Source organism: Mesorhizobium sp. M0276 (assembly GCF_040321755.1).
Lineage (GTDB): Bacteria > Pseudomonadota > Alphaproteobacteria > Rhizobiales > Rhizobiaceae > Mesorhizobium.
This window is the reverse complement of the sequence record NZ_JAMYSC010000005.1, coordinates 112668-194573: the sequence shown is the minus strand read 5'-3', so window position 1 is coordinate 194573 and position 81906 is coordinate 112668. Positions and strand designations below refer to the sequence as shown.

Sequence of the window (81906 nt, the reverse complement as noted above, 5' to 3'; positions counted from 1 at the left end):
ACCTCGCTCAAGCGTAAGCGCCTCAAAGCCCTCATGAACCCGACCTACCGCCAAGCCGTCCTTGCAGGTTAACGATTCATGATTTCGCCCTGCACACGATTGTCAGCGCCAGCGACACCGCCAGCACCGTCGCATAGGTCGGCACCAGGAAATAACCCGCCGACAAGAGCAGCGACGCAGCCACCAGCGCTACATAGACATCGGCGCGGTCCCTGGCACGGTCGGCGAGCGCAGTCAGCAACGGCGTCGTCACCACGCGCAGGAACATGGGCGCCGCCAGGATGACGGCGATCTGCTCGGCATGAAAACCCTTGGCCTGCAGCCACAGCGGAAAATATGGCAGATGTGTTCCGAGCGGCACGAACAGCGTCGCGAAGATCATGCTCATGCGCAGTTCGAAATGGCGAGGCTTGACGAGTTGTTCGGGCGAAAGCGGCGGCAGGGACATGAATCGATCCAATCACGCTGCACTCGACCTGACGGCAACGTGTATCGATCCCTTAACATGGGCAAAAACCCAGCGGAACCGGTTGGACTAATCGATTGATCCCAGAGCCGGGACGACCGCCGGCGCTATGCCGCCTGCCCTACCCGTTCTTCGATGAGCAGCGGGATAAAGGGCTCGTCCGGCGCTTCGGGCAGCACCTGTGCCCAGGTCAGGATTTGCATCCGGCCGTCAAAATGTTCGACCACGGCCGTGCAACTTTCCACCCAGTCGCCGGTGTTGATGTATTGGACATCGCCAAAATTCTCGATGACGGCATGATGGATGTGGCCACAAATGACGCCGTCGACATGCGAGCGGCGCGCCTCGTCCGCAAGCATGGTCTGGAACGAGCCGATGAAGTTCACCGCCTTCTTGACGTTGACCTTGGCCCAGGAGGAGAACGACCAGTATGGCAGTCCGAGCAGCTGGCGCAGCCGCGTCACCACGCGGTTGACCAGCATGGCCGCGTCATAGGCGTGATCGCCGAGATAGGCCAGCCAGCGCGCATTGTGGACGACGGTGTCGAACTGGTCGCCATGGATGACGAGCAGGCGCTTGCCGTCGGCGGTCTCGTGGATGGCGCGGTCGGCGACGACGATGCCGCCGAAATGCACACCTTGGAACTGGCGGGCGAATTCGTCATGGTTGCCGGCGATGTAGGTGATGCTGGCGCCTTTGCGCGCCTTGCGCAGCAATTTCTGCACGACATCATTGTGGCTTTGCGGCCAGTGCCAGTTCCGCCGCAGCCGCCAGCCGTCGACGATATCCCCGACCAGATAGATGATATCGGCATCGTGATGGCGCAGGAAATCGATCAGGAATTCGGCCTTGGCCGCCTTCGAGCCCAAATGGACGTCGGAAATGAACATGCTGCGGAAAGTGCGGGGCTCTTGGCCGGACATCGCGATTTTCACCGTTGCTTTCGCGACAGCCTATGCCCCCATTCATGCAACAACCGTATGACGGTTGCGATTGGTCCAGCCGAGGGACTAGCTTGCCGCCGGCTCACAAGGAGAAATCATCATGGATCTCGGCATCAGCGGGAAAAAGGCCATCGTCTGCGCTTCGAGCAAGGGACTTGGACGCGGTTGCGCGATGGCGCTGGCGGAAGCCGGCTGCGACATCGTCGTCAACGGGCGCAATGCAGATCTGGTGGCGAAAACCGCCGCGGAGTTGCGCCAGCGTTACGGCGTCACGGTGACGGAAGTCGTTGGTGACGTCTCCAAGCCCGAGGTGCAGAAGGCGCTGCTCGCGGCCTGCCCGGAACCGGATATCCTCGTCAACAACAATGGCGGACCGCCGCTTCGCGATTTTCGCACGCTCGACCGCGAAAAGATCCTCGAAGGCGTCACCCAGAATATGGTGACGCCGATCGAGCTGGTCCAGGCTGTCCTCGACGGCATGGCGGCGCGCGGCTTCGGCCGTATCGTCAACATCACTTCACTATCGGTCTACGTGCCCATTCCCGGCCTCGACCTGTCGTCCGGCGCGCGCGCCGGCCTGACATCGTTCCTGGCCGGCGTGGCGCGGACGGTGGTGGATCGCAACGTGACCATCAACAGTCTTTTGCCGGGCAAGCTCGACACCGACCGGCTGCGCGGACCGCACGAGGCCGGCACATCAGAAGATCCTGCCGCAGCTGCCGCACGCAAGACCCGCATCAGCGCCGATGTTCCGGCCAAGCGGCTCGGCACGCCGGAGGAATTCGGCCAGATCTGCGCCTTCCTGTGCTCGGTCCATGCCGGCTATCTGACGGGGCAGAACATACCGGTCGATGGCGGTCTCTACGTCAGCGCCTTCTGATCGAAGCGCCTGCCAACCAGCAGGACTCATTTGCTATCGAATCGCATAAGTCATTGATAGTTAACCGTTTTAGACGCACCGCCGGGTAAAGCTGCCGGCGCGTCATTTAGCGTCGCGAAAAACCTCGGCTGCATGCTAAAAGGGGTCTTCACGCAGATTCCGAGGGAGCAGCCGCATGGAAGGCGAGAGCAAAAAGACGGCACGTTCGGACCTCGACGAAGCCGCCCTCTACTTCCACAAGCACCCAAGGCCGGGAAAGCTCGAGATCCAGGCGACCAAGCCGCTCGGTAACCAGCGTGACCTCGCGCTCGCCTATTCGCCAGGCGTCGCCGCCCCTTGCCTGGAAATCCGCGACGATCCGGCGAGCGCCGCCGACTACACCGCGCGTGCCAATCTGGTCGGCGTCGTCTCCAACGGGTCGGCCGTGCTCGGCCTCGGCAATATTGGCCCGCTGGCCTCCAAGCCGGTCATGGAAGGCAAGGCCGTCCTGTTCAAGAAGTTCGCCGGCATCGACGTCTTCGACATCGAGATCGACGCGCCGGGGATAGAGCGCATGGTCGAGACGATCTCGGCGCTGGAGCCGACCTTCGGCGGCATCAACCTCGAAGACATCAAGGCGCCGGAGTGCTTCGAGGTCGAGGAGCAGTTGAAGGCCCGCATGGGCATTCCGGTCTTCCACGACGACCAGCACGGCACCGCCATCATCGTCGCCGCCGCCGTGCTCAACGGACTGGAATTCGCCGGCAAGACCATAACGGACATCAAGATCGTCAGCTCTGGCGCCGGCGCTGCCGCCCTTGCCTGCCTCAACCTGTTGGTTTCGCTTGGTGCGCGGGTGGAAAACATCTGGGTCACCGACCGTTTCGGCGTCGCCTATAAGGGCCGCACCGACGAGATGGACCGCTGGAAAGATCCTTATGTGAAGGACACGGACGCACGCACGCTGGCCGATGTCATATCAGGCGCCGACGTCTTTCTCGGCCTGTCGGCGGCAGGCGTGCTGAAGCCGGAACTGCTCCAGCATATGGCGCCGAAGCCGCTGATCCTGGCGCTGGCCAACCCGAATCCCGAGATCATGCCGGAGGTGGCGCGCGCCGCGCGCCCCGATGCGATGATCTGCACCGGCCGTTCCGATTTTCCCAATCAAGTCAACAATGTACTGTGCTTTCCTTACATCTTTCGCGGCGCACTCGACTGCGGCGCCAGCGCCATCAACGAGGAGATGAAGATGGCAGCGGTGCGGGCGATCGCAGCACTCGCCCGTGAAGAACCTTCCGATGTCGCCGCCCGTGCCTATTCCGGCGAGACGCCAATCTTCGGCCCCGAGTTCCTGATCCCCTCGCCCTTCGATCCGCGCCTGATCCTGCGCATCGCCCCGGCGGTCGCCAAGGCTGCCTGTGATACCGGTGTCGCGACCAGGCCGATCACCGACTTCGCCGCTTACATCGACAAGCTCAACCGCTTCGTCTTCCGCTCCGGCCTGGTGATGAAGCCGGTGTTCTCGTCGGCCAAGGCATCGACCGCCAAGCGCGTCATCTACGCCGACGGCGAGGACGAGCGCGTGCTGCGCGCTGCCCAAGTGGTGCTTGAGGAAGGTATCGCCGAACCGATTTTGATCGGCCGCCCGCATGTGATCGAGGTGCGCCTGAAGCGTTATGGGCTGCGCATCAAGCCCGGCGTCGATTTCGGTCTGATCAATCCAGAGGACGATCCGCGCTATCGCAACTATGTCGACCTGCTGATCGAACTCGCCGGCCGCCGCGGCGTGACGACGGAGGCCGCGCGCACCATGGTGCGCACCGACAACACGGTGATCGCAGCACTTGCGCTGAAGCGCGGCGATGCCGACGCCATGGTCTGCGGCCTCGAAGGACGCTTCGAGCGACATCTGCGCAACGTCACACTGATCATAGGCCCGCGCACCGGCGTCCGGGATCGCGACCTCTCCACGCTCTCGATGCTGATCTCGCAGCGCGGCATCATCTTTCTCACTGACACGCACGTCTCCGTCGACCCGACGGCCGAGGAGATCGCCGAGATGACAGTGCTGGCAGCAGAAGAAATCCAGCGTTTCGGCATCGAGCCGAAGGCAGCACTCCTGTCGCATTCCGATTTCGGCTCGCGCGATTCGCCGAGCGCGATCAAGATGCGGCAAGCGGCGGCCATCCTGGCGCGTATCGCGCCCGAGTTGGAGTGCGACGGCGAGATGCACGCCGATACTGCGTTGTCGGAGCATCTGCGTCAGCGCGTCTATCCCCACTCCAGGCTGAAGGGCGAAGCCAATCTGCTGGTGTTCCCCAACCTCGATTCGGCCAACATCACGCTGACCGCGCTCAGGACCATGATGGATGCACTGCATGTCGGGCCGATCCTGCTCGGCACCGACATGCCGGCGCACATATTGACGCCTTCGGTCACGTCACGCGGCGTAGTCAACATGACGGCACTGGCCGTGGTCGAAGCCGCCCACAAGGCGCAGGCGGTCGTCAATCTCGGCTGAACGCGGATTTCGCGGTAAACTGCAGTTAACCGCGAACACGGTAGCCTTGCGGGCCAGCGGGCGGGATTTGGGCAGGCGGAGTTTGGGTGGATGCCAAGCGGAGGGTGGAAGCAGGCGCATGCTGCCGTGCTGCTTGGCCTTCTATTGTCCGCAACATGGGGGGTAGCCGAGCCACAGGCCGCCTCGCGAATCTGCCGCCAGTTGGAAAACGACCTTGCCGCAGCCTCTCGCGCTGGCGGCGGTCCGGCGCTGATCCGGAAATACGAGTCCGCAATTGCCCGGCAACGCGAGCAGATTTCGAAGGCTCGCAGCCAAGCGAGCCGGGCTGGGTGCGGCTTTTCGCTGTTTGGCCGCAACCTCGATCAATGTGCCGGGCTCAACGCCACCATCGACCGTATGAATGCCAATCTCGATGCGCTGCAGAGCAAGCGCGAGCGGCTGGCCGACGGCGGCTCGCGCCGTGACCGTGGACGCATCCTGGCGGCGCTTGATGCCAATGGCTGCCGCGACGACACAGTTGCGCCAAGGCGCGCGCCGCTGCAGGAAGCCAACCGCGAAGGCGGCAGCACAAATCTGTTCGATCAGCTTTTCGGCGACAACAGCCAGCAGCTCGATACATCGGGTACGCTGGACCAGCTTGACGATCCCGGCGAGGAGCGCAGCGTCCGTCGGATGCTCAACCGGCCCGGCGTACCGGACTTTCCGAGCGTCGGCGGCGAATTCCACACCTCCTGTGTGCGCACCTGCGACGGCTACTTCTTCCCGATGTCGAACTCGGCCTCGGCAGGCGATTTCGAACGTGACCAGAAGAATTGCGAATCGAGCTGCCCCGGCACCGAGATGCAGGTTTTCTATTCGCGCGGCATGGACGACGATTCGGCCTCGATGACATCGTCAGTCACCGGCAGGCCCTACAGCGAATTGCCGACCGCCTATCTCTACAAGCAGCCAGACATGTCGCGGCCCCCGGCCTGCGGCTGCAACGCCGCGCAGAATTTCCAGGTCATCGCCGGCAACCCGCCGAATCCGGAACGATCCCAGCCCGAAACGAATTCTGCACCGATCATCCCGGTCCCGGTTTCCAAGCCGGACCCCGGTTCCGATCCGGAAACCTTGGCCAATCTGCAAGGCGGGCTCGACCGCGAGGCGATCAAGAGGCTTTCCGCCAAACCGGTGACGTCGCCGGTATCAGCCTTGCCGCCGGACCAGCGCAAAATCAGGGTCGTCGGGCCAACGTTCCTTCCCGACCCATCAGCGGCAATAGATCTGCAAGCTCAGGCCCCGAAGGCAGCCCGGTAAGGGCAAGCCTGAGCGGCATGAACAAGGCCTTGCCCTTGCGCTCGGTCGCTTCCCTTATCTTGCCCGTCCAATCCTTCCAGATCGTCGCGGTCCAGGGTTCCTCCGGCAGCAGATCGAACGCCTGTTGAAGGAAATTGCGGTCGTCATCGGAAAATTCCGGCTTCTCCTGCGGTCCTTCGCGCAGGATACGCCACCAGTTGGCCGCATCGGCCAGCCTGTCGAGATTGCCACGCACTGCCAGCCAGAACGGTTCGGCCTCTTCGCCCGAGACGCCGAGCACGATCAGCCGGTCTTGCGCCTCGGCGAATGGCATGTGGTGCAGCAGCGTCCGGTTGAGCACGAACAGCTCGTCCGGATCGAATTTGGCCGCGGATTTCGATGTCGCCGAGGGATCGAAATGTTCGGCGAGTTCACTCATCGTCGGCATCGCCGCGACATTCTCCGAGGTGCCGACCAGCACGGCCAGCGAAGCGACCGCCATCGGCTCGATGCCGTCCTCGCGCAGGCTTTCGATGGAGAGCGCGCCGGTGCGCTTCGACAGCCCCTCGCCCGATGCGGTGGTCAGGAGATTGTGGTGGCCGAATACTGGCGGCTCGGCCGCCAGCGCCTTGAACAGCGCAATCTGCACGCCGGTGTTGGTGACGTGGTCGTCGCCACGGATGATATGACTGATGCCCATCTCGATGTCGTCGACCACGGAGGGAAGCGTATAGAGGTAAGTACCGTCCTCGCGAACCAGCACTGGATCGGAAAGCGAGGCGAGATCGACGGTTTCCTCGCCGCGCACCAGATCGTTCCACTGGATTTCGGTGCGTTCCGGCTGTTGCGGATCGCTCGAGAAATTGGGGAGGAGAAAACGCCAGTGCGGCCGGCGGCCATCGGCCTGGTATTCGGCGATCTGCTCGTGCGTCAGGGCCAGCGCCTCGCGGCCATAGACCGGCGGCAGGCCGCGCGTTCGGCGCACCTTGCGGCGGAGATCGAGCTCCTCCGGCGTTTCGTAGCAAGCATAAAGAACACCTGATGCTTTCAGCCTCTCAACCGCCGCGTCATAGAATTCGAAACGCCGCGACTGGTACTCGGTGGCGTCCGGGAAAATGCCCAGCCAATGCAGATCGTAGAGGATGGCGTCGGAAAATTCCTGCTTCGAGCGGGCAATGTCAGTGTCGTCGAAGCGCTGGATGAAGCGGCCCTTGTTGTTCATGGCAAACAGCCAGTTGAACAAGGCCGTGCGCGCATTGCCGATATGGATGCGGCCGGTTGGCGACGGGGCGAAACGAACGGTAACTGTCATAAGCGGGGCGTACCGGATGCTTTTGCGGTTGACAAGACGCGCCCCCGCGTTGCCCGGCAGACATAGAACATGGCGGCTGGAATGAAAAGACCGGCCGGCGTGCGCCTCAGTCGGCGCTTAGGCGGCGGCCAGCCTCCGACCGCAGCCGGCCGGTGGCGCCCCCAAACGGGGCGTTGAAGGCGATCAGCGGCCGAAGTCATCGGAACTGAGGCGGGTCCAGCGATCGCCCATCACCCCACCGATAAAGATATCGCCGGAGCGGACCGCTTCCGTAACCTCGGCGATTCGCGAGCGGACCATCGTCCCCCCGGCATAGCGGAAGAAGAGATTCTTATAGCCGAAGAGTTGGGGCATGAATCTGCTCTGTGTCTGCCCGGTGATACCCACGCAGCCCATTTCCCACGCGGCCGCGATAAGCCCATCCAGCGTCGCGCGCCAGTGCGATCCGGACGCCTGGATTTGCAACAGGCTCGCGATGTCGCCGGCTCGACCGTAGAAGGCATAACAACCGAGCATTTTGCCCGTTTCGTCGTAGCTTCCACCAAAATGAAGTGGGCCGTCGGCCCGCTTCTCGGCCGCCAGTGCGAGCAGCCGTGGCAACTCGCCATTCTTCCAACTCGGACGAAGGGAGTAATCGGACAGGAGGGTCGGCAGCCGCTCGGCAAATTGCGCGGCATCGATCGGCTCACAGTGGACGCGTTGCGACGGCGAAGCCTGGACGGGGGGCTCGAACCGTCTTTTCGCAAGGCTATCCAGTGCTCGTGCGCAGGGATCGAGCGCCAAGCGAGGCAGGCCGGGCCATTTACGGTGCAGCGTGGCGGCGGCCATCGCGGCCGGCCGGAAAACATAGGTCCATTCGAGACAATGCACCGGCAGAAGCTGATATTTCATCGGGCGCGCGAAGGCCAAAGATGTCCGGTTGGCCGAATCGGTCAGCTGCAGATCGAATTCGCCTTGGTGCAACGCGCGCAGCAATTGCGGTCCGGCCGTACCGTCATCGGTGCCGGGGTCCGCCATGAGTGGACCGATGATCGCCGCATTCAATGCCGCTCCCTTGAGCTCGTAGCGGGCTTTCAGGACGCCGAGGAAACCACCCAGACGACCCTGCCGGTTGATCTGGACAAGAGCGTTGCTCACGCCGGCCTGGCTGGCAGGGTCAAGATAAATCTCTCTCATATAATCGGCCGTCTCCGCGATCGCGCGTTCGAGGAGACGACGCCGCCGCCGGCGAAACTTGGTCAGGAAGAGTGTGGCGACGCCCTCGAGATCCAGGCAGCGAGCGGCCGAACCGAGCCGTGCCGAGATTCCAGCACCGACGGCGCAGCAAGCTTTTCGGGACCGCCATTTGCGGAAACAAGATGCATCGTAAGGACCGCTCCGGGCTGCTTGCGTATGTTTATATTAGGCAATGACGGACACAACGCATCTTCGGTGGGTAGCGTAAACAGACGTCTCAAACTCAGGAGTTGGAACAGCACTACACAGTCGGATTTGCTTGGCCGGTAAACGCTGGGTGTGAGGTGTGCGCTGCGCCGCTCCCGCTGGCTGATAGTGCCCAATCGAGGTGGCCGTCGGCCGAAGCCGGCGGCCACCTCAGGGTCAGATCACCAGCCCCTTGGTCAGTTCCAGCGCCTGGCGCTCGAACAGGCGGCGGTAAATGCCGCCCTTGAGCCGGATCAGCTCGTCATGCGAGCCTTCCTCGACGATCTTGCCGCGATCGAAGACCAGCAGCCTGTCGAGCGCCCGCACCGTCGAAAGCCGGTGCGCGATGACCAACGTGGTGCGGCCGACCATCAGCCGCTCCATCGCCTGCTGGATCAGCACTTCCGATTCGAAATCGAGGCTCGATGTCGCCTCGTCCAGGATCAGGATGCGCGCATCGGCAAGAAAGGCTCGCGCGATCGCCACGCGCTGACGCTCGCCGCCCGACAGTTTCACACCGCGCTCGCCGACCAGAGTGCCGTAGCCCTTCGGCAGGTTGGTGATGAAATCATGCGCGCTCGCCAGCCGCGCCGCATGCTCGATCTCATCCTGCGTCGCGCTCGGCCTGCTATAGGCGATGTTTTCGGCCAGCGACCGATGGAACAGGATCGGCTCTTGCTGGACGATGGCGATCTGCCCCCGCAGCGACGCTTGCGCCACCTGCGAGATGTCCTTGCCGTCGACCAGGATTTTTCCCGCATTCACGTCATAGAGCCGCTGGATGAGCTTGACGAAGGTCGTCTTGCCCGAACCCGAATGGCCGACCAGCCCGACTCGTTCACCCGGCGCGATGTCGACCGAAAAATCACGATAGAGCGCCGATCGGTGACTGCCGTAGTGAAAGGTGACGTTATCGAAGCCGATCCGTCCTTCAGTGATCCGGATCGGCTTGGCGCCGCGCCGGTCCTCGATACCGAGCGGTTCGGACTGGAAATCGACCAGCTCCTCCATATCGTTGATCGAGCGCTGCAGATTGCGGATATGCGTGCCGATATCTCTGAGATAGCCCTGCAGCACGAAAAACGAGGTCAGAACGAAGGCGACGTCACCGGCGCTCGCCTGACCCCACGACCACAGCATCAGCGCCAGGCCGATCACCGCGGCGCGCATGGCCACCAGCAGCGCCCCTTGCGTGGTGCCGTTGATGGTGCCGCGCACCCAGGTGCGCCGTGTGCGCGCACGCCATTTGGCGACGACCCTGGCGAGGCGTCGCTCCTCGCGCTCCTCGGCGCCAAAGCCCTTGACCACGGCGTTGCAGCTCACCGCGTCGGCCAGCGAGCCGCCGAGGCGCGTGTCCCAGGTGTTCGCGAGCCTTGCCGCCGGGGCGACATAGCCAAGCGACAGCATCGTCGTGACCATGATGAACAGCACCGAACCGGCGGCAACGACCGCGCCCATCAGCGGCCAGAACCAGCCGAGCAGCAGCGTCGAGCCGACCAGCATGACGACGGACGGCAGCAGCGCGATGAGGATCGTGTCGTTGAGCAGGTCAAGCGCCCACATGCCGCGTGTCACCTTGCGCACGGTCGAGCCGGCAAAGCTGTTGGCATGCCAGTCGGTGGAAAAGCGCTGGACGCGATGGAAGGCGTCGGCAGCGATATCCGCCATCATTTTCAGCGTCAATTCGACGATGCCCATGAAGGCAAGGTTGCGCAAAACAACGCCGGTCAATGCAAGGGCCATCAGCATCGAAAACGCCGTCACCGCGGCATTCCAGGCAATCGCGTCGGCGCCGGAGCTGCTGGCGACGGCGTCGACCAGCCGGCCGGAATAGAGCGGCGTCAGGACGTCGGCCAGCGTCGACAGCAGGAAGCCGCCCATGATGAGCGAAAGCCGCCACGGCTGGCGCCGCCAATGGGCTAGCGTGAAGCCAAGAACGCTGCGAAACGCGCCTGCGCGCAAATCGATTCGAAAACGAGCCATGATGTCATTCGGGCGCAAACGAGCCCGATCCCAGTAAGGTCGAAAATTGAAGAAGCCGCGCAAGGGGCCAATGAGTGCCCGGAAAGCGGAGCGGCATATTTGGCGTCTCGCCCGTAATCGGGCGGCGACCGGCATCGGCATAAGCCTGTGCTCAATCCGGCATCGGCTCGAAGGGCAAACCTTCGCGGAGCGCCGGGTGAGACCTAAGCTTCGCGGCCTCGCATTACCATTTGAAATACTGCCATTCAGACCTCCCGCAAATGAATCGCGGAGAGGCCCTTATAGAGACGCCCCGATGCATCGCCAAGATCAGCGCACGCTAAAAGTGTATCTGGTCCAACCACTGCGATTATTTTGCAACAATGGCTGATGTAAGCCAGCCGCGGGCTTTCAGCGTCTAGCCTCCATCCCTGAAACGATTGGTAATGGGGTAGCGGCGGTCGCGGCCGAAATTCTTCTTTGTGATCTTCACCCCCGGAGCCGCCTGCCGGCGCTTGTATTCGGCGATGTAGAGCAAGTGCTCGATGCGCGTCACCGTCGCCCTGTCATGGCCGCGCGCAACGATGTCGTCGACGCCCATTTCGTTCTCGACCAGGCATTCGAGGATGTCGTCCAGCACCGGATAGGGCGGCAGCGAGTCCTGGTCGGTCTGGTTCTCGCGCAATTCCGCCGACGGCGCCTTGTCGATGATGTTCTTCGGGATCACCTCGCCCGAAGGCCCGAGCGCGCCCGGCGGCACATGGCTGTTGCGCCAGCGCGATAGCGCGTAGACCTGCATCTTGTAGAGGTCCTTGATCGGATTGAAGCCGCCATTCATGTCGCCATAGAGTGTGGCATAGCCGACCGACATCTCGCTCTTGTTGCCGGTGGTGACGACCATCGAGCCGAACTTGTTGGAGATCGCCATCAGAATGGTGCCGCGCGCGCGGCTCTGTAAATTCTCCTCGGTGATGCCTTCCTTGGTTCCTTCGAACATCTGCGTCAAAGCGTGCAGGAAGCCTTCGACCGGCTCGAAGATCGGCACGATGTCATAGCGGCAGCCGAGCGCACGCGCGCAGTCCTCGGCGTCCTTCAGCGAGTCCTTCGAGGTATAGCGGTAAGGCATCATCACCGCGCGCAGGCGCTCCTCGCCGAGTGCATCGACGGCAAGGGCCGCGCAGATCGCCGAATCGATGCCGCCCGAGAGACCAAGCACGACATTCTTGAAACCGTTCTTGTTGACGTAGTCGCGCAGGCCGAGCATGCAGGCGCGATAATCGGCCTCTTCCCTGTCCGGGATTTTCGACATCGGTCCTTCCGAGCAGACCCATCCTTCGCCTTGCCGTTTCCACGTGGTGACGTCGATTGCTTCCTCGAATTGGCTCATCTGGAAGGCCAGTGTCTTGTTAGAACCTATGGCAAACGAGGCGCCGTCAAAGATCAGCTCGTCCTGGCCGCCAAGCTGGTTGGCATAGATCATCGGCAGCCCGCATTCGATGACCTGGCGGATGACGACCTGGTGACGAACATCGATCTTGGCGCGATAATAGGGCGAGCCATTCGGCACCAGCAGGATTTCCGCCCCGCTTTCGGCCAGCGTCTCGCAAATGTCGACATCGCCCCAGATGTCCTCGCAGATCGGAATTCCGATCCGCACGCCGCGGAAATTGACCGGCCCCTGAATTTCGGGCCCGGCCTGGAAAACGCGCTTCTCGTCGAATTCGCCGTAATTCGGCAGATCGAGCTTGTAGCGCTCGGCGATGATCTTGCCGCCATCGGCGAAGACAATCGAATTGTGTGTGCCGCTCTTGCGCTTCAGTGGCGTGCCGATGATGACGCCCGGACCGCCGTCGGCGGTATCGGCGGCAAAGTCCTGTGCCGCCTTTTCGCAAGCCTTCAGGAAAGCCGGCTTCAGCACCAGATCTTCCGGCGGATAGCCGGCGAGGAAAAGCTCGGTATAGAGCACGAGATCGGCGCCTTGGCGGGCAGCATCGGCTCTCGCCTCGCGGGCTTTGGCGAGATTGCCGGCGACGTCACCGACGGTCGGGTTTAGCTGGGCGATTGCAATGCGCAGGATGTCGAGGATCTTGGTCATGCCTGCTGACTTAGCGCGGCAAATTTCGTCGGGCAATGGCGTTCGTTTGGACCAATTCGGACTGATTGTGGCCGCACTGCCGGCGATCAGTCGTCACCCATATATTCGCGCAATGATTGCGGAGAGTGGTTCTCTCCGATCGACATAGCCAGGATGCGCGATATGTGGCGGCGCGGCAGACGTGTCTGCGCCGCCCACTGATTGATCTGGGCCTGGATCTTGTCGAGATCTCTCTTCGAGGTCGGGCTTTCGGCGATTTCGAGCCCCGAGTCGCGCAATGCCGCCGCCATATCGCCCGAAATGACGAAGGCATCCCAGCGTAGCCAGCGCAGGAAATACTGGCCGGTGTTGCCGCCGAGCCGGCTGCCATGTTTGCCGAGATAGGCCATCAGCCCGACTTGGTCGTCGGCCGGCCATTTGGCGAGGAATTCGCCGAAGCCACCATGCTCCTTCGACACGCGCTCGACGAAGGCAGCGTTGTCGCGAACGGATTTGATCTTCTGCGGATTGCGCACGATGCGCTGGTCGGAAGCCAGATCGTGCCAGAAATCATCGGGCTGGAACAACAGCCGTTTCGGCTCGAAGTGGAGAAACGCCTCTTCGAAGCCCGGCCATTTCTGTTCGATGACGCGCCAGACGAAACCGGCGGCAAAAACGCGCTCGGCCATAACAGACAGAATGCGATCGTCCGCGATCTCAGCCACGGCGGCATTGTCGGGCACGGGGCCCAGCAGTGACGAAAGCTCCGCTTCGCCACCCTTGCGTTTTGCGGCACGTGCGCGGATTTTTGCGAAATCGGCCATTCTGCTTGCGTCCTCGCGTCATGCTTTTGACGACCGGCATCTTCCTATATGGAAATCAGGCTGCCAAGCCGATGCTTTGTATGGAGACATCCATGAACAAGACCGTGCCGGAACTCGCCAATCGCTGGCTGAGGCGAACCCCGGAGAGCCTGAGCGAACTTGAGAGGCGGGTGCTGCAGAGTACCGTCGACGCAAGCCCATAGCGCAGGACATCAATGTCAATCTTGCCGGCCTTCAGGGCATGGGCGACCGTATCGCCGACGCCATTGCGCGCGTCGGCGGCTCGTGGACGTTCATCCTGTCCTTCATCGCCTTCCTGATCCTCTGGATCGGTGCCAATTGGTGGCTGCTGGGGCGAGAATCGTTCGACCCCTACCCTTTCATCTTCCTCAACCTCGTCCTCTCGATGATTGCCGCCTTGCAGGCGCCGGTGATCATGATGTCGCAGAACCGACAAGCGGCGCGCGATCGGATCGACGCCGCGCACGATTACGAGGTCAACCTCAAAGCCGAGATCGAGATCATGGCGCTGCACGAAAAGCTGGACGAGCTGCGCCACAGCCAGATCATCGGCATGCGCGACGAGATCGCGCAGATAGCCGAACAGGTGAAGCGGATTGACGAGCGACTTGCCCCCCAGACCCAGCCCTCATGACGGAGGCCATCCATCATTTCATCGAACAATATGGACTGCTTGCCATATTTCTCGGCTGCGTTGCCGAGGGTGAAAGTGCCGCCATCCTCGGCGGCTTCTTCTCGCATCAGCAGGTCTTCGTCCTGTGGCACGCCTTTGTCGCGGCTGGCCTCGGCGCCTTCGTCGGCGATACCTTCTTCTTCATCCTTGGACGAAGCTTTGCCGACCATCGCTATGTCGTCAGATTGCGCAAGCGACCCGGCTTTCGCCGCGCCTTTCGCCTGCTCAACACCCATCCGAACATTTTCGTCCTGTCGAACCGCTATATCTACGGCATGCGCCTCGTCGGCGGCATCGCGGCCGGGCTTTCCAATATCCCCGCGCCGCTCTTCGTCATCCTCAACGCTATTTCGTCGGCGATCTGGGCGGTGCTGTTCGGCACGATAGGTTATGTCTTTGGACTGGGAGCCGAGCACTTCATCGGCCAGGCATTGATGCGCCACGAGCGGTTGCTGGTCGGGCTGGGCATCGGCCTGACCGTGGCGATCCTTGCTTGGTTCGTTGCCCGTCACATCGCTAACAGGGAGCACGCCAGGGAGAGCTGAGCTGGATGTGCTTGAGATTCAGGTCATGCCGCCATCACCTGGATATTCCAGCACCTCCTGCTAAATCGGTAGGCCCGTGATCCGCTCGATGATGGCGATGCCCCAGACGCCGGCGACGATGAGCACCGAAATCAGCACCGCCAGCGAACCGCAGTCCTTCGCCAGTTGAATGTCGACATTGAACTCGCGGCTGAAGGCATCGCATGCCGCCTCGATGCCGGTGTTCAGCACTTCGACCAGAATCAGCAGCAGCACCGCGCCGATCAACAAGGCATAACCGCGCCATGAGATCGAAACGAACCAGCCGAGCGGCAAGGCAAGCGCAAGCAGCACCAGTTCCTGCTGGAAAGCCTTCTCGCTGGCCGCCAGCTTGCGAAACGCCCGCACCGAATTGAAATAAGCGCCGATCAGCCGCTGCATGCCAAACCCCTTTCCGAATCACCGGCACGGGATAATGCAATTGCTGGCCAGATCAACGAAATAAGGCGATTTTTCCAAGAATCATTCGGCGACCGGTATGGACGGTGTCGATTTCTCAAACTGTGGCAGGCCGTCGTCGATCGAATAATAGTCGCCCTTGTCGCCGACGAAAATATGGCATTCGCCCTCAAGGCCTGTCGGCTTGTCGAACGACCCTGCCATGACTGAGATGTAGTCCTGGTGTCGCGGCTCCCAGAACATCACCGATCCGCACGCCTTGCAAAAACCACGCCTGGCGAAGGCATACGCCTCGTACCAGGTGATGTTTTCCTTGCCCTCGATCACGATATCGGCATTGGCAACATTGGTCGCGGCGTAGAAATGTCCGCTCTGCTTGCGGCATTGCGAACAATGACAATAGACGACGCCACGCAGCGCTCCGTGCGTTCTGAAGCGGACCGCTCCGCACAGACACGAGCCTTGATGACCATCACTCATGGCGACTCCTTCTTGGAGAAAACTCTGCCTGGCACGAGCTTCGCCATCACGTTTCCAGCTTTGCGGCAGCCACGCGCCAGCAAATGCGACACATGCTGGCGCCGCGAACCCGAAATTCAGTTTCATTCAAGCTTCTACAGCCGCAAATAGAGAAAAACGTGTCCGCACTTTACAAATTAAGGAAACTTTAGCGCCGGCGCATTTATGGTCACGGCAAGCGAAGGTCGTGGGTGGGGACGCGTCTCGTCGCAAATTGTGGACTATCGGGTGGCATTCCCCAGGACGGCGACACGTGGAACCTGCAAATTCTACGGCGGGATCCGAGGGGAAGAGTGATCAGAACATGCAGCTGGCAGCCGTCCCCACAGAACGAAAGACCGACATCGCAGCCAGTGTCATCGCCACAATGCGCCAGCTGGGCGTGCTCGGCCTGCCGCGCAACTACGAGATCTTCTACGAGGCCCTGAGCGGCACGAATCGCGAACTCAGCCTCGCCGTCGTTTCGCTGAGCAACCGGCCGACACAGGATGAACTGGACCAGATCGGGCGCACTTTCTTTGCCCAGAACCATGGCCCCGGCATCGTCGAGCATGCCAGGGACGTTATTGCCAGGGAGCTTGAAGAGGTCGCCTCGCTGTTGCGGAGCGAGCGTAGCCACATCGAGAAATACGGCAGGATCCTCGATGAGACATCGAGTGGCCTCAGCGGCCGCAGCCTTCTGTCTCAGGATCTTTTGCAGAAGATTGCCAATGCCATGTCGGTTGCCACCAATTCGACGATCGATCACGGTCGGCAGGTGGCCTCGACGCTCCGCGACAAGACTGCCGAACTGGAGAGCGTCAAGTCGAAGCTCGAGGAATACAAGCGGCTGGCCGATACCGATCCCTTGACCCATATCTGGAATCGCCGCGCCTTCGACAAGGAAATTACGAAGATCTACAACAGCAACAAGGGTATCCTGTTCAACGCCTTGATCCTTGCCGACATCGACCGTTTCAAGGACATCAACGACCGCTACGGCCACCCGGTCGGCGACAAGATCATCCAGATCATAGCCGACATTTTCCAGACAGGCATTCGCGGCGACATGTTCGTTGCCCGCACCGGCGGCGAGGAGTTCGCGCTGATCATCGAGGGCGCCAGCGAGGATGCCACCTACGAGATAGCCGAGCGCATTCGCGCCCTGATCGAGGAGACGCCGTTCACCAGCAGCCAGACCGGTACCAATTACGGCACCGTCACCGTCTCGATGGGCATCTGCATGGCATCCGAGGCCGAGGGGCCCGAGGACCTCTACACCAAGGCCGACCGGGCGCTCTATCGCTCGAAGGTCAGTGGCCGCAACCGCGTCACCAGGCACTCGACGATGGCCGGTCGGGCCGGCAAGAGCTGGCTGCTCTACAAGAAGGACTGATACCTTCGGTTCCTGCCTGCCCCTCGCGCCTGTGCCGGCAGCACGAACGCAGGGCTGAAAACAAAAAGCGCCCGATTTCTCGGGCGCCTTTTCATGAATTCATCCGGATCGCGGCGAAAATCAGCCGTTGACGGCGTGCTTGTGCTGCACCGGGTGGCTCTTCTTCAACAGATCCGAGACCAGGAAGGCCAGTTCGATCGCCTGGTCGGCGTTGAGGCGCGGATCGCAATGGGTGTGGTAGCGGTCCTGCAACTCCTCGGCGGTGATGGCGCGCGCGCCACCGGTGCATTCGGTGACGTTCTTGCCGGTCATCTCGACATGGATACCGCCCGGATGCGTGCCTTCGGCGCGGTGCACCTCGAAGAAGGTCTGCACCTCCTTCAGGATTCGGTCGAACGGCCGCGTCTTGTAGCCGGCGGCCTCGATCGTGTTGCCGTGCATCGGGTCCGACGACCACACCACGCTGCGGCCTTCCTTCTGCACCGCGCGCACCAGCTTCGGCAGATGGTCGGCGACCTTGTCGGAACCGAAGCGCGCGATCAGCGTCAGCCGGCCTGGCTCGTTCTCGGGGTTGAGCAGGTCGATCAGTTCCAGCAACCCGTCCGGCGTCAGCGACGGGCCGCATTTCAGGCCGAGCGGGTTCTTGATGCCGCGGCAATATTCGACATGCGCATGGTCGGGCTGGCGTGTGCGGTCGCCGATCCAGATCATATGGCCCGAGGTGGCATACCAGTCGCCGGAGGTCGAATCGACGCGTGTCAGCGCCTCCTCGTAGCCGAGCAGCAACGCCTCGTGGCTGGTGTAGAAATCGGTTTCGCGCAGGGCGTAATTGGTTTCCGAGGTGATGCCGACGGCCTTCATGAAGTCCATCGTCTCGGTGATGCGGTTGGCGAGCGATTCATACTTTTCGCCCTGCGGGCTGTCGGACACGAAGCCGAGCATCCAGCTATGCACATTCTCCAGGCTGGCATAGCCGCCCTGCGCGAAGGCGCGCAGAAGGTTGAGCGTCGCCGCCGACTGGCGGTACGCCATCTCCTGGCGGGCAGGATCGGGAATGCGCGACTTGGCGTCGAATTCGATGCCGTTGATGATGTCGCCGCGATAGCTGGGCAGCGTCACCCCGCCCTTGGTCTCGTTGTCGGACGAACGCGGCTTGGCGAACTGGCCGGCTACGCGGCCGACCTTCACCACCGGCTGTGCGCCGGCGAAGGTCAGCACCACCGACATCTGTAGGAAGACGCGGAAGAAATCACGGATGTTGTCCGCGCCATGCTCGGCGAAGCTCTCGGCGCAATCGCCACCCTGGAGAAGGAATGCGTCACCGGCAGCGACGGCCGCAAGCTGCTTCTTCAGCTTGCGTGCCTCACCTGCAAAAACCAGCGGCGGAAAGGTCGCGAGCTGGGCTTCCGTGGTCTTCAGCGCGGCAAGGTCCGGATAGGCAGGAACCTGCTTGATCGGTTTTGCTCTCCAAGAATTCGGCGACCATTTCGTCATCGCTGCACCCAACGCTCTCTCCGAGCAATTCCAGGAAAAGTATGAAGCGGTTTTCCGCCCGGAATTGCGTCTAACAAACAAATGGGCGCCATCGCCCGCCAACCCGCCCCATAAAGGGATCGCGGCTCCATACACGAAGCCGATTTCCTATTCTAGACCGGATTTGGCTGCGTGGCGAATGCCCGCCTGGCGAGGCGGTGTCCTATCCCTGCCCTACGCCGCCGCCTTCTCCACCAGCTGCGCCAGTTGTGTCATGACGACCGCGGAGCCCGCCAGCCGCTTCTCGGCCGTTGGCCAATCGCGCACGAACACGACGCTGTGATCCGGCCGGATCTTGGCCAGCGAACCCTGCTCGCCGATGAACCGGACCAGCCCGACCGGGTTTGAGAATTCACGCTTGCGGAAATGGATGACGACGCCCTTCGGCCCGGCGTCGAGCTTCTCGACATTGGCCTTGCGGCACAGCGCCTTGATGAAGACGATCTTCAAGAGATGCTTGACTTCCTCCGGCAGCGGGCCGAAGCGGTCGATCAGCTCGGCGCCGAAAGCATCGATTTCCTCGGTGTTTTCGAGATCGCCGAGACGCCGATAAAGCGCCAGCCTGAGCTGCAGGTCCGGCACATAGCCTTCCGGAATCATCACCGCCGTGCCGACGGCAATCTGCGGCGACCAGCCGCCATCCTGCACCTCGCCGGAGTCCTTCACCTCGGCGACGGCCTCTTCCAGCATCTGCTGGTAGAGTTCGAAGCCGACCTCCTTGATGTGGCCGGACTGCTCTTCGCCCAGAAGATTGCCCGCGCCCCTGATGTCGAGGTCGTGGCTGGCCAGCTGGAAGCCGGCGCCCAACGTGTCGAGCGATTGCAGCACCTTCAGTCGGCGCTCAGCGGTGTCGGTCAGCTTGCGGTTGGCCGGCAGCGTGAACAGCGCATAGGCGCGCACCTTCGAACGCCCGACGCGGCCGCGCAATTGGTAGAGTTGCGACAGGCCGAACATGTCGGCGCGATGGATGATCAGCGTGTTGGCCGTTGGGATGTCGAGGCCGGATTCGACGATGGTGGTCGACAGCAACACGTCGTACTGGCCGTCGTAGAAGGCATTCATGATGTCGTCGAGTTCGCCCGACGGCATTTGGCCATGGGCCACCGCAACTTTCAGTTCAGGTACGGATTCTCTCAGGAAATCATGGATTTCTGAGAGATCGCTGATGCGCGGAACGACATAGAAGGAATGCCCGCCGCGATAGCGTTCGCGAAGCAGCGTCTCACGGATCACCAGCGGATCGAAGGGCGAGATGAAGGTGCGCACCGCCAGGCGGTCGACCGGCGGCGTGGCGATCAGCGACAGCTCGCGCACCCCGGTCAGCGCCAGTTGCAGCGTACGCGGGATCGGCGTCGCCGACAGCGTTAGCACGTGCACATCGGTCTTCAGGTCCTTCAGCCGTTCCTTGTGCTTGACGCCAAAGTGCTGCTCCTCGTCGATGATCAGCAGGCCAAGGTTCTTGAACGAGATCGCGGAGCCAAGCAGCGCATGGGTGCCGATGACGATGTCGACCTGGCCCTCGGCAATGCCCTTCTTCGTTTCCGTCAGTTCCTTGGCACCGACCAGACGCGAGGCTTGGGCAACGCGGATCGGCAGGCCTGAGAAACGCTGCGAAAACGTCTTGAAATGCTGGCGCGACAACAGTGTCGTCGGCACCACCACCGCCACCTGAAATCCTTCCATCGCCGCGATGAAGGCGGCCCGCAACGCTACCTCGGTTTTGCCGAAGCCGACATCGCCGCAGATCAGCCGGTCCATCGGCTTGCCGGCGCCAAGGTCATCGCGCACCGAGTCGATCGCCGTCTGCTGGTCGTCGGTCTCCTCGTAGGGGAAGCGGGCGGAGAACTCGCCGTAGAGGCCTTCGGCCGGCACCAGCGCCGGTGCGGCGCGCATCTGCCGTTCGGCGGCGATGTGGATTAATTGCCCGGCCATGTCGAGCAGGCGCTTCTTCAGCCGCGCCTTGCGCGATTGCCAGGCGCCGCCCCCGAGCTTGTCCAGCGTCGCCTCGGCGGTGTCAGAACCGTAGCGCGACAAAAGCTCGATGTTTTCGACAGGCAGGAACAGCCGGTCGTCGCCGGCATAGTGGATTTCCAGGCAATCATGCGGCGCGCCGACCGCTTCGATGGTACGCAGACCGACGAAACGGCCGATGCCATGGTCGGCATGGACGACTATGTCGCCCGCCGACAGCGCCGAGGCTTCGGCAATGAAATCCGAGGGACGCTTCTTGCGCTTCGAGCGCCGGATCAGCCGGTCGCCGAGAATATCCTGTTCGGCGACGACGACCAGCTTCGCGGTCTCGAAGCCGGATTCGAGCGGCAGCACGGCGAGCGCCGCCTGCCCCGGCTCGAGCTTTTCGGCTTCCGCCAGGGTCGCGACCTGCTTGAGGTTGCCGAGATGGTGCTCGCCAAGGATCTGCCCAAGCCGGTCGAGTGAACCTTCGGTCCAGCCAGCAACGACGACGCGGCGGCGCGTCGCGCGCTCGTCGGCGATGTGTTTGACGACGACGTCGAACACATTGATGCTGGGGTCGGCGCGTTCCTCGACGAAGCTGCGGCCGTGCCGCGAACCGGCGTGGTAGACTTTCTTCGCGCCGGCATCGGGTGCGTCGAACGGCGTGAAATCGATCGCTTCGCGCGGCCCTAGCGAGGCGATCAGGTTTTCCGGCGAGAGATAGAGCAGGTCCGGCGACACGGGCTTGTAGGGCACGGCATCCCTGAGCGCACTGTCAGCCTGCTTCTTGCGCGCCTCGTAGTGATCGAGGATCAGCGTGTGGCGTTCGGCCAGCGCCTCATGCGCCAGATGGTCGAAGACGACAGGTGTATCGGTGAGATAGTCGAACACCGTCTCCAACCGCTCGTAGAAGAACGGCAGCCAGTGCTCCATGCCGGCGAAGCGCCTGCCTTCGCTGACCGCCGCATAGAGCCCGTCGTCGCGCTGCGGCGCGCCAAAAGCTTCGATATAGGAGCGGCGGAAGCGGCTGATCGTTTCCGGCGTCAGCGCCACTTCACTCATCGCCTGCAGCGCCATCGACTTGCGTTGGCCGGTGGTGCGCTGGGTGGCGGCATCGAAGACACGAATCGATTCCAGCGTGTCGCCGAAGAAGTCTAGCCTGAGCGCCTCCGTCCAGCCGGGGGCAAACAGGTCGAGAATGCCGCCGCGCACCGCGAATTCGCCGATGCCGCGCACCGTCGGCACGCGTTCGAAGCCGGATGTTTCCAGCCGCGACACCAGTGCGTTCATGTCGATCTGGTTGCCGGGCCTGGCGTGGAAAGTCTGTGCCTCGACCAGTTCGGCCGGCGGAATGCGCTGCAGCAGTGCATTGGCAGTGGTGAGGATGACGGCGCGATGAGGCTTTTTCGCCAGCGCGATCATGGCGGTCAGCGCATCGAGGCGCTTGGCGGCCGCGTCCGAACCGGGCGACACGCGGTCGTAGGGCAGACAATCCCAGGCCGGTAGTTCGAGGATCGGCAGACCTGGTGCCGCGAAGGACAGTGCCTCGATGATCGCCGGCAGCCGCTGGCCGTCGCGCGCCACGAACAGCACCGGCTTGTCGGGCGCGATCTCGAGTGCCGCCTGCACAAGCGCGAAGGCTTCGTAGCCGTCGGCGACGCCGTCGACGATGAACTGGCCGGCGCGGCCTTTCGGCAGACCGATGATGGGAATGAGGCTCATGAAATCACTGTCTTGCTTGTCGCAATTCCGGACGGAAAACCGCTTCGCACTTTTCCTGGAATTGCTTGTGTTCAGAATGTCATGGAGTGGCGGAAAGCCAGGATCTTTTGCAGGACGGCACAATCGATATCTGCCGGGACCGGGCGTTCGCCGGTGACCATGGGCAGGAATTCAGTGTCGGGAATGTCGAGGAGCTTCTCATATTGGTCGATTTCCTCGCCGGTCAAGGCACCGATCTCGGCGTCGGCGAAAGTGCCTAGGATCAGGTCCATCTCGCGCATGCCGCGATGCCAGGAGCGAAACAGAAGCTTACGGCGGTGGGCGTCCAGCCCCTCGCTTGATCTCGTCGTTCCGGTCATTGTGCCGCATCCTCGCTTGCTGCGGCGCATATAGCGTGGATAGAAGGTGCTGTCAGCCTTGCGCTGTACCCGTCGCAACATAAGCTGACATCATGCGCCCCACCATCCTCGATCCCTTGTTTGTCCCGATCACTTCGCTTGCCGGCGTCGGGCCGAAGGTTGGCGCCCTGATCGAGAAAGTCGTCACCGCCGATCTCGGTGATCGCGCCGCCCGCGCCGCCGACCTTCTGTTCGTGCTGCCGCACACCGTCATCGACCGCCGCAGCCGTCCGGGTATCGCAGGATCCGCCGAAGGCCAGATCGTAACGCTCGACGTGCGCATCGACCGCCACCAGCCGCCGCCGCGCGGCAACAGGTCGGTACCCTACCGGGTCTATGCCCATGACGACACCGGTGAGATCGCGCTGACCTTCTTTCATGCGCATGCTTCCTATCTCGAAAAGGCGATGCCCGAGGGCGAGCATGTGGTGGTCTCCGGCCGCATGGAATGGTTCAACGGCCGCCCGACCATGGTCCACCCCGATCATATAGCGCTGGCCAGCGAAGCGGAGAACCTGCCGCTGGTCGAACCGGTCTATCCGCTCACCGCAGGGCTCTCGGGCAAGGTGCTGCGCCGGGCGATCGGCCAGGCGCTTGCGCGCGTGCCTGAATTTCCCGAATGGCAGGACGGCGCCTTCATGCGCCGGCACACCTTTTCGGCCTTTGGCGATGCGCTCGCCCGCATCCACAATCCGGCAGACCCGATCGACGTCTCTGTCGACGCCGCCGCATGGCGGCGGCTGGCCTATGACGAGTTGCTGGCGGGCCAGGTATCGCTGGCGCTGGTGCGGGCAAAAGTCCGCCGCCTGTCTGGCCGTCCCCTGGTCGGCGACGGCAGCATCGTCGAGAAACTGCGTGCCGCACTGCCCTACTTGCTGACATCAAGCCAGGAGTTTGCGCTGGCCGAAATCAATGCCGACCTCGCCGATCCCGAACGCATGCTGCGGCTTTTGCAGGGCGATGTCGGCTCCGGCAAGACGGTTGTGGCGCTGCTGGCCATGGCGCGTGCCGTCGAGGCCGGCGGCCAGGCCGCCTTGATGGCGCCGACGGAAATCCTGGCGCGCCAGCACCTGGCGACGATCGCGCCGCTTGCCGCCAAGGTCGGACTGCGCATCGCCATTCTAACCGGCCGTGAAAAGGGCCGCGAGCGCACCGATACGTTGGCAGGCCTGGCCAGCGGCGAGATCGATATCGTCGTCGGTACCCACGCGCTGTTCCAGGAGACCGTCACCTTCCACGACCTGGTCCTCGCCGTCATCGACGAGCAGCACCGCTTCGGCGTCCACCAGCGCCTTGCCATCACCGCCAAGGGCGATGCACCAGACATGCTGGTGATGACGGCGACACCAATCCCGCGCACGCTGGTGCTGACCGCCTTCGGCGACATGGACGTGTCGAAGCTGACGGAAAAGCCGGCCGGCCGCCAGCCGATCCGCACCGTCACCTTGCCGCTGGAAAGGCTGGACGAACTGGTCGGCCGCATGGTCGACGCCGTTGCCGGCGGCCAGAAGATCTACTGGATCTGTCCGCTGGTCGAGGAATCCGAAGAGATCAAGCTGATGTCGGCCGAGGACCGTTTTGCCTCGCTGAAGCCGCTGTTCGGCGACCGCATCGGCCTTGTCCATGGCCGCATGAAGGGTGCCGACAAGGACGAGGCGATGCGCGCCTTCAAGCAGGGCGAGACACGCATCCTGATCGCAACGACGGTCATCGAGGTCGGCGTCGATGTGCCGGACGCCACCGTCATGGTCATCGAACATGCCGAACGCTTTGGCCTCGCCCAGTTGCACCAGTTGCGCGGGCGTGTGGGGCGCGGCGACAAGCCGTCCTCCTGCGTGCTGCTCTACAAGGACCCGCTCGGCGAGACCGCGAAGCGCCGGCTGTCGGTAATGCGCGAGACCGAAGACGGGTTTCTGATTGCCGAGGAAGACCTGAAGCTGCGCGGCGAAGGCGAATTGCTGGGCACCCGTCAGTCCGGCACGCCGGGTTTCCAGGTGGCGCGCATCGAGGCGCATGCCGACCTTCTGGAGGCTGCTCGCGACGACGCCAGGCTGATCCTGTCGCGCGATCCGGAGCTGCAATCAGACCGAGGCAACGCGTTGCGCCTGTTGCTCTATTTGTTCGGCCGCGACGAGGCCGTGCGGCTCTTGCGCGCCGGCTGAGCCAGGGCGGCAACCGACGGATTGGCAAGCATTCCCTCGATCGGCTCGCCGTTCACGACAACCATCTGCTTGACCTCGGGCGCCACCAGCCCGGCCGAGACGATCAGCTTGGCGCCGTCCTCGATCGTCATGTCGAGCAGCACGATGTCCGACTTCGGCACATACATCAGGAACCCAGTGGTCGGGTTCGGTGTGCAGGGCATGAAGACGGCAATCAGCGGATCGCCTGCCTGGTCGAGCTTCTGGTTGATCTCGGTCTCCTTCTCGCTGGCGACGAACACCAGCGACCAGACGCCCTTGCGCGGATATTCGACCAGCCCGACCTGTCGGAACATGTCGCCCTTGTTCGACAGCACGGTCTCGAAAATCTGCTTCAGCGAGCCATAGATGCCGCGCACCAGCGGCATACGGCCAAGCAGGCGTTCGCCGAAATTGACGATGGCGCGGCCGACGATGTTGGCCGTCAGGAAACCGATCAGCGTGATCAGGATCAGCGCCACGATCAGCCCGAACCCCGGAACCGGAAACGGCAGGTACGTATCAGGACTGTAGCGCAACGGAATATAGGGCTTCACCCAGGAATCGACCCAGCCGATAAACGACCAGGCGATGTAGGCGGTGATCGCCAGTGGCGCGCAGACGACGAAGCCTGTGAGGAAATAATTCCTCAGCCGGGTCATGCCGGAGGTCTTAGGGGAGTCGGACATGGTTCACCGGGGACGCGGGTTGCACCGCAACATAGTGAACCAGAGGGCGCTTTGGAACTGCGAAGTTTTTAAAGCGCCGATTATGCCGCCGCTTCCAGCGGTTCGATTTTCTCGAGTTCCGGCGCCAGTTTCTTGGCTTCGGTTTCAAGCTCATAGGCCTGTTGAAAATTCATCCAGAATTCGGGTGTGGTGTTGAAAAATCTGGCGAGGCGGAGGGCCGTATCGGGGGGCAAGCCGATCTCCTCCTTGGCAATGCGCTCGATACGGGTGCGCGGAAGATTGAGCTTTTTTGCCAGCGCGCCGGCACTCATGCCGAGCGGGGCGAGATATTCTTCGCGCAGGAATTCTCCAGGATGAACTGGACGTGCGAATTTCGATGCCATTCGGCTCAACCTCCCGATTTGGGGGCAAAACTTACTCCACTGTCACCGATTTCGCCAGATTGCGCGGCTGGTCGACGTCCGTGCCCATGAACACGGCGGTGAAATAGGCCAGCATCTGGATCGGCAGCGCGTAGATGATCGGCGAGATGATTTCCGGCACGTCGGGCAGCACGATCGTCTCCATCGTCTTCACGCTCGTCAGTGCCGCACCCTTGCTGTCGGTGATCAGGATGATCTTGCCGCCGCGTGCCGCCACTTCCTGCATGTTCGACACGGTTTTTTCGAAAATGCGGTCATGTGGCGCGATGACGATGACCGGCATGTTCTCGTCGATCAGCGCGATCGGGCCATGCTTCAGTTCGCCGGCGGCATAGCCTTCGGCATGGATATAGGAAATTTCCTTGAGTTTTAGTGCGCCTTCCATGGCCAGCGGAAAATTGGTGTCGCGGCCGAGATAGAGCACGTTCTTGTAGTGCGCGAGCTCGCGCGCGATCTTCTCGATTTGATGATCGAGCTTCAGCACCTGGTTGGCAAAGCGCGGCGCCTCCGAAAGCTCGCGCACGAAGGTCTTTTCCTGCTCCTTCGAAATCGTGCCACGCGCCACGCCGGCGCGCACGGCGAGCGATGCCAGCACCGAAAGCTGGCAGGTGAACGCCTTGGTCGAGGCGACGCCGATCTCCGGCCCGGCGAGCGTCGGCAGCACGACATCGGATTCGCGCGCCATGGTCGATTCCCGCACGTTGACGACTGCGCCGATCTTCATCCCCGCCTTGCGGCAGTAGCGCAGCGAGGCCAGCGTGTCGGCGGTCTCGCCCGACTGCGAGATGAAGAACGCCGCGTCGCTTTTCGACAGCGGCATTTCGCGGTAGCGGAATTCGGAGGCGACATCGATGTCGACCGGCAGCCGCGCATAGCGCTCGAACCAGTATTTGCCGATCAGGCCGGCGAGATACGCCGTACCGCAAGCCGAAATCGCCAGCCGGTCGATCTCTGCGAAATCGAACGGCAGATCGAGCGGCTTGGAGACGCCGCCGACAAAGTCGAGATAATTCGCCAGCGTGTGCGAGATCACCTCGGGCTGTTCATGGATTTCCTTCTCCATGAAGTGGCGCCTGTTGCCTTTGTCGACCATGAAACTGGTCGAGAGCGACTGCTGGCGCTTCCGGTCGACCTTTGTGCCGTCAATGTCGAAGATGGCGACGCCATCGCTGCGCACCACCGCCCAGTCGCCATCTTCGAGATAGGTGATCGAATTGGTGAACGGGGCGAGCGCGATTGCGTCGGACCCTAAAAACATCTCGCCATCGCCATGGCCGACAGCCAGCGGCGGACCGTTGCGGGCGCCGACGATCAGGTCTTCATCGCCCTTGAACATGATGGCCAGCGCGAAAGCGCCTTCCAGTCGCTTCAGCGCCTGGTGCGCGGCATCAACCGGCTTCAGCCCTTTGGCGAGTTCGCGCGCCACCAGATGCGCCACGACCTCGGTGTCCGTCTGCGACGAGAAAGAATAGCCGTCGCGGATCAGTTCGTCGCGCAGCTCGGCGAAATTCTCGATGATGCCGTTGTGGACGATGGCGACGCCGTCGGAAAAATGCGGATGCGCATTGGTTTCGTTGGGCACGCCATGCGTCGCCCAGCGCGTGTGGCCGATGCCGATCGTGCCGTCGAGCGGCTCGTTTTTCAGCAAGCGCTCGAGGTTGACCAGCTTGCCTTCGGCGCGGCGGCGGCCAAGCTGGCCGTGCTCGATGGTGGCGACGCCGGCCGAGTCATAGCCGCGATATTCGAGCCGCTTCAGCGCATCGACGATGAGCGGCGCAACCTGCGAGTGGCCGACGATTCCAACGATACCGCACATACAGACAGCCCCCGATTCCCCATGGAAAACCAGCGCTATTTAGGGATGGCCGGCCTGCCGCGAAAGTCACATTGCATTTCGTCCCGTGTAACGGAACGCTTATTCCTGTCGATGCACCATGACAGACCGCTCTTGCAATCCGGTTACTGCATTCGTTCGCGTTTTTGCAAGACCGGGCTTACTTTTTCTTCGCAGCCGCGGCCGAAGCAAAGCGTTCGCGCAGCTCCTTGCCCTTGCCGGGGATCGTCTTCTGGCGGGCTCGGCCGAAGGCCAGCGCATCGTCGGGCACGCTTTCGGTAATGACGCTGCCCGAGGCGATGTAGCCACCCTTGCCTATGGTGACAGGCGCCACCAGCGACGAATTCGAGCCGATAAAGGCGCCCTCGCCGATATCGGTGAAGAATTTCGAATAGCCGTCATAATTGCAGGTGATGGTGCCGGCACCGATATTGGCGCCCGCGCCGACGCGCGCATCGCCGATATAGGTCAAATGATTGACCTTGGCGCCCTCCTCGACAACTGCCTGCTTGACCTCGCAGAAATTGCCGACCTTGGCCTTCTGCCTGAGATCGGCGCCCGGCCGCAGCCGCGCGAACGGCCCGATATCGCAGTTGGAAGCGATGGTGGCGCCTTCGATATGGCTGAAAGCATGGATCTTGGCGCCCGTGGCGATCTTCACGCCCGGACCAAACCAGACATTGGGCTCGACGATCGTATCGGCGCCGATCTCGGTATCGTGCGAGAAGTACACGGTCTCGGGCGCAATCAGCGTCACGCCCGACAGCATTACCTCCTGGCGCCGACGCTGCTGCCAGATGCCTTCGGCCTGCGCCAGTTCAGCGCGATTGTTGATGCCGAGCGCATTCTCGAAACTGGCCTCAGTCGCAACGACATCGAGACCGCGCCCGCTGGCTATCTCGACGATGTCGGTGAGGTAATACTCGCCCTTGGCATTCTTGTTGCCGACGGCTTCGAGCAGTATCAGAGCTTGGGCGCCGGCCACCGCCATCAGCCCGCCATTGCAGAAAGTGATCTTGCGCTCTTCCTCGCTGCAATCCTTCTCCTCGCGGATGGCGACCAGTTTGCCACTCTTTTCGATCAGCCGGCCATAGCCAGTTGGATTGGGGGTCCGAAAGCCGATGACGACGACGGCAACGCCTTGCGCCAGCTTACGCCGCGCCGCGATCAGCGCGCCCGGATCGATCAGCGGCGTGTCGCCGAACATCACGAGGACATCGTCATAACCCTTTGATATCGCATCGCGTGCGGCCAGAACGGCATGTGCGGTACCGAGGCGCTTTTCCTGGACAAAGGTCTCGGCCTTGGGCGCGAATTTTGCCGCAGCCTTGCGCATTTCCTCTGCGCCGTGGCCGATCACCAGCGCCTGGTCGCCGGCACCGGCGGCCTCCGCCGCCTTCACCACATGAGCGACCATCGGCAGCCCGGCAATCTGGTGCAGCACCTTCGGCAGCGCGCTCTTCATGCGCGTGCCCTCGCCGGCGGCAAGGATGACGGACAGGCAGGTTCTCTGGCTCATGAAGGTAAACCATATGAAAAGGGTTGGGAATCAAGACACGATAGCAAGGGCGCCATGCTGCACCAATGCGGTTAAATTCCGGTGAGATGGTGGAGCAGTTGACTCTTAATCAGTGGGTCCAGAGTGGAGATCTAATGTCGGGCGCCTACCCCAACCTTCCCAACATCGGAAAATTCTCAAGCAGCCAGTAGGACACGGCCTGCACGCCGCCCGTGAGGAAGAACGCGCCGGCGACGACCAGCAGCGCGCCGATCGCCTTTTCGACTACGCCGAGATGGACGCGGAATTTGCCGAGGAAGCGCATGAAGGCGCCCGAAAACAGCGCCGCAATCAGGAACGGGACGCCAAGGCCCAGCGAATAGGCGGCAAGCAGCAGCGCGCCCTCGCCCACCGTCTCGCGGCCGCCGGCCAGTGTCAGGATCGGCCCCAATACCGGGCCGATGCATGGCGTCCAGCCGAACGCGAAAGCCAGCCCCATCACATAGGCGGCGATCACACTCGCCGGCTTGCCTTGCGACTGGAAGCGCGCCTCGCGCGACAAAAGCGGGATGCGCAGGATGCCGAGGAAGTTCAGGCCCATCAGGATGATCAGCACACCGGCGCCCATCGCCAGTTGCTCCTGCCAGACCCGTAGCAGCCGGCCGATGGTCGACGCACCGGCTCCGAGCGCAACGAACACGGTGGAAAAACCGAGCACGAAGGCGATCGAGGAATAGAGCAGCGCGCCACGTGCACCTTCGCGCGCCGTCGCACCCGCATTGCCGCGGAAATCGTCGACCGAGACGCCCGCCATATAGCAGAGATAGGGCGGCACCAGCGGCAGCACGCAAGGCGACAGGAACGAGATCGCTCCCGCCCCGACCGCGCTGACATAGCCGATGTCCAATGCCATTTCCAAGAACTCCAGTGCCGTGGCTGATATAGCGACGCGCAGCCTTGTTCACCAATCACCATTGTGTTGGCAAGATCATCCCTTGCCGAACGCACTTGCCGGGGAAGAAACGGCGACGTTCAGGCGTTGATACGATGAGGCCGCGATTTCCCGCGCGTCTCCAGATATCAGTCAAGGAGATCTCCATGAAAACCATAACCGTTGGGCTGGCAGCGCTGTTGCTCAGCACCGCTGCATCCTTCGCTGCCGACGCGTGGACGGAAGCCGAGGTCAATGGCACCAAGATCTACACCGACGCCAACGGCATGACGCTTTATACCTATGACAAGGACGAGAAGGGCAAGAGCAACTGCTACGACAAATGCGCCACCAACTGGCCGCCGCTGAAGGCCGCAGCCGGCGCCAAGCCGGAAGACGAATGGAGCGTTGTCGGCCGCACCGACGGCACCAAGATGTGGGCCTATGACGGCAAGCCAGTCTATACCTTTATCAAGGACAAGAAGCCCGGCGATGTGAGCGGCGACGGCGTCGGCGAGGTCTGGCATATCGTCAAGGCCGACTAGCGTACTCGGTACCCAGCCGCCTGATGGCGGTACAAGGGCTGGTCGCCGGGCAATCTTCATGCAGCGGGCCACCGGCGTCGACCACCTTGCAACAAACCTCCGGTTTCGGTTCAGCGACTCGGGTGGAAAGCAGATCGGGTCGTTTCCGATGACATAGGGTCATTTCCGACGACTAGGGATCACCATCCCCTTTTCCAAAATTCTGTGATTTCCTCCATACACTCTAAGAGTGTATTGCTGCGGAGAGCCCCGCAATTTGGGCGCTTCCCCTTGACCGGATGCAAAAGCGCCGCCATGTGAGCGACACTTGAACGAGATTTCGTCGCGCGCAGCGGAATTCTTCTGCCGCACCACAGCTGATATGAGACCTCATGGACGTCGTCGTCGTCGAATCGCCGGCCAAGGCAAAGACAATCAACAAATACCTCGGCAAGAACTACAAGGTTCTGGCCTCGTTCGGCCATGTCCGCGATTTGCCAGCCAAGGACGGCTCAGTGCGTCCGGACGAGGATTTCGCCATGTCCTGGGCGGTCGACACCGCTTCGGGCAAGCGGCTTGCCGACATCGCCAAGGCGGTCAAGGATGCCGACGGCCTGATCCTCGCAACTGACCCGGATCGCGAGGGTGAAGCCATCTCCTGGCATGTGCTGGAGGTGCTGAAGCAGAAGCGCGCGCTGAAGGACAAGCCGGTCAGCCGCGTCGTCTTCAACGCCATCACCAAGTCGTCGGTGCTGGAAGCGATGGCCAATCCGCGCCAGATCGATGCGCCGCTGGTCGATGCCTATCTCGCCCGGCGGGCGCTGGATTATCTCGTCGGCTTCACGCTGTCGCCGGTGCTGTGGCGCAAGCTGCCGGGCGCCCGCTCGGCCGGACGCGTCCAGTCGGTTGCACTGCGCCTGGTTTGCGACCGCGAATCCGAGATCGAGCGCTTCATCCGCGAGGAATACTGGCAGATCGCGGCTCTGCTGGGCACGCCGCGCAACGAGAATTTCGAAGCGCGGCTGACCGCCTTCGATCGCAAGCGGCTGCAAAAGCTCGACATTTCCAACAAGGCGCAGGCCGACGACATCAAGACGATGCTCGAAGGCGCGACCTTCAAGGCCGTGTCGGTCGAAGCCAAGCCGACCAAGCGCAATCCCGGCCCGCCCTTTACCACCTCGACGCTGCAGCAGGCCGCCTCATCGGGCCTTGGCTTCTCGGCCAGCCGCACCATGCAGGTGGCGCAGCGGCTCTATGAAGGCATGGAGATCGGCGGCGAGACCACCGGCCTGATCACCTATATGCGAACCGACGGCGTCCAGATGGCACCGGAGGCGATCGACGCCGCACGCGATGCAATCGCCAAGGAATTCGGCCCCAAATACCTGCCGGAAAAGCCGCGCTTCTACACGACCAAGGCCAAGAATGCCCAGGAAGCGCACGAAGCGATCCGCCCGACGGATTTCATGCGCACTCCGGCATCGGTCAGGCAATATCTCGATTCCGACCAGATGCGCCTCTATGAGTTGATCTGGAAGCGCGCCATTGCCAGCCAGATGCAGCCGGCCGAAATCGAGCGCACCACCGCCGAAATCGAGGCGGTCAACGGATCGCGCACAGCCGAACTTCGCGCCGTCGGCTCGGTCGTTCGCTTCGACGGCTTCATTGCCGCCTACACCGACCAGAAGGAAGACGACGCGGAAGACGAGGAAAACCGTCGCCTGCCCGAGATCCGCGCCGGCGAGCAGCTTGCCCGCCAGGCGATCAACGCCACCCAGCACACCACCGAACCGCCGCCGCGTTATTCCGAGGCTTCGCTGATCAAGAAGCTGGAAGAGCTCGGCATCGGCCGGCCTTCTACCTACACGGCGATCCTGAAGACGCTCGAAGACCGCGACTACGTCACCATCGACAAGCGCCGGCTGGTGCCGCAGGCCAAGGGCCGCCTGCTGTCGGCTTTCCTCGAAAGCTTCTTCAAGCGCTATGTCGAGTACGACTTCACCGCGTCCCTCGAAGAAAAGCTCGACGAGATTTCCGACGGCAAGCTCGCCTGGAAGGATGTGCTGCGCGATTTCTGGAAGGATTTTTCGGGCGCCGTCGGCGACATCAAGGAGTTGCGCGTCACCGACGTGCTGGATGCGCTCAACGAGGAACTGGCGCCGCTGGTGTTTCCCGCGCGCGAGGATGGCTCCAATCCGCGCATCTGCCCGAAATGCGGCACCGGCAACCTGTCGCTGAAGCTCGGCAAGTTCGGTGCGTTCGTCGGTTGCTCGAACTATCCCGAATGCTCCTTCACCCGCCAGCTCGGCGACGCTGCCAACCCCAATGGCGAGAATGGCGGCGGCGAAGACGGTACCAAAGTCATTGGCAAGGATCCTTATACGTCAGAGGAAATCACGCTGCGCAGCGGCCGCTTCGGCCCCTATCTGCAGCGCGGCGACGGCAAGGAAGCCAAGCGCTCCAGCCTGCCCAAGGGCTGGACGGCAGAATCGATCGACCACGAGAAGGCGCTGGCGCTGCTGTCGCTGCCGCGCGACGTCGGCCAGCATCCGGAAACGGCCAAGATGATCTCGGCCGGGCTCGGCCGCTACGGCCCGTTCGTCCTGCATGACGGCACCTACGCCAATCTCGACAGCATCGAGGACGTGTTCTCGATCGGGCTGAACCGCGCCGTGTCGGTGATCGCCGAGAAGCAGTTGAAGGGCAAGGGCGGCCGCAATGGCGGCACCGCCGCAGCGCTCAAGGAGCTTGGCGAACACCCCGACGGCGGTGGCAAGATCGTCGTACGCGACGGCAAATATGGGCCTTACGTGAATTTCGGCAAGATCAACGCCACCTTGCCCAAGGGCAGGGACCCGCAGTCGGTGACCATCGAGGATGCGCTGGCGCTGATTGCCGAGAAGGAAGCCAAGGGCGACGGCGGCAAGAAGCCGTTCCGCAAGGCGGCCGCGGCCAAAGCCCCGGCAACCAAGAAAACGGCAGTCAGGAAAACGGCGGCCCAAAAGCCGGCTGCGAAGAAGCCGGCAGCGAAGAAAAAAGGATAGGACGGCGTGGCGCGCAAGATCACCGGTAGAACCCACGGCGATCCGCGCACCGCCGACACGAGGGCCAAGGTCAAGGACGACTATCGGCCATCGCGTGACGAAATCCTGCGCTACATCGCCGAAAATCCCGATCGCGCCGGAAAACGCGACATCGCCAAGGCGTTCGCTCTGCGCGGCGACGACCGCATCTGGCTGAAGGATCTGCTGCGCGACCTGCAGGACGAAGGTTTCCTGACCAAGGAGCGCAAAAGGTTGGCACGCGTCGGTGCCCTGCCCCACGTCACGGTCCTGGATATATTTGACCGTGATGCAGATGGCGTGCTGTTGGCGCGTCCCACCGAACATACAGCCAATGGACCGCCACCCATCGTTTCCATCCGCCTGTCGCGCAGTGGTGGTGGACCGGCGCCTGGCATTGGCGATCGCGTGCTGGCCAAGACCTTCCCCGCCGACGAGACGAATGTCGCCCTGGGAGGTCCGGCATACACCGGACGCGTGGTGAAGATCTTCGAAAAGCGCACCGACGCCGTGCTCGGTGTCTTTCGCATCCTGCAGGACGGCACCTTCCGCATCGAACCAGTCGAACGGCGCCAGCCCGAACTGATCGTCGACAAGGAATTCCAGAACGGCGCCAAAAACGGCGACCTGGTCGAGGTCGAGCCCGCGCGCGCCTCCCGCTATGGGCTGCCGAGAGCCAAGGTGCTTAACGTGCTGGGCTCGCTGACCAGCGAAAAGGCGGTCTCGATGATCGCCATCCACGCACATGACATTCCGCATATTTTTCCGGCCGACGTCATCGCCGAATCCGAAGCCATCAAGCCGGCGGCCCTCGCTCACCGCGAGGACTGGCGCGACCTGCCGCTGGTCACCATAGATCCGGCCGACGCCAAGGACCATGACGACGCCGTCTTCGCCACGCCGGATCTCGACGAGAAGAACCCCGGCGGCGTGGTCGCCACCGTGGCGATCGCCGATGTCGCGGCTTATGTGCGCTATGGAACGGCGCTCGACCGCGAGGCGCTGAAACGCGGCAATTCGGTCTATTTCCCGGATCGCGTGGTGCCGATGCTGCCCGAGCGCATCTCCAACGATCTCTGCTCGCTGCGCGAGGGCCAGGACCGTCCGGCGCTGGCGGTGCGCATGGTGTTTTCGGCGCAAGGCCGCAAACTCAGGCACTCCTTCCACCGCGTCATGATGAAGTCGGCAGCAAAGCTCGCCTACAGCCAGGCTCAGGCGGCGATCGACGGCGCGCCGGACGAGAAGACCGGTCCGATCCTCGATACGGTGCTGAAGCCGCTGTGGGAAGCCTATGCGATCCTCAAGCGCGGCCGCGAGGGCCGCCAGCCGCTTGAGCTCGACCTGCCGGAGCGCAAGATCGTGCTCAAGCCGGACGGCACCGTCGATCGCGTCATCGTGCCGGAGCGACTCGATGCCCACAAGCTCATCGAAGAATTCATGATCCAGGCCAATGTCGCGGCAGCCGAGACGCTGGAGGCGAAAAAGCAGGAGCTGGTCTACCGCGTCCATGACGCGCCATCGCTCGCCAAACAGGAATCGCTGCGTGAGTTCCTGCAGACGCTAGGCCTGTCGCTGGCCCGCGGCGCGCAGATGCAGCCGAGCCAGTTCAACGGCATCCTGGAGCGCGTGCGCGGCGCCGACAATGAAGGTCTTGTCAACGAAGTGGTGCTGCGCTCGCAGAGCCAGGCCGAATACTCGCCCAAGAACATCGGCCATTTCGGTCTCAACCTCAGGCGCTACGCTCACTTCACCTCGCCGATCCGGCGCTACGCCGATCTGATCGTGCATCGCGGACTTATTGCCGCACTCGGCCTTGGTCCGGGCGGGTTGACGCAGGACGAAGCGGCACGGCTCGAAGACGTCGCGGTACTGATCTCAGGCACGGAACGCCGCGCAATGGCGGCAGAGCGGGACACGGTCGACCGTCTGGTCGCCGCTTATCTCGCCGAGCGCATCGACGACCGTTTCGACGCCCGCATCTCCGGCGTCACCAAATCAGGACTATTTGTCCAATTGCCGCAGTACGGCGCGGATGGTTTCATCCCGGTGTCAACTTTGAACGGCGATTACTACATATACGACGAAACAGCCCGTTCCCTGTTCGGAGAACGCTCGGGCAAAGGCTACCAGCTCGCGGACCGGGTCGAGGTCCGGCTCGTCGAGGTGGCGCCGATGGCTGGCGCGATGCGCTTCGAGATGTTGACCGACCCGAAGCCTTTGCCGGGCTCCAAGCGGTCGTTTCACAAGGCCAAAGGCCGCGCCCGCGCGTCGCAATCGCGACCGGGTTCGCGCGGCAGGAGACGTTGATGACAACAGCCACGGAAGAACAGGTTTTCGGCGGAGAACATCACTCGGGCCGGGCTGCCCGCCCACTGTGGACGGCGATGAAGCGCGGCCTGCTCGGTCGCTGCCTGCACTGCGGCGAAGGCAAGCTGTTTGGCGCGTTCACCAAGACCGTCGATACATGCAGTGTCTGCGGCGAGGAACTGCATCATCACCGCGCCGACGACCTGCCTGCCTATCTCGTCATCGTCATCGTCGGCCACATCGTGCTCGGCGCCTTCATGGGCGTGGAGGCAACGTCCACCCTGTCCACGTGGCAGCACATCGCCATCTGGGTGCCGCTGACCATACTTTTGTCGGTCGCGCTGCTGCAGCCGGTCAAGGGTGCCGTCATCGGACTGCAATGGGCCTTCTATATGCATGGCTTCGGCGGCGAAAACGATGTGATCGAGCCGCATCCCGGAGCCTGAATCGCAGCCAAGAATGCGACCTGGCGCAACATCCCGACCGTGAAAGGCCACTTTCGCTTGCCAGAAGTTTCCGTTAGTTCCTGCGCATGGACGGTATGACCAAGGCGGAAGTCGACAAGATCGGACGGAGCATGATCGCCCAAAGCGACCAGCCAATTCGCCCCCGTGATGCCGCGACGCTGATCCTGCTCGACCGCAAGCGCGATGACGTGCTGGTCCTGATGGGTCGCCGCCATGCCGGCCACGCCTTCATGCCAGGCAAGTTCGTCTTTCCCGGCGGCCGCACCGATCCGGCCGACAGCCGCATCCCTGTCGCTGCCGCATTGCATCCGGAGCAGGAAGCCAGGCTGATCGCCGGGCCCGGCCGCACAAGCACCGCACGAGCTCGCGCCATCGCCTTGTCGGCCATCCGCGAGACTTATGAAGAAGCCGGATTGCTGATCGGCCGCAAAGGCGCTTTCACCACCGCCCGGCCCGACTGGCAAGGCTTTGCCGAACACGGCGTGCAGCCCTCCCTGGACATGCTGCGTTTCATCGCACGCGCTATCACGCCGCCCAACCGGGTGCGCCGCTTCGACACCCGTTTCTTTAGCGCCTGGCGCGACGATGTCGCGGTCGAACTGCCGGGTGGCGGTCCGACCAACGAACTCGAAGAGCTGGTCTGGCTGCCGCTTGCCAAGGCCCGGGAAGCCGACATACCCGACATCACCCGAATGATCCTGGACGAGCTGCAAAGGCGCCTCGCCCATGATCCGCTGCTGCGTCCGGCCGGCCCCGTACCCTTCTACCGGCTTGTCCGCAACCGCTTCACCCGCGAACTTCTCTAGAGCAATTCCAGGAAAAGTGTGACGCGGTTTTCCGTCCGGAATTGCGTAAGATCAAAAAGACAGAGTAATCAGCACCCATGACGGTCGATACCCAACAACAGGGCGACGAACGCGTATACTGGCTGCCGATGGTGGCGGCGATCTCGTCGATCAGCGTCGTCGGTATTGCCATCGGGCTCGGCATGCCGCTGCTCAGCGTCATCCTCGAAACACGCGGCCATTCAGCCTCGATGATCGGCCTCAACACGGCCGTCGCCGGCCTCGCCTCGATCGCCGGTGCACCGCTGGCCACACCGCTTGCGATGCGCTTCGGCGTCGCGTGGACCATGATTGCCATGATCGCCGCCGGCGCGCTGGCCTTTGTCGGCTTTCATTTCGCACCCGACTTCTGGATGTGGTTTCCACTGCGCATCGTGCTGCACATCGCGCTGACGGTACTGTTCATCCTGTCTGAATTCTGGATCAGCACCTCGGCGCCGCCGCACCGGCGCGGCCTTGTCCTCGGCATTTACGCCACGGTTCTGTCGCTCGGCTTTGCCGCCGGACCGTGGCTGTTCGCCCATCTTGGCAGTTCCGGTTTCAGGCCGTTCGGCGTCATCATTTGTCTGGTGACGCTGGCGGCAATACCGGTGCTTGCAGCGCGCAACGAGAGCCCGACCATCGTCTCCGACGGCGAGACCAGCAATTTCCTGCGCTACATCTGGCTGGTGCCGTCGGCGACCGCAGCCGTGCTGGTGTTCGGCGCGGTCGAAACCGGCGGCTTTGCGCTGTTCCCGATCTATGGCAGCCGCATCGGCTATTCCGAGGCCGACGCGGCCCTTCTCCTGACCATGATCGGCCTTGGCAACGTGCTGCTGCAGATTCCCATCGGCATGATCAGCGATCGCGTCAGCGACCGCCGCTATCTGCTGATTGCCTGCGCCATGGTTGGCCTCGCCGGCACGGCCTTCATGCCCTTCTTCGCCCAGAACTGGCACCTGATGGCGGCACTTCTGTTCGTCTGGGGCGGCGTCGTCGCTGCCATGTACACGATCGGCCTTGCCCATCTCGGCTCACAGCTTTCGGGCCATGAACTGGCGTCGGCCAACGCCGCCTTCGTGCTCTGCTACGGCGTCGGCATGGTTCTCGGTCCGCAGGCGATCGGCATCGGCATGGATGCATTCGGTCCAACCGGCTTCGGCTGGTCGCTCGGCCTGTTCTTCGCCGCCTATATTGCCCTGGTCGCCTTCAGGCTGGTCCGCAAGATCCTGCTGTAGCGCGATTGCTGCCAGCCCGCATTGGCATGGCACTGTGAGAGGCTGCTGACAGAACCGTGTCAGGAGCACAGGCCTAAAAGGGTGTCCCAAAACACTTGAGGACACTTCCATGATCGACAGCGGCTTTGAAACCACATCGCTACGAATGACACTGCTTCTGCTTGTGACCTTCCAGGCCCCGGCCGCCGATGTCGACCGCGTCATGGACGCGGTGGTCGCGATCGCGCCGCTGGCCATAGGCAAATATGACCGCAATGCCTATCAGTCGGCGCATGGCATCGAGCGCTACAGGCCGCTCGACGGTGCGGCCGCCGGGGCCGAAACCGAATTGCGGCGGCGCCCCGGCACTGTCGAGGTTTCCTTCGAATTGCCCGACGACCAGGCATTGGCCGCCCGCGTCGTCGAGGCGATTTTCCAGGCCCATTCCTACCAGGAACCGGTGATCCGCATTCAGCCGATCCTGGCCAGCCGTTCCAAGGGGCTGGATGACCGCGCCAATCCGAATCGCTGGTGGAACACGACCGGAGACTGGAAGAAGGTAGCGGCATCGGCGACAGAAACCGCATGATCTCCAGTTACCGGCAGGCTTAGGCGGGTCGCACGAGGCCAACCGGGCTTGACTTTCCAGGCGCGTTCTTTATGTGTCGCGCCAAGTTTCCCGCGTCCGGGTGTTTCCCCGTGCTCCAGCGGCCAAAACCCCACGAACAAACGGACTGATATCATGGCCAAAGCCGCAAACATCAAGATCAAGCTTCTGTCGACCGCCGACACCGGTTTCTTCTACGTGACCAGCAAGAACAGCCGCACCAAGACGGACAAGCTGTCGTTCCGCAAGTACGACCCGGTCGCCAAGAAGCACGTCGAATTCAAGGAAACCAAGATCAAGTAATCTGGGTTTCCCTCTGCAATGCCGAAACGCCGCCCAATGGGCGGCGTTTTCGTTTGTAACGTGCGGAGGCGCGCACCTCGCGCACTTCACGCCCTCACGCCTTCACCAAGTCTGTGAAGTGTATCATTTTAACACAATCGCCAATTGGTAGACTCCCACGACGGATAGGCAGTTAGTTCAGCGTCAGGCTAAAGGGGGGATGCCTCGAAATGGGAGAGAAACATGTCCATTCAGAAAGGCGACTATCGAACCAACAGAGCCGACTATGCGATTGCCGCGATGCATAGGGGAGTGACCGCCGAAGATAGCGTTCGGGACGATATTCTGGCAGCAAGAAAGAAATCCCTATGGCTAAAAGAACGGCGATCAGGCAAGTCGGCTGAGAACCCCTTGGATAGCTCGCCGCTGCCCAAAAGAAGCCCTCGCGGATAGAGCCACGGCACCCTCACGCGATCGCACCATAATCATACACCGCCGACTCGCTCATATTTGCAGATGCAGCCGGCGGTATTTGCCTCTCGCATGGCGGCCCAACGCGTGGCGAAATGGCTCCCGTTCTTTTAGAAGGCGGCAGGACTAAAGTCTTGTTGTCTACACGCAAAGGTCTGAGGGGTCTCGTTAGGTTCCGCAAATGTCTGTTGGACGTTCCGTTACTTTAGTTAATGGAGATGTAGTCATCCCTTGTATTTCCCACCCGGGAACGGTGCCTGCTGCGGCCATTCGTAATGTATAGGCCTGTCGTTCAGATGGTTCAGCGCGCTGTACAGATCGCTGTGCAACTGGTCGATCGCATGCCAAATCCCCTCCCCGGCTGAGTTCCGTCAGCCGATGCGATCACCGCTTTTGGGATCGAACAGATGCAGCGACGCCGGATCGGCTGCCAACCGTACCACGTCGCCGGGCTTTACCCCGGCACGGCCCATGGCGAAAACGCAAAGCTGCTGGCTGGCCAGCCTGACGTAGAACTGCGTCGAAAGCCCAAGCGGCTCCACCACCCCCACCTCGCCCTTCAATGCGCCCTCGTCTGCCAGCCGGATATGCTCGGGCCGCAGACCGACGGTGATGGCGTCGCCGGACTTCAGCGGCAGGTCTTCCGGCAACAGCAGCGCCTGGCCATCGGCCAGCACGGCCTCCGAGGCACCGCCCTTGCGAACCGTCGCCGGCAGGAAATTCATGCCGGGTGAACCGATGAAACCGGCGACGAACATGTTGGCTGGCCGGTCGTAGAGATCGAGCGGCGCGCCGACCTGCTGGATCAGCCCGTCATGCATGACGACGATGCGGTCGGCCATGGTCATCGCCTCGATCTGATCGTGGGTGACGTAGACGGAGGTGGTTTTAAGTTGCTGGTGCAGCGCCTTGATCTCGGCGCGCATATGGACGCGCAGCTTGGCGTCGAGGTTCGACAGCGGCTCGTCGAACAGGAAGACCTTGGGATCGCGCACGATGGCGCGGCCCATGGCGACGCGCTGGCGCTGGCCGCCGGACAATTGCCGCGGCAGGCGTTGCAGGAAATTGTCGAGCCCGAGCCGCTTGGCCGCGCCGTCCACCCGGGCGTCGATCGTCGTCTTCTCCGCCTTCTTCAACAGCAGGCTGAAGCCCATGTTCTTCGACACGTCCATATGCGGATAGAGCGCATAGGACTGGAACACCATGGCGATGTCGCGGTCCTTGGGTGCTACGTCATTGACCAGTCGCTCGCCGATGCGGATCTCGCCGCCGGAAGCCTCCTCCAGCCCGGCGATCATGCGCAAAAGCGTGGACTTGCCGCAGCCTGACGGCCCGACCAGGACGACGAATTCGCCATCGGCGATTTCAAGGTCGACCGCGTGCAGGACACGGACGGCGCCATAATCCTTGCGGACCTTGTCGAGCGTAACAGAAGCCATCGGTCTATCCTTTGACGGCACCGGCGGTCAGGCCGGTGACGAGATAGCGTTGCAGGAAGGCGAAGAAGATGCAGACCGGGATGAGTGCCAGGATGGATGCCGCCATCATCTGTCCCCAGTCGACGGCGAACTTACCGATGAAGGTAAGCAGGCCCACCGCGAAGGTCTTCTGGTCGTCACTGGAAATCAGCATCAGCGCGAACAGAAGCTCGCTCCACGCGGCTGTGAAGACGAAGCCGAGCGTCGCGCCCATGCCGGGTAGCGTCAGCGGCACGATCACCTTGCGCATCGCTTGCGCCCGGGTGCAGCCGTCGATCATCGCCGCCTCTTCCAGGTCCTTCGGGATGCCGTCGAAGAAGGACTGCATCAGGAAGGTGGCAAACGCAGTATTGAAGGCGGTGTAGATGATGATCAGCCCGGTCAGGCTGTTGATCAGGCCGATCTGACCCATCACGCGGTAGATCGGCGGAATGACCATCACCAGTGGAAAAGTCTGGGTCAAAAGCAACATCAGCGCAAGTGCTGCCTTGCCGCGAAAAGTGAAGCGCGACATGGCATAGCCGGCGAGCGACGCAATGATTGTCACCAGTGCCGCCGTCGACACCGAGACGATGACGCTGTTGAAGAAGTACCGCGGAAAATCGGTGGCCTCGAGCACTGTGACGAAATTCTGCAGCGTCATGAGCGACGGCCAGAAAGTGATGCCTTCGGAATACAGAAGCCGCTCCGGCGTAACCGAGATCTTCAGCGTCCAGTAGATCGGAAACAGGGCAAAGAGCACGTATGCCGCGATCGCCGCGTAGAGGCCGATGCCGCCGAAGAAGCGCTGCGAGGTTGAACGCCCTGCGATCATCAGACGTGCCTCACCAGCGTGCGACGAATGCCGATCAGGGCAATCGCATAGGCAATGAGCAGGACCAGCAGCAGCACGGCCACCGCCGAGGCATAGCCCTTGTCCAGCGACTTGAAGGCGCTGACGTAGATGTAGACCGGAACCGTGTTGGTCGAGCCGGCCGGTCCACCCTCGGTCATGACGAAGATCAGGTCGGCGAAAGTGGCGATCCAGATGGTGCGCAGCATGACAGTGATGGCGATGGTCGGCGCCAGGAACGGCAGCGTCACCTTGGTGAAGCGCTGCCAGGGCGAGGCGCCGTCGATCGCTGCCGCCTCATGCAGTTCCGATGGAATGGATTTCAGCGCCGCCAGCAGCGTGATGGCGAAGAACGGAATACCGAACCAGACATTGGCGACGATCGGCCCCCACATGGCAGTTGAAGGATCGGACAGCACATTTGTCGGCTCGGCCTTCAGTCCCAGCGCAAACAGCCAGTGCGGCAACGGGCCGATGATCGGATTGAACAACCAGGCCCAGGTCAGGCCCGACAGGAAGGATGGCACCGCCCAGGGCAGGAACACCAGTGCCTGCACCAGTTTGCGGCCGCGAAACGGTTTGTCGAGCAGCAGCGCCAGGCCGAGGCCGAGGAAGAACTGGAAAAGCAGGCTGGCGACGGTCCACCACAGCGTGTTGACCAGCGCCTGCCCCAACACCTGATCCGACAGCATCGCCTGATACTGCCCGAGCCCGACATATTCGGACTTGAACGCCGAGAATTTGCGGAAGGAGTAGCTGATACCGATGACCAGCGGCACCAGAAGCACCACGACCAGAAGGATGATCGCCGGGCTGAGATACAGCCATGGCTCGATTGCGACGTGCGATAGCCGCTTGCGATGCGGCTTGCCGACGGATCGTATTTCGGACACGGCATAGGTCATTGGCTGAGGATCGGCTCCCTGGAGCGACGTCGGAGCAGCGTGCTTCTCCCCGTTACTACGGGGAGAAGGACGCCGGCAGGCAGATGAGGTGCAGCGCGAACCTGTCGAGGCATGGCGCCGCCCCTCATCCGGCCCTATCGGGCCACCTTCTCCCCGTGAACGGGGAGAAGGAAGAAAAGGCGCTTACTTCTTGTTCTTCGCCAACCAGTCCTGCTGTTCCTTGGTCAGGAAGGCAGCCCATTGGTCGGCGACATCCTTGGCCGTCTTCTGGCCAAGAAGCACTTCCTGGAAGTTCTTGATCGCCACCTGGTCGACGAAGTTGCCGAGATTCTCCAGATGCGTCGGCGGCGTCACCATTTCATATTTGGAGCTGTCGCTCAGCTCCGTGAACCAGCCCTTGAACTGCTCGGTCTTGAAATGGGGATCCTGGTCGGCGCCGTTGTGGATCGGGACGACCCCGACTTCCTTGGCCCATTCCAGATTGTCCTTCGGCGACAAAAGCGTCGCCATCAGCTTCCAGGCGTCGTCCTTGTGCTGCGAGTTGGCAAACATCGCCCAGCCGGCATAGCCGAGCGTCGGATAGGACTTGCCGCTCGGCCCGACCGGCAATGGCGCCACGGCGAAGTCGTCGGCGCTCATCTTGTCGGCAATGCCGAGCAGCGCGTCCGGATCCTGGTTGAGCATGGCGCAGGTGCCGGAATAGAAGCCGGTGACCGTTTCGTTGAAGCCCCAGCTCACCGAATCCTTCGGCGCCAGGCCGTCCTTGTACATGTCGGCAAGCATCTGCAGACCCTTGACCGAGCCTTCTTCGTTGATCGTCGAGGTGCCGTCCTCGTTGAAGTAGCCACCCTTGCCGGCGGCGATGTTCATGAACATGTGCATGCCGTTGAAGGCGCCCGGCCCGCCGCGCAGGCAGTAGCCGTACTTGCCCGGGATCGCGGAAATCTTCTTGGCATCGGCGATGAAATCATCGAGCGTCGCCGGCGGGCCATCGAGGCCGGCCTGCTTGAACAATTTCTTGTTCCAGAATAGCGCGTTCACATAGTAGCCGTAAGGGATCATGTACTGGGTGTTGTTGACGGTCGAGCCGAACTGCTTGGCACGGTCGCCGAGCGTCTTGGCGTCGTCCCATTTGGCCATGTAGGGCCCGAGATCCTCAAGTTGGGCATTGTTGGCATAGAGGCCCATCCAGCGTTCCGGCATTTCGACAATGTCAGGCGTATCGCCGGCCTGCACCATGGTCAGGAATTTTTCGAAGGCCTGGCCCCAGGGCAGCGAGATCAGCTCGACCTTGACGCCGGGATTGGCCGTCTCGAACTCGGCGATCTGCTTCTTCAGGAATTCGGTGCGCGGCGGGCTGGTGATGACTTCGACCATTTTCAGGGTCGAATCGGCCATAGCGCTTCCGGCGGAAATCGCCAGCCCCGCAACGGTGGCAAGCATGACGGTCAGTTTTTTCATGTTCAAGACTCCCATTTTGAACCCGCATGTTATTTTCTGGCTTTTTCGAAGGCCTGGGCGACGTCAGCCCATAGGTCCTCGACACTCTCCAATCCGACATTGAAGCGGATGGTTCGGGGGCTGACGCCGAAGCGCGCCATCGAATTCAGGCCCGGCGTCTGCTCCAGCGACGCCTTGGCCGGTACGACCAGGCTTTCATGCCCGCCCCAGCTGACGCCAATGCGGAAATATTTCAGCGCGTCGACGAAGACGGGAATGTCGATGTCGTCCGTCACCTCGAAGGAAAACAATCCGGCGTAGCCTGCCAGCGTCGCCTTGCCCGGATGGTTCGAATAGACGGGGTGGTTGACCCGCTCGACATTGCCATGCGCCTTCAGCCGTTCTGCGATGATCAGACCACTTTTCATATGATGCGGCAGGCGCAGCGGCAGTGTGCGCAGACCGCGCAGCAGCAGCCAGGCCTCGAACGGCGACAGCTTCCCGCCGAGATAGGAATAGGTCTGCTCATTGATGTGCTTGATATGAGCAGCAGAACCCGCCACCACGCCGGCCACGGTGTCGCTGTGGCCGCCGAGATATTTCGAGGCCGAGTGCAGCACCAGATCGACGCCATGCGTGATCGGCTTCTGGAACACCGGCGTCGCCCAGGAATTGTCGATCGTGGTGACGATGCCTTGCTCCTTGGCCAGCCGCGTCAGATGCGCGATGTCCTGCACCTCGAACATCATCGAGGTCGGGCTTTCCAGATAGAGCAGCTTGGCGCCGGGAAGTGCTGCCGCGACCGCATCGGGGTCGGAACCGTCGACGTAGTCGACCTTGATGTTGAGCCGCGGCAACAGCCGCTCGAACAGCCGATAGGCATCGCCATAGCAATTGCGCACAGCCACGATGCGCTCGCCGGCACCGACAAAGGCAAGCACCGTGGCGCTGATCGCCGCCATGCCGCTGGAAAAGCCGCGCGCCGCCTCGGCACCCTCGAGTGCGGCCACACGCGCCTCGAACTCCATCACCGTCGGATTGTCGCCGCGCGAATAGATCGGCTGCTTTCGTTTGCCGGCAAAAGTGTCGGCCATTTCGGCATAGTTGGCGAAGGTAAACAGCGAGGTTTGATAGATCGGCGGCACCACGGCACCCCCGGGGAACGGCTCGTCATGCGCCAGCAATGTCGCCGCCTCGGCAAGATAGTCGTGATCGAAACCGGATGGATGCTCGTTCATGTCTGGCTCGAAAGCTTGAGTTTGGCGGCACCGCGCTTCAAATCATCCTCGACGGTGGCGATCAGCTTGAGCGCCTCGGCACGGGCGCCCTGCGGGTCGCGGGCGGCGATGCGTTCATAGATGGTTCGGTGATAGGGAAAGCTGGCGTGGCCGAAATCACGAACGCCCAGCGGATGCTCCCAGAAGCGATGGAACAATTCATGCATGGCGGCGATGATCTGCTCGAACAGCGGATTGCCCGAGACCCGGTAGATCGCCTGGTGGAACTCCCAATCCTCTTCCGACGACATGCCTTCGCGCGTGCGGAACGCCTGCTCCATGATGTCGAGCTTACGCGCGATCTCGGCGATATCGGCCTGGCTCGCACGTTCGGCGCAAAGGGCCGCGGCTTCCGCTTCCAGCGCCCGGCGGATCTCCAGTGTCTGCATCAGGCTGGTAAAATCATTGCCGCCCGCCAGCGTCAGCGGCATGTGCAACATGTCGGGTGAGACGGCCGCCTTGAGGTAAGTCCCGCTGCCTTGCCGGCGCTCGACGAGGCCGAGCCCTTCCCAGCGAGTCAGCGCCTCGCGCACCGTATTGCGGCTGACTTTCAGCCGCTCGGCCAGGATACGCTCGGTCGGAAGTCTCTCGCCGGGCTGCAAGGCCTCGGCGCGAACAAATCCCACCAACGCCTTCAGCACGGCGTCATCGCGCGCCGTCGTCTGAATGGGTGGCAGGCTGTTCTGGTCCACACTTCCTCCAAGTGGTCCAATGGTCCAACCAATTTCTGCATAGATGAAAGATCCTGTCAATCGATTGTCAGGACATCCGTCCGTTTTCATGCTGTTGACGGTTGAGACAATCCGTTTCAGCAGGTCGTGCCAGCCAGTTCCAGCCTTCTGCTAATCCACAGCGGCAGGCGTCACTCCCGCTTTGCGCACCTTGGTTCGGGTCGCGGTTTTACGGGAGGAGCCGGGTCTTGCCGCAAGCCCCTTGTGCGCCATATGTACGAAATGGAGGGGGTGCTGTTCCCCCCGATGTTCGGTTGCCACGAAAGAGCTTGTCGCGCCATCCATAGCGACTAAGGAACGGCCGTCGCCGCGCCAAGACAGTACCAGATCTTCACACGCAAAAAAGCAGAGCCCCGTCTTTGGTACGGAGTTCTGCTGTTCTTTTGGAAAGAAGGGGGCCGGTCGGCGTTTGGCAGCGGTACGAGGAGGCCACTATGTGCCAGCGCCGGCCGGCCGACCCCACGGACCCAGGAGATGCGGCGGACCTGAGCATCATGGGGTATTCCTGGAGATCGGAGCCGGTTGTCTATCCTCGTGCCGGCTTCGTCTTGGCCTTCACACTTACGCAAGAGCTTATGAAAATCAACAGTTTCTTAACCAAGGCTCGCGAATCGCTTGGATTAAGGTAAACGGGTAACCCTGTCGGCTTGACTGGATAATTGGGGCTGAACCGGTTATGCCGCCTTGGCAACGACTCGGTTGCGGCCGCCGCTCTTGGCTTCGTAGAGCGCGACGTCGGCACGCTTCATCAGCGCCGCCACCGTATCTACCCCCTTCAGCACCGACGACACGCCGACGCTGACGGTGACTTCGATCTTCGTGCCGTCCTGGCCGATGGCAAAAGGCGCCTGGGCAATTTCGGCGCGAATGCGTTCGGCCACCTTCTCGGCCACCGCGCCTTCGGTGTCCGGCATCACCACGACGAACTCCTCGCCGCCAAAGCGGCAGGCAAGGTCGATACCCCTGACATTCTTGCGCAGCCGTCGCGCAAATTCCCGCAACACCTCGTCGCCGCCGTCATGGCCGTGCGTGTCGTTGATCGCCTTGAAGCGGTCGAGGTCGGTGATCATCACCGACAGCGGCCGGCGCCGCGCCACGGCGCGATCGAACAATGTCTGCAGATGGCTGTCGAGATAGCGGCGGTTATGCAGCCCGGTCAGTCCGTCGGTCACCGCCATTTCGATGGTCTGGGTGACGCTGGCACGCAGCTGGTCGTTGTAGCGCTTGCGGCGCACTTGGGTACGCAGCCGTGCCGTCAACTCCTGCTGGTCGATCGGCCGCATCAGATAGTCGTTGATGCCGAGCTCGAGGCCGCGGATGATGCGTTCCTCCTCGCCCTCCTCCGCCAGCAGGATGATCGGCACGAAACGAGTGCGGTCCAGCGAGCGCAATTGCGAACAGAGTCTCAGCGGATCGAAATCGGCGAACGCCGTCGAGATCATCACGCATTCATAGGACGTCTCGGCAGCCTGGAAGAAGCCGGCATGCGGGTCACTGGAGATGTCGAGGTCGGCACGGTCGCGCAGCATTTTCTGGATGCGCTCGACGGATGTTTTGCGCTCGTCGATCAAAAGCACTTTCGGCATCGTGTCTTCGGCTGCGAAATTGCGGCTCAAAAGCTCTTCGATGCCGATGTTGCGCGTCGTCGAGGCGCGCAGCCGCAACTCGTCGGTCAGCGATTTCAGCCGGACAAGGCTCTTGACGCGCGTCATCAACTGCAGATCGTTGACCGGCTTGGTCAGGAAGTCGTCGGCGCCGGCTTCGAGCCCGCGCACCCGGTCGGAAACCTGGTCGAGCGCCGTGATCATCACCACCGGAATATGCGATGTCGCCGGATCGCTCTTCAGCCGCCGGCAGACCTCGAAGCCGTCCATATCCGGCATCATCACGTCGAGCAGCACGACATCGACCTTGCCGTTCTCGCAGGTCTCAATCGCATCCGGCCCGTTGCTGGCGGTCAGCACCTCGAAATATTCGGCCAGCAACCGGACTTCCAGCAGCCGAACATTGGCAGGGATGTCGTCGACGACGAGGATCCGTGCAGTCATTTCACAAAGCTCCGGCTCGGCTGAAAAGGTACATCACGCATCGCCCAAATAGGATTTGATGGTTTCGATAAAACGCGGCACCGAGATCGGCTTCGAAATATAAGCCTCGCAGCCCCCCTGGCGGATGCGTTCCTCGTCGCCCTTCATCGCGAAAGCGGTCACCGCGATGACCGGGATGACGTGCAACTCGTCATCCTCCTTCAGCCATTTCGTCACTTCCAGCCCCGACACTTCAGGCAGCTGGATATCCATCAGGATGAGGTCCGGCCGGTGCTGGCGCGCCAGGTCGAGCGCTTCCAGACCGTTTCGGGTGCGCACGGTCTCGTAACCGCTTGCCTCGATGAGGTCTCGAAAGAGCTTCATGTTGAGCTCATTGTCCTCGACGATCATGACCTTCTTCGGCATCGATATCCCGTCCCGGTCGTCCTTCCGCTCAAAGGCGACCGTCATGCGCCCACGTCCAGACGCACCAAACCCTGCTTCACTTTACGGCAATATCATTGACGAAACGGAAATCCGCGGCTGGAAAACTGCGCAAATTCCACCTCGTCTCCTGCGCGTCCAAGGGCGCGCTACGCTCTAATGGCTTGCCGCAAGCAACTCTTGCCATTACTGCGGGAGAGACTCATTCCACACACTGAAGGTAATGATGGCAAACGCAGCGTCAATGCGTGAAGAGGCGGAAACCATCGCCGTGAAGGCCCTGGGCTTTGTCGCCTCCGATCCGGAATTGCTGCCGCGCTTTCTGGCGATCACCGGCATCGAGGCGCATTCGATCCGTCAGGCTGCAAGCGAGCCGGGCTTCCTGGCTGGTGTCCTGCAGTTCATTCTTGCCCATGAGCCGACGCTGATGCGCTTTGCCGAGGAAACCGGCACGCCGCCGGCTGCCATCGGCAAGGCCTTGCGGGCGCTGCCGCTAGGTGACGACAACCACGAGCATTCCATATGAGCGATGATCCTGAAACCGCGCGTCAGATCGAGGAACTGATGGCTGACGACCGTCCGCTGCTGGTGCTTGACGTCGACGACGTCTTGCTCGAATTCATCCGCCCGTTTCCGAATTTTCTCAGGGCGCGCGGCTATGATCTCACATTGGCCTCCTTTCAGCTGACCGGAAACATCGCCGAAACGGCGAGCGGCCGCCTGATCGAACAGCCCGAAGTCACCGCACTTCTGGGCGATTTCTTCGACGCGCAGGCTGACTGGCAGAGTATCACGGAAGGTGCAGCGGAAGCCTTGACAGAGCTCGGCGACCGCGCGCAAATCATCTTGCTTACGGCTATGCCGCATAGGCACCGGGCCGTGCGCCGCGCCCATCTCGATACCCTCGGGGTGAGCTATCCGCTTCTGACCACGGAAATGGCCAAGGGGCCTGCGGTGGCCAAGCTTCGCGGCAAAGGCGGCCGGCCGGTCGTCTTCGTCGACGATCAGCCGCGCAACCTGGCGTCGGTACAGAATGCGGTCGCCGATGCCGAGCTGTTCCACTTGATGGCTGACAATTCGCTGCGCGCATTCCTGCCGCCAGTCCCGGACGACGTCATCGTGGTCCAGGATTGGCATGAAGCCGCGCCAAAGATCACGAGCGCGCTGGGGCTCTAAAGCCCCCGGCCCTCATGGGTTCAGTTTCGCACCCGCCCCGCCGCTGTCGTTTCCGCTGTCATCGTCCCCGCCGGCACCATCATCCACGCTGTCGTCGACCGCCGGATCGGCAGGCTTCAGCATGACGCCGTTGACGGTAACCGAACCATCGGCCTTGGCGTTGACGACCCATTCCAGCCGGCCGTCGGGCAGCGCCTTGCCAAAACCCTTCGCCATGAGCGCAACGGGCACATATTGCGCCACCTCCGGTTCCGACTTTGCCGCCTCCTGCAAGCCTTCGATCATCTTGTCGAAGCCGGTGACATCGACCGTCACGTTTCCTTCGGGCTTTTCGCCGGGGAACGTCATCTCGCCTTCCAGCGCGATCTCCGTGTCTTTGTTCTTCACGGTGCTGTGGCCGAGCACGACCTTCGGCGTCTTGGCCATGAAGTCGGCTTTGAGCTGCTCGCCGAATTCAGGCGACAGCGGCGGATCCCGATTAAGATCAAAGGCTTCGATTGCCTTCTTCGCCATGGTATCGAGATCGATATTGGCGCCGCCGAAGTTCAGATCGATATCGGTGGGCAGCAGCGCGACGCTCCAGCTCGGCAGAAGCTGCTGCGGCACGGTTAGCCCCGATGCCTTGATGCCATAGGTGATTTTGCCGCTCTGGGCGACACCGTCGGTGCCGAACACGGTGGAGAGCTGGTTGGCGCCGAAATTGCCGACCGGGCTTTCCACCACAAAATCCTTGAAGCCGTAGGTTCCCTCCACACGGTCCCAAAGCGGCAATGCGGCGCGCAGGAGCGATTTGAGTTGCGCCTGGTTGGCCTTCAGCGTTGCCTCGTTCTCATTGGCAACGGCAAATGCCAGGAGATCAAGCAACGGCCTTGTCCGCACGCCCTTGCCGCTGGCTTCGACCGACAGTTCCGGCGACCTGAGGGTGACCGGGAATTTCAGCCCGCTCTCGGGATCGTCGAAATTGATCGCCTCGACAAAACTCGACACCTTTTGCGAGCTTGTGAAATCGATGCCGCCGGTCGCGGACTTGCTCGCGGCAATAGTCGCGGTGCCGGCGCCGGTGCTGGCTTCGATGTGCTGCTTGGCATCCTTCGATGCCATCGTCAGCCCGGCGATGGAGCTGGTGCCGCTGGTAAAAGCCGCCAGATTGGGATCGTAGACGCCCGTCCCCTTGCCGTCCTTGATGGAAAGCTGCGTGCTTTGCAGCCCCTCGGGCCCGTTGAACTCGAATGAAGCGTTTTGCGAAAAGTCCATCGAGACATCCCAGGACCCATCGCTGCGCGGCTTGACCATGAGCGCATAGGGCGCGAAGTCGAATTTCACCAGCTTCTGGTCCGGAAACGATGCGGCAAGTGCCTTGAAATCAAACAGGATCTTGTAGGCATCGCCTTCGAGCGAAACCTTCACAATGCCCTTGTCGATCGCCTGCTTGCCGACATACCGGGACAAGTCGCCGGACAATTGCTTCGCACCCTGACTGTCGACGGTCTGACCGAAAGCAGGCGCACTCAACGCAAGAAGGAACACGAATGGCAGGGCGCGGTTCACGTGAATTCTCCGTTTTGGCGTAATGCATGTCACCCATAAGTGGGCCCCGGTTTCGGGAGAATGACATGCATCAAACAAACAACCTAAAGCGCATGCGCTTTAGAAGGAACGCTTTATTCGTCTGGTATGAAATTACCGTCACGACCGCAAGGCGGGATCAACAACAACGCTGCCAAGCAGAATGCCTCGATCAAAGCACGAGCCGCATCAATGGCCGGCCCACCTTACGTTCCACAAGCCTTTCGAAGCCGGCCTTCTCGAACACCCGCGACGAGCCGACGAACAGGCCAATCGAACGCGAATCGCGAGACAGGTCCATCGGGCAGGCCTCGACCAGCCGGGCGCCATTCCGGCGGGCGAAATCAATGCCGCCTTCGACCAAGCGATGCGTCATACCCCTGCCGCGCGCCTTGCTGCGGATGAAGAAGCAGGAGATGGCCCACACGGCCGGATCCATGGCGTCGGCGGGATCGACCGGCGCCGACCCCCTGCCCTGATTGTTCCATTCGGGCACGTCGGCGCGCGGTCCGATCTGCATCCAGCCGACCGCCTGACCATCCTCGAATGCCAGCAGACCCGGCGGCGGGCCGGCTTCGATGCGCGCCTTGATGTGATCCTTGTTGCGCTCCCGGCTGCTTTCGCGGCGCACCGCCGGCGCCATGCGGAAATGCGTGCACCAGCAACCGTAGCAGGCACCCTGCTTGCCGAAGAGGTCCTCGAAATCCGCCCATAGCGCGGGCGTCAACGGCGCTATGGTCGTGCTCATGCGTTCTCCCCAGACCACCCTTGTCGCTGGTCTTGCGCTGTCGTAGTATTGCGTTTGTTCTCTGTATGTTCCCACAAATGGCGGCTCCTGTCAACAATCCCGACCACGGTTTTTGCCGCGACTGCCTGACATTTCAGCGCAGCGAGGCGCGCCGTTGCGAGCGCTGTGGCAGTCCCAGGCTCGCCCGTCATCCCGAGCTTTACCGGCTGCATCTGGCCCATATCGATTGCGATGCTTTTTATGCGGCGATCGAAAAGCGCGACAATCTGGCGCTCAAGGACAAGCCGCTGATCATCGGCGGCGGCAAGCGCGGCGTCGTGTCCACCGCATGCTACATCGCCCGTATCCAGGGCGTGCGCTCGGCAATGCCGATGTTCAAGGCACTCGAAGCCTGCCCCGAGGCGGTCGTCATCAGCCCCAACATGGAAAAATACGTGCGCGTCGGCCGCGAGGTGCGCGCCATGATGCAGGCGCTGACGCCGCTGGTCGAGCCGCTGTCGATCGACGAGGCGTTTCTCGACCTCGCCGGCACCGAGCGGCTGCACGGCCTGCCGCCGGCAGTGGTCTTGGCGCGCTTTGCGCTCGCAGTCGAGAAGGAGGTCGGCATCACAGTTTCGGCCGGCCTGTCCTATTGCAAGTTTCTCGCCAAGATAGCGTCCGACTTCCGCAAGCCGCGCGGCTTCTCGGTCATCGGCGAGGCCGAGGCGGTCGGCTTCCTGGCGGTGCAGCCGGTCACCATGATCTGGGGCGTCGGCAAGGCGTTCAACGCCACGCTGGAGCGCGACGGCATCCGCACCATCGGCCAGCTTCAGAAAATGGATCGTGGCGACCTGATGCGGCGTTACGGCACCATGGGCGACCGGCTCTACCGGCTTTCGCGTGGCGAGGACGTCCGCCGCGTCGATCCGGATCAGGATGCCAAGAGCGTATCGGCCGAAACCACCTTCGACACCGACATCGCGTCGCTGGAAGAGCTGGTCGCGGTGCTGAGAGGGCTTTCGGAAAAGGTTTCGGCACGGCTGAAGAAATCCGGCATTGCCGGGCGCACCGTGGTGCTGAAGCTGAAAACCCAGGATTTCAAGCTGCGCACACGCAACCGCCAGCTCGGCGACCCGACCCGGCTCGCCGATCGCATCTTTCAAACCGGGGTAGAGCTTCTGCGAAAGGAAACCGATGGCACGAAATACCGGCTGCTCGGGATAGGCGTCAGCGACCTCTCGGACGACGACAAGGCCGACCCGCCCGATCTGGTCGATGTCCGGTCGCGCAAGCGTGCCATGGCCGAAGGCGCCATCGACGCCCTGCGCGACAAGTTCGGCCGCAAGGCAGTGGAAACCGGCTACACATTCGGTAAAGGCCGCGATGCCCACCCGCCTGAGCCCCTTGAGGAGTGACGCTGCATATCGCCGTGTTGAAATTCAACTGCGCTGCAGGTCTATCCTGCTTGTCACTACGCTCTTGCCGGTTTTCGGATCGGTGTCGATGACAGTCAGCCGCATGCCGTTCTCGCCGCGTTTCTCCACCGTCATCTGTGCCCTTCGGTCACCATTGACCTCCTTGGCCCAGCGGATGCCGAGATTGATCGCGTTGCCGGAGCGGCTGCCGTTGAGTTGCGCCGGCCCGGTACGAGAACCGACATAGGTGCCGCTATACTTGGCACCACTGGCTTTCAGGTCCGCGCTGATGGCGCGCGTCACCACAATCAGTCCGCGGCAATTGCCGTCGAGCGACAACGAGGTCGACGTCGCGTTCGACTTGAAGTTACAGGACACATTGACCGTTGGCGTGTCTGTGGTCACCTTGACGATACCCTTGCCGGTAAAATCGCCATTGAACGACTGGAGAAATCTGGTCTCGTCGGCATGCGCGGCGCCTGCCGCAACCAACAGACATCCAGCAAGGCCGAATTGCGCGAATAATCTCATCGAACTCTCCTTGTCGATCTCGCAAAAGTGGGACAGTTCACGACACAGGCACGGTCGGCTACCCGGGCTCAACGCCCCTTGCCGTTTCAGGTTCCGCCTGTCTGACAACATCCGTCCGTTGCGACTGGCCCAGAAGAATGCAGCGACTAGTGATTGCGGCAAAAGCTGCGGCCTGCGACACAGCCCGCATGGTACCTACCCCTTCGATTTCAAAGGCCGCGTTCTGGATGGCGTTATCGATCGCCTCGTTCCTGGCGATGTCGGTCGCCGGCCGCGCCACGACGGCCGAGCTCAACGTCTTCCAGGTGCTGGAACTGCGCTCGGTGATCGGCTTTTTCATACTTCTGCCGCTGGTGATGATGAGCGGCGGCTTTCCAGCCATGCGCACGCAACGCCCCGTCGCCCACCTCGCCCGCAATGTCATCCACTATACCGGCCAGGCGGCCTGGCTCTACGCGCTGACGCTGATCCCGCTGGCCGTGTTGATCTCGATCGAATTCACCACACCGATCTGGACGGCTATCCTGGCGGTGGCTTTTCTCGGCGAAAGGCTCTCGGGGCCAAAACTTGCGGCGATCGTGCTGGGGCTGGTCGGCGTCGTGATCATCGTGCGCCCCGGTGTCGGCTCGGTCGATCCGGGACATCTTGTCGTGCTCGGTGCCGCGGTCTGCTTCGGTATCTCCGTGGTCATGGTCAAGTCGTTGACGCGGACGGACAGCGTCGTGCGCATCATCTTCTGGATGCTGATCATCCAGTCGGTGGTCGGTCTGGTTCCGGCGCTCTATACGTGGCGCAACCCGCCGCTGGAACTGTGGCCATGGATCGTGCTGATTGCCTTCACCGGCATGTCGTCGCATTTTTGCATGGCCCGCGCACTTGGCTATGCCGATGCGACAGTCATCTCGCCGATGGATTTCCTGCGCGTGCCGCTGTCGGCGCTGATCGGCTGGCTGCTCTATAGCGAGCAGATCGACGCCTTCACCGCCGGCGGCGCGCTGCTGATCCTGATGGGCAATCTGCTCAATCTTCAGCGAAAAGCGCCACAGCCGGCGGACATTGCCGCGTCCTAGCCGATGCATTGGTCTGGCCTGGAGACGCCTCAGGTGAAGATTGTGGCTGCGCAAATTTATGCTCGACCTGAGTTTGTCGCCTTGCCGCCGCGGCGGCGGGGTGAGATGGTCCGGAGACGAAGAGCAAGAAAGTGCCAGCGTGAGATCGTGCAACGATGCGTGTTGTGATCGTCGCTATTTTATTGGTGTCGACGGTGCTGGCCACCAGCAAGGCGCAAGCCGAAGCGGCAACGCATCTTGACGTGCCGGACAATCTTACCGCTTCTGCCTTTGGTCCGAAGATCGTAGCCGACTATTCCGCGTCCATGCTGCATTATCGAACAAGCCTGAGCACGCATTTGCAGAATGGTCTTATCGGCGATTTCGTTTCCTCGATGCGCATCCCCTGGGCTTGGCGTTCAGACGATGGAAGCACGGTTCGGCGCATCGGCGATAGGCTGTTCCTGCTTACGCAGGGCGATTGCCTTAGCCGAATGTGCCAGGAGGTCTATTGCCAACAGACGGAGTGGCCGGTGTTCGACTGCCGCGATGGCCACAAGCGCAAGATGGCGGCTCCCGGCCCGTCGGACATCATTTTCGACGGTATCAGCTACAGTCAGATAGGCAGTCCGCAGTTCTGAGCGAATTGGGCCTCGACTGCGGCGGGATGGGCTCGCCGTCAATTGCCGTCATCGGATATCTTGAGGAGGTGCCGCCGGCATTACAGCGATATGCCGTGATCACACCAGCTCCACTTCGACCACGCCCGGAACAGCCCGCATCGCCGAGGCGATCTGTGGCGAGATCCGGTAGCGGTTCGGCAGCTCGATCTCGATTTCCCCCTCGCCTTCTTCCTTGATCAGCACGAAGCTGACTTGGCCCTCGCCCTTGACGATCAGTTGGCCGGCCAGCGTGTTGATCGGCGCGGCGTTGCGCACGAAGATGCGCAGTGCCTTCTGGACGCGGCTTGCCTCGTCCTCCAGCGATTGCACCGAGTTGATGCGCAAATTGACGCCTTCCGGCCTGTCCTCGGCCGCAACGGTGATGACGACGGAGCGGCCGGCCTCGAGCAGGTCGCGATACTGCGCCAGTCCTTCCGAAAATAGCACGGCTTCGTACTGGCCGGATGTATCGGAAAAGGCGATGACGCCCATCTTGTTGCCGGTGCGCGTCTTGCGCTCCTGCTTGGACGTCACCGTGCCGGCTAGACGCCCGGCGGCGGCACCACGCTTGACGGCCGCCGAAAATTCGGCCCACGTCTGCACCCGCATCTTCTGCAGGGCCGCCTTGTACTCGTCGAGCGGGTGTGCCGAGAGATAGAAGCCGACCACCTGGAATTCGCGGTGCAGCCGGTCGGCGGCAAGCCACGGTTCCGTCGTCGGCAGATTGAGTGCCTGCGACTGGGCGCCGAGCGAGGCGCCGAAAATGTCGTGCTGACCGGAAACCGCGTTTTGCTGCGCCAGCGATGCCAGCCCCATCATGCGTTCCACGCCTGCCATCATCGAGGCGCGATCATGGCCGAAGCAGTCGAGCGCGCCGGCCATGATCAAGCTTTCGAAGACGCGCTTGCCGACGATCTTGGGATCGACCCGCTCGCAGAAATCGGCGAGATTCTTGAACGGCTTTTCGCCACGCTGGGCAACGATGTGCTCGACCGCCGCGTCGCCGACGCCTTTGAGCGCGGCCAGCGAATAGTAGATGCGGTTCTCACCGACCTCGAACGGACGAAAGCTCGATATTACCGACGGCGCCAGAACCTCGATGCCGAGGCGCAGCGCGTCCTGGCGGAAATCGGCGAGCTTGTCGGTGTTGCCCATGTCGAGCGTCATCGACGCCGCCAGGAACTCGACCGGATAATGCGCCTTGAGGTAGGCGGTCTGGTACGACACCACCGCATAGGCGGCGGCGTGCGATTTGTTGAAACCATAGTCGGCGAACTTGGCCAGCAGGTCGAAAATGAAGTCGGCTTGCGGCTTGCCGACGCCGCGCTCGACCGCGCCCGAAACGAAGCGTTCGCGCTGCTTGTCCATCTCGGCGCGGATCTTCTTGCCCATGGCGCGGCGCAGCAAATCGGCTTCGCCGAGCGAATAGCCGGCAAGCTCCTGCGCGATCTGCATCACCTGTTCCTGGTAGACGATGACGCCTTGCGTCTCTTTCACCAGATGGTCGATCTTGGGATGGATCGACGCCATCTCCTCCTCGCCATGCTTTCTGGCATTGTAGGTCGGGATGTTCTCCATCGGTCCCGGCCGGTACAGCGCCACCAGCGCGATGATGTCCTCGATGCAGTCGGGCCGCATACCGATCAGCGCCTTGCGCATACCGGCACTTTCCACCTGGAACACGCCGACCACTTCGCCTCGCGACAGCATGGCGTAGGTCTCGGGATCATCGAGCGGGATCGTCGCCAGGTCGATCTCGATGCCGCGCCGGCGGATCAATTTCACTGCCGTTTCGAGTACGGTCAGTGTTTTCAGGCCGAGGAAGTCGAATTTCACCAGCCCGGCCTGCTCGACATATTTCATGTTGAACTGGGTAACCGGCATGTCCGAGCGCGGATCGCGGTACATCGGCACCAGTTCCGACAGCGGCCGGTCGCCGATGACGATGCCGGCTGCGTGGGTCGAGGCGTGACGGTAGAGGCCCTCCAGCTTCTGCGCCATGTCGAGCAGCGTCTGGACGATCGGCTCCCTTTCGGCCTCTTCGGCAAAGCGCGGCTCATTGGCGATGGCATCGGCGAGCTTGACCGGATTGGCCGGATTCTGCGGCACCATCTTCGAGAGCTTGTCGACCTGGCCATAGGGCATCTGCAGCACGCGACCGACGTCACGCAGCACGGCGCGTGCCTGCAGCGTACCGAAGGTGATGATCTGGCCGACCTGGTCGCGGCCGTATTTCTGCTGGACGTAACGGATGACTTCCTCGCGGCGATCCTGGCAGAAGTCGATGTCGAAGTCGGGCATCGACACGCGGTCGGGGTTGAGGAAGCGTTCGAACAGCAGAGAAAAGCGCAACGGGTCGATGTCGGTGATGGTCGTCGAATAGGCGACCAGCGAGCCTGCGCCCGAACCGCGTCCCGGCCCGACCGGAATGCCCTGCGCCTTCGCCCATTTGATGAAGTCGGCAACGATCAGGAAGTACCCGGGGAACTTCATCTTGGTGATGATGCCGAGCTCGAAATTCAACCGCTCGCGATATTGCTCTACGGTGTAGCCGGCAGTCGGGCCATGCGCGGTCAGCCGCGCCTCAAGCCCCTCATGCGCCTGGCGGGCCAATTCGTCGGCTTCCGCCTGCAAGGCGGCATCATTGTCGGCGACATCGCCGCCGGTGAAGCGCGGCAGGATCGGGTTGCGATTCCTGGGATAGTAGGAGCAGCGCAGTGCGATCTCGACGGTGTTGTCGATCGCTTCCGGCAGATCGGCGAACAGCCGCGCCATATCGGCCTGGCTGCGCAGGAAATTGTCCGGCGACAGGCGCCGGCGATTGTCGACAGCGACGACAGAGCCCTCGGCGATGGCGATCAGCGCATCATGCGCGTCATAATCGTCGCGCGCCAAGAAGAACGCCTCGTTGGTGGCGACCAGCGGCAATTCATGGGCATAGGCAAGATCGATCGAGGATTTCTCGATCACCCGATCATAACCCGAAACCCGGTCCAGTTCGACATAGAGCCGGTCGCCGAACATCGACTTGAGGGTCAACAGCCGTGTTTCGGCCAGATCGCGGCGATCTTCCTTGAGCGCAATGCCGATCGGTCCGCGTGGCCCGCCACTGAGGCAGATCAGCCCGTCACAATAGCCTTGCATCATTTCGGTGGTCAGGTGCACGGCCTCGCCTGGCGGCGTTTCGAGGTAGACGCGGCTGACCAGCCTGACCAGATTGGAATAGCCGGCCTCGGTCGCGGCAAGCAGGACGACCGGCCGCATATCAGGCCCTTGCCGTCTGCGGTCGCGCTGGCCATCATTGCTTTCGCCGGAAAATGCGAGCGCAGCCTGGCAGCCGATGATCGGCTGGATGCCCTCCTTCACTGCCTTCTGCGCGAATTCCAGCGCGCCGAACAGATTGTTGGTGTCGGTGACGGCAATGGCGGGTGCTCCGTCCTTGACCGCGTGAGCCACCACCGTGCCGATCTGCAAGGCGCCCTCCAGCAGCGAATAGGCCGAATGCACACGCAGATGGACGAAAGGCCGTGCGGGCGCCTCCGGCCGCGCCGCCGCAATCGCTGCTTCGCGCTTCAGGGGATCGCGGGGAAGTTTTTCGTCGGCCATGGTGCTGCGTGAAGGTCCTTGAGTCGATGGAGATGTATTGTCCGGGACCGCGCGCTGCCAGTCCAGCACAAACCATTGCTGATCACAGGCTGCCTGCCCGGCTGGTCTTACGCAAACTCCATGATCACCGCGTCCACCGCCAGGCTGTCGCCCGGCCTGGCATTGAGTTTCGACACGACAAGGTCGCGATCGGCACGCAGCACGTTTTCCATCTTCATCGCCTCGACCACCGCCAGCGTCTCGCCGGCCTTGACCTCCTGGCCCTCGGCAACGGCAATCGACACGACAAGGCCAGGCATCGGGCAAAGCAGCATTTTCGACGTGTCCGGCGCTATTTTTTCCGGCATCAGCCTTTCAAGCTCGGCGATGCGCGGCAGCATGGCGCGCGCGGTCACCGACATGCCCTTCCAGGCAATGCGAAAGCCGTTGGCAACAGGCCTGATCTGGGCAGTAACCTTGCGCTTGCCGACCGTGCCGCGCCAGATCAGGTCGCCCGGCCGCCAGTCGGATGCGACGGTCAGCGGCTTGCCGCCCTCGATCGCCAGATCGACTTCCATCGGAATGGAAATCATGCCCTCGACGATCGACGCCGACAGATAGTCATCGCCGACCTTCACCACCCAGTCGCGCTTCAGCGCTCCCGAATGCGGCGCCAGTCGCCCGCCAAGCCGGTCGAGTCGGTCGCGGCGCAGCAGTTCAACCGCGGTCGCAATCGACGCCAGCACGGCTTTCTCGTCGTCGTTCGGCACGACGGGCGCAAAACCGTCGGGATATTCCTCCGATATGAAAGCGGTCGATATCAGCCCTTGCCGCCAGCGCGGATGCTGCATCAAGGCGGCAAGAAACGGAATGTTGTGCTCGATGCCGTCGACGACAAAGCTGTCGAGCGCTTCCGACATGGCATCGATAGCGGCGAGCCGCGTGGGCGCCCAGGTGCACAGCTTGGCGAGCATTGGATCGTAGAACATGGAGATTTCCGAGCCTTCGGTGACGCCGGTGTCGTTGCGGATGACGACATCGCCGAATTGTCCTTCCTCCGGCGGCCGATAGCGCGTCAGCCGGCCGATCGAGGGCAGGAAATTGCGGTACGGGTCCTCGGCATAAAGCCGGCTTTCCATCGCCCAGCCGTTCAGCTTGATATCGCCTTGCTTCAGGCCAAGCTTTTCGCCGGCGGCAACGCGGATCATCAGCTCGACCAGATCGATGCCGGTGATCAGCTCGGTCACCGGATGCTCGACCTGCAATCGTGTATTCATTTCAAGGAAATAGAAGTTCTTGTCCTTGTCGACGATGAACTCGACCGTGCCGGCGCTCTGGTAGTCGACTGCCCTGGCCAGCGCCACCGACTGCTCGCCCATGGCCTTGCGCGTATTGGCATCAAGGAACGGCGACGGCGCCTCTTCGGCGACCTTCTGGTTGCGGCGCTGGATCGAGCATTCGCGCTCGCCGAGATAGAGCGCGTTACCATGCGCGTCGGCCAGCACCTGGATTTCGATATGGCGTGGATCAACGATGAATTTCTCGATGAAGACGCGGTCGTCGCCAAACGAGCCCTTGGCTTCCGAGCGCGCACGATCGAAGCCGTCGCGCACTTCCGCCTGGCTCCAGGCGATGCGCATGCCCTTGCCGCCGCCACCTGCCGAGGCCTTGATCATCACGGGATAGCCGATCTCGCCGGCGATCCTTTCGGCATGGTCGGCATTTTCGATGACGCCGAGCCAGCCGGGCACAGTGGAAACCTTGGCGGCGTTGGCGAACTTCTTAGATTCGATCTTGTCGCCCATCGCCTTGATCGCTTTGGGCTTCGGGCCGATGAAAATGATCCCTTCCGCTTCCAGCGCCTCGCAGAAGGCCGCCCGCTCGGACAGGAACCCGTAGCCGGGGTGCACGGCCTGGGCGCCCGTCTCCTTGCAGGCGGCGATGATCTTTTCGGGGACGAGATAACTCTGCGCCGCGGGCGAAGGTCCGATATGCACCGCCTCGTCGGCCATTTCGACATGCACGGCATCGCGATCGGCATCGGAATAGACGGCAACCGTGGCGATGCCCATCTTGCGCGCCGTCCTGATGACGCGGCAGGCGATCTCGCCGCGATTGGCGATCAGGATTTTGGTGAACATGCGGAATGTCATCCCTCGGTCGGCTGTTCCTTTTATGGCCTGTGCTTGCAGGGTCAAGCCGACCATGCAAATCGCTGCCTTTCAATCGATTTGCGATTCCAATTCAGCGCTGTGGCCCAGTCCTGGCATCAGCTTCCAGTTGATCGCGTCGATAAAACCTGAAACCTTGGAAAAAAATTCGTATTGGAGGACGCCTGATGAAAACCCGCGCCGCAGTCGCTGTCGCCGCCGGAAAGCCGCTGGAGATCATGGAGGTCGACCTCGATGGTCCGCGCGAGGGCGAGGTGCTGGTCGAGATCAAGGCGACCGGCATCTGCCACACCGATGAGTTCACGCTTTCCGGCGCCGATCCCGAAGGCCTGTTCCCGGCCATCCTCGGCCACGAGGGCGCCGGCGTCGTCATCGATGTTGGCAAGGGCGTCACCTCGGTCAAGAAGGGCGATCACGTCATCCCGCTCTACACGCCCGAATGCCGGCAGTGCCCGTCCTGCCTGTCGCGCAAGACCAATCTATGCACGGCGATCCGCGCCACGCAGGGCCAAGGGCTGATGCCCGATGGTTCGTCGCGCTTCTCGATCGGCAAGGACAAGATCTTCCACTATATGGGCTGCTCGACCTTCTCGAATTTCACTGTGCTGCCCGAGATCGCGCTGGCCAAGGTCAACCCGGACGCCCCCTTCGACAAGATCTGCTACATCGGCTGTGGCGTCACCACCGGCATTGGTGCTGTCATCAACACGGCCAAGGTCGAGATCGGCGCGACCGCCGTCGTCTTCGGCCTCGGAGGCATTGGCTTGAATGTCATCCAGGGCCTGAAGCTCGCCGGCGCCGACATGATCATCGGCGTCGATTTGAACAACGACAAGAAGGCGTGGGGCGAAAAATTCGGCATGACGCATTTCGTCAATCCCAAAGAGATTGACGGCGACATCGTCCCCCACCTCGTCAACATGACCAAGCGCGGCGCCGACCAGATCGGCGGCGCCGACTACACATTCGACTGCACCGGCAACACCAAGGTTATGCGCCAGGCCCTGGAAGCCTCGCACCGCGGCTGGGGCAAGTCCGTCGTCATCGGCGTCGCCGGCGCTGGCCAGGAGATCTCGACGCGGCCGTTCCAACTTGTCACCGGGCGGACCTGGATGGGCACTGCCTTTGGCGGCGCGCGCGGCCGCACCGACGTGCCGAAGATCGTCGACTGGTACATGGACGGCAAGATCCAGATCGACCCGATGATCACCCACACGCTGAAGCTCGAGGACATCAACAAGGGCTTCGACCTCATGCATGAGGGCAAGTCGATCCGGAGTGTGGTTATTTACTGAAGACCACAAGCCGCCGACCAATCGGCCTGCGACCTCTGTGGTTCACAACTGGGAGGAGAAAAACATGGCGGAGAAACTGCATCCGAAAATCGACAATGGCTTGCCCCGGGAAAGCGCAAGCTTTGCCGGCGGCACGCTGGTCTGCGCCTGCACCAGCAATCCGGTCAAGGTTAAGGTGAAGGGCCAGATCGCGCACAATCACGCCTGCGGCTGCACCAAATGCTGGAAGCCGGAAGGCGCCCTGTTCTCGGTCGTTGCCGTGGCAGGGACGGGCGACGTCACCGTGACCGAGAACGGCGACAAGCTCAAGGTGGTCGACCCATCAGCGCTGATCCAGCGTCATGCCTGCACCGGCTGCGGTGTGCACATGCACGGACCGGTCGAGCGCGACCACGCGTTCAAGGGCCTGTCCTTCATCCACCCCGAGCGTTTCGTCGAGGATGGCTGGTCACCTCCGGGCTTCACCGCTTTCGTCTCGTCGATCATCGAATCGGGTGTCGATCCGAAGCGAATGGAGGGCATTCGTGCCCAGTTGAAGGGGATCGGGCTGGAACCCTATGACTGCCTCAATCCCGGCCTGATGGACTATATCGCCACCTGGACCGCCAAGAAGTCCGGGGCCTTGCCGGCCTGACAGCTGTAAGATTTCAGGGTCGGGGCCGGACACGTTTCCGGCCCCTGTCCATTTTGGAGAGACAATGCCGGCACCTGCCATTTACGTCGATGCAGACGCCTGCCCGGTCAAGGCCGAGGTCGAAAAGGTCGCCGAGCGCCATGGCGTCGTCGTCACCTACGTCTCCAATGGTGGCCTGCGGCCGTCGCGCGATCCGATGATCCGCAATGTCGTTGTCTCAAAGGGCGCCGATGCCGCCGACGACTGGATCGTCGACAACGCGAAATCCAACGACATCGTGATCACCGCAGACATTCCGCTCGCCGCTCGTGCGGTTGCCCTTGGCGCGCACGTGCTTGGGCCGACCGGACGTCCGTTCACGCCGGAAACGATCGGCATGGCGGTGGCGATGCGCGACCTGAAACAGCATCTGCGCGAGACCGGCGAGAGCAAGGGCTACAATGCCAGCTTCGCCCCACAGGACCGTTCGCGCTTTCTCGGCGAACTCGACCGCATCTTGCGGCGGGCGCTCAAATCCGTCACACCGGATTGATCCAAACGCCTTTCAGAGGCTGGCCATGGCCACCGACACGTCGATGAAACCGCCGATGCACCGACATACGCAGTTTCTCATGGCATTCTGCGTGGGCGTGACCGCGCTGGCGATCGCGCTCTTGTCTGGCCTGCTGCCTGCCCATTCGATTTCGATCGGCGCCAACGCGTTCTTCGTCACCTATCTCGCACTGGTCCTCGCGCAGATGCCGCATCTGAAAGCAAGTTATCTCAGCCACAACGCTCGCGACGCGGACCTTCCGGTGCTGGGCATCTTTGTCATCACGCTCGCCGTCGTCGGCGTCGCCATTTTCCTGCTGTTCAACGCCCGCGGCACTGCGCTCGTCTGGCTTTTGATCACACTTGTTTCGGTGCCGCTTGGCTGGTTCACGATCCATGTGATGGCGGCACTGCACTACGCCCATGTCTACTGGATGGACGGCGATGCGTTCGATGCCGACGCCAAGAAGATGCCGGTCGGCGGGCTGCTGTTTCCGGGCGGCAAACGGCCGGAAGGCTGGGATTTCCTCTACTTCTCGGCGGTCATTGGCATGACCGCACAAACCGCCGACACCAACATCACGACCTCGCATATGCGACGTGTCGTGCTTATCCATTCGATCCTTTCGTTCTTCTTCAACACGGTCATCGTCGCCGCCGCCGTCAATCTCGCCATCAATCTACGCTAGTCGTAATAAATCCGTGATCGGATGAAACATCGCTGTGGCTGACGACGTATCAGGAGAACAATAGGCGCGCTGGCCACGCCGCGAGGCCGGGAGACGAGACAAGATGGAAACGATTGCCAGAAGCCAATCCACCACCGAACCAGACATCTCCGCTTCGAGCGACAAAACCCTGATCTACCGTCAGTCGCGCTGGACGCGGCTGACGCATTGGCTCTGGGCCATTTCGCTGTTCTTCATGCTGCTGTCCGGCTTGCAGATCTTCAATGCCCGCCCGCAGCTCTATATCGGCAAGCAGTCTGGTTTTGGCTACAACAACACCATCTTCGCCATCGGCGCCGAGAACACCAACGTCGGGCCACGCGGCTACACTGAAATCCTTGGACATCGCTTCGACACCACAGGCGTACTTGGCTGGTCAGGGCCGGCGGGCCAGGAGACATCCCGCGCCTTTCCGTCCTGGGCGACCATCCCGTCCTACTACGACCTCGGCACCGCCCGTGTCGTCCATTTCTTCTTCGCCTGGATACTGACCACGACCTTGATCGTCTGGTTTGTCGCCAGCACCGTGAACGGCCATCTGCGCCGCGACCTCGCACCACGCCTCGACGACCTGAAGCGCTTGCCGCAGGACATCATCGATCACGCCAAGCTCAGATTCCACCACACGCGGGAGTACAACACGCTGCAGAAGATGGCTTATGGCGGCGTGCTGTTCGTCCTCCTGCCGCTGATGATCATCACCGGCCTGGCGATGTCGCCAAGCATGAACTCGGTGCTGCCGTTCCTCAACGATCTGCTCGGTGGCCGGCAGACGGCACGCACCATCCATTTCACCGTCATGGTGCTGCTGGTCGTTTTCTTCGTCGTCCATATCCTGATGATCCTGGCCGCCGGCCCGATAAACGAACTGCGCTCGATCATCACCGGCTGGTACCGCATCGACCCACCCGCACAGGACGACAAGACAACCGAGAGGAGTGCGTGACATGGCGAAGTTTGAGATAAGCCGCCGCAAATTCCTGACGGGTGCCAGTCTCGGTGCCTCCGGTATCATGCTGTCGGGCTGCGACGCCTTCGACAGCCAGCTAAGCGTTGGCAGTGGCTTGCGCAGTTTTCTCGAAAACGCCAATGACCTGACATACCGGGCACAGCGCCTGCTCGCGGGACGCGACGCGCTGGCGCCGGAATTCACCGAGGCCGACATCCGCCAGCCGCAGCGGCCGAATGGTGTGACTGCGCCGGACGACGATGTCTACAAGGGTCTGCTTGCCAACAACTTCGCCGACTGGCGGCTGGAAGTTTCAGGCCTGGTCGAAAAGCCGCTGTCGCTCAGCCGCGAGCAGTTGATGAACATGCCGAGCCGCACCCAGATCACCCGCCATGACTGCGTCGAAGGCTGGAGTTGCATCGCCAAATGGACCGGGACGCCGCTGTCGCTGGTGCTGGACCAGGCGGTGGTCAAGCCGCAGGCGCGCTACGCAATGTTCCATTGCCTCGACACGATTGACCGCAGCCTGTCGGGCGACATCAAATATTACGGCTCGATCGACCTGATCGATGCCCGTCACCCGCAGACGATCCTTGCCTATGGCGTGAACGGCAAGCCGCTGCCGGTTGAGAACGGCGCGCCGCTGCGCGTCCGTGTCGAGCGGCAGCTCGGCTATAAGATGCCAAAATATCTCTACAAGATCGAGTTGGTCGACGGCTTCGCCAGTATCGGCGGCGGTCGCGGCGGCTATTGGGAAGACAATGGCTACGACTGGTATGGCGGCATCTAACACCTGGGGAAATAATGCCCTGAGATCAGCGGTTTAACCCTCAGCACGTCAGGCAACCTTGTCGAGCAGCGGCCTGAGCGCCGGATGGATTTTCGGCGAGGCCTGCTTGATCAGGGTGAGCAAGGCGCGTTCGTTCTCGTAGAGAGGCCGGTCCAGGCCGATATGCTCGACCAGCCAGCCGGCTTCGCCGGCATCGATCGTCTCGGCGCGGCGAGCAAGCGCCTCGGCCGCCCTGTTCTTGGCTTCCCAATCGGCCTCGATGTCATCAGGGGACCGATAGGCCTCCATGATGCCGGCAAGGCCGCCGGAGATCATGCGGCTGAAGAAGCCGCCGATTTCCGGATCGGCGTGTTCGAGGAAGGTGTCACGGCGTAGTGCCACATCGCGCGTCGGCGCTTCATAACCGGCGGAACACATGACGAAATTGGCGATCGCCTTGACGAACAGCTCGTTCCAGGACGGATCGTTGCTGGCGTGGGCGGTCCGCTCGTTGATCTTGAACAGCACTTCTGCCTCGGCGCGCGTGATGGCAATGTTGCCGTCGCCACCGTGGGCATGGAGGATACGGCGCAGCAGTTCGACCTCCGCCTTGGCGATCAGCCCGGGAACCAGTGCGCCGCCGAGCATCAGCGGCCCCTTGCCATCGATGACGGCGTGGGCGACCTGTTGCAGCGCATAGACGCAAAGCTGGCCCGGCGACGATCTCGCCTCTTCCAGCACGTGCACCAGCAATTCGAGTTCGGTGCGGCTGTCGACCATGCCGTCGCGCGAGATCGTGCGGATCAGCCAGTCGGCATTGTCCTGCGAAATATAGCCCGACGGCTTCTCCTGGTGGACGATGTAGTCGGTGACCGCCTCGATGAAGAAAAGCGGCCATTCCGGGCATTTGTCCTTCGCCGTGGCATCGAGCGCAAACAGCGCCTCGGCTTCGCCGCGCGTCACTACACCGTCGCCGAACACCTCTCGGCGCAACATCGTCACGTCCTCCGTGGCGATGCGGCTTTTCGAGGTCAGCCCCGCCACCGGCGCGCTCATGATCAATTCGCCCATTTGTCGTCCCCGTCCGCCGCCGTCCAATGCCGGCCCCAAAGCGTCATGGCTGCCAAGATATCAGCAGTGTCTTGAAAAACCGGCAAACGGCGTGGTTAGCGAAGACTTGTCGGCCAATGCATGTCGCCCAAGGTGTGCCGCGGGCTTGAGAGAACGACATGCATCAGCACAAGTATCTAAAGCGCATCGCCAGCGCGGCGCACTTTAGATGTCGCTGACAGGTGACAAGCCGTCGCGCACAAGCTATGGATGGCGCGTCGAGGACTCAGGGTCTGAGTCCTACCTGTTTGCGGGAGAGAGCAGCGAACGCTGCCGCCGAAGGGGAAATCGCCCGAAATCTCTCAGGCAAAAGAACCGTAGACGGGAAAGACACTCTGGAAAGTCGGGGCTTGCCCCCGCGCCGAAGGTGTAAGCGCCGCTGACAGAGTTCCGGCTGCGCAAGTCTCTCAGGCTTCAGACAGAGGGGCACGGACTGGTCGCCATTCGCGACCGATTGCGTGCGACTCTGGAGATGACATGACGGGCGACGACAGCAAACACCTTCCCCTCGAAGATATCCATGTGGCCGCTGGTGCGCGCTTTGGCGCCTTTGCCGGCTGGTCGATGCCGCTGACCTATCCGGCCGGCGTCATGAAGGAACACCTTCACACCCGCGAACAGGCCGGCCTGTTCGACATCTCGCATATGAAACTGTTCGAGGTCAGCGGGCCGGAGGCGGTTTCACTGCTCAATCGCGCCTGTCCGCTGGACGCTGGCGCGCTCGAAATCTCGCAATCCAAACTGTCCTTTTTCCTCAACGAAGCAGGCGGCATTCTGGACGATCTGATCGTCACCAGGCTTGGCGATATCAGGTTCATGGTGGTGGCTAACGCCGGCAATGCCGTCGCCGACGAAAAGCATTTGCGTGCGCTTGCCGCGGATTTCGACGTCCGGGTCGAGGCGCTCGACCGCGTCTTCCTGGCTATCCAGGGTCCTGAGGCCTGGGCGGCCCTTTCCCGAGCCGGCATCGAGACGGGCTCGCTACTGTTCATGCATGGTGTCGAACCGCGCAGGAACTGGTTCATGAGCCGCTCCGGCTATACCGGCGAGGACGGCTTCGAAATCGGGCTGCCGGAGGCCGATGCGCGCGATCTCGTTGCGAAGCTGCTTGGCGATGAACGCGTGCTGTGGATCGGGCTGGCCGCTCGCGACAGCCTGAGGCTGGAGGCAGGACTCTGTCTGCATGGTCAGGACATCACGCCGGAGACCGACCCGGCCAGCGCCGCATTGATGTGGGCGATCCCAAAGGAGGTTCGCGCTTCCGGCACTTTCATCGGCGCCGATGCGCTCCGCGCTGCCGTGGAACGGGGGCCCGCGCAGAAGCGCGTCGGGCTGAAGCCGGAAGGCCGCCAGCCGGTGCGCGCCGGTGCTGCGCTCTTTGACGCCGACGGCAAGCCCGCCGGCCATGTCACATCGGGCGGGTTTGGCCCGTCTGCCGGCCATCCGGTCGCGATGGGCTATGTCATGGCACCCCTGGCCAAGCCCGGAACACGGGTTTTCGCCGATGTTCGCGGCACGAAGATCCCCGTCGATATCAGCTCCCTGCCGTTCACGCCGCATCGCTACCGCAAAGGATAATTTCAATGGCAAAGACCTATTTCACATCAGATCACGAATGGCTCCGCGTCGAGGGCGGCATCGCCACCGTCGGCATCACCGATTACGCGCAGGAACAACTCGGCGATCTCGTCTTCGTCGAACTGCCCGAAACCGGAAAGAAGCTGAGCAAGGGCGATACCGCCGTCGTCGTCGAATCCGTCAAGGCGGCTTCCGATGTCTATGCACCCGTCGACGGCGAGATCACCGAAGCCAACGCCACGCTGTCGTCGGATCCGTCGCTGGTCAACTCGGCGGCAACCGGGGCCGGCTGGCTGTGGAAGATGAAGCTCGCCGACGAAAGCCAGCTCGCCGGCCTCATGGACGAAGCCGCTTACAAAGCCCATATCGGCTGACATCAGGACTCGAAAGACATGACCGCAGCACCCTACCCCTTCTCGGCCCGCCATATCGGCCTCGGCCTCAACGACACCAGAGCGATGCTGGCCGCTATCGGCGTGCCCTCCGTCGAGACCCTGATCAGCCAGTCGGTGCCGAGGTCGATCCGGCTCGACCGGCCGCTCGCTCTGCCGGCACCTGCAAGCGAGGCGGAGGCGCTGGCCGAACTTTCGGCTGTCATGGCAGGGAATACGGTGCTGAAGAGCTTCATCGGCGCCGGCTACCACGGCGTTGATGTGCCGCCGGTGATCCAGCGCAACCTGTTCGAGAACCCGGCTTGGTATACGGCCTACACACCCTATCAGGCCGAGATCAGCCAGGGCCGTCTGGAAATGCTGTTCAACTTCCAGACGCTGGTCACCGAATTGACCGGTCTGCCGGTGGCGTCGGCATCGCTGCTGGACGAGGCGACGGCGGTGGCTGAAGCCGTCGGCATCGCCTTGCGCCATCACCGCGACAAGCGCACCAAGATCGCATTTGCCGGCACGCCGCATCCGCAGACGCTGGATGTGGTGCGCACCCGCGCCGAGCCGCTCGGCATCGAGATCAATGGCGAGACGACCGACGACAACACCGCCGCCCTGCTCGTCTCCTGGCCGGATACGTTTGGTGTCTATGGCGACCACAAGGCAGCGATCGACAAGGCGCGCGCCACCGGCGCCATCGTCGTCTTCATCGCCGACCCGCTCGGCCTGACGCTGACCGATGCGCCGGCCAAGCTTGGCGCCGACATTGCCGTCGGTCCGATGCAGCGCTTTGGCGTGCCGATGGGCTTTGGCGGTCCGCACGCCGCCTATTGCGCCGTCTCGGACAAGTTGACGCGGCTGATGCCAGGCCGCCTTGTCGGCCAGTCCACCGATAGCAAGGGCCGGCCCGGCTACCGGCTTGCCTTGCAGACACGCGAGCAGCATATCCGCCGCGACAAGGCGACATCCAATATCTGCACTGCTCAGGCGCTGCTCGCCAACATGGCGACTGCTTACGCCATCTGGCACGGCCCCGCCGGGCTGCAGGCGATTGCCGGGCGCATCCATGCGCTGGCCAACCGTCTCGCAAGCGGCCTCGATGCGGCAGGCGTGTCGGTGATCGGTGCGAGCCGTTTCGACACTGTGACCGTGAAGACCAAGAGCAAGGCGGCGCAGATCGCCACTGCGGCTGAAAAGACCGGCCGGCTTCTGCGCGTCATCGATGCCGACCATGTCGGCATCAGCTTCGACGAAACGTCGACCGATGCCGATCTCGACGCGATCGCGGCCCTGTTCGGCGCCAAGGCCGGCCCCTCCGCCGACCGGACAGTGCCCGGCAAGCCGCGCGGCAAGGAGTTTCTGACCCAACCAGTTTTCCATGAAAACAAGTCGGAAACCGAGATGATGCGCTTCCTGCGCAGACTGGCCGACAAGGATCTGGCTCTCGATCGCGCCATGATCCCGCTGGGTTCCTGCACCATGAAGCTCAACGCTGCCGCGGAGATGATGCCGGTGAGTTGGCCAAGCATCGCCAATTTGCATCCCTTCGCGCCAGCCGCGCACTCGGCCGGCTATCGCGCCATGATCGCCGAACTGGAAGCCTGGCTATCGGAAATCACCGGCTTCGACGCCGTCACCTTGCAGCCCAATGCCGGCAGCCAGGGTGAATATGCCGGCCTGCTCGCCATTCGCAGCTATCACCGCTCACGCGGCGACAATCACCGCACCGTCTGCCTGATCCCTTCGTCCGCGCATGGCACCAACCCGGCAAGTGCTGCGATGGCCGGCATGAGCGTCGTCGTCGTGCGCTGCACCGATGATGGCAACATCGACATGGACGATATGAAGGCCAAGGCGGCCGAGCACGCACCAAATCTTGCCGCGCTGATGTTCACCTATCCCTCGACGCATGGCGTGTTCGAGGAAGGCGCGCGTGATCTCTGCGCGCTGATCCATGAGCATGGCGGCCAGGTCTATTTCGACGGCGCCAACCTCAATGCGCTGGTTGGGCTTGCCCGTCCAGGCGACATCGGTGCCGACGTCTGCCACATGAACCTGCATAAGACCTTCTGCATTCCGCATGGCGGCGGCGGGCCCGGCGTCGGCCCGATCGGCGTCAAGGCGCATCTGAAGCCGTATTTGCCGGGCCATGTCACCGAAGGCTCGGGCCATGCCGTTTCCGCTGCTCCCTTCGGCAGCGCTTCGATCCTGCCGATCACCTGGATGTATATCCGCATGATGGGCGCGTCGGGCCTCAAGCAAGCGACTGAAACTGCGATTTTGTCCGCAAACTACATCGCGATGCGGCTCGATGCGCATTTCCCGGTGCTCTACAAAGGCAGCCAGGGGCGCGTCGCGCATGAATGCATCCTCGACACCCGCGTACTCAAGGACAGCGCCGGCATCAGTGTCGATGACATCGCCAAGCGCTTGATCGACTATGGTTTTCACGCGCCGACCATGTCGTTCCCGGTCGCCGGCACGCTGATGGTGGAGCCGACCGAGTCCGAGCCCAAGCGCGAACTCGACCGCTTCTGCGAGGCGATGATCGCCATATCAGGAGAAGCCGCGAAAGTGGCCAGGGGCGAATGGCCTTTAACGGACAATCCGCTGGTCAACGCGCCGCACACCGCCGCCGAGGCGCTGGCCGGCCAGTGGACCCATCCCTATTCGCGCCTGGAAGCGGCCTATCCCGCCGGCGACGCCGACACGTCGGCCAAATACTGGCCGCCGGTGTCACGCATCGACAATGTCGCCGGCGACCGCAACCTGGTCTGCTCGTGCCCACCTCTGTCGGATTATCTGGGCGCGGCGGAATAATTAAGCGGAGCGCAAGGCCGGCTCGACCGGGTCGGCCTTGCCTAGCGCCGCCCGACCGATGACGCAATTTCGACCGGCGCGCTTGGCGGAATAGAGCGCCGCGTCGGCTTCGGCAAGCACGTCATCGAGGGTGCGGCCGCTTACCTCGCCAAAGCCGAGGCCGCCGCTGACCGTGCTGCGCAACTTGCCGAGTTGTGTGGCGACGATCTCGGTGCCGAAGGCCACACAGATCTTGCTGGCGAGATCATGGGCCTTCTCTTCCGTCATTCGCGACATGACGACGGCGAATTCCTCGCCACCCAGGCGAAAGGCGTCGACGCCGGTCCTGGCATATTTCTTGATGACTGCGGCGAAGCGGCACAGGACCTGGTCCCCTACCGGGTGACCATAGACATCGTTCGTCCGCTTGAAATGATCGAGGTCGAACATGACGACGGACATGAACGGACCGAAACTCCGCTCGCCGTAGAGTGACTTCAACGCCCGGCGGTTCATCAACCCCGTCAGAGGGTCGGTCATGGTCTCGGCCTTCAGCTCGATCTGCGCCTGCAGATGGTGGAGCGAGAGCGTCAAGGCACCGAGTCCGGTCATGCAGGCCACGGCCACGACGGAATTCAGCCGTTCGGCCCAGTTGTCGGGCGCGACCGCGAGCGTCCATTGCCCTTTGGTCAGCAGAACCACGCCACAAAGCGCAAACGAAACCGCGCAGGTTCCGCTCAGAAACGAAACCACAAGCAGGATCCGGCGATCATGGCTGCCGTTGATCCAGAACATGGCGCCGATCGCCGACAGCAGCGCCGTCACCGTGGTGTAGGTGACGATGAAGCCGACGCCGTCAAGGCCCAGGAAGCTGACGGCGGCACAGACAGCCATGGCGGCAACCGCCGGCGCAACGGCACGTCTGTAGCCGGGCGCGCCCAGATATTGCATGGCCGACACGCAAATAATCAGGAAACCCAGGCTGAGCAACGCAAGCACGATCTGGCAAAGCAGTGGATCGGGATCCTTGGTGTATTGCCAGAACAGGACCACATGCGCGACGAGCACCAGAATGCCGCACGCCACCGTCAGCACGAAGCCTGCCTTGGGCGCGGTGAACCAGATCGCAAACATGGTGACGCTAAGGCAGATGCCCGACAGCGCGGCTGCGAGCAGGAGCGAACTGAAGTCCAGCATATCGGGCGAAGGCCTCTCGAGCGACGGCGGGTTGCGCTGTATTCTAGGTTAGCCGCAGCTCTCAGACATGGTTTTCAGCCGATCTTTCGATCGCAACCTGCCGATAGGGTTTACAAAGCGTCGATGCCTTATGTCCCGAAACCGGACCCCTACAGCAATTCCAGGAAAAGTGTGAAACGGTTTTCCCGGGAAAAGCGTATAGCGCTTTTCCTCGGGAATTGCGTCAAGACAAGGAGTAGGAAGCAACGACCAGATCAACCCTTGTTCAGCAAGGCCAGATTGGCGTTGACGACCGTGGTATCCGTCATGCCCGCCTTCGCTTCGAGCAGCAACGCCTTGGCCATCTTGCGATTGCCGCGCAGCAGTTGCGAATAGCCCATGTTGTTGACGATCTGCGGCTTGCGGCCTGCGACTTTCAAAAGCTGGCCGTAGGCGCGATCGGCGAAGTCGAAGCGGCCGAGTTCATCATAGGAAGCGGCGAGCCCCATCCAGGCCTCCGCATCGTCCGCCCTCAACTCGACGGCCTTGCGGAAGTGCTTTTCGGCGAGGCCGTAATTGGCGTCACGAAACTGCGCCTTGCCTTGCGCCAGATCGGAGGTGTCGATGTCCTTTGCCACCGGTTGGATAGCGGTGGTCTTGGTGGCGTCGACGCCACCCGTCGTGCAGCCAGACATCATCAAGACGGCCGCCATGGCGGCCATTGCCGTGAAGTTATTGCGACGCATGCCCCTGCCTCATCGCCCGATTTGCCGGGTCGTTCTCCAGGAAACAAACTACATTAGCGGCAATTAAACTTCGGTGCCAAAATGCCGCTAAAATTTGGTTTCGAGCACACCAGCCATTAACCACCCAGGCATAAGTGGAAGGCTTCACGGCTCCAAGGCTTTGAGCCCCTCGGGAAACTGGTAGCGACTGCCGTCATAGCGCAGCCGGTAGGTGCGCTTCACGGACTTGCCGGGATGAGACTGGCACTCACCATTCTCATCGGCGGACCAATTGTCCATATCCACCCGCTCGACCACGGTGATGTCGTGATAGCCATGGTGGCTTGCCGGGCTCATCGCCAGGCTGACCTGGCTCGACTGAAAGGATCCCGCGCAACTGCCGTCGCCTTCGCCGCCAAAGCCGGCCACGTCGATGCCGTCGAGCACCAGGCGCAGGGCATCGCCGGCGAGGGCATAGAGCCGCAGGTCGGTTTCCCTGAAGGGGTTGGGCTGCGAACGGTTTGCCATTTCGATGCGCAGGCCGAAGGCGCCGACATTGGGCGCCAGCCTGTAGCGGCCGGTATCGAATTCGATCTTGCGGATGTCGATGGCATCATCGGTGATCAGCCCTGGCTGGAGCAAGCGCTGGCGCACCTCCAGGCTGTTCCTGTCGACGACCAGAAGCTCGATATCGCCGACATGCCCGTCGTCGCGGGACTGGGCGCTGTCGGTAAGCGGCACCGCGACCAAGAGCAGGTCGTCACGGGCGGGCCAGATTTTGCAGACCAGGCCAAATGGCGCATCGCTATCCGTCAGGGCGATGCTGATATGGGGCTCGAGCGTGAACGAGGCGCCGTCGGCGCTCTTTTGAGCCTTGGGATAGGCCTGCTGCACCAGTGCGGCGGCATCGCCGCAATCGTCGGCGATGGCCAAGGCGGGCGACAAGCCGGCGGCGACAAGACCGAGAAAGAGGGTGCGCAGCAGAATTCGCATGGGCTTCTCACGTTGCGGCGTCGAGTTCGGCAGAGTAACCGGTGGTCAGCCCCTCGCTAGGGCTCCCGTGGGCACTCGCTAGTGCGCCGTCATTTTGACGATGACTGGAATGGCCGCAATCATCAACACCACCGGCAGGATGCACACCACCACCGGGACCGACATCTTGGCCGGCAACGCATGTGCCTTTTCCTCGGCCAGCGACATGCGCTTGTGGCGCATGTCGTCGGAAAAGACGCGCAGCGCCCCAGACAGGCTGGTGCCGAGTTCCTTGGACTGTTGCAGCAGCGTGGCGAAGGAACGCACCTCGTCCAGGCTGAGGCGATCGGCGAGTGCCTTCAGCGCATCGTCAAGGCTGCGCCCGGCCCGCAGCTCCAGCGACACCAGCTGCAGGTTTTGGCTAAGCGCGGGGTAGGTCTTGGCGAGTTCCTTCGAGACGCGCTCGATGCCGGCCTCCATGCTCATGCCGGCATCGGAGCAGACGATCATCAGGTCCATGAAATCGGGAAAGCCGTTGCGGTACTCACGCCTGCGTTCGCGCACTTTCTGGCTCAGCACCAGGCCGGGCAGGAAATAGCCGGCCGCTCCTGACAGGATGACGAATGTCCAGCGGCTGGCCATCGTCGCGTCGGGGCTCGCCATCCACCGGTTGAGCACGAACACGCCGATTGCCGTGCCGACCATCGCGGTGAACCGGATCAGGAAGAACATGCCGACAGCGCGCGGCTCCATATATCCCGCCTGGATAAGCTTCATGCGCAGCCGGGCGACATTTTCCGGATCGCTCCTGGCGTAGAATTCCTGCGCCCTCTTAACCGCCTTCTCGCGCACGACGCCGGTATTCTTCTTCTGCACCGGCTCGGGTTTCGCGGCGACGGGACCGTCATCGACCTTGAGCCGGCGCTTGACCTCGTTGCGATCGCCCTTCGCCGCCATCATCGGCCAGGCGAACGCGGCAGCACCCGCGGCCAGCAGCAGGACGGCCACCGGCATCAACGAGGTCGGCGCAAGCGAGGCGAGGAATTCGACAAAGCCCTGCATGTCAGAACTTGAAATTCGACATCTTGAACATCATCAGATTGCCGAGCATCAGCCAGGTGATCGAGCCCCCCATCAGGTACCATGTCTTTGGCACGTCCCAGACGTCGCGGTAGAAGCCCGGCATCAGCGCCATGATGGCGGTAAACAGCAATACCGGGACCGCCGTCAGGATGTAGGCCGACATCCGGCCCTCTGTCGCGATGGCGCGCACCTTGCGGCGCAGCTTGCCGCGCTCGCGGATCGTCGTCGCCAGGCCGTCGAGGATCTCGCGCAGATTGCCGCCCGAACTGGTCTGGATCGAGACGGCGGTGACGAACAGCGGCAGATCCTCCTGACCGACCCGGTCGAAGAGCGAGTTCAGCGCCGACACCAGATCGGAGCCATAAGTCACTTCGTCGGCGATGACGCCGAATTCGGAGCCGATCGGGTCCGGCATCTCGCGCGCCACCATGGCGATCGCCACCGGCACCGGGTGGCCGGCCTTCAGACCACGCGTGATCAGCTCCAGTGCCTCCGGCAGCTGTACGCCGAACCGCTTCAGCCGCCGCTTGCGCTTGAAACGCAGCGTCAGCACCGGCAGAATCGGCACAAGCATCACAAATAGGACAAGCCCCATCAGCAGCGGCAAGCCGTACCAGATGGCGACCAAGGCCATGGCCATCGCCACGCCGCAGGTAATCATCAGGAATTTCGGCACCGGCATGATCATGCCCGACTGGATTCGCAAAGCGCGGAACCGGTCCGCCGAAAACAGCGGCGTGCCCGCTTCAAGGCCGCGCTCCTTGCGCAGCTGGACGAGCACCTGCTCCTGGCTGATCTTGTTTTCCTGCAGTTTCATGCGCCGGTTGATGGCTGTGCGCTTGTCGCTGCGGCCGGCATAAAGCAGGTAGCAGGCCTCGGCGATCAGGATGCCGGTCAGGGCTGCCGCGGCATAGACGACATAAATCGCGCTGAATCCGTCGAACACTTGGCTACTCCTGCGGCCGGCCGGGTTCGAAATATCGTCCGGGGAACTCGATGCCCATGGCCCGCAAATCCTCGAGGAATCGCGGCCGGATGCCGGTCGCCTCGTAGTGGCCGAGGATCCTGCCGTCGGCCTCCATGCCGGTGCGCACGAAGCGGAATATCTCCTGCATCTGGATGACGTCGCCTTCCATGCCGGTCACCTCGGCGACACTGGTCACCTTGCGCTTGCCGTCGGACAGGCGCGTGAGCTGGACGATCAGGTCGAGCGCGCTGGCGATCTGGCTGCGGATCGACTGTACCGTCATCGGCATGCCGGTCATGCCGAGCATCTGCTCAAGCCGCGAAATGGCGTCGCGCGGCGTGTTGGCATGGATGGTCGCCATTGAGCCTTCGTGGCCGGTGTTCATCGCCTGCAGCATGTCGAAGGCCTCCTCGCCGCGGCACTCGCCGAGGATGACGCGGTCGGGACGCATGCGCAGCGCGTTCTTGACCAGGTCGCGCTGCTTCAGCTCGCCATTTCCTTCGATGTTGGCAGGGCGTGTCTCCATCCGCGCGACATGCGGTTGCTGCAGCTGGAGTTCGGCCGCGTCCTCGATGGTGATCAGGCGCTCATCTTCCGGAATGAAGGCCGACAGCGCATTGAGCATGGTCGTCTTGCCGGTGCCGGTGCCGCCCGAAATGATCGTCGTCTTGCGGGCATGCACGGCCGCTGCCAGCACTTCGGCCATGTTCTGTGTGATGGCGCCGAATTCGACCAGTTTGTGCAGGCCGAGCTTGTTCTTGGAGAATTTTCGGATCGAGACCAGCGGCCCGTCGACCGCAACCGGACGAATGGCCGCGTTGAAACGCGAGCCGTCCAGCATGCGTGCATCGACCATCGGCTGCGATTCGTCGACGCGACGCCCGACCGCGGCGACGATCTTGTTGACGATGCGCAAGAGATGCGCCTCATCCTTGAACGGAATGTGGACCGGCTGCAGCTTGCCCTTCTTTTCGACAAAGCAGTTCAGGTGGCCGTTGATCAGGATGTCGTTGATGTCGGGGTCCTTGAGCAGTGGCTCGAGCGGACCGAGGCCGACCATCTCGTCGACGATGTCGTCAACCAGCGCGTCAAGCTCGACGGTGTTGATCGCCATGCGCTCCTGTTTGGTCTTTTCCGACACGAAATCATGCACTTGCCGACGCATCTCATCCCTAGGCAAACGCTCCAGCGCGACAAGATTGATCTCCTCGAGCAGCAGCCTGTGGATACGAACGCGCGCATCGAGCACCTTGTTGGCATTCTTTGCCGGCGCTGCTTCAGGCTTGGCCGGCAACGCCTTTCGGCTCGTCGGAATGACGACGGCATGATGGGCGACCGGCATCGGCTCAGGCGCACGCTGCGGACGTGAATCGCGGTTCTGCAGGGTGGAAAAGCGGCTGGTCATCCGGCTTTCCTCTTCAGCAATCCACGGCCCATGCCAAACAGCGAGCGCGATTTTGCCCGGGTTGGGATTGCCTCCTCCGGCAGGATGATCTTCTTCAAATCGTTGATGACGTTGGCGTTCGGATCGATCTCGTGCAACGGCACGCCGCGATCGACCGCCTCGCGCACCAGCCGGTAGTTGTTGGCGATGCCGCCGACGAAATGCTCGCCCAGGATTTCCTGGACGTCCGCTTGCTTGATGCCGTTGTCGAACATCTTCTGTTCGAAACGGTTGACGATGACGTTTGGCTTCACTTCCTTCCCGGCGGTCTCGTAGACCGCCTGGATCAGCCGCTGCGTGTGGCGCAGGCACGGCACCGTCATTTCCGCGACGATGTAGAGCTTGTTGGAACCGAGCAGCACGGTCTCCGTCCATGGAAACCAGGTGCGCGGCATATCGATGACGACATTGTCGAAATAGGCCGAGACGAGATCGAGCATGCGCACCACGACATCGGTCTTGAACGAGCGCATTTCCGATGGATGTGTGGGGGCAGCCAGCACGCAGAGCCCGCTCGCATGCTTGGACAGCATCACATCCAGCAGTTGCCGGTCGAGGCGTTCGGGCTGGTTTTCGATCTCGGTGATGTCGAATCGCGGTTCGAGGTCGAGATATTCGGCACAGGCGCCCTGCTGAAAATTGAGGTCCACCACGCAGGTCGACGCGCCCCGCGTGACCGAGTGATGCAGCTGGAAGGCGGTTTGCAGCGCCAGCGTCGTGGTGCCGACGCCGCCGGCTGCCGGCATGAAGGTGTAGATCTGCGATTCGGTGTTTTCCTCGCGCCCGGGGCCTTGCAGCGCCCGCACCACGGATCGCACAAGATCGGCGGTCGTGATCGGCTTGACCAGAAAATCCGCGACCTTGAGCTGTACCAGAATGCGCACCGCGGCCGCGTTGAACTCCTGCGTGACGACGACGACCGGCACCTTGTCCTCCAGCCGGCGCATGATGCGCTGCAACGACTCGACCTCCTCCAGCCTTGCTGCATCCATGTCGACGATGATGGCGCCGAAGTCGGCTTCCTGGATCTCGCCGCGTAGCTCGGTGACGTGCTTCTCCACTGTCGAGAGCTGGATGACCTCGGAAGCCGCGAACGCGGTTCGGGTGTCCTGCACAAAGGTCCTGTCGGTCGATACGAGCAGGATCTTCCTGGTCTTGATGCCGTTTGCCATTCTGTCAGCCTGTCAGGTCGTCGCGTTGGGTCAGTTGGTTGTGCCGCTCTGCGACGCCTTCGCATCGGCCGCCTGATCGGGTGTAGGGGGGGGGTCGACGTTGCCTCGCTGGGCGGGCACCTTAAGCCTGGTGTTCTGGACCCCATATTTCCAGGGATCGACCATCTGCATGACAGTGTTGGCGGCCTGCGCCTCCCCGGCGCCCGTCGTCGGCCCCTCGCTGCGCACATAGTCGTCGCTGGTGCAGCCGGCGGCAAGGCCGGCCAGCAGCAAGGCGATACTCGATCTCAAGACCAGATGCATGGCTTCAGTCCTTCGGCAGGTCGAGGAAATGCCCCGCGGAAGCGGACGCAGCAGGTTGGGTGACACGGCCGTCGGCCAGCGCCACGGTGCGACCGGTATCGGAGCCCTTCACTTCCTCGGTGTTGTTGAGGAAATAGTCGGCGTTGCTGGCCGGCTGCGTGCCGTCGGTCGGTTCCACGAGCTTCTTCGACGGATCGACCGGCTTGACCAGATAGGGAGTGACGATGATGACCAGGTCGGTCTCGCGCCGCTGATAGGATTTCGACGAGAACAGCGCCCCAAGCACCGGCATCTTGCCGAGGCCCGGAATGCGCGACGTGGTGATGTCGTTCTGCGACTGCAGCAATCCGGCGATCATGAAGCTCTGGCCGTTCTTCAGGTCGACCGACGTCCTGGCGCGGCGCACGATGAAACCAGGCACTGCAATGTTGCCTATGTTGTAGGACGCGGACGCGTCGATCGAGGAGACTTCCGGCGCGATGTCCAGGCTGACCAGCCCGTCCTTCAGCACGGTCGGTGTGAAATCCAGGCTGACGCCGTATTTCTTGTAGCTGACCGAGATTTTGCCGTTGTCCTCGGAGACCGGGATCGGGAATTCGCCGCCGGCGAGGAAGCTCGCCGTCTGGCCGGAACGGGCGATCAAATTCGGCTCGGCCAACCGCCGCGCCAGGCCGCGTTCTTCCAGCGCCTTGATGGCGATATCGATCGACACGCCGTTCGACAACAGCCGTCCGATGATCTCGCCGGTGCCGGCGGTCGGCACGGTACCCGGATCGATCGTCACATCACGGCCACCAAGGCCATAGGCAAAATTGGCTGCGTATTTGGCGCCCAGATCCTGGCCCGCCTGGCGGTTGATCTCGACGAAGCGGACATTGAGCTGGACCTGCTGCGACGACGAGATATTGACCGAGTTGATCACCTCTTCGGCACCGGAAAAGCGCGTCGCGATCTTGTTTGCCTTGTCGGCGGCGACCGCGTCATCCGCCTCGCCCGACAGCACGACACGACCATTGGCCGAGCCGACCTTGATCCTGGCATCCGGCACGCTGGCGCGGATGGTGCTGGCCAGTTGGTCGGTGTCGAGCGTCACCTCGATGTCGACGGTGCCGACAAGC

68 protein-coding genes, 2 pseudogenes and 1 riboswitch (1 of these 71 cut by a window edge) are annotated in these 81906 nt (G+C 62.3%); of the genes and pseudogenes, 30 read left to right on the top strand and 40 right to left on the bottom strand.

Going from position 1 to position 81906, the window contains the following annotated elements; translation table 11 throughout:
• Positions 1-94: 94 nt before the first annotated feature.
• Positions 95-448: pseudogene (locus NKJ01_RS06625) on the bottom strand (MFS transporter); the annotation flags it as partial.
• A 125-nt stretch (positions 449-573) separates the two neighbouring features.
• Complete coding sequence (locus NKJ01_RS06620; protein WP_352726941.1) at positions 574-1389, bottom strand: UDP-2,3-diacylglucosamine diphosphatase; 816 nt, start codon at positions 1387-1389, stop codon at positions 574-576.
• Between the two features lie 121 nt (positions 1390-1510).
• On the opposite strand from NKJ01_RS06620, the gene NKJ01_RS06615 reads away from it, so the two are divergent.
• From NKJ01_RS06615 to NKJ01_RS06605, 3 genes are all read left to right on the top strand, one after another.
• Positions 1511-2290, top strand: a complete 780-nt coding sequence (locus NKJ01_RS06615) for an SDR family oxidoreductase (protein WP_352726939.1) — start codon at positions 1511-1513, stop codon at positions 2288-2290.
• 175 nt (positions 2291-2465) lie between these two features.
• Positions 2466-4790 (top strand): NADP-dependent malic enzyme, encoded by a 2325-nt coding sequence (locus NKJ01_RS06610; RefSeq protein ID WP_352726938.1) that lies wholly within the window; start codon positions 2466-2468, stop codon positions 4788-4790.
• A 90-nt stretch (positions 4791-4880) separates the two neighbouring features.
• Positions 4881-6089, top strand: a complete 1209-nt coding sequence (locus NKJ01_RS06605; RefSeq protein ID WP_352726936.1) for a DUF2865 domain-containing protein — start codon at positions 4881-4883, stop codon at positions 6087-6089.
• Here the strand turns inward: NKJ01_RS06605 and gltX are convergent.
• The 5 genes from gltX to NKJ01_RS06580 form a co-directional block, all read right to left on the bottom strand.
• The gene (gltX, locus tag NKJ01_RS06600) at positions 6007-7380 is read right to left on the bottom strand and encodes a glutamate--tRNA ligase (protein ID WP_352605399.1); all 1374 of its coding nucleotides are present in this window, start codon (positions 7378-7380) and stop codon (positions 6007-6009) included. The two genes, NKJ01_RS06605 and gltX, sit on opposite strands and share 83 nt — an antisense overlap.
• Before the next feature lie 183 nt (positions 7381-7563).
• On the bottom strand, positions 7564-8556 hold the full coding sequence (locus NKJ01_RS06595) for a hypothetical protein (RefSeq protein ID WP_352726934.1): 993 nt from the start codon (positions 8554-8556) through the stop codon (positions 7564-7566).
• A gap of 423 nt (positions 8557-8979) precedes the next feature.
• Positions 8980-10785, bottom strand: coding sequence for an ABC transporter ATP-binding protein (locus NKJ01_RS06590; RefSeq protein ID WP_352726933.1), 1806 nt, complete (start codon positions 10783-10785; stop codon positions 8980-8982).
• A 397-nt stretch (positions 10786-11182) separates the two neighbouring features.
• On the bottom strand, positions 11183-12859 hold the full coding sequence (locus NKJ01_RS06585; protein WP_352726931.1) for an NAD+ synthase: 1677 nt from the start codon (positions 12857-12859) through the stop codon (positions 11183-11185).
• 86 nt (positions 12860-12945) lie between these two features.
• Positions 12946-13662: a DNA-3-methyladenine glycosylase I gene (locus NKJ01_RS06580; RefSeq protein WP_352726930.1), complete on the bottom strand. Its 717-nt coding sequence runs from the start codon at positions 13660-13662 to the stop codon at positions 12946-12948.
• Between the two features lie 92 nt (positions 13663-13754).
• On the opposite strand from NKJ01_RS06580, the pseudogene NKJ01_RS06575 reads away from it, so the two are divergent.
• Both NKJ01_RS06575 and NKJ01_RS06570 read left to right on the top strand, forming a co-directional pair.
• Positions 13755-14317: pseudogene (locus tag NKJ01_RS06575) on the top strand (DUF1003 domain-containing protein).
• Entirely contained in the window at positions 14314-14901 is a 588-nt protein-coding gene (locus NKJ01_RS06570) for a DedA family protein (protein WP_352726928.1), read from the top strand. Before NKJ01_RS06575 ends, NKJ01_RS06570 begins: the two are co-directional and overlap by 4 nt.
• A gap of 60 nt (positions 14902-14961) precedes the next feature.
• Here the strand turns inward: NKJ01_RS06570 and NKJ01_RS06565 are convergent, their stop codons facing one another.
• Both NKJ01_RS06565 and NKJ01_RS06560 read right to left on the bottom strand, forming a co-directional pair.
• The gene (locus tag NKJ01_RS06565; RefSeq protein ID WP_352485664.1) at positions 14962-15321 is read right to left on the bottom strand and encodes a diacylglycerol kinase; all 360 of its coding nucleotides are present in this window, start codon (positions 15319-15321) and stop codon (positions 14962-14964) included.
• A gap of 81 nt (positions 15322-15402) precedes the next feature.
• Positions 15403-15819 carry a GFA family protein gene (locus NKJ01_RS06560; RefSeq protein WP_352726927.1) on the bottom strand — a complete coding sequence of 139 codons (417 nt, stop codon included), beginning with the start codon at positions 15817-15819 and terminating at the stop codon, positions 15403-15405.
• Between the two features lie 343 nt (positions 15820-16162).
• Here NKJ01_RS06560 and NKJ01_RS06555 point away from each other — a divergent pair, with 343 nt between their 5' ends.
• Positions 16163-17233, top strand: a complete 1071-nt coding sequence (locus NKJ01_RS06555; protein WP_352726925.1) for a GGDEF domain-containing protein — start codon at positions 16163-16165, stop codon at positions 17231-17233.
• 120 nt (positions 17234-17353) lie between these two features.
• Here NKJ01_RS06555 and NKJ01_RS06550 read toward each other — a convergent pair whose 3' ends face one another.
• From NKJ01_RS06550 to NKJ01_RS06540, 3 genes are all read right to left on the bottom strand, one after another.
• The gene (locus NKJ01_RS06550; RefSeq protein ID WP_352726949.1) at positions 17354-18727 is read right to left on the bottom strand and encodes a class II 3-deoxy-7-phosphoheptulonate synthase; all 1374 of its coding nucleotides are present in this window, start codon (positions 18725-18727) and stop codon (positions 17354-17356) included.
• A gap of 213 nt (positions 18728-18940) precedes the next feature.
• Positions 18941-22441, bottom strand: coding sequence for a transcription-repair coupling factor (gene mfd / locus NKJ01_RS06545; protein ID WP_352726924.1), 3501 nt, complete (start codon positions 22439-22441; stop codon positions 18941-18943).
• Positions 22442-22512: 71 nt separating this feature from the next.
• The gene (locus tag NKJ01_RS06540) at positions 22513-22800 is read right to left on the bottom strand and encodes a succinate dehydrogenase assembly factor 2 (RefSeq protein WP_352726922.1); all 288 of its coding nucleotides are present in this window, start codon (positions 22798-22800) and stop codon (positions 22513-22515) included.
• Between the two features lie 92 nt (positions 22801-22892).
• Here NKJ01_RS06540 and recG point away from each other — a divergent pair, with 92 nt between their 5' ends.
• Positions 22893-25001: an ATP-dependent DNA helicase RecG gene (gene recG / locus NKJ01_RS06535; protein ID WP_352726920.1), complete on the top strand. Its 2109-nt coding sequence runs from the start codon at positions 22893-22895 to the stop codon at positions 24999-25001.
• On the opposite strand, the gene NKJ01_RS06530 is transcribed toward recG, so the two are convergent.
• The 5 genes from NKJ01_RS06530 to NKJ01_RS06510 form a co-directional block, all read right to left on the bottom strand.
• On the bottom strand, positions 24953-25708 hold the full coding sequence (locus tag NKJ01_RS06530) for a DUF502 domain-containing protein (protein WP_352605348.1): 756 nt from the start codon (positions 25706-25708) through the stop codon (positions 24953-24955). The genes recG and NKJ01_RS06530 overlap by 49 nt on opposite strands.
• An 80-nt stretch (positions 25709-25788) precedes the next feature.
• Positions 25789-26091, bottom strand: coding sequence for a HigA family addiction module antitoxin (locus NKJ01_RS06525; protein WP_352726918.1), 303 nt, complete (start codon positions 26089-26091; stop codon positions 25789-25791).
• Between the two features lie 31 nt (positions 26092-26122).
• A complete protein-coding gene (gene glmS / locus NKJ01_RS06520) occupies positions 26123-27946 on the bottom strand; it encodes a glutamine--fructose-6-phosphate transaminase (isomerizing) (protein WP_352726917.1) in 1824 nt (607 codons plus the stop codon).
• Between the two features lie 178 nt (positions 27947-28124).
• Positions 28125-29483 (bottom strand): bifunctional UDP-N-acetylglucosamine diphosphorylase/glucosamine-1-phosphate N-acetyltransferase GlmU, encoded by a 1359-nt coding sequence (gene glmU / locus NKJ01_RS06515; protein ID WP_352726915.1) that lies wholly within the window; start codon positions 29481-29483, stop codon positions 28125-28127.
• A 145-nt stretch (positions 29484-29628) separates the two neighbouring features.
• The gene (locus NKJ01_RS06510) at positions 29629-30375 is read right to left on the bottom strand and encodes a cytochrome c biogenesis CcdA family protein (protein ID WP_352726913.1); all 747 of its coding nucleotides are present in this window, start codon (positions 30373-30375) and stop codon (positions 29629-29631) included.
• Between the two features lie 185 nt (positions 30376-30560).
• Here NKJ01_RS06510 and NKJ01_RS06505 point away from each other — a divergent pair, with 185 nt between their 5' ends.
• The 9 genes from NKJ01_RS06505 to NKJ01_RS06465 all read left to right on the top strand — a co-directional run bounded on the left by NKJ01_RS06505 (position 30561) and on the right by NKJ01_RS06465 (position 40136).
• Positions 30561-30938 (top strand): COG4315 family predicted lipoprotein, encoded by a 378-nt coding sequence (locus NKJ01_RS06505; protein WP_352605336.1) that lies wholly within the window; start codon positions 30561-30563, stop codon positions 30936-30938.
• A 371-nt stretch (positions 30939-31309) separates the two neighbouring features.
• On the top strand, positions 31310-33961 hold the full coding sequence (gene topA / locus NKJ01_RS06500; RefSeq protein ID WP_352726911.1) for a type I DNA topoisomerase: 2652 nt from the start codon (positions 31310-31312) through the stop codon (positions 33959-33961).
• 6 nt (positions 33962-33967) lie between these two features.
• A complete protein-coding gene (gene rnr / locus NKJ01_RS06495; RefSeq protein ID WP_352726909.1) occupies positions 33968-36286 on the top strand; it encodes a ribonuclease R in 2319 nt (772 codons plus the stop codon).
• Positions 36286-36732, top strand: coding sequence for a DUF983 domain-containing protein (locus NKJ01_RS06490; protein ID WP_352726907.1), 447 nt, complete (start codon positions 36286-36288; stop codon positions 36730-36732). Before rnr ends, NKJ01_RS06490 begins: the two co-directional genes overlap by 1 nt.
• An 86-nt stretch (positions 36733-36818) precedes the next feature.
• Entirely contained in the window at positions 36819-37559 is a 741-nt protein-coding gene (locus tag NKJ01_RS06485) for an NUDIX hydrolase (protein ID WP_023757503.1), read from the top strand.
• A 77-nt stretch (positions 37560-37636) separates the two neighbouring features.
• Positions 37637-38815, top strand: a complete 1179-nt coding sequence (locus NKJ01_RS06480; RefSeq protein WP_352726905.1) for an MFS transporter — start codon at positions 37637-37639, stop codon at positions 38813-38815.
• Between the two features lie 109 nt (positions 38816-38924).
• On the top strand, positions 38925-39383 hold the full coding sequence (locus NKJ01_RS06475; RefSeq protein WP_352726903.1) for a YqfO family protein: 459 nt from the start codon (positions 38925-38927) through the stop codon (positions 39381-39383).
• A gap of 153 nt (positions 39384-39536) precedes the next feature.
• Positions 39537-39704: a 50S ribosomal protein L33 gene (gene rpmG / locus NKJ01_RS06470; RefSeq protein WP_006201775.1), complete on the top strand. Its 168-nt coding sequence runs from the start codon at positions 39537-39539 to the stop codon at positions 39702-39704.
• Between the two features lie 222 nt (positions 39705-39926).
• On the top strand, positions 39927-40136 hold the full coding sequence (locus NKJ01_RS06465; RefSeq protein ID WP_352726901.1) for a hypothetical protein: 210 nt from the start codon (positions 39927-39929) through the stop codon (positions 40134-40136).
• 389 nt (positions 40137-40525) lie between these two features.
• Here NKJ01_RS06465 and NKJ01_RS06460 read toward each other — a convergent pair whose 3' ends face one another.
• The 8 genes from NKJ01_RS06460 to NKJ01_RS06425 all read right to left on the bottom strand — a co-directional run bounded on the left by NKJ01_RS06460 (position 40526) and on the right by NKJ01_RS06425 (position 49315).
• A complete protein-coding gene (locus NKJ01_RS06460) occupies positions 40526-41593 on the bottom strand; it encodes an ABC transporter ATP-binding protein (protein ID WP_352726900.1) in 1068 nt (355 codons plus the stop codon).
• A 4-nt stretch (positions 41594-41597) separates the two neighbouring features.
• A complete protein-coding gene (locus NKJ01_RS06455; RefSeq protein WP_352726898.1) occupies positions 41598-42446 on the bottom strand; it encodes a carbohydrate ABC transporter permease in 849 nt (282 codons plus the stop codon).
• Complete coding sequence (locus tag NKJ01_RS06450) at positions 42446-43369, bottom strand: carbohydrate ABC transporter permease (RefSeq protein ID WP_352605322.1); 924 nt, start codon at positions 43367-43369, stop codon at positions 42446-42448. Before NKJ01_RS06450 ends, NKJ01_RS06455 begins: the two co-directional genes overlap by 1 nt.
• A 183-nt stretch (positions 43370-43552) precedes the next feature.
• Complete coding sequence (locus NKJ01_RS06445) at positions 43553-44830, bottom strand: ABC transporter substrate-binding protein (protein WP_023757509.1); 1278 nt, start codon at positions 44828-44830, stop codon at positions 43553-43555.
• A gap of 29 nt (positions 44831-44859) precedes the next feature.
• Positions 44860-46047 (bottom strand): PLP-dependent transferase, encoded by a 1188-nt coding sequence (locus tag NKJ01_RS06440; RefSeq protein WP_352726896.1) that lies wholly within the window; start codon positions 46045-46047, stop codon positions 44860-44862.
• Positions 46044-46778, bottom strand: coding sequence for a FadR/GntR family transcriptional regulator (locus NKJ01_RS06435; protein ID WP_352726894.1), 735 nt, complete (start codon positions 46776-46778; stop codon positions 46044-46046). The genes NKJ01_RS06440 and NKJ01_RS06435 overlap by 4 nt, the downstream gene beginning before the upstream one ends.
• 713 nt (positions 46779-47491) lie before the next feature.
• Entirely contained in the window at positions 47492-48865 is a 1374-nt protein-coding gene (locus tag NKJ01_RS06430; protein ID WP_352726892.1) for a PleD family two-component system response regulator, read from the bottom strand.
• A gap of 33 nt (positions 48866-48898) precedes the next feature.
• Positions 48899-49315: a response regulator gene (locus NKJ01_RS06425; protein WP_280948933.1), complete on the bottom strand. Its 417-nt coding sequence runs from the start codon at positions 49313-49315 to the stop codon at positions 48899-48901.
• A 199-nt stretch (positions 49316-49514) separates the two neighbouring features.
• On the opposite strand from NKJ01_RS06425, the gene NKJ01_RS06420 reads away from it, so the two are divergent.
• Entirely contained in the window at positions 49515-49814 is a 300-nt protein-coding gene (locus NKJ01_RS06420) for a DUF3572 domain-containing protein (RefSeq protein WP_352726890.1), read from the top strand.
• Positions 49811-50464, top strand: a complete 654-nt coding sequence (locus NKJ01_RS06415; RefSeq protein ID WP_352726888.1) for a hypothetical protein — start codon at positions 49811-49813, stop codon at positions 50462-50464. The genes NKJ01_RS06420 and NKJ01_RS06415 overlap by 4 nt, the downstream gene beginning before the upstream one ends.
• A gap of 12 nt (positions 50465-50476) precedes the next feature.
• Here the strand turns inward: NKJ01_RS06415 and NKJ01_RS06410 are convergent, their stop codons facing one another.
• Both NKJ01_RS06410 and NKJ01_RS06405 read right to left on the bottom strand, forming a co-directional pair.
• The gene (locus NKJ01_RS06410) at positions 50477-52012 is read right to left on the bottom strand and encodes a hypothetical protein (protein ID WP_352726886.1); all 1536 of its coding nucleotides are present in this window, start codon (positions 52010-52012) and stop codon (positions 50477-50479) included.
• A gap of 190 nt (positions 52013-52202) precedes the next feature.
• Positions 52203-52778 carry a GNAT family N-acetyltransferase gene (locus tag NKJ01_RS06405; protein ID WP_352726884.1) on the bottom strand — a complete coding sequence of 192 codons (576 nt, stop codon included), beginning with the start codon at positions 52776-52778 and terminating at the stop codon, positions 52203-52205.
• Between the two features lie 65 nt (positions 52779-52843).
• Here NKJ01_RS06405 and NKJ01_RS06400 point away from each other — a divergent pair, with 65 nt between their 5' ends.
• Positions 52844-54172 carry a DNA polymerase IV gene (locus NKJ01_RS06400; protein WP_352726882.1) on the top strand — a complete coding sequence of 443 codons (1329 nt, stop codon included), beginning with the start codon at positions 52844-52846 and terminating at the stop codon, positions 54170-54172.
• A gap of 24 nt (positions 54173-54196) precedes the next feature.
• Here the strand turns inward: NKJ01_RS06400 and NKJ01_RS06395 are convergent, their stop codons facing one another.
• Complete coding sequence (locus tag NKJ01_RS06395; protein WP_023757519.1) at positions 54197-54703, bottom strand: hypothetical protein; 507 nt, start codon at positions 54701-54703, stop codon at positions 54197-54199.
• 188 nt (positions 54704-54891) lie between these two features.
• Between NKJ01_RS06395 and NKJ01_RS06390 the strand changes: the two genes are divergently transcribed.
• Together NKJ01_RS06390 and NKJ01_RS06385 are read left to right on the top strand one after the other, a co-directional pair.
• Positions 54892-55773 (top strand): DMT family transporter, encoded by an 882-nt coding sequence (locus NKJ01_RS06390; protein ID WP_352726880.1) that lies wholly within the window; start codon positions 54892-54894, stop codon positions 55771-55773.
• 155 nt (positions 55774-55928) lie between these two features.
• Positions 55929-56393 (top strand): hypothetical protein, encoded by a 465-nt coding sequence (locus NKJ01_RS06385; protein ID WP_352607264.1) that lies wholly within the window; start codon positions 55929-55931, stop codon positions 56391-56393.
• Between the two features lie 99 nt (positions 56394-56492).
• On the opposite strand, the gene dnaE is transcribed toward NKJ01_RS06385, so the two are convergent.
• On the bottom strand, positions 56493-60020 hold the full coding sequence (gene dnaE / locus NKJ01_RS06380; RefSeq protein ID WP_352726878.1) for a DNA polymerase III subunit alpha: 3528 nt from the start codon (positions 60018-60020) through the stop codon (positions 56493-56495).
• Between the two features lie 107 nt (positions 60021-60127).
• A complete protein-coding gene (locus tag NKJ01_RS06375) occupies positions 60128-62140 on the bottom strand; it encodes an acetyl-CoA carboxylase biotin carboxylase subunit (RefSeq protein ID WP_352726877.1) in 2013 nt (670 codons plus the stop codon).
• Between the two features lie 197 nt (positions 62141-62337).
• Here NKJ01_RS06375 and NKJ01_RS06370 point away from each other — a divergent pair, with 197 nt between their 5' ends.
• The 6 genes from NKJ01_RS06370 (at position 62338) to NKJ01_RS06345 (ending at position 67097) form a co-directional block, all read left to right on the top strand.
• Entirely contained in the window at positions 62338-63465 is a 1128-nt protein-coding gene (locus tag NKJ01_RS06370; protein ID WP_352726876.1) for an S-(hydroxymethyl)glutathione dehydrogenase/class III alcohol dehydrogenase, read from the top strand.
• A 64-nt stretch (positions 63466-63529) separates the two neighbouring features.
• Positions 63530-64099 carry an S-(hydroxymethyl)glutathione synthase gene (gene gfa, locus NKJ01_RS06365; protein ID WP_023757526.1) on the top strand — a complete coding sequence of 190 codons (570 nt, stop codon included), beginning with the start codon at positions 63530-63532 and terminating at the stop codon, positions 64097-64099.
• A gap of 64 nt (positions 64100-64163) precedes the next feature.
• Positions 64164-64631, top strand: a complete 468-nt coding sequence (locus NKJ01_RS06360; RefSeq protein ID WP_352726875.1) for a YaiI/YqxD family protein — start codon at positions 64164-64166, stop codon at positions 64629-64631.
• Between the two features lie 25 nt (positions 64632-64656).
• Positions 64657-65319 (top strand): DUF1345 domain-containing protein, encoded by a 663-nt coding sequence (locus NKJ01_RS06355; protein WP_352726874.1) that lies wholly within the window; start codon positions 64657-64659, stop codon positions 65317-65319.
• Positions 65320-65422: 103 nt separating this feature from the next.
• On the top strand, positions 65423-66304 hold the full coding sequence (locus tag NKJ01_RS06350; protein ID WP_352726872.1) for a cytochrome b/b6 domain-containing protein: 882 nt from the start codon (positions 65423-65425) through the stop codon (positions 66302-66304).
• A 1-nt stretch (position 66305) separates the two neighbouring features.
• Complete coding sequence (locus tag NKJ01_RS06345; RefSeq protein ID WP_352726871.1) at positions 66306-67097, top strand: molybdopterin-binding protein; 792 nt, start codon at positions 66306-66308, stop codon at positions 67095-67097.
• 48 nt (positions 67098-67145) lie between these two features.
• Here the strand turns inward: NKJ01_RS06345 and NKJ01_RS06340 are convergent, their stop codons facing one another.
• Complete coding sequence (locus tag NKJ01_RS06340) at positions 67146-68147, bottom strand: hypothetical protein (RefSeq protein ID WP_352726870.1); 1002 nt, start codon at positions 68145-68147, stop codon at positions 67146-67148.
• Between the two features lie 280 nt (positions 68148-68427).
• Positions 68428-68514, top strand: a riboswitch (glycine riboswitch).
• Between the two features lie 149 nt (positions 68515-68663).
• Between NKJ01_RS06340 and gcvT the strand changes: the two genes are divergently transcribed.
• From gcvT to gcvP, 3 genes are read left to right on the top strand one after another with little or no spacing between them, the layout of a single operon-like run.
• Positions 68664-69764: a glycine cleavage system aminomethyltransferase GcvT gene (gene gcvT / locus NKJ01_RS06335; RefSeq protein ID WP_352726868.1), complete on the top strand. Its 1101-nt coding sequence runs from the start codon at positions 68664-68666 to the stop codon at positions 69762-69764.
• 5 nt (positions 69765-69769) lie between these two features.
• Positions 69770-70138 (top strand): glycine cleavage system protein GcvH, encoded by a 369-nt coding sequence (gene gcvH, locus NKJ01_RS06330; RefSeq protein WP_352726866.1) that lies wholly within the window; start codon positions 69770-69772, stop codon positions 70136-70138.
• 18 nt (positions 70139-70156) lie between these two features.
• A complete protein-coding gene (gcvP, locus tag NKJ01_RS06325; protein WP_352726864.1) occupies positions 70157-72967 on the top strand; it encodes an aminomethyl-transferring glycine dehydrogenase in 2811 nt (936 codons plus the stop codon).
• Here the strand turns inward: gcvP and NKJ01_RS06320 are convergent, their stop codons facing one another.
• From NKJ01_RS06320 to NKJ01_RS06280, 9 genes are all read right to left on the bottom strand, one after another.
• Positions 72968-74143, bottom strand: coding sequence for a GGDEF domain-containing protein (locus NKJ01_RS06320; protein WP_352726862.1), 1176 nt, complete (start codon positions 74141-74143; stop codon positions 72968-72970). It lies immediately after the preceding gene.
• Between the two features lie 254 nt (positions 74144-74397).
• The gene (locus NKJ01_RS06315) at positions 74398-74868 is read right to left on the bottom strand and encodes a hypothetical protein (protein ID WP_352726861.1); all 471 of its coding nucleotides are present in this window, start codon (positions 74866-74868) and stop codon (positions 74398-74400) included.
• Positions 74869-75012: 144 nt separating this feature from the next.
• Positions 75013-75840: a PA3715 family protein gene (locus NKJ01_RS06310; RefSeq protein ID WP_352726859.1), complete on the bottom strand. Its 828-nt coding sequence runs from the start codon at positions 75838-75840 to the stop codon at positions 75013-75015.
• A gap of 78 nt (positions 75841-75918) precedes the next feature.
• Complete coding sequence (locus NKJ01_RS06305) at positions 75919-76881, bottom strand: type II secretion system F family protein (RefSeq protein ID WP_023757538.1); 963 nt, start codon at positions 76879-76881, stop codon at positions 75919-75921.
• A 1-nt stretch (position 76882) separates the two neighbouring features.
• On the bottom strand, positions 76883-77848 hold the full coding sequence (locus tag NKJ01_RS06300) for a type II secretion system F family protein (RefSeq protein ID WP_352726857.1): 966 nt from the start codon (positions 77846-77848) through the stop codon (positions 76883-76885).
• Between the two features lie 4 nt (positions 77849-77852).
• Positions 77853-79274 carry a TadA family conjugal transfer-associated ATPase gene (locus tag NKJ01_RS06295; RefSeq protein WP_352726855.1) on the bottom strand — a complete coding sequence of 474 codons (1422 nt, stop codon included), beginning with the start codon at positions 79272-79274 and terminating at the stop codon, positions 77853-77855.
• Entirely contained in the window at positions 79271-80485 is a 1215-nt protein-coding gene (locus tag NKJ01_RS06290; RefSeq protein WP_352607231.1) for a CpaE/TadZ family protein, read from the bottom strand. The genes NKJ01_RS06295 and NKJ01_RS06290 overlap by 4 nt, the downstream gene beginning before the upstream one ends.
• Before the next feature lie 30 nt (positions 80486-80515).
• Entirely contained in the window at positions 80516-80788 is a 273-nt protein-coding gene (locus NKJ01_RS06285; RefSeq protein WP_352726853.1) for a hypothetical protein, read from the bottom strand.
• A gap of 4 nt (positions 80789-80792) precedes the next feature.
• On the bottom strand, positions 80793-81906 hold the 3' portion of the coding sequence (locus tag NKJ01_RS06280; RefSeq protein WP_245266455.1) for a type II and III secretion system protein family protein. The gene runs 278 nt beyond the window's last position; 1114 of the gene's 1392 nt are visible here — the last part of the coding sequence; its start codon lies beyond the right edge, outside the window — the gene reads right to left on this strand; its stop codon occupies positions 80793-80795.

Coding starts and splice junctions, on each gene's coding strand:
- NKJ01_RS06620 (WP_352726941.1), bottom strand. CDS start 1,389: ATGTCCGGCCAAGAGCCCCGCACTTTCCGCAGCATGTTCATTTCCGAC.
- NKJ01_RS06615 (WP_352726939.1), top strand. CDS start 1,511: ATGGATCTCGGCATCAGCGGGAAAAAGGCCATCGTCTGCGCTTCGAGC.
- NKJ01_RS06610 (WP_352726938.1), top strand. CDS start 2,466: ATGGAAGGCGAGAGCAAAAAGACGGCACGTTCGGACCTCGACGAAGCC.
- NKJ01_RS06605 (WP_352726936.1), top strand. CDS start 4,881: ATGCCAAGCGGAGGGTGGAAGCAGGCGCATGCTGCCGTGCTGCTTGGC.
- gltX (WP_352605399.1), bottom strand. CDS start 7,380: ATGACAGTTACCGTTCGTTTCGCCCCGTCGCCAACCGGCCGCATCCAT.
- NKJ01_RS06595 (WP_352726934.1), bottom strand. CDS start 8,556: ATGAGAGAGATTTATCTTGACCCTGCCAGCCAGGCCGGCGTGAGCAAC.
- NKJ01_RS06590 (WP_352726933.1), bottom strand. CDS start 10,785: ATGGCTCGTTTTCGAATCGATTTGCGCGCAGGCGCGTTTCGCAGCGTT.
- NKJ01_RS06585 (WP_352726931.1), bottom strand. CDS start 12,859: ATGACCAAGATCCTCGACATCCTGCGCATTGCAATCGCCCAGCTAAAC.
- NKJ01_RS06580 (WP_352726930.1), bottom strand. CDS start 13,662: ATGGCCGATTTCGCAAAAATCCGCGCACGTGCCGCAAAACGCAAGGGT.
- NKJ01_RS06570 (WP_352726928.1), top strand. CDS start 14,314: ATGACGGAGGCCATCCATCATTTCATCGAACAATATGGACTGCTTGCC.
- NKJ01_RS06565 (WP_352485664.1), bottom strand. CDS start 15,321: ATGCAGCGGCTGATCGGCGCTTATTTCAATTCGGTGCGGGCGTTTCGC.
- NKJ01_RS06560 (WP_352726927.1), bottom strand. CDS start 15,819: ATGAGTGATGGTCATCAAGGCTCGTGTCTGTGCGGAGCGGTCCGCTTC.
- NKJ01_RS06555 (WP_352726925.1), top strand. CDS start 16,163: ATGCAGCTGGCAGCCGTCCCCACAGAACGAAAGACCGACATCGCAGCC.
- NKJ01_RS06550 (WP_352726949.1), bottom strand. CDS start 18,727: ATGACGAAATGGTCGCCGAATTCTTGGAGAGCAAAACCGATCAAGCAG.
- mfd (WP_352726924.1), bottom strand. CDS start 22,441: ATGAGCCTCATTCCCATCATCGGTCTGCCGAAAGGCCGCGCCGGCCAG.
- NKJ01_RS06540 (WP_352726922.1), bottom strand. CDS start 22,800: ATGACCGGAACGACGAGATCAAGCGAGGGGCTGGACGCCCACCGCCGT.
- recG (WP_352726920.1), top strand. CDS start 22,893: ATGCGCCCCACCATCCTCGATCCCTTGTTTGTCCCGATCACTTCGCTT.
- NKJ01_RS06530 (WP_352605348.1), bottom strand. CDS start 25,708: ATGTCCGACTCCCCTAAGACCTCCGGCATGACCCGGCTGAGGAATTAT.
- NKJ01_RS06525 (WP_352726918.1), bottom strand. CDS start 26,091: ATGGCATCGAAATTCGCACGTCCAGTTCATCCTGGAGAATTCCTGCGC.
- glmS (WP_352726917.1), bottom strand. CDS start 27,946: ATGTGCGGTATCGTTGGAATCGTCGGCCACTCGCAGGTTGCGCCGCTC.
- glmU (WP_352726915.1), bottom strand. CDS start 29,483: ATGAGCCAGAGAACCTGCCTGTCCGTCATCCTTGCCGCCGGCGAGGGC.
- NKJ01_RS06510 (WP_352726913.1), bottom strand. CDS start 30,375: ATGGCATTGGACATCGGCTATGTCAGCGCGGTCGGGGCGGGAGCGATC.
- NKJ01_RS06505 (WP_352605336.1), top strand. CDS start 30,561: ATGAAAACCATAACCGTTGGGCTGGCAGCGCTGTTGCTCAGCACCGCT.
- topA (WP_352726911.1), top strand. CDS start 31,310: ATGGACGTCGTCGTCGTCGAATCGCCGGCCAAGGCAAAGACAATCAAC.
- NKJ01_RS06490 (WP_352726907.1), top strand. CDS start 36,286: ATGACAACAGCCACGGAAGAACAGGTTTTCGGCGGAGAACATCACTCG.
- NKJ01_RS06485 (WP_023757503.1), top strand. CDS start 36,819: ATGGACGGTATGACCAAGGCGGAAGTCGACAAGATCGGACGGAGCATG.
- NKJ01_RS06480 (WP_352726905.1), top strand. CDS start 37,637: ATGACGGTCGATACCCAACAACAGGGCGACGAACGCGTATACTGGCTG.
- NKJ01_RS06475 (WP_352726903.1), top strand. CDS start 38,925: ATGATCGACAGCGGCTTTGAAACCACATCGCTACGAATGACACTGCTT.
- rpmG (WP_006201775.1), top strand. CDS start 39,537: ATGGCCAAAGCCGCAAACATCAAGATCAAGCTTCTGTCGACCGCCGAC.
- NKJ01_RS06465 (WP_352726901.1), top strand. CDS start 39,927: ATGTCCATTCAGAAAGGCGACTATCGAACCAACAGAGCCGACTATGCG.
- NKJ01_RS06460 (WP_352726900.1), bottom strand. CDS start 41,593: ATGGCTTCTGTTACGCTCGACAAGGTCCGCAAGGATTATGGCGCCGTC.
- NKJ01_RS06455 (WP_352726898.1), bottom strand. CDS start 42,446: ATGATCGCAGGGCGTTCAACCTCGCAGCGCTTCTTCGGCGGCATCGGC.
- NKJ01_RS06450 (WP_352605322.1), bottom strand. CDS start 43,369: ATGACCTATGCCGTGTCCGAAATACGATCCGTCGGCAAGCCGCATCGC.
- NKJ01_RS06445 (WP_023757509.1), bottom strand. CDS start 44,830: ATGAAAAAACTGACCGTCATGCTTGCCACCGTTGCGGGGCTGGCGATT.
- NKJ01_RS06440 (WP_352726896.1), bottom strand. CDS start 46,047: ATGAACGAGCATCCATCCGGTTTCGATCACGACTATCTTGCCGAGGCG.
- NKJ01_RS06430 (WP_352726892.1), bottom strand. CDS start 48,865: ATGACTGCACGGATCCTCGTCGTCGACGACATCCCTGCCAATGTTCGG.
- NKJ01_RS06425 (WP_280948933.1), bottom strand. CDS start 49,315: ATGACGGTCGCCTTTGAGCGGAAGGACGACCGGGACGGGATATCGATG.
- NKJ01_RS06420 (WP_352726890.1), top strand. CDS start 49,515: ATGGCAAACGCAGCGTCAATGCGTGAAGAGGCGGAAACCATCGCCGTG.
- NKJ01_RS06415 (WP_352726888.1), top strand. CDS start 49,811: ATGAGCGATGATCCTGAAACCGCGCGTCAGATCGAGGAACTGATGGCT.
- NKJ01_RS06405 (WP_352726884.1), bottom strand. CDS start 52,778: ATGAGCACGACCATAGCGCCGTTGACGCCCGCGCTATGGGCGGATTTC.
- NKJ01_RS06400 (WP_352726882.1), top strand. CDS start 52,844: ATGTTCCCACAAATGGCGGCTCCTGTCAACAATCCCGACCACGGTTTT.
- NKJ01_RS06395 (WP_023757519.1), bottom strand. CDS start 54,703: ATGAGATTATTCGCGCAATTCGGCCTTGCTGGATGTCTGTTGGTTGCG.
- NKJ01_RS06390 (WP_352726880.1), top strand. CDS start 54,892: ATGGTACCTACCCCTTCGATTTCAAAGGCCGCGTTCTGGATGGCGTTA.
- NKJ01_RS06385 (WP_352607264.1), top strand. CDS start 55,929: ATGCGTGTTGTGATCGTCGCTATTTTATTGGTGTCGACGGTGCTGGCC.
- dnaE (WP_352726878.1), bottom strand. CDS start 60,020: ATGGCCGACGAAAAACTTCCCCGCGATCCCCTGAAGCGCGAAGCAGCG.
- NKJ01_RS06375 (WP_352726877.1), bottom strand. CDS start 62,140: ATGTTCACCAAAATCCTGATCGCCAATCGCGGCGAGATCGCCTGCCGC.
- NKJ01_RS06370 (WP_352726876.1), top strand. CDS start 62,338: ATGAAAACCCGCGCCGCAGTCGCTGTCGCCGCCGGAAAGCCGCTGGAG.
- gfa (WP_023757526.1), top strand. CDS start 63,530: ATGGCGGAGAAACTGCATCCGAAAATCGACAATGGCTTGCCCCGGGAA.
- NKJ01_RS06360 (WP_352726875.1), top strand. CDS start 64,164: ATGCCGGCACCTGCCATTTACGTCGATGCAGACGCCTGCCCGGTCAAG.
- NKJ01_RS06355 (WP_352726874.1), top strand. CDS start 64,657: ATGGCCACCGACACGTCGATGAAACCGCCGATGCACCGACATACGCAG.
- NKJ01_RS06350 (WP_352726872.1), top strand. CDS start 65,423: ATGGAAACGATTGCCAGAAGCCAATCCACCACCGAACCAGACATCTCC.
- NKJ01_RS06345 (WP_352726871.1), top strand. CDS start 66,306: ATGGCGAAGTTTGAGATAAGCCGCCGCAAATTCCTGACGGGTGCCAGT.
- NKJ01_RS06340 (WP_352726870.1), bottom strand. CDS start 68,147: ATGGGCGAATTGATCATGAGCGCGCCGGTGGCGGGGCTGACCTCGAAA.
- gcvT (WP_352726868.1), top strand. CDS start 68,664: ATGACGGGCGACGACAGCAAACACCTTCCCCTCGAAGATATCCATGTG.
- gcvH (WP_352726866.1), top strand. CDS start 69,770: ATGGCAAAGACCTATTTCACATCAGATCACGAATGGCTCCGCGTCGAG.
- gcvP (WP_352726864.1), top strand. CDS start 70,157: ATGACCGCAGCACCCTACCCCTTCTCGGCCCGCCATATCGGCCTCGGC.
- NKJ01_RS06320 (WP_352726862.1), bottom strand. CDS start 74,143: ATGCTGGACTTCAGTTCGCTCCTGCTCGCAGCCGCGCTGTCGGGCATC.
- NKJ01_RS06315 (WP_352726861.1), bottom strand. CDS start 74,868: ATGCGTCGCAATAACTTCACGGCAATGGCCGCCATGGCGGCCGTCTTG.
- NKJ01_RS06310 (WP_352726859.1), bottom strand. CDS start 75,840: ATGCGAATTCTGCTGCGCACCCTCTTTCTCGGTCTTGTCGCCGCCGGC.
- NKJ01_RS06305 (WP_023757538.1), bottom strand. CDS start 76,881: ATGCAGGGCTTTGTCGAATTCCTCGCCTCGCTTGCGCCGACCTCGTTG.
- NKJ01_RS06295 (WP_352726855.1), bottom strand. CDS start 79,274: ATGACCAGCCGCTTTTCCACCCTGCAGAACCGCGATTCACGTCCGCAG.
- NKJ01_RS06290 (WP_352607231.1), bottom strand. CDS start 80,485: ATGGCAAACGGCATCAAGACCAGGAAGATCCTGCTCGTATCGACCGAC.
- NKJ01_RS06285 (WP_352726853.1), bottom strand. CDS start 80,788: ATGCATCTGGTCTTGAGATCGAGTATCGCCTTGCTGCTGGCCGGCCTT.